At 38.7% G+C, this 115,343-nt stretch carries 109 protein-coding genes and 5 pseudogenes (2 of these 114 running past the window's edge); 80 read left to right on the top strand and 34 right to left on the bottom strand.

Annotated features, from left to right (window positions below):
• Together ACIQCO_RS08330 and ACIQCO_RS08325 are read left to right on the top strand one after the other, a co-directional pair.
• Nucleotides 1-913, top strand: the 3' portion of a protein-coding gene (locus ACIQCO_RS08330; protein ID WP_400427375.1) for a CotH kinase family protein. 179 nt of this gene lie to the left of the window's left edge; only the last 913 of its 1,092 coding nucleotides appear in the window; its start codon lies off the left edge, out of view; its stop codon occupies nucleotides 911-913.
• A 281-nt stretch (nucleotides 914-1,194) separates the two neighbouring features.
• Nucleotides 1,195-3,105, top strand: a pseudogene (locus ACIQCO_RS08325) (bifunctional 2',3'-cyclic-nucleotide 2'-phosphodiesterase/3'-nucleotidase); the annotation flags it as partial.
• 68 nt (nucleotides 3,106-3,173) lie between these two features.
• On the opposite strand, the gene ACIQCO_RS08320 reads toward ACIQCO_RS08325, so the two are convergent.
• Entirely contained in the window at nucleotides 3,174-3,776 is a 603-nt protein-coding gene (locus ACIQCO_RS08320) for an HAD hydrolase-like protein (RefSeq protein WP_400427373.1), read from the bottom strand.
• Nucleotides 3,777-4,082: 306 nt separating this feature from the next.
• On the opposite strand from ACIQCO_RS08320, the gene ACIQCO_RS08315 reads away from it, so the two are divergent.
• Nucleotides 4,083-5,567, top strand: coding sequence for an RNA-guided endonuclease TnpB family protein (locus ACIQCO_RS08315; RefSeq protein WP_400427371.1), 1,485 nt, complete (start codon nucleotides 4,083-4,085; stop codon nucleotides 5,565-5,567).
• A gap of 435 nt (nucleotides 5,568-6,002) precedes the next feature.
• On the top strand, nucleotides 6,003-7,307 hold the full coding sequence (locus tag ACIQCO_RS08310; protein WP_400427370.1) for an alkaline phosphatase: 1,305 nt from the start codon (nucleotides 6,003-6,005) through the stop codon (nucleotides 7,305-7,307).
• Nucleotides 7,308-7,434: 127 nt separating this feature from the next.
• Here the strand turns inward: ACIQCO_RS08310 and ACIQCO_RS08305 are convergent, their stop codons facing one another.
• Nucleotides 7,435-8,634, bottom strand: coding sequence for a CynX/NimT family MFS transporter (locus ACIQCO_RS08305; protein WP_400427369.1), 1,200 nt, complete (start codon nucleotides 8,632-8,634; stop codon nucleotides 7,435-7,437).
• Nucleotides 8,635-8,850: 216 nt separating this feature from the next.
• Here ACIQCO_RS08305 and ACIQCO_RS08300 point away from each other — a divergent pair, with 216 nt between their 5' ends.
• Nucleotides 8,851-11,337, top strand: coding sequence for an alkaline phosphatase PhoX (locus ACIQCO_RS08300; protein ID WP_400427368.1), 2,487 nt, complete (start codon nucleotides 8,851-8,853; stop codon nucleotides 11,335-11,337).
• Nucleotides 11,338-11,449: 112 nt separating this feature from the next.
• Here ACIQCO_RS08300 and ACIQCO_RS08295 read toward each other — a convergent pair whose 3' ends face one another.
• Nucleotides 11,450-12,070, bottom strand: coding sequence for a M15 family metallopeptidase (locus tag ACIQCO_RS08295; RefSeq protein WP_400427367.1), 621 nt, complete (start codon nucleotides 12,068-12,070; stop codon nucleotides 11,450-11,452).
• Nucleotides 12,071-12,301: 231 nt separating this feature from the next.
• Here ACIQCO_RS08295 and ACIQCO_RS08290 point away from each other — a divergent pair, with 231 nt between their 5' ends.
• From ACIQCO_RS08290 to ACIQCO_RS08275, 4 genes are all read left to right on the top strand, one after another.
• A complete protein-coding gene (locus tag ACIQCO_RS08290; protein WP_400427366.1) occupies nucleotides 12,302-17,389 on the top strand; it encodes a lamin tail domain-containing metallophosphoesterase family protein in 5,088 nt (1,695 codons plus the stop codon).
• Nucleotides 17,390-17,569: 180 nt separating this feature from the next.
• Complete coding sequence (locus ACIQCO_RS08285; RefSeq protein ID WP_400427364.1) at nucleotides 17,570-19,117, top strand: spore germination protein; 1,548 nt, start codon at nucleotides 17,570-17,572, stop codon at nucleotides 19,115-19,117.
• Entirely contained in the window at nucleotides 19,117-20,226 is a 1,110-nt protein-coding gene (locus ACIQCO_RS08280; RefSeq protein WP_400427363.1) for a GerAB/ArcD/ProY family transporter, read from the top strand. Before ACIQCO_RS08285 ends, ACIQCO_RS08280 begins: the two co-directional genes overlap by 1 nt.
• A complete protein-coding gene (locus ACIQCO_RS08275) occupies nucleotides 20,201-21,439 on the top strand; it encodes a Ger(x)C family spore germination protein (RefSeq protein ID WP_400427362.1) in 1,239 nt (412 codons plus the stop codon). Before ACIQCO_RS08280 ends, ACIQCO_RS08275 begins: the two co-directional genes overlap by 26 nt.
• A 242-nt stretch (nucleotides 21,440-21,681) precedes the next feature.
• Here the strand turns inward: ACIQCO_RS08275 and ACIQCO_RS08270 are convergent, their stop codons facing one another.
• Complete coding sequence (locus ACIQCO_RS08270; protein WP_400427360.1) at nucleotides 21,682-22,584, bottom strand: DMT family transporter; 903 nt, start codon at nucleotides 22,582-22,584, stop codon at nucleotides 21,682-21,684.
• A gap of 190 nt (nucleotides 22,585-22,774) precedes the next feature.
• Between ACIQCO_RS08270 and ACIQCO_RS08265 the strand changes: the two genes are divergently transcribed.
• On the top strand, nucleotides 22,775-24,310 hold the full coding sequence (locus ACIQCO_RS08265; protein WP_400427359.1) for a multicopper oxidase family protein: 1,536 nt from the start codon (nucleotides 22,775-22,777) through the stop codon (nucleotides 24,308-24,310).
• Nucleotides 24,311-24,534: 224 nt separating this feature from the next.
• Entirely contained in the window at nucleotides 24,535-25,605 is a 1,071-nt protein-coding gene (locus tag ACIQCO_RS08260) for an LLM class flavin-dependent oxidoreductase (RefSeq protein WP_400427358.1), read from the top strand.
• A 50-nt stretch (nucleotides 25,606-25,655) separates the two neighbouring features.
• On the opposite strand, the gene ACIQCO_RS08255 is transcribed toward ACIQCO_RS08260, so the two are convergent.
• A complete protein-coding gene (locus tag ACIQCO_RS08255) occupies nucleotides 25,656-25,838 on the bottom strand; it encodes a hypothetical protein (RefSeq protein ID WP_024028660.1) in 183 nt (60 codons plus the stop codon).
• 496 nt (nucleotides 25,839-26,334) lie between these two features.
• Here ACIQCO_RS08255 and ACIQCO_RS08250 point away from each other — a divergent pair, with 496 nt between their 5' ends.
• From ACIQCO_RS08250 to ACIQCO_RS08175, 16 genes and pseudogenes are all read left to right on the top strand, one after another.
• Nucleotides 26,335-26,787 (top strand): DUF3995 domain-containing protein, encoded by a 453-nt coding sequence (locus ACIQCO_RS08250; RefSeq protein WP_400427357.1) that lies wholly within the window; start codon nucleotides 26,335-26,337, stop codon nucleotides 26,785-26,787.
• 16 nt (nucleotides 26,788-26,803) lie between these two features.
• Nucleotides 26,804-26,908, top strand: a pseudogene (locus ACIQCO_RS08245) (GNAT family N-acetyltransferase); the annotation flags it as partial.
• Between the two features lie 39 nt (nucleotides 26,909-26,947).
• Nucleotides 26,948-27,064 (top strand): annotated as a pseudogene (locus tag ACIQCO_RS08240) (GNAT family N-acetyltransferase); the annotation flags it as partial.
• A 71-nt stretch (nucleotides 27,065-27,135) separates the two neighbouring features.
• Entirely contained in the window at nucleotides 27,136-27,522 is a 387-nt protein-coding gene (locus ACIQCO_RS08235; RefSeq protein ID WP_400427448.1) for a GNAT family N-acetyltransferase, read from the top strand.
• A 131-nt stretch (nucleotides 27,523-27,653) separates the two neighbouring features.
• Nucleotides 27,654-28,304 carry a type A chloramphenicol O-acetyltransferase gene (gene catA, locus ACIQCO_RS08230; RefSeq protein WP_400427355.1) on the top strand — a complete coding sequence of 217 codons (651 nt, stop codon included), beginning with the start codon at nucleotides 27,654-27,656 and terminating at the stop codon, nucleotides 28,302-28,304.
• A 240-nt stretch (nucleotides 28,305-28,544) separates the two neighbouring features.
• Nucleotides 28,545-29,510, top strand: a complete 966-nt coding sequence (locus ACIQCO_RS08225) for a helix-turn-helix transcriptional regulator (RefSeq protein ID WP_400427353.1) — start codon at nucleotides 28,545-28,547, stop codon at nucleotides 29,508-29,510.
• Nucleotides 29,511-29,586: 76 nt separating this feature from the next.
• On the top strand, nucleotides 29,587-30,039 hold the full coding sequence (locus ACIQCO_RS08220; protein WP_400427352.1) for an SRPBCC domain-containing protein: 453 nt from the start codon (nucleotides 29,587-29,589) through the stop codon (nucleotides 30,037-30,039).
• A gap of 9 nt (nucleotides 30,040-30,048) precedes the next feature.
• Nucleotides 30,049-30,174 carry a hypothetical protein gene (locus ACIQCO_RS08215; protein WP_400427351.1) on the top strand — a complete coding sequence of 42 codons (126 nt, stop codon included), beginning with the start codon at nucleotides 30,049-30,051 and terminating at the stop codon, nucleotides 30,172-30,174.
• Nucleotides 30,175-30,417: 243 nt separating this feature from the next.
• Nucleotides 30,418-31,365 (top strand): NADP-dependent oxidoreductase, encoded by a 948-nt coding sequence (locus ACIQCO_RS08210; protein ID WP_400427350.1) that lies wholly within the window; start codon nucleotides 30,418-30,420, stop codon nucleotides 31,363-31,365.
• 229 nt (nucleotides 31,366-31,594) lie between these two features.
• Entirely contained in the window at nucleotides 31,595-32,464 is an 870-nt protein-coding gene (locus tag ACIQCO_RS08205; protein ID WP_400427349.1) for a hypothetical protein, read from the top strand.
• A gap of 74 nt (nucleotides 32,465-32,538) precedes the next feature.
• A complete protein-coding gene (locus ACIQCO_RS08200) occupies nucleotides 32,539-33,294 on the top strand; it encodes an ABC transporter ATP-binding protein (protein ID WP_400427348.1) in 756 nt (251 codons plus the stop codon).
• Nucleotides 33,269-34,000 carry an ABC transporter permease gene (locus tag ACIQCO_RS08195; protein ID WP_400427346.1) on the top strand — a complete coding sequence of 244 codons (732 nt, stop codon included), beginning with the start codon at nucleotides 33,269-33,271 and terminating at the stop codon, nucleotides 33,998-34,000. Before ACIQCO_RS08200 ends, ACIQCO_RS08195 begins: the two co-directional genes overlap by 26 nt.
• A 12-nt stretch (nucleotides 34,001-34,012) precedes the next feature.
• A complete protein-coding gene (locus ACIQCO_RS08190) occupies nucleotides 34,013-35,473 on the top strand; it encodes a sensor histidine kinase (protein ID WP_400427345.1) in 1,461 nt (486 codons plus the stop codon).
• Nucleotides 35,470-36,162, top strand: a complete 693-nt coding sequence (locus tag ACIQCO_RS08185; RefSeq protein ID WP_400427344.1) for a response regulator transcription factor — start codon at nucleotides 35,470-35,472, stop codon at nucleotides 36,160-36,162. Before ACIQCO_RS08190 ends, ACIQCO_RS08185 begins: the two co-directional genes overlap by 4 nt.
• A 191-nt stretch (nucleotides 36,163-36,353) precedes the next feature.
• Nucleotides 36,354-36,875, top strand: a complete 522-nt coding sequence (locus ACIQCO_RS08180; RefSeq protein WP_400427343.1) for a DUF2269 family protein — start codon at nucleotides 36,354-36,356, stop codon at nucleotides 36,873-36,875.
• 20 nt (nucleotides 36,876-36,895) lie between these two features.
• Nucleotides 36,896-37,345, top strand: coding sequence for a DUF6220 domain-containing protein (locus ACIQCO_RS08175; RefSeq protein WP_400427342.1), 450 nt, complete (start codon nucleotides 36,896-36,898; stop codon nucleotides 37,343-37,345).
• Nucleotides 37,346-37,569: 224 nt separating this feature from the next.
• Here ACIQCO_RS08175 and ACIQCO_RS08170 read toward each other — a convergent pair whose 3' ends face one another.
• Entirely contained in the window at nucleotides 37,570-38,202 is a 633-nt protein-coding gene (locus ACIQCO_RS08170; RefSeq protein ID WP_400427341.1) for an NUDIX hydrolase, read from the bottom strand.
• 178 nt (nucleotides 38,203-38,380) lie between these two features.
• Between ACIQCO_RS08170 and ACIQCO_RS08165 the strand changes: the two genes are divergently transcribed.
• On the top strand, nucleotides 38,381-38,893 hold the full coding sequence (locus ACIQCO_RS08165; RefSeq protein ID WP_400427340.1) for a DinB family protein: 513 nt from the start codon (nucleotides 38,381-38,383) through the stop codon (nucleotides 38,891-38,893).
• Nucleotides 38,894-38,982: 89 nt separating this feature from the next.
• Here ACIQCO_RS08165 and ACIQCO_RS08160 read toward each other — a convergent pair whose 3' ends face one another.
• A complete protein-coding gene (locus ACIQCO_RS08160) occupies nucleotides 38,983-39,999 on the bottom strand; it encodes a S66 family peptidase (protein ID WP_400427339.1) in 1,017 nt (338 codons plus the stop codon).
• Between the two features lie 123 nt (nucleotides 40,000-40,122).
• Nucleotides 40,123-42,267, bottom strand: a complete 2,145-nt coding sequence (locus tag ACIQCO_RS08155) for a bifunctional metallophosphatase/5'-nucleotidase (protein ID WP_400427337.1) — start codon at nucleotides 42,265-42,267, stop codon at nucleotides 40,123-40,125.
• 342 nt (nucleotides 42,268-42,609) lie between these two features.
• Between ACIQCO_RS08155 and ACIQCO_RS08150 the strand changes: the two genes are divergently transcribed.
• Nucleotides 42,610-43,764: a PQQ-dependent sugar dehydrogenase gene (locus ACIQCO_RS08150; RefSeq protein WP_400427336.1), complete on the top strand. Its 1,155-nt coding sequence runs from the start codon at nucleotides 42,610-42,612 to the stop codon at nucleotides 43,762-43,764.
• 40 nt (nucleotides 43,765-43,804) lie between these two features.
• Here ACIQCO_RS08150 and ACIQCO_RS08145 read toward each other — a convergent pair whose 3' ends face one another.
• Nucleotides 43,805-46,060, bottom strand: a complete 2,256-nt coding sequence (locus ACIQCO_RS08145) for an outer membrane protein assembly factor BamB family protein (protein ID WP_400427335.1) — start codon at nucleotides 46,058-46,060, stop codon at nucleotides 43,805-43,807.
• Between the two features lie 191 nt (nucleotides 46,061-46,251).
• On the opposite strand from ACIQCO_RS08145, the gene ACIQCO_RS08140 reads away from it, so the two are divergent.
• From ACIQCO_RS08140 to ACIQCO_RS08080, 13 genes are all read left to right on the top strand, one after another.
• Nucleotides 46,252-49,440 (top strand): DEAD/DEAH box helicase, encoded by a 3,189-nt coding sequence (locus ACIQCO_RS08140; RefSeq protein WP_400427334.1) that lies wholly within the window; start codon nucleotides 46,252-46,254, stop codon nucleotides 49,438-49,440.
• Between the two features lie 67 nt (nucleotides 49,441-49,507).
• Entirely contained in the window at nucleotides 49,508-49,834 is a 327-nt protein-coding gene (locus tag ACIQCO_RS08135) for a YnfA family protein (protein ID WP_400427333.1), read from the top strand.
• 1,302 nt (nucleotides 49,835-51,136) lie between these two features.
• The gene (locus ACIQCO_RS08130) at nucleotides 51,137-51,706 is read left to right on the top strand and encodes an RNA polymerase sigma factor (RefSeq protein ID WP_400427332.1); all 570 of its coding nucleotides are present in this window, start codon (nucleotides 51,137-51,139) and stop codon (nucleotides 51,704-51,706) included.
• A complete protein-coding gene (locus tag ACIQCO_RS08125) occupies nucleotides 51,690-52,421 on the top strand; it encodes a hypothetical protein (RefSeq protein ID WP_400427331.1) in 732 nt (243 codons plus the stop codon). The genes ACIQCO_RS08130 and ACIQCO_RS08125 overlap by 17 nt, the downstream gene beginning before the upstream one ends.
• Nucleotides 52,405-53,292 carry an ABC transporter ATP-binding protein gene (locus ACIQCO_RS08120; RefSeq protein ID WP_400427329.1) on the top strand — a complete coding sequence of 296 codons (888 nt, stop codon included), beginning with the start codon at nucleotides 52,405-52,407 and terminating at the stop codon, nucleotides 53,290-53,292. The genes ACIQCO_RS08125 and ACIQCO_RS08120 overlap by 17 nt, the downstream gene beginning before the upstream one ends.
• Nucleotides 53,270-54,403, top strand: a complete 1,134-nt coding sequence (locus tag ACIQCO_RS08115; RefSeq protein ID WP_400427328.1) for an ABC transporter permease subunit — start codon at nucleotides 53,270-53,272, stop codon at nucleotides 54,401-54,403. The genes ACIQCO_RS08120 and ACIQCO_RS08115 overlap by 23 nt, the downstream gene beginning before the upstream one ends.
• Nucleotides 54,404-54,562: 159 nt before the next feature.
• Nucleotides 54,563-55,303: a GntR family transcriptional regulator gene (locus tag ACIQCO_RS08110; RefSeq protein ID WP_400427326.1), complete on the top strand. Its 741-nt coding sequence runs from the start codon at nucleotides 54,563-54,565 to the stop codon at nucleotides 55,301-55,303.
• Between the two features lie 434 nt (nucleotides 55,304-55,737).
• Nucleotides 55,738-56,457: a purine-nucleoside phosphorylase gene (deoD, locus tag ACIQCO_RS08105; RefSeq protein ID WP_400427325.1), complete on the top strand. Its 720-nt coding sequence runs from the start codon at nucleotides 55,738-55,740 to the stop codon at nucleotides 56,455-56,457.
• A 65-nt stretch (nucleotides 56,458-56,522) separates the two neighbouring features.
• Nucleotides 56,523-57,896: an MFS transporter gene (locus ACIQCO_RS08100; protein WP_400427324.1), complete on the top strand. Its 1,374-nt coding sequence runs from the start codon at nucleotides 56,523-56,525 to the stop codon at nucleotides 57,894-57,896.
• A gap of 161 nt (nucleotides 57,897-58,057) precedes the next feature.
• Nucleotides 58,058-58,675, top strand: a complete 618-nt coding sequence (locus ACIQCO_RS08095) for a LysE/ArgO family amino acid transporter (RefSeq protein ID WP_400427323.1) — start codon at nucleotides 58,058-58,060, stop codon at nucleotides 58,673-58,675.
• Between the two features lie 45 nt (nucleotides 58,676-58,720).
• Nucleotides 58,721-59,482, top strand: coding sequence for a GNAT family N-acetyltransferase (locus ACIQCO_RS08090; RefSeq protein ID WP_400427322.1), 762 nt, complete (start codon nucleotides 58,721-58,723; stop codon nucleotides 59,480-59,482).
• 276 nt (nucleotides 59,483-59,758) lie between these two features.
• A complete protein-coding gene (locus ACIQCO_RS08085; RefSeq protein WP_400427320.1) occupies nucleotides 59,759-60,796 on the top strand; it encodes an alpha/beta fold hydrolase in 1,038 nt (345 codons plus the stop codon).
• 63 nt (nucleotides 60,797-60,859) lie between these two features.
• Complete coding sequence (locus ACIQCO_RS08080) at nucleotides 60,860-61,450, top strand: TetR/AcrR family transcriptional regulator (RefSeq protein WP_400427319.1); 591 nt, start codon at nucleotides 60,860-60,862, stop codon at nucleotides 61,448-61,450.
• Nucleotides 61,451-61,884: 434 nt separating this feature from the next.
• Here ACIQCO_RS08080 and ACIQCO_RS08075 read toward each other — a convergent pair whose 3' ends face one another.
• The 3 genes from ACIQCO_RS08075 to ACIQCO_RS08065 all read right to left on the bottom strand — a co-directional run bounded on the left by ACIQCO_RS08075 (nucleotide 61,885) and on the right by ACIQCO_RS08065 (nucleotide 64,273).
• A complete protein-coding gene (locus ACIQCO_RS08075) occupies nucleotides 61,885-62,352 on the bottom strand; it encodes a cupin domain-containing protein (protein ID WP_400427447.1) in 468 nt (155 codons plus the stop codon).
• 212 nt (nucleotides 62,353-62,564) lie between these two features.
• Entirely contained in the window at nucleotides 62,565-62,936 is a 372-nt protein-coding gene (locus ACIQCO_RS08070) for a hypothetical protein (RefSeq protein ID WP_400427318.1), read from the bottom strand.
• Between the two features lie 224 nt (nucleotides 62,937-63,160).
• Complete coding sequence (locus tag ACIQCO_RS08065; RefSeq protein ID WP_400427316.1) at nucleotides 63,161-64,273, bottom strand: site-2 protease family protein; 1,113 nt, start codon at nucleotides 64,271-64,273, stop codon at nucleotides 63,161-63,163.
• A gap of 256 nt (nucleotides 64,274-64,529) precedes the next feature.
• On the opposite strand from ACIQCO_RS08065, the gene ACIQCO_RS08060 reads away from it, so the two are divergent.
• From ACIQCO_RS08060 to ACIQCO_RS08040, 5 genes are all read left to right on the top strand, one after another.
• A complete protein-coding gene (locus ACIQCO_RS08060) occupies nucleotides 64,530-64,901 on the top strand; it encodes a hypothetical protein (RefSeq protein WP_400427314.1) in 372 nt (123 codons plus the stop codon).
• Nucleotides 64,902-65,070: 169 nt separating this feature from the next.
• A complete protein-coding gene (locus tag ACIQCO_RS08055; protein WP_400427312.1) occupies nucleotides 65,071-65,844 on the top strand; it encodes a sporulation protein in 774 nt (257 codons plus the stop codon).
• 203 nt (nucleotides 65,845-66,047) lie between these two features.
• Nucleotides 66,048-66,773: a helix-turn-helix transcriptional regulator gene (locus ACIQCO_RS08050; RefSeq protein ID WP_400427310.1), complete on the top strand. Its 726-nt coding sequence runs from the start codon at nucleotides 66,048-66,050 to the stop codon at nucleotides 66,771-66,773.
• A gap of 171 nt (nucleotides 66,774-66,944) precedes the next feature.
• Nucleotides 66,945-67,832: a DMT family transporter gene (locus tag ACIQCO_RS08045; protein ID WP_400427309.1), complete on the top strand. Its 888-nt coding sequence runs from the start codon at nucleotides 66,945-66,947 to the stop codon at nucleotides 67,830-67,832.
• Between the two features lie 2 nt (nucleotides 67,833-67,834).
• On the top strand, nucleotides 67,835-68,716 hold the full coding sequence (locus ACIQCO_RS08040; protein ID WP_400427307.1) for an aminoglycoside 6-adenylyltransferase: 882 nt from the start codon (nucleotides 67,835-67,837) through the stop codon (nucleotides 68,714-68,716).
• A gap of 121 nt (nucleotides 68,717-68,837) precedes the next feature.
• Here ACIQCO_RS08040 and ACIQCO_RS08035 read toward each other — a convergent pair whose 3' ends face one another.
• From ACIQCO_RS08035 to ACIQCO_RS08020, 4 genes are all read right to left on the bottom strand, one after another.
• Nucleotides 68,838-69,140: a hypothetical protein gene (locus tag ACIQCO_RS08035; protein WP_400427305.1), complete on the bottom strand. Its 303-nt coding sequence runs from the start codon at nucleotides 69,138-69,140 to the stop codon at nucleotides 68,838-68,840.
• Between the two features lie 93 nt (nucleotides 69,141-69,233).
• The gene (locus ACIQCO_RS08030) at nucleotides 69,234-70,499 is read right to left on the bottom strand and encodes a cation:proton antiporter (protein WP_400427304.1); all 1,266 of its coding nucleotides are present in this window, start codon (nucleotides 70,497-70,499) and stop codon (nucleotides 69,234-69,236) included.
• A 5-nt stretch (nucleotides 70,500-70,504) separates the two neighbouring features.
• On the bottom strand, nucleotides 70,505-71,002 hold the full coding sequence (locus ACIQCO_RS08025; RefSeq protein ID WP_400427303.1) for a cation:proton antiporter regulatory subunit: 498 nt from the start codon (nucleotides 71,000-71,002) through the stop codon (nucleotides 70,505-70,507).
• 46 nt (nucleotides 71,003-71,048) lie between these two features.
• On the bottom strand, nucleotides 71,049-71,609 hold the full coding sequence (locus ACIQCO_RS08020; RefSeq protein ID WP_400427302.1) for a tyrosine-type recombinase/integrase: 561 nt from the start codon (nucleotides 71,607-71,609) through the stop codon (nucleotides 71,049-71,051).
• Nucleotides 71,610-71,897: 288 nt separating this feature from the next.
• Here ACIQCO_RS08020 and ACIQCO_RS08015 point away from each other — a divergent pair, with 288 nt between their 5' ends.
• Complete coding sequence (locus ACIQCO_RS08015; RefSeq protein ID WP_400427301.1) at nucleotides 71,898-72,647, top strand: aminoglycoside phosphotransferase family protein; 750 nt, start codon at nucleotides 71,898-71,900, stop codon at nucleotides 72,645-72,647.
• A 124-nt stretch (nucleotides 72,648-72,771) separates the two neighbouring features.
• On the opposite strand, the gene ACIQCO_RS08010 is transcribed toward ACIQCO_RS08015, so the two are convergent.
• The gene (locus tag ACIQCO_RS08010) at nucleotides 72,772-73,245 is read right to left on the bottom strand and encodes a DinB family protein (RefSeq protein WP_400427299.1); all 474 of its coding nucleotides are present in this window, start codon (nucleotides 73,243-73,245) and stop codon (nucleotides 72,772-72,774) included.
• A gap of 211 nt (nucleotides 73,246-73,456) precedes the next feature.
• Between ACIQCO_RS08010 and ACIQCO_RS08005 the strand changes: the two genes are divergently transcribed.
• The 3 genes from ACIQCO_RS08005 to ACIQCO_RS07995 all read left to right on the top strand — a co-directional run bounded on the left by ACIQCO_RS08005 (nucleotide 73,457) and on the right by ACIQCO_RS07995 (nucleotide 74,664).
• Nucleotides 73,457-73,882: a DUF1801 domain-containing protein gene (locus ACIQCO_RS08005; RefSeq protein WP_400427297.1), complete on the top strand. Its 426-nt coding sequence runs from the start codon at nucleotides 73,457-73,459 to the stop codon at nucleotides 73,880-73,882.
• A 245-nt stretch (nucleotides 73,883-74,127) separates the two neighbouring features.
• Nucleotides 74,128-74,523 carry a VanZ family protein gene (locus ACIQCO_RS08000; RefSeq protein WP_400427296.1) on the top strand — a complete coding sequence of 132 codons (396 nt, stop codon included), beginning with the start codon at nucleotides 74,128-74,130 and terminating at the stop codon, nucleotides 74,521-74,523.
• 12 nt (nucleotides 74,524-74,535) lie between these two features.
• On the top strand, nucleotides 74,536-74,664 hold the full coding sequence (locus ACIQCO_RS07995) for a hypothetical protein (protein WP_400427295.1): 129 nt from the start codon (nucleotides 74,536-74,538) through the stop codon (nucleotides 74,662-74,664).
• A gap of 44 nt (nucleotides 74,665-74,708) precedes the next feature.
• On the opposite strand, the gene ACIQCO_RS07990 is transcribed toward ACIQCO_RS07995, so the two are convergent.
• On the bottom strand, nucleotides 74,709-75,578 hold the full coding sequence (locus ACIQCO_RS07990) for an AraC family transcriptional regulator (RefSeq protein ID WP_400427294.1): 870 nt from the start codon (nucleotides 75,576-75,578) through the stop codon (nucleotides 74,709-74,711).
• Nucleotides 75,579-75,827: 249 nt separating this feature from the next.
• On the opposite strand from ACIQCO_RS07990, the gene ACIQCO_RS07985 reads away from it, so the two are divergent.
• The 4 genes from ACIQCO_RS07985 (at nucleotide 75,828) to ACIQCO_RS07970 (ending at nucleotide 80,017) form a co-directional block, all read left to right on the top strand.
• Complete coding sequence (locus ACIQCO_RS07985; protein ID WP_400427293.1) at nucleotides 75,828-76,025, top strand: hemolysin XhlA family protein; 198 nt, start codon at nucleotides 75,828-75,830, stop codon at nucleotides 76,023-76,025.
• Nucleotides 76,026-76,196: 171 nt separating this feature from the next.
• Nucleotides 76,197-77,399 carry an MFS transporter gene (locus ACIQCO_RS07980; RefSeq protein WP_400427291.1) on the top strand — a complete coding sequence of 401 codons (1,203 nt, stop codon included), beginning with the start codon at nucleotides 76,197-76,199 and terminating at the stop codon, nucleotides 77,397-77,399.
• A 794-nt stretch (nucleotides 77,400-78,193) separates the two neighbouring features.
• Nucleotides 78,194-79,315 carry a DUF1835 domain-containing protein gene (locus ACIQCO_RS07975; RefSeq protein WP_400427290.1) on the top strand — a complete coding sequence of 374 codons (1,122 nt, stop codon included), beginning with the start codon at nucleotides 78,194-78,196 and terminating at the stop codon, nucleotides 79,313-79,315.
• A 144-nt stretch (nucleotides 79,316-79,459) separates the two neighbouring features.
• Nucleotides 79,460-80,017 (top strand): hypothetical protein, encoded by a 558-nt coding sequence (locus tag ACIQCO_RS07970; RefSeq protein WP_400427288.1) that lies wholly within the window; start codon nucleotides 79,460-79,462, stop codon nucleotides 80,015-80,017.
• On the opposite strand, the gene ACIQCO_RS07965 is transcribed toward ACIQCO_RS07970, so the two are convergent.
• Nucleotides 80,009-80,221 carry a hypothetical protein gene (locus ACIQCO_RS07965; protein ID WP_400427287.1) on the bottom strand — a complete coding sequence of 71 codons (213 nt, stop codon included), beginning with the start codon at nucleotides 80,219-80,221 and terminating at the stop codon, nucleotides 80,009-80,011. The genes ACIQCO_RS07970 and ACIQCO_RS07965 overlap by 9 nt on opposite strands.
• A 695-nt stretch (nucleotides 80,222-80,916) precedes the next feature.
• On the opposite strand from ACIQCO_RS07965, the gene ACIQCO_RS07960 reads away from it, so the two are divergent.
• Nucleotides 80,917-81,411 (top strand): hypothetical protein, encoded by a 495-nt coding sequence (locus ACIQCO_RS07960; protein WP_400427286.1) that lies wholly within the window; start codon nucleotides 80,917-80,919, stop codon nucleotides 81,409-81,411.
• A gap of 48 nt (nucleotides 81,412-81,459) precedes the next feature.
• Here the strand turns inward: ACIQCO_RS07960 and ACIQCO_RS07955 are convergent, their stop codons facing one another.
• Nucleotides 81,460-81,978, bottom strand: coding sequence for a tubby C-terminal domain-like protein (locus tag ACIQCO_RS07955; RefSeq protein WP_400427285.1), 519 nt, complete (start codon nucleotides 81,976-81,978; stop codon nucleotides 81,460-81,462).
• Between the two features lie 17 nt (nucleotides 81,979-81,995).
• A complete protein-coding gene (locus tag ACIQCO_RS07950) occupies nucleotides 81,996-82,142 on the bottom strand; it encodes a hypothetical protein (protein ID WP_400427283.1) in 147 nt (48 codons plus the stop codon).
• Between the two features lie 192 nt (nucleotides 82,143-82,334).
• Here ACIQCO_RS07950 and ACIQCO_RS07945 point away from each other — a divergent pair, with 192 nt between their 5' ends.
• The 3 genes from ACIQCO_RS07945 to ACIQCO_RS07935 are packed head-to-tail and all read left to right on the top strand — an operon-like array spanning nucleotide 82,335 to nucleotide 83,596.
• Nucleotides 82,335-82,811: a DUF2975 domain-containing protein gene (locus tag ACIQCO_RS07945; protein WP_400427282.1), complete on the top strand. Its 477-nt coding sequence runs from the start codon at nucleotides 82,335-82,337 to the stop codon at nucleotides 82,809-82,811.
• Between the two features lie 9 nt (nucleotides 82,812-82,820).
• Nucleotides 82,821-83,042, top strand: coding sequence for a helix-turn-helix domain-containing protein (locus tag ACIQCO_RS07940; RefSeq protein WP_400427280.1), 222 nt, complete (start codon nucleotides 82,821-82,823; stop codon nucleotides 83,040-83,042).
• Between the two features lie 26 nt (nucleotides 83,043-83,068).
• Nucleotides 83,069-83,596 (top strand): hypothetical protein, encoded by a 528-nt coding sequence (locus tag ACIQCO_RS07935; RefSeq protein ID WP_400427279.1) that lies wholly within the window; start codon nucleotides 83,069-83,071, stop codon nucleotides 83,594-83,596.
• 191 nt (nucleotides 83,597-83,787) lie between these two features.
• Here ACIQCO_RS07935 and ACIQCO_RS07930 read toward each other — a convergent pair whose 3' ends face one another.
• The 3 genes from ACIQCO_RS07930 to ACIQCO_RS07920 all read right to left on the bottom strand — a co-directional run bounded on the left by ACIQCO_RS07930 (nucleotide 83,788) and on the right by ACIQCO_RS07920 (nucleotide 86,532).
• Nucleotides 83,788-84,699, bottom strand: a complete 912-nt coding sequence (locus ACIQCO_RS07930; RefSeq protein WP_400427277.1) for an EamA family transporter — start codon at nucleotides 84,697-84,699, stop codon at nucleotides 83,788-83,790.
• Between the two features lie 290 nt (nucleotides 84,700-84,989).
• Entirely contained in the window at nucleotides 84,990-85,178 is a 189-nt protein-coding gene (locus tag ACIQCO_RS07925) for a DUF4177 domain-containing protein (protein WP_400427276.1), read from the bottom strand.
• 67 nt (nucleotides 85,179-85,245) lie between these two features.
• Nucleotides 85,246-86,532: an NCS2 family permease gene (locus tag ACIQCO_RS07920; protein ID WP_400427275.1), complete on the bottom strand. Its 1,287-nt coding sequence runs from the start codon at nucleotides 86,530-86,532 to the stop codon at nucleotides 85,246-85,248.
• 117 nt (nucleotides 86,533-86,649) lie between these two features.
• Between ACIQCO_RS07920 and ACIQCO_RS07915 the strand changes: the two are divergent.
• From ACIQCO_RS07915 to ACIQCO_RS07900, 4 genes and pseudogenes are all read left to right on the top strand, one after another.
• Nucleotides 86,650-87,514: pseudogene (locus tag ACIQCO_RS07915) on the top strand (LysR family transcriptional regulator).
• Nucleotides 87,515-87,890: 376 nt separating this feature from the next.
• Nucleotides 87,891-88,601: a CAP domain-containing protein gene (locus ACIQCO_RS07910; RefSeq protein ID WP_400427274.1), complete on the top strand. Its 711-nt coding sequence runs from the start codon at nucleotides 87,891-87,893 to the stop codon at nucleotides 88,599-88,601.
• 235 nt (nucleotides 88,602-88,836) lie between these two features.
• Nucleotides 88,837-89,571 carry an AzlC family ABC transporter permease gene (locus ACIQCO_RS07905; protein ID WP_400427273.1) on the top strand — a complete coding sequence of 245 codons (735 nt, stop codon included), beginning with the start codon at nucleotides 88,837-88,839 and terminating at the stop codon, nucleotides 89,569-89,571.
• Complete coding sequence (locus ACIQCO_RS07900; RefSeq protein ID WP_400427271.1) at nucleotides 89,562-89,888, top strand: AzlD domain-containing protein; 327 nt, start codon at nucleotides 89,562-89,564, stop codon at nucleotides 89,886-89,888. Before ACIQCO_RS07905 ends, ACIQCO_RS07900 begins: the two co-directional genes overlap by 10 nt.
• A gap of 67 nt (nucleotides 89,889-89,955) precedes the next feature.
• On the opposite strand, the gene ACIQCO_RS07895 is transcribed toward ACIQCO_RS07900, so the two are convergent.
• Complete coding sequence (locus ACIQCO_RS07895; protein WP_400427270.1) at nucleotides 89,956-90,729, bottom strand: CPBP family intramembrane glutamic endopeptidase; 774 nt, start codon at nucleotides 90,727-90,729, stop codon at nucleotides 89,956-89,958.
• A gap of 194 nt (nucleotides 90,730-90,923) precedes the next feature.
• Here ACIQCO_RS07895 and ACIQCO_RS07890 point away from each other — a divergent pair, with 194 nt between their 5' ends.
• Together ACIQCO_RS07890 and ACIQCO_RS07885 are read left to right on the top strand one after the other, a co-directional pair.
• The gene (locus ACIQCO_RS07890) at nucleotides 90,924-92,117 is read left to right on the top strand and encodes a sensor histidine kinase (RefSeq protein WP_400427268.1); all 1,194 of its coding nucleotides are present in this window, start codon (nucleotides 90,924-90,926) and stop codon (nucleotides 92,115-92,117) included.
• Nucleotides 92,092-92,751 carry a response regulator transcription factor gene (locus tag ACIQCO_RS07885; RefSeq protein ID WP_400427267.1) on the top strand — a complete coding sequence of 220 codons (660 nt, stop codon included), beginning with the start codon at nucleotides 92,092-92,094 and terminating at the stop codon, nucleotides 92,749-92,751. Before ACIQCO_RS07890 ends, ACIQCO_RS07885 begins: the two co-directional genes overlap by 26 nt.
• Nucleotides 92,752-92,786: 35 nt before the next feature.
• Here ACIQCO_RS07885 and ACIQCO_RS07880 read toward each other — a convergent pair whose 3' ends face one another.
• Entirely contained in the window at nucleotides 92,787-93,257 is a 471-nt protein-coding gene (locus ACIQCO_RS07880; RefSeq protein ID WP_400427265.1) for a divergent PAP2 family protein, read from the bottom strand.
• 166 nt (nucleotides 93,258-93,423) lie between these two features.
• Nucleotides 93,424-93,741 (bottom strand): YtxH domain-containing protein, encoded by a 318-nt coding sequence (locus tag ACIQCO_RS07875; protein WP_400427264.1) that lies wholly within the window; start codon nucleotides 93,739-93,741, stop codon nucleotides 93,424-93,426.
• A gap of 182 nt (nucleotides 93,742-93,923) precedes the next feature.
• Between ACIQCO_RS07875 and ACIQCO_RS07870 the strand changes: the two genes are divergently transcribed.
• The 3 genes from ACIQCO_RS07870 (at nucleotide 93,924) to ACIQCO_RS07860 (ending at nucleotide 95,394) form a co-directional block, all read left to right on the top strand.
• Entirely contained in the window at nucleotides 93,924-94,088 is a 165-nt protein-coding gene (locus ACIQCO_RS07870; RefSeq protein WP_400427263.1) for a DUF1328 family protein, read from the top strand.
• Between the two features lie 45 nt (nucleotides 94,089-94,133).
• Nucleotides 94,134-94,490 (top strand): sigma factor-like helix-turn-helix DNA-binding protein, encoded by a 357-nt coding sequence (locus tag ACIQCO_RS07865; RefSeq protein ID WP_400427261.1) that lies wholly within the window; start codon nucleotides 94,134-94,136, stop codon nucleotides 94,488-94,490.
• A gap of 139 nt (nucleotides 94,491-94,629) precedes the next feature.
• Nucleotides 94,630-95,394: a hypothetical protein gene (locus tag ACIQCO_RS07860; protein WP_400427260.1), complete on the top strand. Its 765-nt coding sequence runs from the start codon at nucleotides 94,630-94,632 to the stop codon at nucleotides 95,392-95,394.
• A 63-nt stretch (nucleotides 95,395-95,457) separates the two neighbouring features.
• Here ACIQCO_RS07860 and ACIQCO_RS07855 read toward each other — a convergent pair.
• A pseudogene (locus ACIQCO_RS07855) lies at nucleotides 95,458-95,981 on the bottom strand (cupin domain-containing protein).
• Nucleotides 95,982-96,210: 229 nt separating this feature from the next.
• On the opposite strand from ACIQCO_RS07855, the gene ACIQCO_RS07850 reads away from it, so the two are divergent.
• Together ACIQCO_RS07850 and ACIQCO_RS07845 are read left to right on the top strand one after the other, a co-directional pair.
• A complete protein-coding gene (locus ACIQCO_RS07850) occupies nucleotides 96,211-96,741 on the top strand; it encodes a hypothetical protein (RefSeq protein WP_400427258.1) in 531 nt (176 codons plus the stop codon).
• 387 nt (nucleotides 96,742-97,128) lie between these two features.
• Nucleotides 97,129-98,376 carry a cation:dicarboxylate symporter family transporter gene (locus tag ACIQCO_RS07845; protein ID WP_400427257.1) on the top strand — a complete coding sequence of 416 codons (1,248 nt, stop codon included), beginning with the start codon at nucleotides 97,129-97,131 and terminating at the stop codon, nucleotides 98,374-98,376.
• 120 nt (nucleotides 98,377-98,496) lie between these two features.
• Here ACIQCO_RS07845 and ACIQCO_RS07840 read toward each other — a convergent pair whose 3' ends face one another.
• A complete protein-coding gene (locus ACIQCO_RS07840; protein WP_400427256.1) occupies nucleotides 98,497-99,861 on the bottom strand; it encodes a TrkH family potassium uptake protein in 1,365 nt (454 codons plus the stop codon).
• 125 nt (nucleotides 99,862-99,986) lie between these two features.
• On the opposite strand from ACIQCO_RS07840, the gene ACIQCO_RS07835 reads away from it, so the two are divergent.
• Complete coding sequence (locus tag ACIQCO_RS07835; RefSeq protein WP_400427255.1) at nucleotides 99,987-101,297, top strand: VTT domain-containing protein; 1,311 nt, start codon at nucleotides 99,987-99,989, stop codon at nucleotides 101,295-101,297.
• 78 nt (nucleotides 101,298-101,375) lie between these two features.
• Here ACIQCO_RS07835 and mprF read toward each other — a convergent pair whose 3' ends face one another.
• The 4 genes from mprF to ACIQCO_RS07815 form a co-directional block, all read right to left on the bottom strand.
• The gene (mprF, locus tag ACIQCO_RS07830) at nucleotides 101,376-103,919 is read right to left on the bottom strand and encodes a bifunctional lysylphosphatidylglycerol flippase/synthetase MprF (protein WP_400427253.1); all 2,544 of its coding nucleotides are present in this window, start codon (nucleotides 103,917-103,919) and stop codon (nucleotides 101,376-101,378) included.
• A 306-nt stretch (nucleotides 103,920-104,225) separates the two neighbouring features.
• Nucleotides 104,226-105,572: a GntP family permease gene (locus tag ACIQCO_RS07825; RefSeq protein WP_400427252.1), complete on the bottom strand. Its 1,347-nt coding sequence runs from the start codon at nucleotides 105,570-105,572 to the stop codon at nucleotides 104,226-104,228.
• Between the two features lie 18 nt (nucleotides 105,573-105,590).
• Complete coding sequence (gene gntK, locus ACIQCO_RS07820; protein ID WP_400427250.1) at nucleotides 105,591-107,135, bottom strand: gluconokinase; 1,545 nt, start codon at nucleotides 107,133-107,135, stop codon at nucleotides 105,591-105,593.
• On the bottom strand, nucleotides 107,132-107,860 hold the full coding sequence (locus tag ACIQCO_RS07815; protein WP_400427248.1) for a GntR family transcriptional regulator: 729 nt from the start codon (nucleotides 107,858-107,860) through the stop codon (nucleotides 107,132-107,134). Before ACIQCO_RS07815 ends, gntK begins: the two co-directional genes overlap by 4 nt.
• 198 nt (nucleotides 107,861-108,058) lie before the next feature.
• Here ACIQCO_RS07815 and ACIQCO_RS07810 point away from each other — a divergent pair, with 198 nt between their 5' ends.
• The 5 genes from ACIQCO_RS07810 to ACIQCO_RS07790 all read left to right on the top strand — a co-directional run bounded on the left by ACIQCO_RS07810 (nucleotide 108,059) and on the right by ACIQCO_RS07790 (nucleotide 111,964).
• Nucleotides 108,059-108,628 (top strand): MOSC domain-containing protein, encoded by a 570-nt coding sequence (locus ACIQCO_RS07810; RefSeq protein WP_400427247.1) that lies wholly within the window; start codon nucleotides 108,059-108,061, stop codon nucleotides 108,626-108,628.
• Between the two features lie 19 nt (nucleotides 108,629-108,647).
• On the top strand, nucleotides 108,648-108,773 hold the full coding sequence (locus tag ACIQCO_RS07805; RefSeq protein WP_400427446.1) for a hypothetical protein: 126 nt from the start codon (nucleotides 108,648-108,650) through the stop codon (nucleotides 108,771-108,773).
• Nucleotides 108,774-109,541: 768 nt separating this feature from the next.
• Nucleotides 109,542-110,369, top strand: a complete 828-nt coding sequence (locus ACIQCO_RS07800) for a GNAT family N-acetyltransferase (RefSeq protein ID WP_400427246.1) — start codon at nucleotides 109,542-109,544, stop codon at nucleotides 110,367-110,369.
• 5 nt (nucleotides 110,370-110,374) lie between these two features.
• Nucleotides 110,375-111,049, top strand: coding sequence for an alpha/beta family hydrolase (locus ACIQCO_RS07795; protein WP_400427245.1), 675 nt, complete (start codon nucleotides 110,375-110,377; stop codon nucleotides 111,047-111,049).
• A gap of 60 nt (nucleotides 111,050-111,109) precedes the next feature.
• The gene (locus ACIQCO_RS07790; protein WP_400427244.1) at nucleotides 111,110-111,964 is read left to right on the top strand and encodes a DUF4362 domain-containing protein; all 855 of its coding nucleotides are present in this window, start codon (nucleotides 111,110-111,112) and stop codon (nucleotides 111,962-111,964) included.
• A 61-nt stretch (nucleotides 111,965-112,025) separates the two neighbouring features.
• Here the strand turns inward: ACIQCO_RS07790 and ACIQCO_RS07785 are convergent, their stop codons facing one another.
• Complete coding sequence (locus ACIQCO_RS07785) at nucleotides 112,026-112,409, bottom strand: VOC family protein (RefSeq protein ID WP_400427242.1); 384 nt, start codon at nucleotides 112,407-112,409, stop codon at nucleotides 112,026-112,028.
• A 646-nt stretch (nucleotides 112,410-113,055) separates the two neighbouring features.
• On the opposite strand from ACIQCO_RS07785, the gene ACIQCO_RS07780 reads away from it, so the two are divergent.
• The 4 genes from ACIQCO_RS07780 to ACIQCO_RS07765 form a co-directional block, all read left to right on the top strand.
• Nucleotides 113,056-114,042: a DUF3231 family protein gene (locus tag ACIQCO_RS07780; protein ID WP_400427241.1), complete on the top strand. Its 987-nt coding sequence runs from the start codon at nucleotides 113,056-113,058 to the stop codon at nucleotides 114,040-114,042.
• Nucleotides 114,043-114,234: 192 nt separating this feature from the next.
• Nucleotides 114,235-114,591 (top strand): PadR family transcriptional regulator, encoded by a 357-nt coding sequence (locus ACIQCO_RS07775; protein WP_400427239.1) that lies wholly within the window; start codon nucleotides 114,235-114,237, stop codon nucleotides 114,589-114,591.
• A complete protein-coding gene (locus ACIQCO_RS07770) occupies nucleotides 114,584-115,261 on the top strand; it encodes a permease prefix domain 1-containing protein (protein ID WP_400427238.1) in 678 nt (225 codons plus the stop codon). The genes ACIQCO_RS07775 and ACIQCO_RS07770 overlap by 8 nt, the downstream gene beginning before the upstream one ends.
• Nucleotides 115,254-115,343 carry the 5' portion of a DUF4825 domain-containing protein gene (locus ACIQCO_RS07765; RefSeq protein WP_400427236.1) on the top strand. 465 nt of this gene lie beyond the right edge of the window, so 90 of the gene's 555 nt are visible here — the first part of the coding sequence; its start codon is at nucleotides 115,254-115,256; its stop codon lies beyond the right edge, outside the window. Before ACIQCO_RS07770 ends, ACIQCO_RS07765 begins: the two co-directional genes overlap by 8 nt.

Here is a 115,343-nt window from a genome sequence, read left to right as displayed (position 1 = left end):
GTCTTATCAAATTTCTTTCTATAAACCTAAAAAATATAAAGGTGCGAATCTAATTCATTTAAATGCTGAATTTAAGGATCCATCTCTTATCCGAAATAAATTGTCTTTTGACTTCTTTTCCGAAATTGGCGTGTTAGCGCCGCAGTCACGCCATATTTTTTTAACGCAGAACGGAAAAGCCGAAGGAATTTACTTAGAAATCGAATCAGTGGATGAAAACTTTTTGAAGAAAAGAAATCTACCCATTGGAAGTATTTTTTATGCCGTTGATGGTGATGCGAACTTCTCGCTTATGAGCGACTTGGATAAAGAAACGAAAAAATCACTGGAATTAGGCTATGAAAGAAAATACGGGACCAGGGCTGATGATCATTATTTACAGGAATTCATTTATAAAATTAATACGATTCCACAAAGAGAATTTTCTCGTGAAATTCTAAAATATGTCGATGTTGATAAATACCTTCGCTGGCTTGCCGGAATTATTTTTACATCAAACTATGATGGTTTCGTTCATAACTATGCACTCTACAGGAATGGTGAAAATGGCCTCTTTGAGGTCATCCCATGGGATTACGATGCGACCTGGGGGAGGGATGTAGACGGAAAACTGATGGAAGCTAATTATGTTCCGATCGATGGCTATAATACCTTAACAGCAAGGCTGTTAGCTGTGGATGGTTTTCGAAAGCAATATCAACGTCTCCTCATAGACATTATGAATCATCAATTTACAGTTGAATTTATGAAACCAAAGGTTGAAAAACTACTTACATTAATCCGGCCTTATGTATTGCAGGATCCATATAAAAAGCAACATATCAATGATTTTGATTTGGAATTAGGGTTTATCACTATGTATATTCAGGAAAGAAGAAAGTACTTATATGGGAAATTAGCAAAATTAAATTAAAATGTGATGAGCATTTCTTCACAATCCAAATAATGGTCTAGATATTTAGTCTTTAAATCATTAAAACTCACACGCTCTCGGAAATTTTAGTTATTATAGAACGGACGTTCAGTAAAATCGAATAGCAACATTTACTTTTAACACAGCTAAAAAAATAATAACAGTGATATCTCCCTATAAAGTCATATTCTTGGAAAAAGATACAAATACTATTTTCGTTTGTATGATTTTAAAGGGAGGTTTATTGATTGGTTAAACAAGTTTCCATCTTTTTAGTGTCCATGCTGGTCGTGGTTGGACAGTTCCTGCCTTTACATGCCAATGCCAAAAAGGCAAACGGGACTGTTCAGCTGCGCTTACTTGAAACGACCGATATCCATGTTTTCTTAGCGAATTATGATTATTATCAGACAAAACAAGACGACAAGGTTGGTTTGGTGAAAACCGCTACCCTCATCAAACAGGCACGAAATGAAGTGAAAAATTCGATGTTGTTTGATAATGGGGATGAGATTCAAGGGAATCCTCTAGGGGATTATGTCGCAAAAGTAAAGGGATTAAAAAAAGGCGAGGTCCATCCTGTATATCGCGCCTTTAATCTATTAGGTTACGACGCCACCACAGTGGGCAACCATGAATTTAATTATGGGCTGGACTTTTTAGCCGAAACCCTTAATGATGCCAAAATGCCTGTTGTGAATGCGAATGTCTATAAGGCCGGAACAGATAAGCCTTATTTTGAACCATATGTCATTTTGAATAAAAAGGTTACCGATGATCGTGGAAAAACGCAAATGATCAAAGTAGGGGTCATTGGCTTTGTAACTCCACAGATTATGGAATGGGATAAAGCTAATTTAGAAGGAAAAGTAGAGACGAAATCCATTGTAGAGTCCGCAAAGAAATATGTTCCGATGATGAAAAAGAAGGGGGCTGATGTCATTGTGGCCCTTGCTCATACAGGAATAGGCGGAGAGCCTTATCAGCCTGGAATGGAGAACGCGGCTTACTATTTAACACAAATAAAAGACATTGATGCCGTTTTAACTGGTCACCAGCATAACACCTTCCCAGGTCCTATTTATAAAGATTTAGCGAATACGAATCTTGAGAAAGGGACCATCAATGGGAAGCCGGTAGTAATGGCGGGAGCATTCGGCAGTCATCTTGGAGTCATTGACCTCCAATTAAAAAAGCAGCGTGGAAAGTGGAGTGTGGTTGACAGTCAGGCCACATTAAGACCGATTGTCGATGCAGAGGGTAAATCGATTGTGCAAACAGATGAGAAATTAATGAAGGCGATTTTACCAGAGCATGAAGGAACAATTAAATATGTTAATCAACCTGTCGGAGAAACGACCGCGCCAATATTTAGCTATTTTGCGCTCGTTCAGGATGATCCCTCTGTTCAAATAGTAAATAATGCACAAACTGATTATTTAGTGGGAAAATTAAAAGACCCAGCCTACAGTAAGTATGCAGGTATTCCTGTTCTTTCAGCAGCAGCTCCATTTAAAGCAGGCGGTCGTAATGGTCCTGACTATTATACGGATATTCCTGCGGGAACACTGGCGATTAAAAATGTCGCGGACCTTTATTTGTACCCAAATACTCTTCAGGCAAAAATCGTAAATGGAGCCCAGCTCAAAGAATGGCTGGAAATGAGTGCAGGGCAATTCAATCAGCTGGATCCAACTAAAACGGGAGAGCAGCCATTAATTAATCCAGATTTCCCATCGTTTAATTTTGATGTGATTGATGGTGTACAGTATCAAATCGATGTGACCAAATCGGGTAAGTATGATGGTAACGGAAATGTAATCAATGCAGGGGCAAGTCGAATTGTCAATCTCACGTATCAAGGTAAGCCTGTCGCTGCAGACCAACAGTTTATCGTCGCGACCAATAACTACCGTGCTTCAAGCACCACTTTCCCAGGAGTAAGTAAGGGTGAAATTGTATTAAAGGCTCCAGATGAAAATCGGCAAATTGTCACGAACTATATTCAAGAACATAAAACAATCAATCCGTCGGCTGACCAAAACTGGTCGTTTGTAAAATTCAAAGGTACGGTGGTACCGGTGTTTGATTCATCACCGAAGGCACAAAATTACCTTAGTCAGTACCCTAATATTAAATATATTGGCCCATCTATTGGGGGATTTGCAAAATATTCGATTGATTTAACGGAATAACCAGTACTTGAAAAGGCTGCCCCAATTAATTTAGGGGCAGCCATTTTAATGTATAATTCAAAATTCTAATTATGTAAGGAGTTCTGCTTGGTTTCCTGAAGCGGGTTAAGAACCAGCGGAATAAAGTCCGCATAGCTGTCAATGTGGAAATCAGCTTCAATGTTTGGATTTTGAAAAGCAACAGTTTTAATCTTTAACTGTCTTGCAGGAATCAGATCCAATTCGCGGTCACCCACAACCAAATCAATATGGTGGCTTTTTAAGACAAATTCATAAGAAGAACGATGAGGTTTTCTCGTGAACCCTTGTTCTTCAACCGATACAATTTCTTTAAAGTATGTGGCTAAATGGAATTTTTCAAGGTGATAAATGGTGGATTCCTTATCTCGATGAGTCACAATAATATTGTTAGCGGCAGCAGCTAAAGCATTCTCTAGGTGATCAAAGGGCCTGCTATACAGCTTCGAGTAGTGATTATGTAAATTTTGGTATTCTTTTCTTTTCTCCTCACTAATACCATAGTGTTTAAAGGCGGTTTTGGAATCTTTTTTAAGCCATTTTAGCACTTCGCTGCGGTCGAGGTCTTTTTGACTTAAGCTCACGAATCCTTCAACAAGTGCCGGATAGGTATCGAATAAGGTTCCATCGAAATCCCACAATATATTCATCACAATCTCCCCTTCTAAAAAGTTACAGATTTTCGGAACGAGAAAGTCCATGGAGACATGGGATGAGAGTGAGGTCAAATTCGGAGTACCACTAGAAACCGTAAGGTTTGTGGTACTTCAAGCATTTGAAAATTTCACTATCTTTATTTCCGTATAATGGTTGTAGAAATTTATAGAAATTGATACAATTAAGGTATTAGCGAATATATGTTCCTATTCCGTATTCGCTGCTTGGAAATGTGTAGTGTACGATTAAGCGATACGTTGAAAATCAAAAAAGCCGTTACTAGAAAGGAGCTGAAACCTATGGCAAGAAAGAGTACACCAACTTATACTATCGAATTTCCGCTAACCATTCCAGTTTGGCAAATACACCGATTAGAGAAGAAATTTAAGATTGCTCGTACAGTCTACAATTCTTGTCTAGGTGAAGCTCTCAAACGCCATAAATATTTAAAAGCCAATAAGGAATATCGCAGGCTGGTGAAAGAACCGAAGTCCAAAGGACGTGATCATCAACTTTCAGAGTTACGTTTAACCTACGGCTTTTCTGAATATAGTTTACACGATTTCGTGATACAAATTCAACACAAATTCAAGGGAAATATCGGCAGCTTAGAAGCACAAAAACTTGCGACAAGAGCGTTTCAATCAGTAGAGAAACTACATTTTGGCAAGGCTCGAAAAGTCCACTTCAAAAAGTTAGATGATAATATTTCTGTTGAAAATAAATCAAACAAAACGGGCTTGAGATATGCAGACGGCAATATCCTTTGGGGAGACAAGCCAACAAAGAAATGTCCAAACCCTAAGAATTGGTTGTGTATGCCGATTGCACCGAAAGCCAATGATGAATATGCTCACCTAGCCTTAATGGATAAGACAAAGTATGTGCGTATCTTCAAACGTGAAATCCGTTGTAAAGTTCGCTATTTTGTACAACTTATTCAAGAAGGTTATCCACCAACAAAACGTAATCGAAAAGTTGCGATTGATGGAAACAAACGTGTAGGTATTGACATTGGTTCCTCTACAATCGCGTTTACCAGCGAAACTACCGTTGAACTTCGTGAGCTTGCACCAGAATGTCATTTTGATCAAGTCGAATTAAGACGTATTCAGCGTGCAATGGAAAGGTCGAAACGAGCGACTAATACTGACAACTTCAAAGAAGATGGCACGATTAAGAAAGGGCGCTTGGAATGGAACTACTCCAACCGATACAAGAAGCTTCGTAAAATACGCAAAGAATGGTATCGGAAAATGGCTGTCCGGCGAAAAATATCGCATGAGAAGTTAGCGAATGATATTCTTGCACTAGGTTCTGATGTGCGAGTAGAGACCATGAGGTTTCAGTCGCTTCAAAAGCGAACAAAGAAAACAACCCGCAACAAGAAGAATGGCAAGATTAACCGCAAGAAGCGGTTTGGTAAATCAATCGCTATTCATGCCCCAGCCATGCTCCTAACCATCATAGACCGAAAACTTGGCTACCAAGGACTCTCCATTAAGAAAATAGATACCTACGCTACAAAAGCTAGTCAATTTAATCATGTCACTGGCGAATATACCAAGAAACAGCTCTCGGACCGTTGGAATGATTTTGGAGAGTTTCGTATCCAACGTGATTTATATAGTGCTTTTTTGATTGGAAATACCACTGAAACTCTTAACTTTGTTGATGTACACAGATGCAACGAACAATGGAATAACTTTGTCAAAATGCATAATCGTGAGATTGCAAGACTAAAAGAATCAGCAAGCAAAACATTGCGTTGGTTTGTCGCATAAACACAAACCTGATTGGTCGTAATAACGCCCAAGAGAAGTCGGAACGACAAACACACAAGGAGTCCATAGTGGCTTGCTTGGAGAAGTGTCTTGCTATACGCAATACGTCCGTTAATGTTCTAGGAGAACGTGCACCAGTGCTCCGATAGAAACTCTATCCGCAAGGAAAGATAAGGGTATCGTTGAGAAGTGTACTAGGCAAGTTTGCCGATGTATCCTAGAACCCCACTGCTTTAGCAGTGGGAGTTGTCAGTCTAAAGATGTTACCATATACAGCTGCAATTGCTAAGTTGGATGAATATTAAAAATTTTTATAATTTTTGTAAAATTATTGTGTCATCTAATAAATTCTTCCTTTGGTATGTTATAAAAGGAGTGTGATTAAGTGGTTTCAGTTTTGATTGCTACGTTAAAAAAGAAAGGGTGTTGTAAACTTTGTTAAATTCCACCGTCCTTCAACATGATAGTAAACTGGATTCATTCCATCCTATTTTGAAATACAGTGGAGCGAAGAAAGTAAAAAATGTCATCTTCCTGATCGGAGATGGGATGGGATTTTCTTATACCACCGGTCTTCGCTACTTCAATCATGCTTCCCAAAACGGAATCATGACCCCTACTATATTTGATCAATACTTTGTTGGCTCCCAATCAACCTATTCATTAGATAGAGAAAGTAATATCACAGATTCCGCCGCAGCAGGTACGGCATTAGCGACGGGGTATAAAACCTATAATGGAGCACTTGGTTTAAACATTGATAAACAAGCTGTTCCGACAGTTTTGGAATATGCAAAATTTCGAGGTAAGTCTACTGGTTTAGTAGGAACAAGTCAGATCAATCATGCAACATTGGCGGCATTTGCATCGCATATTGAATCTCGAGAACAATATGATCAAATCGCTGATGACTATCTTGATGAACGAATAGAAGGCAATCTGAAAATAGACGTGCTGCTTGGCGGGGGTACATCCTATTTCGTGCGCAATGATCGAAATTTAGTAGAAGAGTTTGTCAAAAATCGTTTTGGCTATGTGAGCAACCTACAGGAGCTGGTTGCGAATAAAAAGGAGCAGCTGCTTGGCTTATTCGCACCGGTAGAGCTGCCGAAACAAATTGACCGCGATTCGACTGTTCCTTCCCTTTCCCAAATGACGCAAGCGGCTATTCAGCGCTTACAGCAAAATCCTAATGGCTTTTTTCTATTAGTTGAAGGAAGCCAAATTGATTGGGCAGGGCATGATAATGATATTGTAGGGGCGATGAGTGAGATTAAAGACTTTGAAGCAGCCTTTAAAACGGCAATTCAGTTCGCTTTCAATCGAGAGGATACGATTGTTATCGCGACAGCAGATCACTCAACCGGGGGAATGAGCATCGATCGAAATGATAATTATAGATGGAATCCAAGTGTCATTAAATCGATTACCTCCACACCTTCTGTGATTGCTAGAAGATTGCATGATACAAAGGATATGAACATTTTAACGCATCATATGCCATTTTCACTTCATGAAGAGGACCTAAAAACTATCAAATCAACGCTGGAAATGGAAGAAGAACACTCAAGACAAACACTCATTGACATCATCAATCACTATTCCAGTACGGGCTGGACAACAAAAGGGCATACGGGAGAGGATGTTCCCGTTTATGCGTATGGTCTGAATAGGCATTTGTTTAGCGGCCGAATGGAAAACAGCGATATTCCAAGGATTCTTTTTCAGATAATGGATTAAAAAGTCGAGGCAAACTTATAAACGTTGTGAGAAAAAATAGAAAATTGGGGCACCATCTCTTTTTAAAGTGGTGGTGTTTTTTCATCTAAGGCGAACAGTTCATAATTACTGTTCGCCCTGTGAACTATTAAACATACCGATTGCTGCCCGACAGCATCCCAAATAGCATCATAACAATAGAAATCAAGATAAGCGTGATAATTGGAACTGTCCAAATATGGGTTTTATCAAACAAATATCCAATAAACAGAGGACCTACTGCCGCAAGAACATAACCAGTTGATTGTGCCATTCCAGATAACTCGGCAGCCTGATTAGCATTTCGGGCACGGAGTCCGATATAGCTTAGAGCAAGTGGAAAGTTTCCTCCCAATGCAATCCCAATTAAAGTAATACTTGTGATTAATATCGGATAGGACGAGCCTAATAGTAATCCACCATAACCAATAACCGAGAACAACCCTAACACGAAAGCAATCCATATTTGGGAACGATAACGTCCTGCAAAGACTGGGATGAAGAAACTAGCGGGTAATCCTACTAGTTGGGTAAATGACAGCAGCCAGCCTGCAGTCCCTATATCTATTCCTCGACTATGTAAAATCTCGGGTAACCAAGAAATCGTTACATAAAATAAAAAAGACTGAAATCCCATAAATATAGCGATTTGCCAGGCAAGTGGTGTACGCCAGATGTGATTAGAGGCAGGACTAACTTTTATTATTCCTTTTTGACTTCCTTGCTTAAATTTAACAAGAAAAGCCCATACCATGATCGCGATTACGACCGGGATTCCCCAAACGATTAAAGCCCCCTGCCATCCAAGGTTCAAACCAGTTGCTAAAGGAACACTTACTCCTGATGCTAATGATGCAATTAAGCCCATTGAAGTGGAATAAACACTTGTCATGAGACCAAATTTCTGCGGGAATTTATCCTTTACAACAGCTGGCAATAGAACATTGCCAATCGATATCCCTGCTCCAATAAAAAGAGTCCCAGTGAAAAGAAAAAATGTCATTGGGATGGAGCGAATCCCTAACCCGATTAAAAGAGCGATCAACCCAACGAGTAAAGTCCGCTCATTTGTTAACCGATTGGCGATTTTTGGAACAATGGGCGACATGATGGCAAAAACAATTAAGGGCAAACTCATTAATAGGCCAGCGCTCCAATGTGCTAATCCAACATCTTCCTGAATCATTGCCACTAACGGTCCTACTGATGTAATCGCAGGGCGCAAATTAAAGGCGACAAGGACAATCCCTGAAACGAGCAAAAACATATATATCGATTTCGTATGTGTATTCGATTTTTGTAATTCCACTAATAGAGCTCCTCTCAAATAAAAAAACCTCTTAAAGTATATCATGGCAAACAATGGCAGTCACTGTTTGCCTAAGGGTACTTTAGCAACATGCACTTTAAAAACTATTTGTAAAGTTTACAATTCTTCACATGCGCTAAACATTCTATTAACCGCAGCTTAATATTTTTGAGTTTTAATAGAGAAGTAATCAAAATTGGGGGAGGAAATGAAAAAATGAAAAAGCGATTGACGGCTGTATTAGCCCTTAGTTTAATGATTCCTGCAGTAACACCTGCGGCAGCGGCTGGGAAGGATATCACGATCAATTCTTTCAAGTTTAACTCAATGAAAGCTCCAGCAACCATCGAAGAAATGGTACAAACCTATACAGGTGCATCCGTGGATGTTACGTATAGCAACGGAGCAACCAAGAATTTCCCACTTACCTATAAACAGTTATACCTTTCTGATGAAAAAATTGTGACAAATAAAGGGGTAAAAATCCCTGCAGGAACTCCGATCGATGCTAAAGGCGATCCGATTATGGATAAAAGCGTACCTGGACAAGAATCGTACTATATTTCTGATGCACCAGATTCTAATAGTCTAATGAATGTGGGCGGGAATCTATTCCTAGTATCTCATTTTGAATATCAAACTCTTGACAGCTCAGGGAAATCGGCTTACGGGGTGGTTCCGGCTTCGATGACCTTAACTGCATTAAATCAAGATAAAAAGAATGGCGAATTATCGGTTAAAGAAGCTAAAAAGGTGGATTTTTCGCTTGTAAATGGACTTTGGATTCCATGTAATGGCTCTACCTCTCCTTGGGGAACCCATTTAGGTTCGGAAGAATATGAGCCTAATGCTCGCCAATTTGAGGCTGAAATAGGGACTGATAAAGATTCAACGAATGTGAAAGGTTTTGCTAAGCTATACTTTGGTGATGAAGCGAAAGGAAATCCATATAACTATGGATGGATTCCTGAAGTGACGGTACAGCCAAATGGTGATACCAGTGTGGTAAAACATTATAGTACAGGCCGTTTTTCTCATGAAATGATGCAAGTAATGCCGGATAATCGGACAGCTTTCTTTGGTGATGATGGAAACTACACTGTTACATTCATGTATGTTGCTGACAAAGAAAAAGACTTATCTGCAGGAACCCTATATGCGGCAAAATTCGGACAAACAAGCACAGAAAATGGCGGAGCCGGTAATCTTGAATGGATCAAGCTTGGCCATGCGACAGACGATGAAGTCAGAGCAATTATTGACAAGGGTACAAAGTTCAGTGATATTTTCGAAACTGCCAGCCAGCCAACAGAAGGCTTTACGGCCGTTAAAACCGATTCCAGCGGAGCAAAAGTAGAATATTTAAAAGTAAAGCCAGAGATGGAAAAGGCAGCGGCGTTCTTAGAATCCCGCCGTTACGCAGCCCTAAAAGGTGCAACAGCTGAATTCCGTAAAATGGAAGGTTTAGCGGTAAATGAAAAAGATAAGAAAGTCTACATGGCCATGTCTGAAATCGGAAAAGGGATGCTCGAAGATACAAATAAGGTCGACCCTGTTGATGACATTCGCTTACCACAAATTCTTGCAGGTGGAACCTACGAATTGAATCTAACAGGCGGGCAAAAAGATAAGGATGGCAATACCATTGATAGTAACTATGTTGCCTCCGCCATGAAAGCAATTGTTGTTGGTGAGGACTTAGCTGCACCAGATGCATACGGCAATAAAGCAAATCCAAATAAAGTTTCTAAACCGGACAACTTAAGCTATTCGGAAAAAATGAGAACCTTATTCATCGGTGAAGATGGCTCAGAGCACACCAATAACTTTGTTTGGGCCTATAATATCGATACAAAAGAGTTGTCCCGCGTGCTTTCAGTACCTGTTGGAGCAGAAGCAACAGGCTTACGTGTTCTAGATAACTTTAATGGTTTTTCTTACATTTTGAGTAATTATCAACATCCTGGGGATGAACTTAAGAATTTCCAAGGAACAGCAGTTGATAAACAAGCATTAGAGAAAGCAATGGAAGAGGGCATTGGCATCCTGAAAAAAGGTGGCATTGGTTATATCGCTGGAATGCCGCAATTAAATGACCTACATGTTGGATGGCATCTTGTTTCCGGTAAATGGTTCTTCTACGATGAAAAAGGTGAAATGCAAACTGGCTGGGTAAAAGTTGGAACTCAGTGGTACTTCCTTGATGTGTCGTCGGGTGAAATGAAAACCGGCTGGGTGAAGGACGGCAAGAAATGGTACTACCTTGCGTCATCAGGTGAAATGAAAACCGGCTGGGTAAAAGACGGTGCAAAGTGGTACTATCTTGGATCATCCGGTGAAATGAAAACCGGCTGGGTAAAAGACGGTGCAAAGTGGTACTATCTCGGATCATCCGGTGAAATGAAAACCGGCTGGGTGAAAGACGGAGCGAAATGGTATTATCATGCTTCATCTGGTGAAATGAAGACCGGCTGGGTAAAAGATGGATCAAAATGGTATTATCTTGGATCATCCGGTGAAATGAAAACCGGCTGGGTGAAGGATGGAGCGAAATGGTACTATCTTGCATCATCGGGTGAAATGAAAACTGGCTGGGTCCAAGTGGGTCAGAAGTGGTACTATCTATATAACGATGGAAGTATGGCAGCAAACACCATCATCAATGGCTACAAAGTCAATAAGAATGGTGAATGGATTAAGTAATTCCTAAATAGTTCAATAAAGGCGAACAGTGATTGCCACTGTTCGCCTTTCTATGTTGAGATTATTGTGGAAATTCACCGAAAAAGTGCAGGTAGACCCTGTCTACGTCGCTTTATTGGGTATCCGCAGTCAACGAGGATTTAGCAGGTCTTTCCCCGTTCTGTAAATCAGCAATAGTCAAGCCAAAGTTCATTTGTAAATGAGGGTAATCTTTAAATTTAGCCCAGTCGCCGCCCCATTCAAACCCTAAAGCTTTCGCTAATGAAACAACCTCGGTCCAATCTGCCTTTCCATTTTTATTTCCATCATACTCCATATCCCAAATCACGTTTCCGGAAGGGGTCTTTAACGCAAAATCAATGGCTAGCCCAAAATTGTGGTAGGACTCTCCGCCTTTTGCATACGTAACAATACTTCCCTCCGCCGAACGACCCTTTTCATACAGTCGATTCTGATCGTCCGCACTTCGGAAACCATCGGTAATCACGATGACAATTCCTTTATCAGCTGCTTGTTGAACCAATTGTTTGGTCCGTTCCTTCACAATTGGATGAAGCTCAGTTGGTAAAGAATTAGAATGATTTATGTTCCGTTCTGTAAAAGGATTGGATTCCTTAATAAACAGATTAAAGAATAGGAGAGCAATTAGCACAAGAATCAATATATAAATGGAACTTCCTATCCGTTTTAGTTTCAACACCACATATTCCTTTCCTAACGAAAATGATTTCACTTTGTAAGACGTAAACAAGAGCTTAATTGTTTCATATTATTGTATACCATATTTTGGGCGCATCATAGGCATGCACAAGACATTAAAATAGGAAATACGTAGTAAGGAATATTCTATTTTTACAGAAAATAAACAAAATTAACAAACAGTTATCGTTTGCTTAAAATTTACTTAACAAAATGTAGGTAGAATGGTACATGGTGGAAATTTAACTGAGAAGAGGGGAAGAATGTGAGAGTTGGGAAGGTTAGAAAGAAAGCAAGGAAGCTGTTCGTACTTGCATGTATGTTTGCAATTATTCTATCAAACCTTAGTTTGGCAGTTCCAAGTAAGCGAATTTATGCAGAAGAAATGCCAAAGGACGAACAATCTGTGGACTCTACTAAAATAGAAAATAGTCAAAGTGAATCTGTAGATCCAAGTCAACCAGGCGAAGGTCAAGATGAATCAACTGCCCCAGATCAACCCGCTGATAGTCAACGTGAATCAGTTGAACCAAGTCAATCAGATGACAGTCAAAATACAGAAATTGACAAAAGTCAACCGATTGAACCATTAACGGAGGATACTCATTCAGTAAAAGGTGGTTCTGTATCTAGTCCACCACAAGAAGACACATCAGCACAATCAGGTGAAAATCAAACAGATGACAATGTTGCTTCTCAAGCAGTAAACGGGGGAGAAGAGGATTATAATCAGTTTCCTCAGCTATTGATTACCGAGCTTTCTCCCAATTCTAAAGGGGGAGGAACGGATTATTACGAGTATATTGAACTCTATAATAATACCAATAAACCAATTTCACTAGAGAAATATTCATTTGTTTATAAATATACCGATACTGGAAAGGAATTGCCTTTCCTTGTCCCTGCCGTTACGTTGGAACCGCAGCAAACAATCGTCTATTGGTATAATAATGGAAACTTTAAGTTAGCAGACTTTAATGCAAATTTTGGCACGAATTTATCTGCAAATCAAGTATTAGAGTTTAAGGATGTGTTCCCCGGGTTTGCAAACACTGGGTTCCGTGCCCTTGTGATTAAAGATCAGGCGGGAAAAGAAATTGTGTCTGCCAGCTATTTAGCTGAAGAAAATGATAACAATGGCTTAGGGATTGAATACAAATATCCGGCCTCAGGAACTGCGATGGATAAATATCGTGTCCTCGCTGCACCGACTCCTGGACCGATTGAAGCCGAGCAGGTTCCTGCTCAACCGGTTAATCTTGATGAAACTCCTGCGGATGTAGAGGCACCTGTCATTATCCATACACCTGTAACCGATAGTGATGCTTTTTCACCAATAAAAATAGAAGCAGTGGTTACAGATAACATGACCGTACCATTTGTCACCCTACATTATAAAAAAGAAGGCGATGAAACCTTTACATCAATATCTATGAATGCAAGTGAAGGTGATTCAACTAAATTTGTAGTAGAAATCCCCGGTGTAAATGTGGAGTCAAATATTACATACTATATCGAAGCTTCTGATGGTACCAATAGTTCAAAGACGGAAGAATGCCTCATTACTGTAAAGAAAACCAATTTGGATTATAATAAGCTCCCTGCCTTTTTAGTGACTGAGCTTGTCCCTGATTCTACTAATGTCGGTTCAGCAGATGGCTATGAATTTATTGAAATCTATAACAATACGGATAAAGATGTGAACTTTAAGGATTACAAGATTCAGTATCGATATGGCACCGATCCATCAACAGACGTTATTTGGCCGTCCATACCGGATGATGTGGTGATACCTTCTAGAAAAACGCTCGTCTTCTGGATTATCAACGACCAAAACACAAATAAAACAGTTGCTGATTTTAATGCGAATTATGGTTCAAGCTTAGTGGAAAACAAAGATATTGTAAAAATTTATAGTGCGGGAATGGCCAATGCATCGACAAGAGGCCTCGTTGTGGCAACCAATACGAAAAAGGAAATCGCCGTTGCTTACTATAATGAAGAACCAAATGTCCTTGATACCAAGCCGGATAAAGGGATTTTCTATAAATATCCGCTTGATGGGTCGACTAAAATGGCAAAAATCAGTGCTAGTGTGAAAGAAGCTACACCGGGAGTGGTTGAATCATCTCAGGTTCCGGCACAGCCTGTCCACATTAGCGATGATACAATCAAGCCTGTGATTGAAAATATGACAAAAGTAACGGAAGTGAATCAAAAGGAAAACATTCAAATCGTTGCCGATGCTTCTGATGATAGGGAAGTAAAAACAGTGCGTTTATTTTATCGTCCCAACCATCAACAGGAATACACCCAAGTCCTGTTAACGGAAGATTTCGATGATATGATGTATCACCATACGATTTACTCTCCCGAAATCATCGGGAATCAATACGTGGAATATTACTTTGTTGTGTCAGATGGTACCAATGAAGTAACAAGTGAAACATATAAAATTGCTATAACGAATGATTTGGACGATTCAAGCTTGCGCTTAAATGTGAAATCGAATGAGATTGTTTCCAAAGAGGAGATTCTTAAAGGAACATCTAAATCAGAATCATCGGACCAGGTGAAACTTTTCATTGATGGCTCCGAGTTGACAGAAAATACGTACCAATCGTTGGAACATGATGCCTATTTTGCGTTTGAAGCAAGCGGAGTGGATACCTTTTTCCAAAATGGTGTCACAATGGGCGATGACATTATCCGGATTTTTGATGATGGCATCACGAATTGGGATACAATCACCGTACCAATTGATGCCGATCGCCTTAAGATTGGAGAAAATGTGATTACCATTCGTTCCGGTAATAAAGCATCACCATTTCAATTAGAGGAATCTAAAGAAAATCGCGATGATTTTGATATTAGAAATGTTCGTTTAGTTTTAGCAGACGGCACGATTTTACGAGATCCTATGAAAAATAACCCCACAAAGGTTTATGATATGGGGGATGATGGAACCTATCGGCCATTTGAAGATTTCACGTTTACGATTACAGGAGATCAAGCGCCTTCCAAGTCCTACAAATGGGATACCACGAAGGCAGCTGATGGAGAACATGTTGTCAAGGTACAAGACTCCGATGAAGAAGTAACTGTTTCAGTAAACGTCGATAATACTGCACCGGTGATTACTACCAACCTTGAGGACGGGAAGGAATACAAGGGCAAGTTTGACATCCAGGTCGATGCGGCTGATGCCATTGCAGGCGTGCAAACACTTCAAGTCATGCTGGATGATGATGAAATAACGGTTCCATATGAAACAGCCTCGTCAAAATTGTCTACTGGTGACCATACGCTGACTGTTACAGCCTTTGATAAAGTAGGAAATAAGGCAGAGAAGATTGTTCGTTTTTCAGTTGTGAATGAGAATCCAAACAAACCTGAGCTGATATCACCGACAGATAGGAGCTCAACTCCGGTTAATGGAAATCCTACTTTAAAGGTAAAAGTAACCGATCCAACTAACGACGATTTAGACGTTACCTTCTTTAAGGGCTTTAAATATGATGCAAGTCAAACCGATCGTGTAAAGGCATTCAAAAATGCTACAGATACAGAACCGCCAAAAGAAATGGTTCCTGTAGGCGAACAAGCCTTTACGGCTGAAGATATCTCACTTGTTTCGAAGCAGGATCAGCAGTACTTAGTGACGGATTCGACCACGCAATTCCCGTATCAGCGGTTTGAGGTGGCAGTGGATACTTCAGTTGACGAAACAGACCTTGTCGAATTGGAGTGGAAGGGGAAATCTCTGCCGGGCAGAAAGGTAGCCATGTATGCATGGAATCATAAGCTTGGTGATTGGTCGATGATACAATATAAAGTCGCCGGAGAAGAAGACTTTGGATTGAAGGGGAATGTGGCTGTCAGCGATTTTGTCAAGGGTGATAAGATCAATGTGTTAATCCAAGACGAAATTCCTTCAACACCTGACCAGTATGATTATACATTTGTGTGGATGTCAGACACGCAATATTATGCGGAAAGCTATCCGCATATTTATGACCGGATGACAAATTGGATTGCGGAGAAGCAGGATGAGATGAAAATCAAATATGTTTTCCATACAGGCGATCTTGTCGATAAAGCAGGCGTAGAATACGAATGGCAGAATGCCGATAAATCTATGAAAGTGCTTGATGACAATCATATTCCGTATGGAGTTTTAGCAGGTAATCATGATGTCGATCATAAGACAGGTGATTATACACAATATTATAAGTGGTTTGGCGAGGATCGCTTTAAGGACAAGCCATACTATGGTGAATCGTATAAAAATAACCGCGGCCACTATGATTTAATCTCTGCCAATGGAAATGATTTCATTATGCTATACATGGGCTGGGGCGTGGAAGATGAAGATATTAAGTGGATGAATGATGTCTTAAAACAATATCCACACCGTAAGGCAATCTTGAGCTTCCATGAATATCTTCTAGTTTCCGGCAACCGCAGTCCAATAGGCGAGCGGTTATATCAGCAAGTCGTGCTGCCGAATAAAAATGTCATTGCTGTACTTAGCGGTCATTATCATGACTCGGAAACATTGGTTGATGCGATCGATGATGATGGTGATGGGATACCGGACCGCCAAGTTTATCAGATGCTTGGCGACTATCAGGGAGGACCTGAGGGCGGACAAGGGTATATGAAGCTGCTTCATTTTAATCAAAAAAATAACAAAATTATCGTTAATACGTATTCACCTTATTTAGATAAGTATAATTATTATGACCCAATTGAATTTCCGGAGAAGGATGAACGGAATTTAGAAGTAGACCTAGAGCCGAAGCTAAAACGCGTGGCAACTGACTATTTTACAGTCAATGTTTATACTGATACTGAAATCGGTAAGGCAGAAAACATTCCGAGTGGATCTATTGCTCAAGCTGAATGGAAAGGGTTAGCAGAGAATCAGTCGTACTCTTGGTATGCAGTGGCCGAAGATAACTATACCGGAAGAGCTGTCTCCGATATCTGGACATTTACAAAAGGGAAGGATGAAAATCCAAATCCAAATCCAGATCCTGTTCCGCAAGAACCATCTGATCCTAAAGATGGACAAGGAAACAATCCTGGGAATAACGATGGGTCTACAGATCAAGGAAACAATCCTGAAACTACCGATGGTTCCGCCCCTGGTACATCCAATCCGGATGAATCTGGGAAAGGCGGCAATCCAAAAGAAACGAGTCCTGACAAGAAACCAGCAGCTCACGGCAGTCATTTGCCTTCAACTGCGACAAACACATTTAACTTACTTCTTATTGGAATTTTGATCATCATCATTGGTGGAACAACGTGGGTTTTAAGGCGGAAATCAACTGGAGCCGAGTATTAAAAACAGTAGAAGGCGATGCGGAAAAACCGCATCGCCTTTTTAATATATTGGAGAAAATACCGATTATTATTGAGGGTATTAAAAGATGATGAAGAGTATGTTGAGGATTTATGCAATATCAACAATACATAAACTGCCCCTAAAAATGGAAAGATAAATAAAAATTGGGGGTGGTCCGGAATGAAAAAAAACATCTTAGTCTCATTAATTAAGATTTTCAATAAGGAGCCCCATTTCAACGAACAATCCAATGCGAAAATCATTGATTTAAAAGAGCGGGATATTACCGGGCATTATGACCAAAATTTAGCGACTTTTAAGTCGATTTTTAGTATACCGAAAAATACAGATGTGAAAATCCGTGAATTTACCATTCGTGCACTAAAGCGCCGTGCCTTTATACTTTACATCGGCACCATGGTGGACCTCGAAAAAGTTCAGCAGAGCATTTTGAAGCCGCTTATTGAAAACGAACGGCCAACTGGAAAGATACAAGACATTATTTCCTTTCCTGTTGAAAAGACAACCACCAATATTGGTGATATTACCAATAACATCACGAGCGGCATCACCGCGCTTTTTATCGATGGAGATTGTCAATGCTATTTATTTGAAACAACACAAGTTCAAGGGCGCAGCATTGAGAAATCCGATAATGAAGTCATTGTCAGAGGGGCAAAAGAGTCCTTTAACGAAAAGCTCGCCGATAATATTGGATTAATCCGTAAAAAAATAAAAAATGAAAATCTGATTGTTGAGAGTCTGGTGGTTACTAAACGTTCCCGAAACGACGTACTGCTTGTTTACGAAAAAGACCTAGTAGATGATGAGTTACTTCAGAAGATCAAAGATCGGATTCATGCGATTGATGCAGATAGTGTCATTGATTTAAGTATATTGGAACAATATTTAGAGGAAAGGCCAAGGTCGCTGTTTCCTACGATCCTCAACACCGAACGTCCTGACCGAGCAGTCTCTTATATTGAAGAGGGCCACATTATTTTGTTAATGTCCAATTCACCAAACTGTCTTGTTTTGCCTGCTACCTTTTGGGCCTTGTTTCATTCACCGGAAGATCATTACCTGCGTACTCCATATGGTAACTTCATCAGGATTTTGCGATTCATGGCTTTATTTATCTCGGTTTTTGCGTCATCCTTTTATATTGCGATTACAAACTATCATGTCGGGATGATCCCGCCTGATTTGTTAATGGCGTTTGCAGGAACAAGGGAAAGGGTTCCCTTTCCGTCTATAATTGAAATCTTAATGATGGAACTTGCCTTTGAACTGATTCGCGAAGCCGGGCTGCGTGTGCCTTCTCCAATTGGACCAACAATTGGGATTGTAGGGGCCTTAATTTTGGGACAGGCTGCTGTTCAAGCCAATGTCATTAGTCCGATTGTTATTATTGTAATCGCCTTAAGTGGTTTAAGTTCCTTTATTATCAGTGATGTCAGCATGAATTTCGCCATTCGTATATCGCGCTTTTTGTTTATTTTTGCCGCAGGCTTTATGGGGATCTATGGACTAGCTGCTTTGCTTGTGAGCGGACTTTTTTATTTAGTTTCATTAAAGTCATTTGACGTCCCTTACTTTGCCCCAATGACACCCCGTTTCATCTCGGCAAAGGACTTAATTATTCGTCATGTACCCATCAAGGAAAGGTTTCGCCCAGGGTATTTAAAACCAAAAGATATGGTCAAACAAAGAGGGGATTCAAATTGATGAAGCAGCAGCCGGGAAAGCTAGGTATCCGAGAATATGTATCGATTACGGTTTTGATGGTTGGTTCAAAAGCATCAGAAGATACACCATCCCTTTTATTCAATCAGGTGCAAAACACAGCTTGGATGATTCCAATCCTATCTGCTGGAATCTTCTTTATCCCGTTCTTTTTATTAATCAAGACGATATCGCTATTTCATGAGAAAGACTTGTTTTCTGTCATTGAAAAATTACTTGGAAAATACATTGGCTTTTTTGTATGTCTAGTTATTTTTGCCTTCAGTTCATTTGGCATTTCGGTCGATTCAAGAACGTATACAAATATCATTAGGGCCTATTATTTTAATACAACTCCTGTCTTGGTCCTTTACGGTCTTTTCATGGCGGTTTGTGCCTATGGTGCGAAAAGGGGAATTCGGAATGTTGGGTCCGTTTCTTATCTGCTTATCTTTTATACAATACTCTCCTTGATTATTGCATTAATATTATGTACTCGAGAAAGTAATATTCAAGCTATCATGCCAATTTGGGGACCTGGGAAATGGGAAGTTTTAAAGGGAAGTTTGAAAAACCTGACTCTTTATGCTGATTTTTTTCTGCTCACCATGCTTGTTCCTTACTTAGGGTCAAGTAAAGAATTTCGACGAGGCACTTGGATTGCCTATATTTTCACTATTATTTTGATTAGTGCTGCTACGATCGTTTTCGTTTGCATGTTTGATCAATCTTTAGGAGGAATCGGCTATCCGTTTCATACGGCGATTCGTTATATTTCACTTGGAAGTTATGTTCCGAATCTCGAAATCATCTTTTTTGTGATTTGGATTATGGGGGCGTTTATTCGCTTTTCAGCCTTTTTGTATATTAGTGCTCTTATGTTTGGTCATCTGTTTAAAATAAAAGACTTCGAATACTTGATTCCACCACTGGCTGCCGTTTATTTATTGATTGGGGTTATACCGGAAACTCCAATGGAGGTTGGCCTTGAGTGGAAATCCAATGTTCAAATCACAGCGGGTCCTGTGTTTGCTGCCATTTCGCTTATTATCTGGCTGGCTGCTTTGTTAAAAGGAGAATTCAAACATGCGAAAAACAAAAATAGTATGTGAAATTTTGTTGATATTCATCCTTGTTTCTACCTTAACAGGCTGTTGGGATCGTGAAGAGCTTGAGGATCGGGCATATGTAATTGGAATTGGACTCGATCGCTCCAAAGCTAAAGGGAAAATTAAAGTGACCATGCTGCTGGCCAATCCTGAAGTGGGGAGTATGCAGGGCGGCGGCGGTTCAACAGAAAAGCCGCGTGAAATTATTTCATTCGATGCCAATGATTTCGTTACGGCGAAAGTGACTGCAAATGCGATCATCTCTCGAAAGATTAGTTATGATTTATTAAAGATTATGGTCGCATCTGAAGATCTTGCAAGACAACCATTGTTTTATAACCTTATAAATGATGCTGTCTATGATAAAGAAATTCGGATGAATGTTTTTTTAGCCGTGTCAGAAGAAAAGGCCAGTGAATATTTTTTAAAAAATCGTCCGAAAATGGAAACAAGGCCACATAAGTACTATCAATATATGATTGATCATGGGATTGAAAATGGGCTTATTCCTGATTCCACCCTTTTTCGCTTTTTTAAAACGAACGAAAGGGGAACAGACCTCTTTTTGGCGATGAACACAACCGCTACAAAGAAGAAGGACACTAAAATGAAAGGGGAGGACGAATACTATGCCGGGCAAGTAAATGCATCGGGGGAATTCGATAATACCCAATTTATCGGGTCGGCAGTATTTAGGAATGGAGTATTGATTGGCAAACTGACCGGTCAAGAAACAAGTATTACCAATACTCTTGATGATACAACAAACATTAGTGATTTTATAGCGGATATCCCCAATCCTTTTCCAGGCAAACGGAAATCATTTGCAGTCAGAGTCATGAAAAGAGAACATAATAAAGTGAAAATGGATCTAAAGGGCCCTAGGCCAAAGATTTTTATCACCCTCCCGTTAAAGTTTGAGCTTAAGTCAAACCCATCCATGGTCGACTTTTCTAAAAAAAAGAACCAAGCAATCATAAAAAAAGAAATAGCCCGCCATTTTAAAGAACAATTTGAGCGGGTATTAAAAAAAACACAGAAACAATATAAAGGTGCACCATACCCATTATCCTTTGATGCTAGGAAATATTTTGGGACTATTCAGGAATATGAAAAATTTAATTGGAACAAATCGTTTCTCAAAGCAGACATTTACGTAAAGCCAGATATTGAAATTGTCGATTATGGAAGATTACCAAAGAAGGCGGGGAAATAGGTTGAAAATAGTCACTGTCATTGTGTTGCTAGTTATTTCTATGTATACCGCTGGTTTCGCCATCTCTTTATGGAAGGAGAAACAAAAATTCGGGTCGGCCGCGGTTTTTTTTCTTACCTTGGCTATTCTTGTTCTTCCATTCTTTTCAATTCTTTAATACGAATAATAGGGCTTTCTGACTGGCAAAAAGGCGCACAGGATCATTGCTGTCCGCCTTTTTTGTTCATAATAACAGACATCCATTAGGGGGAGGTAGTTGGAGTCTGACCTTTTTTTCCTGCTTTTATCTCCAGTTTTTCACTTAAAAAAGTCGCCCCTAGGACAAGGACACCACCTATCATTTGAATAAAAGTCATGCTCTCACTTAAGAAAATCGCAGCAATAATGACAGCGGAAATCGGATCGATATAGCTGAGAACCGCAATTGTTTGCCCTTTTAGTTTTTGAAGCGAAGTAAAATATAAAAAATAACCTAACCCTGTATGTACAATCCCTAGGATCAAGATAAAAATAATGGAGTTTGAGTTTATTCCAGCAAAATTTAGTTGTCCCTGCCACCATATATAGGGAAATAAGATCAAAGCAGCTGCCATTAATTGTACTAAAGTGGTTTCAAAGCCGGACAAATTTTTGGTGAATTTGTTCATTAACACCACGCTTGCATAGAATGCTGCCGCTAAAAGGCCATAGAAAATACCTACTGTATGATTCTGTGAACCGCTTGTACCGCTAGACCCATTATTCACGATTAAAAACAAACCACCCATTGCCATGATAATACAGACAACTTTCACACTCGTCAGTTTTTCTTTTAGGAGCCAAGGTGCCAACATTATCACAAATATTGGCGCAAAGTAATAGCTGATCGTGGCATTGGAAATCGTCGTATATCGGTATGCCTCAAAAAGAAAGATCCAATTAAAGCCAACAGCCGCGCCAGATAATAGCAGTAGAATGGCATTTTCCTTTAATGCTTTTAAAGATGGTTTATGTTTGACTAGGAAACTAGCAAGAAGCAGGAATATACTGCCGATTACTCCTCTTAAAAACGCAATTTCACTTGAAGTCAAATCAATCTTTTTGACAAATACCCCAATGCTCCCAAAAATGAGCATGGCCGTAATAAGTCTCATTTTCCCATTCATACAGTTCCCCCCTTGTTATTCTTAATCCAATCACAAAATGAAGGATTTCTCAACCGGTTTTTACTGCGAAGTGAATGAAAATTTAAAATATTATAGTGGATATATGGTGAAAAGAGGTGGATGTTTGTGATACTGGTTGCTTTTTAAACATAAAGTGATGGTAACTATTTGTATAACTAGGAGAGGACATATGAATCTTTCAAAATTTGTTGATGAACTTCCTGTGCCTTCTGTTTTAAAACCTCGTCAGAAAGAACGATTCCATACTTATTATGAAGTGAATATGACGCAGTTTAAGCAATCCCTCCATCGTGACCTGCCTGAAACAACAGTCTGGGGCTTTGAAGGTGTGTATCCAGGTCCAACCTTTGAGGTTGAAAGTGGTGAAAAAGTTTTTGTAAAGTGGATCAACAACTTGCCTGATAAGCATTTGCTGCCTGTCGACCATACGGTTCACGGTGCCCACTTGGATGTTCCAGAAGTAAGAACGGTGATTCATCTGCACGGTGCAAGCGTTGAGTCGGAAAGCGACGGATATCCGGAAGCTTGGTTCACGAAAGGATTTGAGCAAGTAGGACCTCATTTTTCAAAGGAGATCTATCGCTATGATAATTTTATGCCAGCCTGCACTCTTTGGTATCATGATCATGTCATCGGGATTACCAGACTCAATGTGTACGCGGGATTAGCGGGATTTTATCTGATAAGAGATCAAAGGGAACGTGAATTAAATTTCCCAAGTGGAAAATTTGATATTCCGCTGATTATCCAAGATAAATCCTTTCATTCAGATGGTTCACTCTCTTATCCGAAACAGCCAAAAAATCCAGTGCAGGAATTAGATACCTCAGTCATACCTGAATTTTTAGGTGATACCATCGTGGTGAATGGGAAAGTATGGCCCTATTTCAACGTGGAACCGCGTAAATACCGTTTCCGGCTGTTAAATGGATCGAATACCCGTTTTTACAGGCTTAAGCTGGATTCGGAGCAGCTACTTTACCATATTGCAACAGATAGTGGATTAATTGAATACCCGATTGGAATCAAAGAAGTCCTATTGGCACCTGCAGAACGGGTAGAAGTGATCATTGATTTCACTAATTTTGAAGGAAAAAGAATCGTCATGACAAATGATGCCCCATTTCCGTTTCCAGATGGCGAGCCAGTAGATTCTAATACGGTTGGAAAAGTGATGGAATTTCGAGTGGTACTGCCGCTTTCAGGCATTGATACGAGTGAGATTCCGTCCTTCATGGTGCCTTTTCCGAAAAAGAGAGTGCAGACAGCCTCAAAGTTTAGGTTTCTCACCTTAACTTCAAGAAAAGATCAGTATGACCGTGAAGTGATGCTGCTCAATAATCAAGATTGGGATGCCCCGATAAGCGAAAACCCTAAATTAGGGCAGACTGAAGTATGGTATCTCCTCAATCTAACAACCGATACACACCCGATTCATCTTCATTTAATCGATTTTCAAGTTATAGATCGCAGAGCTTTTGATGTAGAAAAATATAAACAGAAGGGAATTCTCGATTACACCGGCCCGGCAATGCCTCCGACTCCACAAGAAAGAGGTCGGAAGGATACCGTCATCGCCTATTCTAATCAGGTTACTCGGATAATTATGAAATTTGGACCTTACACAGGATTGTACGTATGGCACTGTCATATCTTGGAGCATGAGGATTATGTCATGATGAGACCGTTAAAAGTCCTTCTTTAAAAGGGAGGATACGCTTCTTTTATCCCCAATCATTTTCTCAGGTACTCCGGAAACCATCAGTAATGAGAGTATCATTTCCCTTATTTCATTAGAGGTGAATCTTCTGCTATCTTTACAAAAATTTTATCTCGATTCGATTATTATAAACTCGAGATGATTGCTTTTTGTAGCATATGATAGTGGTAAGCAATTCAGTTACAATGCAAATGTTAGGAGAGAGAAAGATGAAGAAAGAGTCGAAAACGAAACAATCCAGTATGGAAATAGGGATTTATACATTAGCTGATTTAGGAGCAGATCCGCATACAGGGAACACCATTAGTGCAAGACAGCGGATTGTAGAGATTATTGAAGCGGGAAAAATGGCAGACGAGGCAGGGTTAGACGTATTCGGTGTTGGTGAACATCACCGTCTGGATTATGCAGTTTCAGCGCCGCCGGTTGTGTTGTCGGCCCTATCACAAGTCACCAAGAAAATAAAACTGACAAGTGCCACGACGGTTTTAAATACCGTTGACCCTGTCCGTTTATTCGAGGATTTTGCGACACTCGATTTAGTATCAAATGGTCGGGCTGAAATCATTGCGGGGCGTGGGGCGTTTATCGAATCATTTCCTTTGTTTGGGTACGACTTGAGTCAGTATGATGAATTGTTTGAAGAAAATATTGAGCTTTTTCTGAAGTTGAATGCGTCTGAGAAAGTTACTTGGAACGGTCATTTTCGTTCAGGATTAAGTGATGCTGAAATTGCACCGCGGCCAGTGCAAAGTCAAATTCCATTATGGGTTGGGGTTGGAGGCACTCCGGAAAGTGCAGCACGTGCAGGGAGATTAGGTACGGGCTTAGCATTAGCGATACTTGGAGGCGATCCACTCCGGTTTAAGCCACTAGTGGACATTTACCGACAAGCTGCAAGTCAAGCTGGACATAGTCTTGAAGATTTGAAAGTTGGAGTATCTGGCCATACCTTTATTTCGAAAACGACGCAAAAGGCTAAAGACGAATTCTTTCCTTATTATTCAAATTATTGGGGATACCTCAATCCCCAAGGCGGAATGGAGACAAGGATGTCCATAGCTGATTTTGAACACCTGTCAGCGCCAGAAACGGCTTTATTTGTCGGAAGCTCACAGCAAATTATTGAAAAAATCCTCCGTCAATACGAGCTTTTCGGGCATCAGCGGTTTATTGCCCAGATGGACATAGGCGGCATGCCATATAAAAAAGTGGCCGAGAACATTGAACGATTAGCAACGGAGGTTGCGCCAGTCATTCGCAGGGAAACGAGCAAGTGATTATAATAAATATTCAAAATGGAAAGTGCTTAGAAAATGGTATAAGAAAGTTAATAAACTTTTCTAATACCGGATAAACGGATGGAGAAAGAATTCTGCTGTTCATCTTTCAACGAAAGAATTTGTTCACGTAAATTTAGGCGATAGACACGTCCTTTAATAGTTTGTAAAATACCATTTTTATCATAGTCAATTGTGACAAGTTTTCTCTCAGCCAGTTTTTTTAAAAACATTCAGATTCCTCCCTTCATAAGTAATGGTTCATACAATTCCATTGTAAACTGAACATATTAAGAAATAATGAAGTAGTTGTTAAGGATAGATGTTAAAAAAGTAAACATTTTGGAAAACATGAAATCACAAATAATAGAAGGGGTGCGAAATATGTTTCGCATCCTTAAATAGTAAGTCCCCTTTATTGTATTATGTAAACGTTTTTCTTCTGCTTGAGATACCGTTAAAGTATTGTAAAGATTCTGTATTCTAATGCACGGCTGGATTAAAAAAAATCTTAGAACTTGATAAAATATTGAAAATGAGCTGGAAGTTGGTATATAAGTTGTGAAATTAGAAAATGAAGGTTTTCTCAACTGGTTTTTACTACGAAGTGAATGAAAATTGAAAATATTGAGAGTGAGTATATGGTAAAATAAGTTAGACGGGAAATGAATTTCTAGCAGTTCGTTCTAAGTTGTTTAAAAAATTGCCGTTTTAACGAGGAGCAATTTTATGGAAACTAAAAAGTGGATATTGTCTTTTGGGGTGATATGGACGATTCTTTTTTCCGGCTTGAGTTTCTACTGGGCAATGGGAGGCATGTTTGGTGTTAGATCCCTTGGAGGAGCCATTTATGAAATGGCATTAAACCCAGCGCCATCGTTTGTAAAAATAGTTTGGATAACTGGATACATCAAATTGCTCGGAGTCGTATGGCTCTTGATGCTGTTAATGAAATGGAGAAAGCCTTGGATTCAAACGACGCTCTATCTCATAACAAAGATTTGTGGTTTATTACTTTTTTTATATGGTTTGTTAAACTTCGTAACAATATCGCTTAGTGCAATTGGTGTTTTAAACTTTGATTTAGATAGGTACGCCACCTTTTGGAGATTAGTCTTTTGGGAGCCTTATTGGATGATCGGAGGTATATTTTACTTTTTTTCAATTAAAAAAAAGAATTAAGGAGATTTTTGTGTGGAAGGAACTTCCCCAATTAATGTGTGCAGAAAGCTTGGAATCCTACTATGAATCTGTTGGATTCAAGAAATTTTCTGTGGGAATGTCAAGGAATATAAATCGTTAAGAATGGATGTTCAAGTAAAGGGCAGTTTGGAGGAATAAAATGCACCAACAAATTTTTAAGAAATTTGAAGCAGCAGATTTCAAGGATTATTTCCAACTAGTATCGAATAAACAAGTTATGGCTCAAATTACCCAACGTTCAATTTCATTAATGGAGGTTTTGTAGTGAACCCACAAAAATTTATCATAGCTCAGTATAGTCCCAAGTATGCTGAACAGACAGTGGCTATGTGGCGCGATAGTAAGGAACAAGCTATTGGCCAGAAAGAAATTCATAGCTTTGAAATTCACCTATATTTTTTAAATTCTATATTACCTGAACAGTTTCAAATAGATTTAGCATTAATTGATGAACAAGTAGTTGGAATGATTGCCTATAATGAAAGGGAAGTAAGCCAGCTTTATATTCATAATGATTATCAAGGAATCGGTATAGGTAAAACATTACTAGACAAAGCAAAAGAACAATCAAGTGGTAGATTAACATTATATACATTTGAAGTAAATGAAAAGGCACAACGATTTTACGAAAAACATGGATTTAAAAAGATTGGCAGCGGACATGAAAATGAAGAGAATTTACCTGATATTCAATATGAATGGATGTCCAAATAAATAAAGTAATCACGTAATAAATCAAGTATTGGGGCCAGTAATAACTTGAGGCATTAAGAGGTGATAGGTTTGGTGAAAACAGATAAATAGCCTCCTAAAATTCGTAAACACAATTTTAGGAGGCTAATAAAATGAAGTTTAATTTAATTGATAGAGAAAATTGGGATAGAAATCAGTATTTCGAGCATTATTTAAATCAAAAGTGTACGTTTAGCATTTCTGCAAATATAGACATCACAATATTATTAGAACGCCTGCGCAACAAGGGGATTAAACTATACCCGAGCTTTATATATATGGTAAGTAAAACAGTAAATTCTCATTCAGAATTTAGAACCTGTTTTAATGATGAGGGAGTTCTGGGGTATTGGGATCAAATGATTCCTAGTTATACAATCTTCCATGAGGATAACAAAACATTCTCTTGCATTTGGACTGAGTTCTCAAATGAATTTTGTGTCTTTTATAAAAACTACCAAGAGGATATAAAGCAATACGGAGTTGTTAAGGGGCTTTTTACGAAAGAAAATGAACCTAAAAATTCCTTTCCTATATCCAGTATTCCATGGGTTAGTTTTACTGGATTTAACCTAAATATAAATAATGATGGCGACTTTTTACTACCTATCATTACAGGGGGAAAATATTTTAATCTGGAAGATAGAACATTGTTGCCTATTTCATTGCAAGTGCATCATGCTGTTTGCGATGGTTATCACGCTAGTACATTTCTAGACGAGTTACAGCATTTATCTAATAATTGCCATAAGTGGCTCACTTGAAAAAAAGTAAATGAGAGTTCGTTTTTATATAAGGAGTTGTTACAGAAACTCCTTTTCTTCAACTGGGGCCAATTATATTAACCCGTTGCGAGGGACTTCCTAGAGCAACTTTTATCATAAAGTTGTAATTAGTATATGAATTTGTTTATTTGAAAAATCTATATATTACGTCACCACGTATAAATGAATGAAAGCTGCAAGGGACTTGCCAAAGTTGCTGTAGAAAGGACTAAATAACTCATGACCAAGGCTGTAAATATGCTTTCTATACTATGGTTGCTCAATACTGGCAAACGTATGACAGCCAAGCAACTAGCGGAAGAATTAGAGATTAATATCCGCACGGTGTACCGTTATATCGATGCCTTGTGTGCCAGTGGAGTTCCAATTATTTCGGATGCGGGTCATAATGGAGGCTACAGTTTGCTTCATGAGTTTACAAAGGCGCCATTATTTTTTGACGTAGACGAGCAAAAAGCACTGATTCATGCAGCAAGTTTTGCATCAGAGGCAGGGTATCCATTTAGTGAGGTTTTGAATGGGGCAGTCGCCAAGCTGAAGAAGTATACAAATCAGGAACAATTGGATTATATCAATCGTCATATAACAGGATTTGACGTGATTCAGCCCCCAGTAAATTCCGAATTGGAGTCGCTTCTACAAGAAATAGAAGAATCCGTAGCAGAAGGTTTAACACAATTAATGGAATACCAAAAAGGAAATGAAAGCACACCTCAACCACGCAGCATTGATCCATATGGTCTTATTTATTGGAAAGGAAATTGGTATGTCATCGCCTATTGTCACCTCCGCCGTGAAATACGCAGCTTTCGTGTGAATCGGATAGTGAGTCTATCTCGAACAGGTATTGAATTTGATCGTCCAACAGATTTTTCAGCACGTTCTTTTTTTCTAAATGGACTTTTGCCTGATTTAGATCAGCCTGAACATCTGATTTCCATCCAAATTGAAGGACATGCGCATGCCCTCGATGATTTATGCCAGCATTGGTTATTTGGGCATGCACTTATCCGCCGGTCGGAAAATCATGCTCATTTTAGGATCGATGAGCAATCGATCAATAGTTATGTACCCTACTATCTTCTTCCCTATGGAAGGGCCATAAAGATCCTAGAACCGTTATTTTTAAAAGAGAAAATGGTAACGGTCACTTCAGAATTAGTTAAACATTATCAAAACTTTTAACTTCACTGACCGTATGTGTCAGTGAAGTTTGTTTATGATGTAAAAGGTAGTACAAAAATGAGGAGGGATTTTGTTGATGAAGGATCTGAAGTATGTATTTTATATTGGCGGAAGTCCAGAGGATGTATGGAAGGCATTAATCTCGCCGGAGGGAACAAAGCAAATTTATTATGGAAGTGTGATCCGATCCACCTTTCAAGTTGGAGATTTGTTGGAATACGTTGGCCCGGGGGCTGATGGCGATGAAACGGTTCATGTTTATGGGAATGTATTAGAGCATGTCCCAAATCAAGTACTCCGTTTTACCCACTTTGCCGGAAAATCTTACACGAAAGATGATAAACAGGAATATGAATCTAGAATTTCCTATCTCTTAGAGCCAGTTGGCGCGTGTACGAAGTTAACCTTCATTCATGACAAATGGCAGGAAGGGGATCCTCATTACGAGAACAGTGATGCTGCATGGTGGATGATCCTTAGTAACACAAAGACATTAGTAGAAACAGGCAAAACACTTGATTTAGAATAATAGTGCTTAATGACTATACAAATGATGAAAATTAGCTCAGCCGAAAGCTATTATATTGAAAACCCAAATCCAGCCGCCGAATTCGGTATGGATGCAAACTATACCAGTATATTCGAACGGCTTTGGCGGGGGTGAAATGATTTGATATATTAGTCTGCTTTGGTCTGCGCTATTATTTAATAGAATTAGTTAATAAGTGTCACAAGTTTCTCCTATATTCCAATTAATCATCCTAAAGTTGTAGAAAAATCCAGCCCTTTTGCCGAAGTGAAAAAGGTTATAAAATTGTAAGATATTAAACAGTCGATGTTAAGTGACATCATAACTTTTTGGGGAGAAAATAATAAGCAATAGAATAAAGCGAAGGGGGCTACTATTATGACATCAAAAATGATGCAAGCGATTCAGGTTTATCAATATGGTGGGCCAGAAGAACTGAAAATAGGGAATATACCGTGTCCAGAACCAAAGGAAGGGGAAGTGCTAATTCGCGTTGAAGCGGCAGGTGTACTTCCGCTTGATTGGAAAATCCGACGAGGGTTAACTAAAAATATTATTCCTGTTCACTTTCCTTATATACCTGGCTCTGCTTTTTCCGGTGTGGTTGAAAAACAAGGGCCAGGGGTTACAGACTTTCAAATAGGACAATTTGTCTTTGGTCGGGCTAAAGGAACCTATACTGAATATACCATTTCATCCGTCGATGAACTCATTCCTATGCCGGAAAATCTTACTTTTACAGAAGCTGCTACTATTACAGGTGGGGCTGCAACTGCCTATAATGCTCTATTTAATGAAGGAAAACTAGTGTCTGGTCAGAAAGTGCTCATCCATGGTGCTGCCGGAGGAGTTGGTTCATTTGCGACACAGTTTGCTCACTGGAAAGGAGCGAACGTCATCGGGACTGCCTCAAAAAAAAATCTAGATTTTATCCGTCTTCTTGGTGCAGATCATGTGGTAGATTACATCAAAACTCAGTTTGAAAAGGTTGTAAAGGATGTTGACCTAGTTTTAGATACGGTAGGTGGCGATACTCTTCAGCGGTCTTTATCCATTATCAAACCCGGTGGAACGTTGATTTCGCTTGTGGAACAGCCTCCAATAGATAAGGCTAAGGAACTTGGAATTAATGCGAAAAAAAATAGTAGTTTGGCCTCTAAGGAGGATTTAAGGGCGATTGCAGATTTAATTGCTCAGAAAAAGATTAAAGCTATCGCTGATAAAATATTTACATTAAATGAAGTCCAGCATGCACATTCAGTGAGTGAAATGGGACATGGACGAGGACGGATAGTGCTTCAAATTGCCGACACATTAAGCAGATAAAAAAGAAATAGAGCATTATTCTAATAAGCCCTGATAACAAAATGTTAGTTATCAAGGGCTTTTTTTCTTTTCGAGAATAATCTTTCATTCAGATTTTATACTTTTTTTAGAATTGCTTTAGAGGCGGTTTAGACATGGAAGGTATCATGAATGACAGAAAGCTTTGGTAGGCCTAATTCGGAGGAAATGCAGCCAAGGCTTTACACTAAATAATTTAGGAGGTTTATCAATGAAAAAGAAATGGATGACGGCGGGAGCAGGATTAGGAATCGGGGCGGTACTGCTTTTAGCAAGTGGTTTTTCCGCAATGGCAAACACATCCGGTTATGATGCTTACAAAACAGCGCTGAAAAATACGAAGGCAGAAACAAGCATAACAACGAATGTTGACTTGACGATAACAGATAACGGAAAAATGCTTGTCACAGGGGCTGCTGACTTGAAGGTAAATATGGAGCAGAAATCAGGAAGCGTGGCTGCAACCATTGGAGATTCTACCGAAAAGCGCTCAATCAATGTATTTAGGCAAGATGGAAAGGTCATTTTTAAAAGTAGTGAAAATGATGTTTATAAGGTCAAGGAAATGAATGCTCCAAAATGGCAGCGCAACGGGGATCATTCGAATCCGCCGAAAGTGGTGGAGCAAGTAATCGGGACATTGCTAGGGAATATTAAGGACCTTGCGACAGTAGAAAATCAAGCAAACGGTGGCAAGCATGCGGAACTGCATCTTTCCGGAGACCAGGTTCCTGCAGTAGTAAATGGGGTGGGAACAATTGTTGTATCTAAGATTGCGAATCACGAAATAAACGAAAAAACCCCAGACTGGATGACCAACATGCCGAAATTAACAGACAATATTAAGGTTGAAAAAATCGATATGGATGCTGAAATTAGCACAAAAGATATCCTGGAAGAGCAAACGGCAAAAATCAATATTTCCGGTACAGATAAATCTGGGAAAAAACATGAGCTGACTATTACCATTCATGTCGATTACTCTGATTTTAATAAAACTGTACCTGAACATATCGATTTAACGGGTAAGAAAATAGAGGAAATCAAAAATAAGGGAATGAAGCGCGGCTGGCGTCATTAAAAGGCAGGCAGCCGGATAGCGAAACGTCTGGTTGCCCTCTCTTAATATAAATCTGAGGAAGGAATGATTGGAAAGTGGATATTGTATTGGGGATAAATGGAATTACTAAACAATATAAGAATGGCCGTGGTGTACGGGATATCCGTTTTGACATCGCGAAGGGAGATATCTTCGGTTTAATTGGACCAAATGGGGCTGGAAAAACGACTCTATTAAAAATCATTATCGGGTTAATTCGGCCGGACCACGGAAGTGTCACTATTTTCGGGAATAATACGACTGATCAGTTCGAACAAGCGATGCAACAAGTCGGGTGCATAATTGAAACGGCTGATGCTTATGAATATTTGAGTGCTTACGATAATTTGAAACTATCAGCTCGTTTTTATCCGGAACTGCCAAAGACTAGGATTGACGATGTACTGGAACAGGTTGGTCTAGCTCCATACAAGAAGGAGAGGGTAAATGGTTTTTCGCTCGGAATGAAGCAGCGGTTGGGATTGGCTTCAGCCTTGCTGTCGAAACCAAAGCTAGTAATTTTGGATGAACCGACAAACGGTCTAGATATCGAGGGCATCGTCAATTTCCGAAACACGATTCAGCAGTTAGCGCACGAACATGGGATTACCTTCTTGATTTCGAGCCATATGATTACTGAACTTAGTCTTATTGTCAATCGAATTGGGATCATGCAAAACGGCCAGATGATACGTGTTGGTGGCGTGAATGAATTAGTGGAGCCAGGCATTACGTTAGAACAGTATATTGTTTCCCAATTACACACATCAAAGGAAGGAGATCATGATGATCATCGCCAATATTATAAATGAGACGGAAAAATTATGGAAACATAATAGGACAAAGGGATTTTTGCTACTTGCCATTTTGCTCCCAGTGATATCTGCTATTATCCTTCTTTTTTTGCATAATAATTTGGGGCTTGGCAGTAATCTTCCCATGTTGATGCTTCGGTTGTTCACGTTTTCCTTACTTCCGTTGTTTTTGTTTATGTCTGCATCAGAATCTTTTTCAGGTGAAGTGGCATCAAACACATTAAAGCTGGGGCTTGTTCGCCCAATTACAAGGGCGAAAGTGTTTTCATCGAAAGTGGCGGCTATCAACATCTTTCTAGCCATACTTCTCGGGGTGTTAATGATTACGACGATCATTTCGGGATGGTTGGTTCCGGGGGGAAATATCACGAGTGGTTTTCTCGATATCATCACGGCCTATGCGGCAGCGTTTTTTCCGCTAATGGCAATTGGTTTCGTTTCGGTTTTCATTGCCCAATTTTTTAACAAAAGCAGTGGAGCCTTTGTAACGATGATTCTCATTTATACTGCTGCAAAGTTCGTACCGTTCATATTCCCGGCACTTTCAGTATGGTCGATCTTTTCCTACACAAACTGGTATGTACTCTGGATTGGAAACGGGGCCCCTTTTGCGACGCTTGCCAACTCGTTTATTCTGATGCTTTCATATTGTATAATGGCTTATTCAGCAGGTGTGATTCTATTCGAGGAAAAACAGCTTTAAGGAGATTCGCCCATGTCCATCAAGAAGAGACTATTGCTTTCCTATATTGCTATGACGATTATTCCTGTCGTCCTGTTTGTTTTAATTGCTACAACGCTAGTTTCAGCTTTTTATAAAGGTATGGCAGGTACAGAGGGTGGAAAGGGAATGCCGGCCTTTTGGGAAACGGCCAACCAACGCCGAGACTTGATTGCCGGAGTCAAGTTTATGACGCAAACAGATCCTGACCGATTTACTGACAGCGAGTTTTTGAAAAAAACCGACGTCCAATTGAATCGTTTGCAAACTGGTCTTGTGGTGATGAAGAATAACCAAGTCAGCTTTACTTCATCCTTTGTGAATAACCTTCATCTAAATACAGAGATTCAAGAGCTGCAAACTAGTCAGACCAGGGAACGTTGGGGAAAAAGTCGTTATTCTATTGAAAAATATAAGATTACCTACAGCGATGGCACTGCAGGTACTGTATATTTGCTTTCTGATTTAAAGTCATTTTTTAATGAAGCAAGGAAGTTCTTTCCGTTGCTTTTGTTATCTCTCCTATTGGTGATCGGGCTAACCAATGGGTTTCTTACTTTTTTAGTTTCCCGCAGTTTCATTAAACCTTTGTACACGCTCAAACATGCTGCGGAACAAATAAAAGAAGGGAATCTTGAACAGGAAATCGTTTTAAAACGGAATGATGAAATCGGGGAACTGGGTGCTTCTTTTGAGGAAATGCGCATCAGGTTAAACGAGTCTATCCATCTTCAACTGGAGTACGAAGAAAACCGTAAAGAATTAATCTCCAACATTTCTCATGATTTAAAAACACCGATCACCGGAATTAAAGCTTGCGTTCAAGGCATTCAGGAGGGTATTGCGGATACCGCCATGAAACAGGAAAAATATATCAATATGATTGCGAAAAAAGCGGAAGATATGGATCATTTGATTGACGAATTGATGTTGTATTCTAAACTTGATTTAAACCGTTTGCCGTTTCATGTGGAGCCGATCGATCTTCATTTGTTTTTGCAGGATTGTGTGGAAGAATTGCGACTTGACCCGCGAATGGAAGAAATCAATCTAACATTTTTTGTTGAAACCGATAAGCCGGTTCCTATCTTGGGCGACCGTGAAAAGCTGCGAAGAGTCATGATGAATATCATTGGTAACAGCTTAAAATATATAAACAAGGTTCAAAAGGAAATCAGGGTGGAATTGTTCGACGACAAGACGAAAGCTACGGTACATATCCGAGATAACGGGCCGGGAATCGAAAGTGGTGCACTAAGCCATATTTTCGATCGTTTTTACCGTGCAGATCCATCAAGGAATACAGAAACGGGAGGATCCGGCCTTGGACTTGCGATCGTCAAACAGATTGTCGAAGGGCAAGGCGGAAGTGTTTGGGCAGAAAGTCAATTAGGGGAAGGAACTAGCATTTATTTTACACTGCCAAAGACCAATAATGAGGGTGAACATGAGTGAAACGAATTTTAATCATAGAGGACGATCAGGTAATTGTGGAAGTGGAAAAAGATTACCTAGAAGCTAGCGGCTATCAGGTGGAATTTGCCACCAGTGGGGAACTGGGCCTCAAAAAGGCCTTGGAGGAGGAATATGATCTGATTATTCTCGATCTCATGCTTCCACATACCGATGGATTCGAGATTTGCAGACAGGTTCGTATTAAGAAAAACATTCCCATCTTAATGGTATCAGCCAAAAAGGAAGAAATCGATAAAATACGCGGTCTCGGACTTGGGGCAGACGATTATATGACCAAGCCGTTCAGTGTTGGCGAACTAGTGGCGAGGGTTAAAGCACATCTAGCTCGTTATGATCGATTAATGACAGATAACCAGGTGAAACAGATGGACGAAGTCCAAATAAGAGGGATTCGCATTGATAAGTTATCGCGTAAGGTTTATATAAATGAAACGGAAGTTCAGTTCACCTCGAAAGAGTTTGACCTTCTGCTATTCTTAGCTATCCATCCAAATCGGGTTTTCAGCAAAGACGAGCTGTTTGAAAAAATCTGGGGACTGGATTCTATGGGAGACAACGCCACAGTCACTGTTTTTATTGGCAAACTGCGTGAAAAAATTGAAACGGACCCATCAAAGCCGCAATATATTGAAACAATTTGGGGTGTTGGGTATCGTTTTAATGTTTAATTGTGGTGGAAAAATTGAGCTATATGGAATTCTTAGCGGCCTTTTCACAAACCAGTGAAGGTCGTTTTGTTTTTTCACAAGAGAACAACCTTGCTATTTTTATACTTTTTTTAGATTTGGTTTAGAGACCTTTTAGAGACACCTATTAACATTAATAACGGAGAGGGTTTTGAAGAAAGGAGTTTCCATGTATGAAAAGACTTAGCATTACTAAGAGAAAATGGTTGCTAATCCTTCATCTATTGTTTTCGGCCATTATGTTAGGCGTGGCATTCGTTTTTCTGATATTTAGTATAACTGCTGCCACCACGGATGACGCGGGTGTGTTTAAAGCGTGTTATAGCAGCATGTATGTGCTTGCCAAGACATCTGTCCGCGCTTCGACGATTGGAACGGTTGTAACAGGAATTTTACTATCCGTGCTGACCAAATGGGGATTATTCAAATATTACTGGATTATCGTCAAAGAAGGATTAACCCTTTTCTCAATAGTCCTTGGGCCCATCGCTATGTATTTCTTAACTCTAAACGCGGTAACGTTGACAACAAATGATGGGTTCAATGCTCTTTTGGATCCAGCGTTTACGGTAAACAAGTGGCAGATGTGGATTGGAATCATCCTCCAGATCATTTCTCTTGTTTCCATGTTCGTAATTTCGGTCTTCAAACCGTGGGGGCCGCGAAAACAGAAACAGCAGTCAAATTTTGCTTGAAAATGAAGGGGGGAGAGAATGTGATTAACAAAAAAGGTAAGGATAAGGGGCGCAATATGAAAAATAGTGAAGAAGAGATAATATCTTCAGGCGTGCGTACTGGAAGGTTTATATATGGATTACTTGCAGCGGGTTACCTTGTATGTATCATACTGCAAGTGTTTTTTGCAGGAATGGGACTATTTGTAGACTCCGATAATTGGCAGATGCATCGCGTCTTCGCAAATTATTTTGAGTTTGGTGCCATTCTAATGTTTTTGCTATCGTTTTTCGGACGAATTCGTGGAGGGCTCCGCTGGCTGCCTTTAGGTCTATTTGTCCTAACATCCTTGCAGCACATGACAATTCGAACGTTTTCCGGTTCATTCCGGGCACTGCACACGATTGATGCGTTGCTGTTATTTTGGATTTCGATATACTTAATGAAACGCTCATGGAAGTGGCTGAGGTTGGGAAGGAAAGAAGGTTAACGAATTAAAGGGGCTGGGGTGTGACACAAGTGAAACATAATGAAAAGTTGGAGGATATTGGTCGTAGTATTTTTTGGAGTCAACATTCCCTTTGTGGCTCCCTATTTTACCCTAAATCTTGCTAATAGCCGTTTGTTTGCGAAATGCCTCATTTATTTGCAAACCCAAAAATCAGGCGAACTGTGTTAGGTACTGTCCGCCATTTTGAAACAACGCAATATGGTTTAGCGTCGTTCATTTAGTTTTTCTTGTATCAACTGAATAATCGTTTCATAATATGAAAGCCCATGCGGAACAAAGGAATTTGTCCCAGCCATTCTATCAATAACTAATTTTTGCCCATTTGGATCAATCTCAAATCCTTTTATGTGTACGTTTTGTTTAGCTCCTGTCCAAAGGTCAATAAAATCAGTAAACTTCACTTTGATGACACCTGAAACTTCTTCTTCTTGTAAGCTAAATACATCAAAAGCCAGATTCTTTTTATATAAAAATGTGTGTGCAAGTTCATTATCAATTAAGTCCTCATGGTTGACACAATAATTGATGATCCCTAATGGTATAAGCTCTGAAAAAGTAACATCAATTCCTAATTCTTCTTTGATCTCTCTAATGCCATCCAATGCCGATTCATGGGCTAATAAGTGTCCTGCAGAGGTAATATCGAACAGATTCGGATGGTCTTTTTTCATTTCACATCGAAGCTGCAGATAAAGATAATCGATTTCTTCTTCACGGCTAACAATCCAGCAATGAAAGGACTCATGCCATAGCCCGAGTCGGTGAACTTCCTTCCTAGTTGCTACTCCAATAGGATTCCGATTGGTATCAAAAACTCTTACTTGCTCATCTTCCATTATCAGATCTCCTTGTATATAAGTATTCTATATATATAGAATTTCTATGTATAGAGAATACTCTATTCATACTTTTCGTGCAACTATTTTCACTTGTGCCTATAGAAAAAAGGAAAATACGACTTCTTTAGAGAAAATGTAAATAGAATAAAATTATAAAAAGGCAGGTGTTTTACCAATGAAACAGGATACGCTGCGTTTGTATGATTACCATGTTTGGGCGAATAAGCGGGTTTTTAACCATTTAAAAGAATTGCCTAGTGAAGTTTATCAACAGGAAGTAAAAAGTGTGTTTTCAAGTTTGGAACAGGTCGTGATCCATCTTTTTAAAACAGATGTAGTTTGGTTGTGTGCGATGTCAGACAAAAATTATGAAGAAATACAGCAGTTTGTTGGAAAGTATTCCACGGAAATGGAAAATAAAACTCTCGAAGAAATGGAAAGAGAGTATTTGAAATTCTCGGAGCAATATACAGATTTTCTAAGCAGCCAAGATGATTTAGACGCCAATAAGACGCTTAAACATCCGATGTATGGTCAACTGGAAACACGGATTTCAGAATTGGTCCAGCATGTCGTCAATCACGGCACCTACCATAGGGGAAATATTACGGCTATGCTGCGTCAATTAGGGTATCCTGGCCCATCTACAGACTATATCTTTTACTTGTATGAAAAACGGGGGAATTAGAAATCACATGAATCCACCTTTTAATTTTGAACATAAAAAGGCAACGCCAGAGTTGCCTTTCTTTACGGATACATTCTACTCGAATTCCATTATGGCCGGAAAAATTGCAAAACGGTTCCTTTTCCTTCTGCAGCCTCAACCTCAGCATAAGCGCCATTGATAAAGGTGATTTGCGGTGGAACGTGGCCGCAATCAATGTCGTAAATAATCGGTATGTCGAGTTCATCAACCAAGTCTTGATAAACATCCTCCACCGTATAGTTATCGACCGGCGTATTTGCTGGGCTTCGGCCGAACATCAAACCTGAGCAATGGTCAAACCAGCCGGCTAACTTCATTTGTACCAATGACCTTCGTAAATCAGCAGTGTTCATTTCGCAGTTTTCCAAATACCAAATAACTGGCTCTCCATTGATATGTTGATTTCTAAAGCTTTGAACATCACCAAACGGTGTGCCGATTAGATGCCTGATAATATCAATACATCCGCCAAGTAAACGACCTTGCATCTTCACATTACGATTTGAGACAGTTTTCCATTGAGTTTTTTCTGTTAAATGAAAAACACAAGGAGAGGGATCAGCGTGATTCCATTCCTTCTGATATTGATCCGAGGAATGTTGTAGGACAGATTCACCCGTTTCTGTTGATAATACCGACTCCCACATGGCTGTCGTTTCGTCTGAAAATTCCCCTCGTAAATCAATTAGGTTTGTCCCGTGAGCGGTTGCGATTCCTGTCTTCAAAGTGATGGCTAAGAGTAAGCCGCTAATATCGGAGTATCCTAATACCCACTTATTTTTAATATTTTCATAGTCAATATGTTCGAGAACTTCCATCAATAGCTCACCGCCCCAAGGAGGAATGATGATGTCGGTGTCACTGTCAGCCATCAGCCCATTAAATTCGGCTGCCCGTTTTACCGCAGGTGCAGATTTTGCCTTGTAATGCGACCACACAGTATCGCCGCATAAAACTTGAAAACCTTTCTGCTCTAATCGGCTGCATGCAAGTTTGACGAGTTCGTGTAATTCAGTAGCTACTCCTGAAGAAGGTGCCGTTACCCCTATTGTCGCTCCGTTCTTTAAATGTGGATATGTAATCATGGAAATCCCCTCCTAACCTATTTAGATGATTTTACCAAAAATCATGACCGAAGTTAACCTACTTTTCTGCAAAAAAAACAGCGGTCTTCTTTACAAAAGAAAACCGCTGTTTTTATGTCTAAACTAACTTGCTTTTAAGGCAGGGAACTCATCTCCGCTAATTGCTGTTCGATGTTCAATGATGTATTGGAGCATGAACATGATTTCTTTTTTATCTACTTCTTCCAAGTGCTTATTTGGGAGCTGGCTAATACGCAAGTAGATTTTTTCAAGAGATTGATAAGCTTTATTTTCCTTATCTTTTTCAAATGTTTTTATTACGTCTTCTAATTGAGCGATAAGGGAAGTTTTTATTCCTTTATTCCCCTCTGCTTGTTGTACTAAAGCAATCGTATTTTCGATTGTCGCAGATGAAATGAATACTTCTAAGGTTTTTGTCTCTGAAACATTATGCACTTTATCAATTGCACGATATTGAACAGAGTTTTTACCCTCTTTATTTACAGTAAGCCCATCTTCATAACGGTTCCAAGTGACACCGTTATCCAAGCTATACTCAATATGCGAAACACCAATACCTGCATCTGTTGCTTCCAAGGCAATGGTAACATCATGAAGATAGGACCCGTTTCTGAAGTCGGCATCAGGTAATTTCGCATCCGCTAGTTCAGGAGCTTTGGTATCTTCCGATATTCTTCCTTCTGCAGCATAATGGATTGGTCCATTAATGCTTTTCACGAAATTTACAGTGGCTTGTAAATCTTCAGGTCCTTGAATTGGGTTTTTGCCATATTGACGAATTTTATATTTATCAGTCGCATGTTCGTACATGTAATTGTTGACCGTAAGTGAATACGTCTTATTTTTATCAATTGGCGTTCCATCTGGAAGATAGATGTTCACGACTTTGTTTGTCGCACTATTCCATGTATAAGAGAAACCGCCAATGGAAACGTCCGGTCCATAGGATGAAATTTGAGCATTTAAAATCGGTTCCAATGCAGACCCTGGAATCGTGACACTTATCAGAGTGTTATTAAAGGGCTGGATATTGAAAAGATTCTCCCAAGTAATTTCGCCTTTACCGAGAATGTCACGAATTCCTCCACCGTTCATTAATGCAAAATCAGACTTCATTTCATAATTCATTCCGTCTGCAATCAAGTTTCCTAGCGCATTGTCACCAATGATACCTTTTATCGGATAGCCGCCATTCATTGGAACGGAGGCAACTCCAACTACTTCATTTAATATTGGCCCGACCATTTCATGATATTTGGCTAAAATAGCACTGACTTCAGGATCGGGAGTTACACCTTTTTGAATAACATCAACAATTTCCGCTTGTTTTTCAACAATATCACCTGTAACAGGATCAATTTTCAAATCAATGTCTGCAAAAGCCTTTCCATATTCCCAAGCTTGGACAATTAGCTTGTTGTCTACAATCGCATTAAGTTTCACATGGTTATGGGCGGCAATAATAACATCTACCTCGTCATCTGCGCTCTTCGCTAATTTGGCAATTTGACCTGTTGCCGTTTCGCCGCTTTGATCTCCGGGAACATGAGCTAAAACGACAATTGCTTTAATTCCTTGCGCTTTTAGCTCTGCCGTATATTTATTAACCGCAGCTGTTTCGTCCGTGAAACGAATATCCTTAATTCCAGTAGCCATCACCATATTGGGTGTTTCAACCGTTGCTACACCAATAAAGCCTATTTTTACACCAGCCACTTCTTTAATGGCATATGGATCAAATACTAGCTTTCCGGTATCTTTGTATTCCACATTAGCAGCAACAACTGGAAAGTTCATCCCTTTATATCCTATTGTGCCGTTTGGATGGTCACCGCCATGCACCATCCGAAGGAGTTCTTGTGTACCTTCATCAAATTCGTGGTTCCCCACAGTCCCTACATCGAATCCTATCGCATGCATGATTTCGACAGTTGGTTCATCTTGAAGCAAGGCTGAAACTGGAGAGCTTCCGCCAATCATATCTCCAGAATGGATAATCAGCGTGTTATCTGGATTGGTTGCTTTACGAGCTTTTAAGTAAGTAGCCAAATAATCTGCGCGACCATAATTCTCATTATTAACTGTTCCTGTTACATCGATTTTTCCATGTAAATCGTTTACAGATAGCAATTTAACAGACACAGTGTCTTCTGCATGCGCACGAATGGAAATACTAGAGAAGATTGGTAGAACCAGCGCAGCAATAACTAGTAAATTAAAAAACCTCTTAAAAAATATGTTTCTCATTATGTCGCTCCTCTTCATTTATGATGACGACCCTATTATAATCTGAGAATTTATCTAGAATATTAAGCTAATGTAAATTTTCAACAAAACAGTTATTCTTTCCTAGAATATTGACCCAAGAATAGTTCCGTAGAACTGCTTCTGGTTCATTCGAAAGGACAGAAACAGGTACTAAAGATGTGAATCATGGTTTTAAGGCAAAACCTCTTAACTATTGGTGCCCTGATACCCGTTGCTTAACGTTTTAACTCACCGAGGGTCAGGCATATCTTTTTGAAAGTGTTTAAATAATCCGAAATTTGTCTACACTGTTGGAGAAAATTATTATTTTGAGGTGGTATTTTGAAAAGGGTAGTATTTTTTAGTGTGCTGGGTGTTGTTTTGGCAGCGGGGCTTGGGATTGCATTGTTTTGGAATGATAAAGATGACGCAGGTGATGCCGGTAAAAAACAGGGTTCCTTTCAGCAGGATGCAAATGAGGTAATCAAAAGGGCGGTAGAGGTAGCGGTTTCGGATGATGGGAGTGTCAATGCGAATCACTTGAACATCCCATGGACGATTAACAAGAATGGCAGTTGGATTTTCTTAAGTCAGCGGGAAGGTTCGGTCATTCAAATTGACGGAAATCTTGGCTTAGTAGATGTGCAGAATGTAAAGGTTTCAGAGGAGATTTTCCATGAAGGGGAAGGTGGTTTTCTCGGATTTACGTTAGCACCTGATTTTGCGACAACAAAGATGGCATTTGCTTATCATACCTATAAGAAAGACGGTAAGACGCTAAACCGAATCATTTCGCTCAAACTGAAAGACCATACGTGGAAGGAAGAAAGAGTCCTTTTAGATGGGATTCCAGGCGGCATGGTAAATAACGGCGGCCGGATTAAAATTGGCCCTGATGGAATGTTATATGCCACTACAGGTGATGTTGGCCAGTCGAACAATGCACAAAAACTTGACAGTTTAGCTGGAAAAATTTTAAGAATGAATGTAAATGGCGGTATCCCGGCGGACAACCCATTTAAAAATTCGTATATTTACTCTTATGGTCATCGTAACCCACAGGGATTAGCTTGGGATAATGGTAAAAATCTCTATAGTTCAGAACATGGAGAATCAGGTCATGATGAAATTAACCTGATTCAAGCAGGGAAGAATTATGGATGGCCTGTTATTCAAGGGGATGAAGAAGCAAAGGACATGATAAAGCCGATGATTCAATCCGGTTATGAAACTTGGGCGCCATCAGGTATGGCTTTTAATGATGGAAAACTCTTTGTCGCTTCATTAGCTGGCAAGAAAATATTTACCTATGATCTGGCCAATAAACAATTTCAAGAGTTTTACGGAGATGCTGGCAGATTAAGGGATGTGCTGGTAGAGAACAATGAGTTGTATACGATTACCAGTAACCGAGACAAACGCGGGAAACCAACAGAAAAAGATGACCGTTTAATTCATCTTTCATTAACAGAAAAGGCATCTACTAATAAAAAATAATCAAAAAGGTAATCGTCCAGGACGATTACCTTTTTTTGCATTATCCGCCGCTAAGGCTCTTTACATATTTGGAAACTGCTTGAATTTCATCTTTACTCAACGTATCTTTAAACGGAGGCATCTGGCCTTTTCCATTTGTCACCTGTTTAATGATGGCATCCAGATCCATTTTTGTCTGTTGTAAATTTGGACCATTATGTCCACCCCCGCCGCCTGCACCATGGCAGGCCAAGCAATTGTTTTTATAGACAGTTTCTCCTTCTGCCGTGGTGGTATCTTCTTTTTTGGTTTTATTTTTATCAGCAGCTTGCTGCTTTTCTGTTTTAGCAGCCTTATTCTTGACTGGTGATGTATTTATTTTATCCTTAGGAATATCCTTGACAGATCCATATTGACCCTCTAATGAAAAGGTATAGATTTTATCACCATGTTTTGTACCCGCTAATGTATTTCCTGCGGCGAAGATGGAGATATACTGTTTCCCATCGACTTCATAGGTGATTGGCGGGGCATTTGCGCCGGCATCCATTTTAAACTCCCATAATTGGTCACCCTTGGCGGCATCATAGGCAATAATCCGTCCATCATTATGCCCTGTGAATACCAGGTTTCCTTTTGTGGTTAAAAGGCCGCTGTAGGCGATTGCATCCCACTTCTTTTGCCAAACGATTTTATTCGTTTTAATGTCGAGTGCGGTCACGGTGCCGCGGCTTGGGGACTTTTCTACCGGCTGCCAGACACTTCCGATATACTCCTTCCCTTCTTCAAACCTGTCTTTTTCTTCTTCCGCATAATGGGCATAGGCGAAATAATTATCATTACCAAGGACATAAAAATACTCTGTGTTCGGGTTATAGGCAGATGGCGGCCAGTTCGCTCCCCCTTGAGGCGACGGTTTGAGGGTCACCGGCTTATCCCAAAACGGAGTAAAGATACTGCCAATCTCACCTTTAAAATCCTTTGGCAGATCACGTTTAACATCTTCCTCCGTGACCGCCTGCGGTACAAAGGCATCCCCAATTGGAAATGGCTGAGTAGGAGAGGTTTTTTGGTTCGCATTTTGCGGAACAGGTTTTTCCTCTATCCCAATCAGCGGCTTCCCGTTAGTCCGGTCCAAAATGTAGAGCCACCCTGTTTTCCCGGCCTGGGCCATTCCTTTTTTCATCTGTCCGCCCATTTTCACATCAAATAGAACAACAGGGTTGGCAGGATCCATATCCCAAATATCATGATGGACCTCTTGAAAATGCCATCTGTATTCGCCAGTATTGGCGTCCAAGGCGAGAATGGAGTCGGCAAATAAATTATCACCTTCTCTTTTACTGCCGTCCAGGTCTGGGGAAGTATTTCCGGTTGAAAAATAAATGAGTCCTAATTCCGGATCAATGGCTGGCGTCTGCCAAACCGGGGCACCGCCTGTCAACCAGTTCCTGCTATCCTTCGGCCAGGTATCGCTTCCTTTTGCGCCTGGAGCAGGCAGCGTATAGCTTCTCCAAACTTGTCTGCCTATCTCTGAATCATAGGCAGCTACATACCCTCTTATTGCATACTCACCGCCAGCAATCCCCGTATATACCTTGCCATCATAATAGAGGGGGGCGCTTGTAATGGTATAGCCTTTCTCCCAATCATCGACCCTGGTTTCCCATAACACCTTCCCGGTCTTTTGATCTAAAGCGACCAGTCTTGCATCCAATAATCCTACAAAGACTTTTCCGTCACCTAATGCCACCCCGCGGCTAGTCCATCCGCAGCAGACAGTATTTAACCCTTCCGCAAGCTGGGGGCGATATTCCCAAATCATTTTCCCCGTTTTAGCATCGAGGGCTTGGACTTGATTGGCTCCTGTAGTGGTGAACATGACTCCATCATAGACAAGCGGAGTTGCTTCACCCGAATATTTAAATTCCAAACCTGAACCTAGGCTCGTGACCCATTCTACTTTTAAATTCTTTACGTTTGAGGCAGTGATTTTATCTAGTGGGGAATATCTGTTATTGCGAATATCTCCCCCGTTTGTTGGCCAATTCCCAGTTGGAGGTTTGGTCAGTTCATCAGCTGCAAACTTTGGTGCAATCTTGGCTTTGTAATCCATATGCTGATAAGAACGATAGTCGGTGCCTACCAATTGATCCTTCGGCTTACTATCATCCATTTGCTGTGCGCTGTCCTCACCCTTGTTTTCCTTTTTTATTTCCGATTTCGTCTCATTTTTCTTAGAAGGTTTTTGGGTAGTGGTACACCCGGAAACAATCAAAAACAATGACGCAATAATAATCCAAACAGACCTTTTCACCTATTCAACACTCCTTTCTATACCTTTTACTGTAATTTGCCCGTATATTGATAAAATACTCGAAATTGATTCAAGGGGAAGGCACGAAAAGTACGCTGGTTGGGAATTGGAGTAAAGATGTAATCGTAAACTTCGCACTTATGTTACAATCGTAATAGCAAAAATTAATCTTCAAGGAAGGAGCAAGCCTCGTGAACATAAGATTAAATCATAAAGTCATTCAAGAAATGTGTGGCATGGTCTCCTTCAAACGAGGAGATTATTTTTATCGTTCGGATAAAGTAACTTTTGAAGATTATCAGCCTAATCGTTGTCAAGCAACCGTTATAGGTGAGGAAAAGTTCCATGTAACCATTGCGACGGATGACCACGAAGATATTCTAACGGAATGTAGCTGTCCGAAGCTCGAATCCTTTGCTAAGGATTGTCAGCATATTGCAGCTGTTTTAATAGCAATTTACGACCATCAGCGTCAAGGAACCATTCCATCCACGTCAGCAAATCAGGGACTGACAGAAGGATTAAGGACTCTTTTCACTGATCCTCCAGTCCGCTCAAGTGGTCACCAGCTTCATTTTGAAAAAAGAAAAGTACTTGACGTCGAAATTACCTGTAAACCTGTGGCGATTGGCAACGGCCGATACATATTCGGAATAGAAATGAAGCTAGTATCGACTAAAGTGGATAATATCCGTGCTTTTTTGGAGCAAGTGCGAGAAGGAAAACGCTGTTTCCTTTCTAAATCATTTACGTACGACCCCAGTCTGCATTGTTTTCAAAATGAAACAGATGTGGTTATTCAGCAGCTCATCCACGTGATCCGTGATCAAAAGGTGTATGGAAAAGCTGAGTTGGAGAAGGAAAACCATCAGATACTCCATATTCCGCCAACTACATGGGAACGGCTGCTGCCTTTACTGCTTAGAGCACCACATGTGAAGGTGGAATATAATGGACAAGCATTTGCTGGAATGCACATAACAGACGAATCGCTGCCATTACAGTTTGACTTTATAGAAACGGAAGGAATGGGCTATCAGCTGAAGGTGAACGGCTTTCATCAGCTGATTGTCTTCGAGGCCTATCGGTCTGTATTATATGAAGGAAAAATAAAGCAGCTGGAAAGTCAGGACTGTAAACGGCTTTCAGACATGAAACAGATGCTCGCTGCTTCCGGAACCAATCAAATTCCAATTCCCCAAGAACAGATCCACTTTTTTCTAGAAAAGGTGGCCCAAGAATTAAAAAAGTTAGGCAAGGTTACCATCGCTGAAAGTTTAACTAAGCAATGGATGAAGACGCCGCTTTCTGCCAAGCTCTACCTGGACCGTGTCAAGAATCGTCTCTTAGCTGGACTTGAGTTTCACTACGAAAATATCGTTCTTAACCCATTGGAAAGCAGGGAACTCCCGGCAGGCACGATGATGGTTAGGGATGTGGACAAGGAAGAAGAAATCCTCAAGCTAATCGAGGATAGCTCGTTTGCCAAAACAGACGGCGGCTATTATTTGCATAATGAAGAACTCGAGTATGAGTTTTTGTATTATATCGTCCCGAAGCTCCAAAAGCTGGTTAGAATTTATGCAACGACGGCCGTAAGAAATCGAATTTTTAGAGAAAATGCTCGTCCGCAGATAAGGGTAAGGGTCAAAAAGGAACGGACCAATTGGCTTGAATTCAAATTTGAAATGGACGGTATTCCTGAAAAACAGATTCGCGAGATATTAGCCGCATTAGAAGAAAAGCGGAAATATTATCGTTTGCCAAATGGCTCACTGCTCTCGCTGCAGACAAGAGAATTAGAAGAAATTCAGCGTTTTCTTCATTCACCGCATGTAAAAAATAAAGATATCGCAGACGGTCTAGATTTACCGATTGAAAAGAGTCTTCAACTGCTTGATTCAGTTGATGTGAGCGATGCCTTTAAGCTGGAGGAATCCTTCCGGCAGTTGCTTGATCACCTTTACCATCCCGGCCGTTTGGAGTTCGAGGTGCCAACGAGCTTAGACCCGATCCTCAAAAGTTATCAAAAGCTCGGGTTTAAATGGATGAAAACCCTTGCCTACTATGGATTCGGCGGGATTTTAGCCGATGATATGGGACTCGGAAAAACGATCCAAAGCATCGCGTTTGTTGTGTCGGTGCTTCCCGATATTCGCAAAAATAAGCAGCCAGTCCTCGTTGTTTGCCCATCATCCGTGACGTATAACTGGCTGAACGAAATCAAGAAATTTGCCGGACCCGAGCTACAGGCGGTTGTCATCGATGGGAATAAAGCAGAGAGGTCCAAGCTTTTGAAGGATCTAACAGATTTTGATGTGCTGATCACTTCCTACCCGTTATTACGCCGGGAAATTACCTGGTTTGAGAAACAATCGTTTCATACGGTGTTTTTTGATGAGGCCCAAGCATTTAAAAATCCTTTGACACAAACGGCACGGGCGGCGAAGAAGCTCCAGTCCGATAATCGTTTCGCGCTTACAGGGACACCGGTGGAGAATTCATCAGAGGAGCTGTGGTCGATTTTTCACGTCGTCTTTCCGGAACTGTTTCGCGGTTTAAAGGAATTTAGTCAACTTTCAAGGAAAAACATTGCCCGAAGAATCCGTCCCTTTTTACTTCGCAGGATAAAGGAGGACGTGCTTGCAGAACTTCCTGAAAAAATCGAGTCGCAGGAATCAGTGGAGTTATTTCCTGAACAAAAGAAGCTGTATGCGGCTTATTTGGCAAAGTTGAGGCATGACACGTTGAAGCATCTCGACAAAGATACGATTCGGAAAAATCGCATCAAAATTTTAGCTGGTTTGACGCGGCTGCGGCAGATTTGCTGCCACCCCAGCTTGTTTGTCGATGGTTATAAAGGAAGCTCAGCGAAATTTGAACAGCTCTTGCAGATCGTCGATGAATCAAAGCTTGCTGGAAGAAGGGTGTTAATTTTTTCGCAGTTCACGAAAATGCTTGAGCTCATTGGCAGGGCGTTAACAGCGAAAGGACTGCCCTTCTTTTACCTTGATGGAACAACTCCATCAGAAGAAAGGGTGGAAATCTGTGAACGATTTAATCAGGGGGAGCGGGATTTGTTCCTGATTTCTTTGAAAGCTGGAGGAACGGGACTAAACCTGATGAGTGCGGATACCGTGATATTATATGACACTTGGTGGAATCCAGCAGTTGAAGAACAAGCAGCCGACCGTGCCCACCGGATGGGACAGAAAAATGTGGTTCAGGTCATCAAGCTGGTTGCCCGCGGAACCATCGAAGAAAAAATGAATGAATTGCAAGACAAGAAGCGCCACCTCATCGAAGAAATCATCGATTCTGAGGAGAAAATAAATTCTACTCTTACCGAGGAAGATATTAAGGAAATATTGATGATTTGAGAACGGGGTTAAGCCCTCTATAAACGCCTAACATGAAGAAAATCCTTGGATGAGGTGAGCGAAGTAAATGGTTAATTCAATTATATTATTTATTTTTGCAGGGTTAGCAGAAATTGGCGGAGGTTATTTAGTTTGGTTATGGCTGCGGGAAGACAAATCATTTTGGTATGGAATAATCGGCAGCCTCATCCTAATTCTGTATGGAATCATCCCAACCCTACAAAAATTCCCGACCTTCGGAAGGGTGTATGCTGCATATGGGGGAGTCTTTATTATTCTTGCTGTATTGTGGGGCTGGGCCGTTGATAAAAAGGCCCCTGATACATACGACTGGATTGGCGCATTTATTTGTATAATTGGTGTTTCAGTCATGCTATGGGCGCCACGACATTGATTTCCATCAATTAGGAAATCAATGTCGTGGGGAAGCAGAGGTTGTTGGTAAAAGGTTAGTCCAATTTTTATTGTGCCCGTCGAGCGCGAAAAAGGGGTTCGCGCGGTCACAAAAAAGAATAATTGTGCCCGTCGAGCGCGAAAAAAGGGGTCACACGGTCACAAATAAGAATAATTATGCCCGTGGAGCGTGAAAAAGAGTTCCCACGGTCACAAAAAAGAATAATTGTGCCCGTTGAGCGCGAAAATGAGTCCATACGGTAATAAAAAAGAATAATTGTGCTCGTGGAGAATCCAGAGTGCCGATCCCCCTCAGAAAATGGGGATCAACGGGCACTGTGAACGATTCAGAGTGCCCGTCCTCTTAGAAAATGAGGGTCAATGGGCACTGTGAAGGATCCAGAGTGCCCGTCCCCTCGGAAAATGGGAATCAACGGGCACTGGGAACAATCCAGAATGCCCGTCCCCTCGGAGTATGGAGGTCAACGGGCACTGTGAACGATCCAGTGTGCCCTTCCCCTCGGAAAATGGGGGTCAGCGGGTACTGTGATGCTTTTCAAAATGAAACTGGTTACCTTATTTACCACTTTGAATAATTTTAGAGGAATTTTTGCGGTGAGCAACGAAAGAATAGTAAGTATGCTTATCTCTGTTTTATTTTTTCGTAAAGGGAGAGCTCGGTATTGAATAAAAGGAAAATAAATATGTTACTCGCAATAATGGTAACCATCACGATCCTAACAGTTGGGGGTGTTAGAATCACTCAAATAAAAAATAATTACCAAGCGAACAAACTTATATTAGAATCGTGCGTAGATAATGGAGGCACCGCGGTGATCGGGCAAAAGCATTTCTGGTCGCTTACGTCAGCTGTGTGTGAAGAAAATTAGCCTAAATTTAGACATTATATCCAAGGTCTTTTATTTCAGGTAACAAGCGCTTTAGAAAAAATGAATAATAAAGTGAAGAATGGCTTGGAGAAATACTCCGAGCCATTCTTCATGCGAAATATACTGTGAAACTCTTGAGAGTTAGACAGTTAATGCGCCATTTAACTAATTAGAAATTTCCGTTTTTATCCATTCGTTTATCACGAAATCAAAATAAGTAAAAAATAAACACTTCCCTCCAAGTACTGGCTCCGCCTTCGCCAAATACCATGATAGCCACGCATGCTATCCCCGCTACTATTTACTATAACTCCCGATTATTAAAAAAATATGAATTAGATATTACTCATTCGTTAAATTTAGAGTTACCTTTTTAAAACTTTTCTTAAAGCCCATTCGTTTAACAAGCTGAGGTGAGAATTTTGATTTCCGATCATGACTTAGTTATTGAAATTAAAGCAGGCAGTCATTCCGCCATGGAAGTGCTTGTGAAACGCTATTATCAACAAATATATTCATTCATTTATCGAAAAACCGGTAATAAAGATACCTCATATGATCTTACCCAAGAGGTCTTCATGAAAATGTTGAAACGAATTCATACCTTCCAGGAAAAAGCCCAATTCAAAACATGGCTTTACACCATCGCGGTTAATCATTGCACGGATTATTTCCGTTCAAAATCGTATCAAGTAACAAAGAATACGGAAGAACTTGACGAACAGCATTCTCAAGATTCAGCTGAGGTTCCTTATATTTTTGAAAAAAGGGAAATGCGCCGTAATATCAAGGCTGCTATCCATTCACTTCCGGATTATCAGAGTGACACGATTTTATTGAAGTATTATCACGATTTAAAAATTAAAGAAATTGCGCTGATTATGGAGACTAGTGAATCCACCGTGAAATCAAGGCTCCGTCAAGGTATGGAAAAATTAAAGGGACTTTTACGAAGGGGTGATGACATTGATAAAGCCAAATGATCAGGAACTAGAAGATTGCTTTAACGAATTTACGATAGAATACCCAAGCGAAGAAAAAATTGAACAAACCATCGCAATGCTGCACCAGTATGTGCCGGAAAAGAAGAAAGTGCATTTGTTTCAACAGGTCTATAAAGAATTGCTCGGTGTTTCACGTATTTTCTGGATTGCTAATTTGATTTATTTAGCTGTGGGGATTGGCTTCATTTGCTTGGGAGGCGGAAATCCCTATATGACTTTATTTCTCCTTGCACCCTTGCCAGTATTAATCAGCTTAATTGATGTATTTCGCGGCAGGGATGAAGGAATGATTGAACTGGAATTATCGTTTAAGCATTCTCCATCACAATTAATCCTTTCGAAATTAGCGACTATTGGTTTGTTTAACCTTGTATGCAATGTGGTTTTAATCACAGTGATCGATATTTTTACCGAGAACATCCTATTAAGCTCGCTGTTGAAGTATTGGGCGGTACCATATATGGTTTCAATCTCACTCTGTTTATTTTTATCCATCAAATTTAGAGCAGTATTTGCAGCACCAATTTCGATCGCCATTTTGTTCTCACTGGGGATGGCTATTAGTCAAATGGCACCGGTATATGAAGCAGTCCCCACTGGAATGTTCCTGTTTCTTTTTATGGCGGCCCTTTTTTTACTTGGATTAGGGGTAAAAATGATTTACAAAGGAGCTTATCATGAATTTAGCGATTGAACACGTAACGAAAAAATACGGTAACCATCATGCAATAGATGACATTTCCTGCGAGTTTTCGAACGGTGTGTATGGAATCTTGGGAGCGAATGGTTCTGGAAAAACAACGTTGATGAGAATGCTGGCCACCGTTACAACACCAACAGCAGGCATTATACAGGTCAATGGAAAAAACATTCTAGAACTTGGCGATAATTACCGCGACATGATTGGCTATCTCCCGCAGCATATCGGACTTTATAAAAATTTTACAGCGGATAAATTTTTGCATTACATTGCTGCTTTAAAAGGCTTATCTAAGAAGGAGGCAGCTTTAAAAATTGAAGAGTTATTGGACTTAGTCAATCTTATGGATGTTCGTAAAAAGAAGGTCGGGACTTTTTCAGGCGGGATGAAACAGCGTATCGGCATTGCCCAGGCGTTATTGAATGACCCTAAAATCCTGATTGTCGATGAACCGACAGCGGGCCTTGACCCGAAAGAACGCATTCGTTTCCGCAACCTGCTTTCATCCATCAGCGGCGAAAGAATTGTATTATTGTCTACTCATATTGTGTCAGACATCGAATTCATTGCCAAAGAAGTGTTAATTTTGAAAAATGGCCGGCTGCTTCATAAACGGAGCCCACAGGAATTACTCAATGAGATAGCTGGAAAGGTGTGGCTTGTAACAACGGCCGAATCGGAAATACCGCGATACCAGGATATGTTTAAGGTAGGTAATATTGTCCGAAGTGAAAGTGGAGTGGAGCTGCGCATCATTAGTGATGATCGACCATCTCCAGCTGCCATCATAACAAACCCTAATTTGGAAGATTTATATTTATACTTTTTCGAGGAGGATTTCGATGCTGCGCCTGTTAAAGTTTGAGCTATACAAAATATATAAACAAAAGAGCATTTATATCCTATTTGCTTTGCTCATAGCGCTTATTAGTACGGGCGGTTGGATTGACCGCAGTAACGAAAAGGTTATTTACCAGGGATATCAGAAATGGGAAGGGAAATTAACTGCTGAAAAAATCTATAAATTAGATAGAATAAGAGAGGATGGAAATAAAAAATCGGATGCTGGACAAGAGTTTACCTTTAAAGAGCACCTTTTGTACAGTATTTCCATGGTTATTTTCCAACAAACAAATTTTACAGATGAGCGGAACAAGGAAATCGCACAGTTAACGGAAAAAATCCAGCAAACACCGCTCAGTTATGAAAAGAGACAGGCTGAGTTGAAAAAAGACATGCTTTCACGCATAGATACCTCATATTTTTATTATCCAAAGGGACCAGCAATAATGTTGGACATGATTTATACTTTTGGATTTGTGATAACGGCTTTTATGACGATTATCGGAATCGGGCCGATTTTTTCTAAGGAATACAGTTCGGGAATGGATCAGTTTTTACTCAGTTCAAAATATGGACGTTCAAAAGCGGTAACTGCCAAAATACTGGCTTCTCTGATGTTCATTCTATCAGTCATCGCTGTGTGGAGCCTATATAGCGTTGCAAGGTCTGCCTATTCATTCGGCCTGCATGGCTGGAAATCTTCTATCCAATCGGTTATTCAATTTCTTGAGTCTCCATATCCATTTTCATTATCGAGTGCATTTACAATGATGATGGCGATTCATGTGGTTGCCGCCCTCGCTTTTGGGCTAATTGTAGTATTTATTTCGGCGGTGAGCAAAAAGGTTATCGTTTCGGTGCTTGCAAGTGGAGTGATTTTTGGCCTTCCTCTCGCATTGGATACCGTGCTTGATTATGGAGGGACGAAAAAAGTTTGGGTTGACCGGTTCATTTCCTTTTCCATCTATCAATTTATGAAAGTAAAAGAATTATTTGTAGGCTTTCGAACCTATAACTTTTTCGGATACCCTGTACTGCAGCCTATTTTGGCGATAGTCCTATCAATTTTTACGATTATTATATTTTGGTACATGACCAAATGGATTTTGAAGAAAAAACAAATTACAGTATAAATCCCATGATTCTAACATCTATTGTTGCCATTCCCTTCTTTATTGCACTTTTCCATTTGAAAGTTTAAGGTATAATGGTGTTAAAATATATTCAATGGTAGTTATAACCGAATAGTAATAGATACCATTTTTGAAAACAAAAAATAGGTGTGAGAAAGCATGAATTTCAATCAAGAGGATTTGACTAAATCAAAAAAGCCATTATACATTATTGTTTACGATAAGCTGTTTAAGCTAATTATGGAGGGGACATTTCCTCCGGATAGCAGGCTGCCAACAGAACCCGATCTTGCGAAAAAGTTGGGGGTAAGCAGAATGACGCTGAGACAGGCTTTGGCTCTTTTACAAGATGATGGATTGGTCAGAAATGTCCATGGGAAAGGGAATTTTATTACAAAGTCCCATCAAAACCATCAAACAGTCGGCCTTGAGAAAGTAGGAAACCCGCTTTATAAATGTCATACGGAAACGATTGATGAAGTAGAGCTGAATTTCAGGATTGACCTAGTCAGTGATTATGCTGAGGAAGTATTAAAGAAAAAAATGGCGGCCGTGGTGGCATTGGAACGCTGGTATAAAAGTGGGGAGAAAGTGGTCGCCTATGCTCTTACCATGATGGCAGTCGAAACCGTGACAGAATTAAATCTAGACCTGCAAAATAAAGAAGAGTTATTAACCATGCTTGAAGAAAAAGTATATGATCTTGCTAATTCGTCAACCATTGAAATCAAACGTTCCATTGCCGTGAATAACACGTTACAAAAATATCAACTTTTCAAGGGAGAGGAATGCGATTTAATCCTCGAAAGTGTCTATATTAGCGACCAATATCCCGTGGTTTATAACAAATACTATATCCCTAAAGAGTTCAGTCAAATCAGAATTAATGCTGCTAAATAAATTGAAACAGTCAAACAGTGCCATTTTTTAAAAGCACTGTTTTTTTGTTTGGCTGTGTTAAAAGTGAATGTTGATTTCCGTTCCAGGCGCTTCGCGTTCCGCGGGGCGGGCGGTGAGCCTCCTCGGCGCTAAAGCGCCTGCGGGGTCTCACCTGTCCCGCTGCTCCCGCAGGAGTCTCGCGCCTTCCACTCCAATCAACATTGTGACCAAAATCAACAATATTTTTTAACACAGCCTTTTGTTTATAAAAAGCAAAAACTAACAAAAATAACTTGTTGTTACCTGAACTTTTGTGTGTTATTATTTTGTTGTATAAATAATAGACAACTATTTATACAACTATACAACATTGTTTAGGGATTGCATTATTTTTTTGTAGTAATTGAAAGCGGAAACAAGCTTAAAGTCTATTAAATCAAAAGGAGAGATTGATAATGAGTACATCGGAATTAAGAGAAACACCTCATATTAAACCAAATGGAGTAGAAATTGCTGAAACGATCCTTTTACCTGGTGATCCATTGCGGGCAAAGTTTATCGCAGACACCTACCTGGAAGACGTGGTTCAGTTTAATGATGTACGGAATATGTTTGGATATACAGGTACATTCAAAGGAAAAAGAATTTCTGTAATGGGAACGGGCATGGGGACACCAAGTATGAGTTTGTATTCATGGGAGCTCATTCATATATTTGGCGTGAAAAATTTAATTCGCATTGGGTCATGTGGAGCGATTCAAGATCAATTGAACTTGTATGATATCGTCTTTGCCATGGGTGCATCAACGGATTCCAATTATGTACAACAATACAATCTTCCAGGACAGTATTCAAATATTGCTTCGTTTGCACTTTTAGAGAAAGCGAAGAAAGTGGCTGACGAAAAAGGCCTTCCTGTTCACGTAGGAAATGTCCTTTCAAGCGACTTCTTTTATAATGCGGATCAAACAGCATTGGATAGATGGAGTAAGATGGGCATCTTATGTGCGGAAATGGAAACGGCGGGACTATATATGAATGCAGCTCATGCTGGCGTAAATGCATTAACTATTTTAACCGTAAGTGACCATATTTTTAGACATGAACAAACAACAACGGAAGAAAGACAAACAGCGTTCACGAATATGATGGAAATTGCCTTGGAGCTTGCTTAAGAAGTACAGATTTTTTTCGGAGAATTAGAGCACCTAAGAGGCAACGAGGAGAGGGAGTATAGCAGATGACTACATCTAGCTTGAATAAAGCCGGAGTGCAAGACGTTACGATAAAAAAGGCTGTCCCGGTTTTATTATTATTGTTTGTTTTATGCTTGGTAATCGACAATTCATTTAAAATTATTTCAGTAGATATGGCCAAAGATTTTGGTATTTCTGCGACAACAGTCAGCTGGCAATCTACCTTGGCGGGTCTTGTTATTGGGATTGGAGCTGTCGTCTATGCTGCTTTGGCTGACTCCATTAGTATTAGAAGACTTTTGAGCATTGGAATTATCTTAATTTGTGCAGGTTCATTAATGGGCTATGTGTTTCAACATTCATTTACGCTTGTGGTTATAGCACGTATCATACAAACAGCCGGGCTGGCAGCAGCGGAAACATTATATGTTATTTTTGTAACGAAGCATTTACCGGAAAAGGAACAAAAGAAATTTTTGGGATTCAGCACGAGCAGCTATGCCCTATCGTTGGTTATTGGCTCACTGACAGGTGGATATGTATCGACGTATTTACATTGGACAAGCCTATTTTTAGTCGCTCTCATCACAATCATACTACTTCCTTTTATTTTAAAATATCTACCGAAGGAAAAAGGGAAGGGCGGATATGTTGACGTCATTGGCTTGTTCCTAGTTGGAGTCATAGCTGCTTTTCTAATGTTGTATATTTCAGGTTTTAATTGGATTTACTTATTCGTGTTTATCGCGGCAATTTTGTTATTCTTAGCTTATATAAGCAAGAACTCAAAGGCATTTATCGGTATTTCTTTTTTCAAAAATAAGCGTTTTGTTACCTTGCTTGCTGTAGCTTTTGTTATTTATACGGTTCAATTGGCCTATATTTTCTTGTTTCCGTTCCTGCTTGAAAATATTTATGGCATGAAGCTTGATACGATTTCGCTATTATTGATTCCAGCCTATGTTTTATCGGCCACTGTTGGAGCCCTTTCCGGAAAAGTTGCTCAATTTCTTGGAAGTAAGCAATCGATTATTACAGCAATGGCTGGCATTACTGTTAGTGTATTGTTGGGAGGATTGTTTGTTCAGAGCTCGGTAGTTGTGTTCGTCATTTCGATGATTTTATTCTCTTGTTCCTTCGCACTCATGTATGCACCGATGATCGATTCATGTGTAAGTACAATTGCAAAAGAAAATTCCGGTACAGCGGTTGGATTTTATAACTTGGTTTTAAATGTAGCCGCTTCAATTGGAATTGCCTATACAGCAGCAATGATGGATTCACCCTCTATGAAAAACAACTTTTTGGGATATATCCATCTTGCAAATGCATCCTTATACAGCAATATCTTATTAATTCTATCATTAATCTCTGCTTTTAGTTTGGTTGTTTATTGGGGATTAGTTGGACGGAAGTGATTCCATTTTATATGTAGATTGAATGAGAACCCTGAGACAAAAAACGTCCGGGGTTCTTTTTGGGTTTAATTGATAAAATCATCCCTTTGGATGGAGACAATTCTAGCAAATCAAACTACAATAAGAGTAGATACATATAATGCCAGATAGGAGATTTGTTGATGTTTGCTTCATTTATTCATGGATTTATTCTTGCATTTGGACTCATTCTTCCTCTTGGGGTTCAGAATGTTTTTGTTTTTAATCAAGGGGCATTACAACCACGTTTTATAAAAGCGTTACCCGTTGTGGTTACCGCTGCATTGTGTGATACCCTTTTGATCTTGGTGGCTGTTTTAGGGGTTTCATTCATCATTCTCGGTTCATTTTGGATTAAGACGATTTTGATTGTGGGCGGGTGCATCTTTTTAATCTATATGGGCTGGATCTCATGGAAGAGTAAACCAAGTAAGGATAAAGAAGAAGTGGCAAAGAAATTTTCTTTTAAAAAACAAGTATTGTTTGCCGCGTCAGTTTCCTTGCTGAACCCTCATGCAATCATGGACACGATAGGAGTCATTGGAACAAGTTCATTGAAATACCAAGGGGAAGAAAAAGTCATATTTGCGGTTACCTGTATTTTAGTTTCCTGGCTTTGGTTTTTGGGACTTGCCCTAGCCGGACGGATAAGTGGAAAACTAGATCAATCCGGAAGATTCATGTTGGTATTGAATAAACTCTCAGCCTTAGTTATGTGGGGAGCAGCCATTTACCTTGTATTTTCTTTATTTAAAAATTAGGACGATGCAAGGAGTTTTTGTTATATAGAAAAAGGAGGAGGCATTTTGGAAGATATTCAAATGGTTGAACTAGATACAAAAATCCTAGAAGGAATGGGTAGTTATTGTCTTCGAAGTAAGAAAAAATCGATTGGTTATATTAATAAAAATAAATGGCTTAATGATAGATTTGAGGAAGGTCTAAGATATGTACAGTTGATAGAAGATAAAAAACAGGTGGGGTTTATTGAATACACGGAAGCTGAGTTTTCTTCTAGAGTAGTTCACGCCGATAATTATTTGGTAATCCATTGTCTCTGGGTAAGTGAAAATGGAAAAGGATACGGTACAAAACTTATTAATAAATGTCTTCAAGACGCAAGAAAACTATCTAAGCTGGGTGTTGTAGTTGTAACAAATCCTGAAACTTCTTGGACGCCAAGTAAGGATATCTTCATCAAGAACAACTTTAATTTAGTTGACAGGGCACCTTTCAACTTTGAGTTACTTGTTTATCAATTCGAGAATAATACCCCACTACCTTACTTCCCTAGTAACTGGGATGAGAGAGTTGAAAAATTTCATAACCTTACAATTATAAGGTCCTTCCAATGTCCGTATGTAGAAATCGCAACAGAAAATATTATTACTGGTGCAAATAAATTAGGGGTTGAGGTTAAAATAATTGATTTAAAAAATAGAGAAGAATTAATGGAAATCTCTCCAACTCCTTATGGTATATTTTCCGTCATTTATAAGGAACAACTTATCACATTCCATAGATTGACCGTTCATTCGGTCATTAAACGTTTAAAAGAGCTTATTTAAATTAGGAAGATCTAGAGGGACAAGGGGACAGTAAACTGTCCCAATATTTATGAATGCATTAGTGAAAACTGAAATGAAAATTAAGCCAAAATGTTATTAAGAAAGGATCCTTGTTACTTAGAGTGATTTTTACCTACAAGGGTTCTTGGCTATTTTGGGACAAGGAACCTGACCCGCTGTCCCCCGAAATTTATTATTGACAGATAACTGAAAATACTTCATTATAAAAATGAGTGAGTTACTCACTCATCAAATAAAGGAAGAGGGTATGTACACATGAGCAATACCAATATCCTGCGGGAAATCCTTTTACGAAAGCGTAACCAGAGTAAGAATACTAAGCTACTTCAGATCAATACACCGAATAGCATCGTCGAAAGCTGTTATGTAAAAATCGGCGGTATTGACCAATGGATCACCATACGCGGTGAGAATCGGAACAACCCCATTTTATTATTGATTCATGGCGGCCCTGCCTCCACCTGTTCCATCTTCAGTCCATTATTACGCTCATGGGAAAAGCATTTCGTAGTCGTTCAATGGGATCAGCGCGGCGCTGGAAAGACATTCGGCAAGAATGGAAAAGACGGAAGCGGAACCATCACTTTTGATCGCCTTGCACAGGATGGAATAGAGGTAACGGAATACTTGACTGCAAAGCTTGGCCATCAAAAAGTCATTCTCATCGGAAGCTCCGCGGGAAGTCTGATTGGTGTCATAATGGCAAAGCTTCGACCGGATCTTTATTATGCGTATGTAGGCACGGATCAGAATGCCCCGGATTCGCAAAATCTTTTGTATGAAATAACAATGAATGCTGTCCGCACAGCAGGAAATAGGAAGGGTGTTCAATTGCTTGAACAAATGGGAGCGGATCAATCTCAGTGGAGTCGTAAGGACTTCGACAAGAGGAATCGAATTCTTGTGAAAGCTATTAATAATGTTCCAAATATGATTACAGACTTAATTTTACCATCTATGCTCTCTTCGCCGGAACATAAAATACGTGATATGATGGATATTTTTAAAGGCATGAATTATTCCCTTGACCATCTATTTGATGAATTAAAAAACTTTGATTCTAAAAAATTAGGGATGCGATTTGAGCTGCCAGTTTTTATTTTTCATGGAGATAACGACATTATCACTCCAACTGAACTGGCAAAAGTTTATTACAACGAGATTGAAGCTCCTCATAAGGACTTTGTTCTAATCAAGAACGCCGGCCATTTGGCATGCTTTGCCCGTTCCGATCAGTTCCTTCAGGAGTTGATAACGAGAGTTCGTCCTCTAGCTTCCCCAACTCCCAACTAAAACTCTTCCAGAATAATGGTATAATGAACATAATATTTCAGAAAGATCTGGAGGTTGGAACGATTGTCTCCATTAAACAAACTACAGCTTGATCAAATCCGTGACCAACGCAGGGTGCAAATAAAGCAGGCGGCACTGAAAGTGTTTGCGCGCCGTGGGTATACTGGAACGAAAACAAGCATCATTGCCGAGGAAGCAGGTATTAGCGAAGGACTTATTTACCGCTATTTCCATTCTAAAAAGGAGCTTTTCACAACCATTGTTCAAGAATTGATGGAGGAAGCTAGAAGGGAAATCAAGCATGTCCAATACTTGCCTGGAACACCCTTCGAACAAATTAGAAACTTAACAAAAAATATGATGGATGAAAACAATATGTACGCATTTATGCTAATGGAACGAGCTCGCAAGGCGGAGGATGTCCCGGAGAAGGTCACTGAGATCTTTAAAGAGGTTTCCACTAATGTTCTCATTGATCCGCTGGTTCCTATCTTCGTTAAAGGTCAGGAGATAGGCGAATTTTCACCAGGGGAACCACGAAGGTTGTTGTCCTGGTATTTTACCATAATCAACAGTCTTCTCACCCAGGATGAGGTGGATGAAGAGTATGGTCTACCAGATGTGGATGTGCTGATGCGTATTTTGGCAAAATAATACTTTTCAACCAAAGGAAACTTTTAATATTTAATTTCACACCTTCTTGCTTCCGCAATTGGGTGATTGTGAATAACACTGAGCAATGATAAATACCAAGTAGCAGGAGCCTGTTAAGGGTCAACGGGCTCCAGGCACATTCATGAATGATTACGTTTTTGAGTTATTCTTGATTATGTTCTTTGTTAATAAATCCAAGTGGCTCACTTTTTTCATGTTCTTTTTAATAAAAATGGCGCAGTGCAAATTACTCCAATTATGTATAGAACAACTGAAATATAAGCAGGTAATAAGTGAACAAAATCAGTATAGCCAATAATAAAATGTGTGATAATCCCGGATAAAAATGCTGGAATGGCAGCTGATATGAACTGAGCAATTCACTGTATTTATTTTTGCAACCTATTGAACGCCGCCGTTACAATATAAAAATTTTAATCAATCGTTATTTCTATTCCATATTTCAAAGCAATCGAAATTAAATTTTGAACTTCTTGTGGGCTGGGCGGGCCATCTGGAATTGGAGGCAATTGTTGGGGAACAGGTACACTAAGTTCTTTAATAAATTGCTCAAATCCAGAGGGATAAACAGATAGTAATACTTTAGCTGTTTCTGTTTTCACCTTAAAGGTATGTGAAATTCCTCTAGGTGCATATACATACGTTCCTGGCGTAGCTTGAATAATTGTATCTGCTATGTAGTAGGTAATTTCTCCTTCAAGAACGTAAAATGTTTCGTCTTCCCTCATATGAATATGTGGAGGTGGTTCACATCCTCTCCGTTCTTCCGTCAAAATAGTAGCGTATCTACCTTTCGTATCCTCCCCACTGGCCAACACAGAAACTTTATTTCCTAAAAACAAGAATGTGTTATCCATAGACGTCTGACGAATAAATGGCATATCCAAAAATCTCACCCTCCAATCTTTTAACACATAATAATATGCTAATCGATACACAATTATGTTTTTTGTACACTTTTTTAATAAAAAGCATCTGGAACCCAGAAAAAACAAAGGTTATGTTTTATCGGTCCAAAAAAAATGATTTTGGAAGTTAAAGAAAAGAAAGGAGTTGAAATATCTCCTTTCCAATTGTGATGAATATTTCCTAATTAGTAACCAAAGTATTTCTTCATATCAATACCAGAGTTAACATAGTACTTTTTCGTCAAAATATTACCCGTATCTGTAAATACTGGTAATCCAAGTTTCGTATCCTTTTTTTCGAAAACAAGAATTCCATCAGGGCCTTTTTCAAATTCCACACTTTCTGCATCTTCCTTTTTACTACTATTAATCAAGTTGGTTAATTCTTGTATTTTCTTTTTATCTTTTAGTTCCGCAACTTTTTCTGCTTTATCATTCTCAAATATGTATAGGCTTACGATCTCATAGTTCTGGCCAACTATTTTAGTGACACTGCATGAAACAAGAATTGCGAATAAAAAAATCATCAGTGAAAAAAGAAGTATGATTTTATTCATTGAAATTCACCTCTCCCGTACTAGATTCCAACTTCGGCAATAGACTGACGGAACCAAAACACTGTGTAGCGACATCATCCCAAACACTTAAATATTTTTTTAAGTTTAATTGAAGAAGAACTTTTTGGAAAGTTAAATTTATTTCCTGAAACAAAACAACGGAAATTCTCTCTCGAGGTGAATAGCAATGAGAACTGAAAAGGAAGGGACAAGGAACCTGTCCCTTATCTATTCATGATTTTTTGTATTTCTGGATGGTTCATGAGAATTTCATTGCCATAATAATAGCTAAATGCTAGGGCAATGACTAGACCGATATAAATAAAAAATAACTGCATTTTTGTCTTTTTGCTCGTTTTATAATAGGTTCCCGTTGTCTGTACTTCTTTTTTAAAATTTGATACTTTTTCTTCTAAATTGTTGAGATTACCTTCGATAATTTGTTGATTGATATGGATATCTTCTTCGCTCCATGTTTGGGTACCTGATAATTGCTGGAGATATAGATCCTTTTTTATTCTTTCAATTTCAGAATCCAGTTTATTTAATATTTCAGTAATTTCTTTATTCGAGACGTTCCATTTTGCTTTTCTAGCAATTTCTTGGGCAGAATCTAGATCATGTGATTCTTGCTTTAATGTTAGTACTAAGTGTTCAAGATCTTGGACTTCCAATTTATCTTTAGTTAAACTTTTTTGTTTTTTATTTAATTTATACCATTCTTTTGAACCGAGGATGACAATGATAAACCCTATGAAACTAAAATGCATGACGGAAAAAGCTAATAATAAGACAATCCCTAACCCCCATAGTTTAGTACTGATCCCTGCTGCAATTCTTCCCCCATCTAATGGGGTAATCGGGATTAAATTAAATAAATTTATCAGCCCGCCCAAATAAATTAGAAGCGCCCAGATTGATTCTTGTGTATATAAATACATTGGAATGGCTGGCAAAAAGGCTAATAATCCAAATAAAGGACCCATGTATGCCAAAAAACCCTCGTCTTTTGCGCTTTTTGGCATTTCCTTAAGACCAATAACCGCCCCCATAAAAGGAATAAATACAGCTGGGCTAACAGGCAGTTTCAACCTTTTAGCGGCATACATATGTCCCATTTCATGAACAAATAAAAGGTAGACTAAGGCTATTGCAAACTTCCAACCAAAAATAAGGGCATAGGTTCCGAGATAGATAATCATACTTACAAGTGTATGAAGTTTAAGGAATTTTAAAACTACTAAAACAAATTTAAATTTACCTAATAATACTGCTCCAATTGTCCCTAATACTCCCCAGGCGGTTTTCTTGCTGCTTTGTATATTCTCTTCTTTCAAATAAACATCCCCTTTAAAAAACAACACTTTTTGTAAAAGTAAAATATAGTCGTACGTCTATTATACAAGAAATTACAGAAGTGGAAGAAGGATTTAATGTTTGTTTATCGAATTAAAGGAGTAAAAACAAAAAATATAGGTGAAATTTATGAGCGAAATCATTAACTATTACAGCCAATATGATGAGTGGGGAAGACTTGATCGCGAGCCAATAGAATTCCAAGTTAATTGGCACTAACTTGTCTTTGTCGCCTTTATGCCAAGAATTAGACACATACTTACTTCACTTTTATCTCCTGATCATTGGAAACCAAACGATAATATGGATACCATAATGCAATTTTCTCAATCAGGGTGCTTTAATCACGCAGATGAGGGCCGATTTACAGGTGCCTATTATTTTAATATTGAAGATATCAAGCCTTTTATGGAGGCGCAAGGATTTGAAAGTTTGGAATTAATAGGTTCAAATATAGGAGCTATTTTAAACCATGATAGTTGGAGTTACTGGAGAGACAAGGGTGAACAAGAGGTCGATAAAATTATAAGATTACTAATAGAGAGAGCAGCAGACCCATATACTCTCGGAATCTCCTCTCACTTGCTTTATATAGGCAGGAAAAAATGAATATTTTGGTCAGTTACTTGTTGCTTGATAGCGGTGGGGGACTGAATCACTGGTCCCTTAAATAGGGTATGATGAATATAAAATTAAATTTCCTAATAAAATTCAAAACAATAGTATACATACACTCCAGTCGTTTAAATTGAAAATAAAAGACAGAGGTGAATATGCAATGTTCGGATTAGAATCGGCAAAAGTAGACTTGATATTAGATAAGAAAGAATATATTCCTGGTGAAACCATGACAGGCAAACTTTTAATCAAAGGAGGTTCCCGTGATAAAAAGATAAGCAGCTTAGAAAGCATTTTGCATGTCAAAGTAATTAAGGACAAGATTCCCAAAATCACACCTCTAATTAATTATTCTTTAGAAGAAGATCAATGTTTATTCATTCAGGCCAAAAGTTACAGGGAAGTTCCTTTTGAATTAATATTGCCAAGAGATATTCCCGTAAGTACTGATAAGGTAGAATATTACCTTTCTACTAAACTGGATATCGACTTAGGGAAAAATGCTTCTAATCGTGAGGATATTACCGTTCTTTTACCTCCTTCAAGCAGCCGGATCCTGAAAGCCACTGAAACATTAGGTTTTTTTCAGGAGGACAATTTTATTACGGAAGGAGGACAATTTTTTCGTTTAGTGCATGAATACGCGGGTACTGAAATTGATTTGTCCTTTTTTGATAGTTCAGAAGGCGTATTTGTCAAAATGGGTTTACAGAAATTCACAACGGAATTTCCAAGTCCAGATGTTCTATCCAATCAATTTTTTATACCGTCATCTACCAATGAGGAGGATATTCCTAAAATAGTAGATATGGCAATCACTGAAGCTTTAACAAATCCTTTGCTGTTTAAAAGTGGGCTACCCATTTATAAACATAATACTGGTGATACCACGAAAGCGTTCGTTACGGGATTTATCGTCGGCAATATGATTTAAATTCAGAAAGTTGCCTTATAACTGAGATTAGAGATGAACAGTACGATGCACAATTAATGCTTGGTCCTCTGCTTCATTAAGCATGCTATTTAAAGAAGTTGGCGATGAAGTTACTACAAAAGAAGTTCTTATAAAAGGGTTTTTATCATCAAATAATGTTGACCCGAATGGTGTTAGAATTTTCATGTTTGGAGGATTGTAAATTGGAAGAGGGTAAAGATTTTTTGGCAGAACGAAGAACTTATAATACAACTCAAGAAACTCATTCTCATTGTTATGCTCAGTTAATTTTTCCTCTCCAAGGACAACTTTCTATAAAGGCAGGGGCAAAGGAACTTCAGCTAGATCATGAAACATTATTTTTTCTTCCTCCTCAGTGTATTCATACTTTTCATTCGGTTGTCCGGAATGAGTTTTTAATTTTAGATATCCCTTATTTTATGCTTACCAAAAATGAGTTACAGAATAGGGGATATTCATGGAAATTAAATAATCAATGGAAAGGTATTCGATATCTTATCCTAAATGAAATCGACCAAAAACCGTTAAATCAATCTGCGCTTAAGGAATTATACCCATATATTTCATTTTATTTGCTTCAAGACCAACAGCCTAAATCGATCAGTTATATCCATGAACATTATAATGAGAAAATTACGGTACATAAATTAGCATCGCTTGAACATTATAATCGTTCATATTATTCGAATTGGTTTCTAAAAGAAACTGGAAAATCCCCTTCATCATATATACAAGAAGTACGTTTGAATAAAGCAAAAGAATTGCTCCGTAATACAGATTTACCCATTTTACACATTGCAATCCAAGTTGGTTTAGACCATCAATCCTTGTTAACACGTTTGTTCCAGAAATACGAGGGAATTACACCTAGCCAATTTCGAAAAAAATATAGGCTTATAGAAAAATAAATGTTAAATAAATGACATTTGGTTAAAAGGTTCTGATTTTTAGTCAAAGATTTTATACCAATGAATGTAAAATTAAAATATGGACCAACTTGGTAAAGGTCCATTGCCCTTGATAACTGTGATTATGTTTAGTCACAGTTATTTTTTTATTAACATTTAAAGGAGAAAATGATGAAAACGTTATTAGGCTTATTTTTTACATTCTTATGGTCATCTGCGGCGATTGCCACAAAATTTGGCTTGTACTCTACAACTCCTTTGGTACTAGCTACCACTCGCTTTCTGATCGCTGGAGGCTTGCTCTTTCTTTATGTTTATTTGTTCAATAAAAAATATCCTTGGCCTCAGTCACACGAATGGCGTTCACTAATTGTTTTAGGGTTATTGAATACAACCATATATTTAGGAGCAACCTTTTGGGCGTTGAGTTATGTATCGGCAGGCTTATTTAATTTATTTGTTACAACAAATCCTTTTCTGGTTGCTTTCCTGTCCTATATATGGTTAAAACGAAAAGTTTCTTTACGAGAATGGATAGGAATGACTGTTGCAGCTATTGGACTATTCATCGCCACATGGCCAACTATCACAAGCAGTGGGGTGAAAATAAATGGATTGATTATTTTAGGACTAGGAATGATATCAATGGCGATTGGAAGTGTTTATTTTAAAAAAATTAATTTAAATCTACCAAGTGTTGTTATTAATACTTGGCAAGTATCTATTGGCGGAGTTTTTTTAATCCCTATCACCTATATTCTCGAAAAAGATAATTATTTTTTAAAATTGGATTATTATTTACTTGGCTCTTTAATTTGGTTGGTGTTCATTATTTCAATCGGCACCATGTTGCTCTGGTTTTATCTATTAAAACAGGATACGGTAAGGGCAAACAATTGGTTATTTATGACTCCAATTTTTGGATACGTATTAGCGGCTATTTTTTTAAATGAATCTATTAACATGTTTGATATAATAGCAACAATATTTGTATTAATTGGTTTATTACTTTCGGGCAACATAGCCACCCATCCTAAAAAACTCTTTCGAGGTGAATAACTATGAGAACTGAAAATGAAATGTTTGATTTGATATTAGGGATTGCTAAAAATGATGAAAGAATTCGAGCAGTTTATATGAACGGTTCAAGAACCAATCCTAATGCGCCAAAGGATATTTTTCAAGATTACGATATTGTTTATGTCGTGACAGAAACTGCCTCTTTCATAAAAGATGAGAAATGGATTAAGAGTTTTGGAGATTTACTGATGATTCAAGAGCCTGATAAAAATGATAAATCAGTTGGTGTGGAAATAGATTTTGACCGGTCTTATGGGTATTTAATGCTCTTTACAGATGGAAATCGAATAGACCTTCATATCGAAACCAAAGATGCAATGATTGCTGAATATGGCAATGATAAACTGACGGTTCCATTATTAGATAAAGACAACATTCTGCCACTCATTCCCGCTCCCACAGAAATTGATTACCAAGTAAAAAAGCCAACAGAACCTATGTTTTTTAGTTGTTGTAATGATTTTTGGTGGTGTCTTCAAAACGTTGCCAAAGGAATTTGGCGCGATGAATTACCATACGCAAAGCAAATGTTTGAAAATGTAATAAGAACTAGATTGGATGAGATGGTTTCATGGTGGGTCGGTATAAACCACGACTTCCAAGTCTCGACAGGAAAAATGGGGAAGTATTTTAAAAAGTACCTTCCTGAACCATATTGGGAAATGTATGAAAAAACTTATTCCGACAATGACTATGATAATTTTTGGGACTCTATTTTTACCACCTGTGAATTGTTTAGAAGTTTAGCAAAAGGTGTTGCAGATAACTTATTGTTTACATATCCAATGGATGACGATAAAAATATGACCAAATATCTTAAACATGTAAGAAATTTACCTTCTGATGCAAAGGGAATACTTTAACTAATTCTATATGAAGGTTATAAATGACTACACGGAATAGAGTACAAAATATCGGAAATTCTTTAAACAAAAAAGGACTGGGCGCTTTCGCCCGGCCTTTCTTAAATATGAATAGGAAAAATTAATTTCTACATTTTTTTTTGCTAAATACATAAATACTGCCGCCAAGAGTAAGAACGGCTATAAACTTACTGGCTATGAATAGATAACTGGTGGTTTGAGAATCGAGAGTGATGTGCGGGAATATCATGAGGCCGAGAACGACAAATACGCTGAAAAGGAGTATGGAATAATAATATTGATAGGCTTTGTTAATAATCATAATGCCTTTATCACCATTTTCCTGCGTGAAAACAAGAATTACATATGACAAGACTAAGATTGTCACATACGTTAATAGAACAATGGCAATGCCGATGCTCATCATTAAATTCCTCCTTTCTTAAGGGAGTTTTATAGTGAATAAAGCTAACAAAGTAGGATGTTTTCATCCCGCTTCGTTAGCTTTTTTTCTTATTTACATTCCAGGATTATTTTTCTCTTCAGATGGCTCTTTAGGAATGGATGTAGTTTGCTTTATAGCTTTTTTCTTATTTTCCCATTGGAAAATTTTGTTTAATAATTGATATATTTTTTTAGACTCTTTCGTTAATAAAGGGCCAAGAATAGCCAAGATTAGAACATAAACCGCGGTAAATGGTTTTAGAATAGGCATCAAGCCTCCAGCAAGTCCTAAATTAGCAACAATGATTGAAAATTCACCCCGAGAAACGATTGTTAATCCGATATTTGAAGACGCCTTATGAGACAAACCAGCCTTTCTTCCGGAAATCATTCCCGCTACAAAGTTGCTAATGATTGTTAGAATTACAGCACCTAAAGCTAGCCAAATGGCACCCCCTAAGCTAAATGGATCAATACTTAAACCGAAGCTGAAGAAAAAAAGTGCCCCAAAGAAATCTCTAAATGGGATAACTAACTGTTCAATACGCTCTCGATGTTCAGTTTCAGAAAAGACTAAACCCAGCAATAGTGCACCAATCGCTTCAGCAACATGGAGTTTTTCTGAAAAACCGGCGACAAAAAATAGTGAAGCAAAGATAACGAGGATGAAAATCTCATTAGACTTAATATTTAATAGTTTATTAAGGATTGGAGTCCCTTTTCGGGCGATAACGAAAAATAGAATCATATAACCAAGAGAGATTAGAACTGAGGTAATGGTCCCTAAAATCGTCGTGGACCCACCTAGTAAAAGACCTGACATGATGGAGAGGAATAAAGCCAAGAAAATATCATCAAATAATATAATCCCCAATATTAATTCTGTTTCTGAATTGGCGGTTCTTTTTAAATCAACTACTACCTTAGCGACAATGGCTGTCGAGGAGACACTAAGGAGACCCGCAATAATTAACGTTTCCATAATAGGAAAGCCAACAGTGAAGCCGTAAATTAATCCTAAAGTGAAATTAAGAGCCACATAAATAGTTCCGCCAACTGCAATAGAACGCCCTGATCGAATTAGTTTTCCCACTGAGAATTCTAGCCCAAGATAAAATAATAAAAATAAAACCCCGATGCGCCCGAAAAATTCAATAATTTCAGAGCTTTCTATGAATCTAAGATCGATAATTCCAAAATGCGGAGCATGTGGACCAACTACCATTCCTAAAAGGATTAGCAACGGAATGATGGAAAACTTTAACCTTCCTGCTAATAATGCTGCGAAGGCGACTAAAACTAATGCTGTACCTACCTCAAATACTAAGTGATTTGCCATTTATATCACCCGTCCCTTCTTGAAAGAATTTCTTTTACAATCTTTTTTACTTGATTGCGCTGTCCGGACACGATGACTGTGTCACCTATTTCTAAGAGGGTTTCAGGACCAGGGGTATGAATTTTTTGTTGATTGCGTTTGATAAGCGCGACGATATTGACTTCATAGGATTGACGAATATCTAAATTTCCGATGGTTTGATTAACCGCTAATGCTCCGGTTTCCACCTTAGACCATTCAATTACCAGATCATCAAATGCCATCTCAATCGTTTCTAATGCCTTTGGTGCGTAAGTCATTCCGCCAATAATCGCAGCAATTTGCCTTGCTTCCGAATCATCAAACGTTGTGCTGGAAATGGCTTCCTCGTAATCCTCTTGATCAAAATAATAAATGTCTCTTCTGCCATCATCGTGAATAATAACTACTATTCTGTCCTTGCTATTGGTGATGATTTCATACTTTTTCCCGATACCAGGAAGTTCGATTTCGCGAATATTCATTTTCTTTCCTCCTATATGGTTTGGTCATGGATTAAAAAGTTGAGCGTTAAAGGTTCACATCGATTTCAGTTCTTATTTTTTCATTTTTGGAAATTCCCAGGTATTTGAGTGTTTCGGAAGGGGTTGAATGATTGAAATGCTTTTGCAATATTGAAATGGCTATTCCACGTTTATAAGCATGAAATCCAAAGGTTTTCCTTAGTGAGTTGGTACCGATTTTTTCCCCGATGCCAATCGCTTCTGCTGCTTGATGAATGATCCGATAAGCTTGTTGGCGGGTAATCGGTTTATCGGTTTTACTGGACTTAAACAAAAAATCTTCACTTGATAATTGGTGCGTCTGAACATAATGGACAATAGCCTGTTTTACTTTTTGATTAAGGTAGACTTCCTTCACCGTTTCTTTATTTGCCAACAAATAGAACTTCTTAACACAGTTTTCTTTGTCAAGCACATCGGCAACCTTGATATTCAGCATTTCGGTAATTTTTAACCCAGTATTAATTCCAAAGACAAAGAGAACAAAGTCACGCTCAGAATACTTTTTTAAATACTTTTTTATTTCATTGATTTGCTTGATATCTCTTAGCGCTTCAACATATTCCATTAATAAACGCTCCTTAATCCATGTTACATAATAATATTGTAACATGGTATTATGTAACATGCAATTTATTAGATTATATAAAGAACATTATTCACGCATTATTTCTATTTGAACCTCGTCCTTTTCAACAAGAATGTAGTAATATGTAAATAATGGGATCGAGTTACTGAACAGAAAAAACGGGAATTGAATGGGGATACTTTCTTCATTAAAAAACTAGCAGCGATTGCTGAACCACGATAATTGTTTTTTGTACTAACATAGAATTAGTGGAAAGAGGGATAACAAATGAATCTAGGCACGCCAATAGCAAGTGGAAATACGGCCAAAATATATCTTTACGAAAACAGGATTGTCAAAGTATTTAATGATTATTTGCCAGATACGGAATCTTCAAATGAAGCAAATAAGCAAAAATATGCCTATTCGTGTGGACTTCCTGTCCCGAAAATAGTAGATGTTACGAAAATAGATGGAAAACAAGCGATAATAATGGAATATATTAAGGGGCGAACAATAGGGGATTTCCTAACCGAAAACATGGAACAAGCAGAATTTTACATAAATATTTCCGTTGATATACAACAAAAAATTCATCTGATATCCGCTGATTCACTTGAACCTATGACTGAAAAATTAAGCCGTCAAATTTACTCAGCCGATAATCTTGATAAAAGGCTTAAGGCTGCTTTAATAGAAAAATTGGATTCGATGACATTTGAGAAAAGGCTCTGTCATGGAGATTATCATTTGTTTAACTTGATTATGTCAGATAATCAAGTGACCATTATAGATTGGGTTGATGCCAGTGCGGGGGATATCCGTGCTGATATATATCGCACATATCTTTTGTATTCACATGTTTCAATGGAATTAGCGGATTTGTATTTGCGTCTTTATTGTGCGAAAAGCGATTTGTCAAAAGACGAGATTTTTCAGTGGGCTCCAATCATAGCCGGGGCAAGATTGTCTGAAAATGTATCATCAGAAAACTCTGAGCGTCTTTTAGAGATAGTAGATCATTACTATCCTTTATAACTTTTAATATTGGAATTTAGTTTAAGGGTGGGCTTTGTTTGAAAAATATGAGATTACTAAAAAAGAAAAATGGCTTGAAGATTCCAAACCATTTTTTGGTGAATTCTAACTGGTATTAATTCTCCTACGCTATTTGATTTTGGTTAATAAATGATTGAATTTGTACCATATGTTTTTCATCGTGCTCAATCATTCCCACAAAGTAATCACCGAGAGTCATATTCTCCTTACCAGGAAGCGGCATAGCGAATCGTTCTCTGTCTAATTGATTTATGAGGGTTAGTAATTGATTCCTAACCGAAATGAACTCATCTATCAGCTGATTCTTCGTTATTCCCGATCTGGCATATGACGATGCAGCCCTGTTTATTTCCTCCACATCAATGACCATTTGCGGGAATGGTTCGTTTTTTAATAGATACGAAATCCTGTTATCAATCATAAATTGATCCCATGCGATAAAATGTGAAATCACGTCGGCAATCCCCCATGAACCCTCTCGAAATGGCAGGAACCATAAATCGTCCGATAACGTTTTTAGAGAATGCAGCCGGTCAATTAAAGCCAACTTTTCCTTAATGATATCCTCTTTCTTCATTTGACCCCACCTCACCACAAACTATTCTATTATTTAATATGTAATTCCTGCTAATTAAGCAGGAATTACATGATTTAAGTAGTATTGAATAATAAACAGGTTTAAACCTGCAGGGGACTTATCTTTCATCTAAAAGAATATTTCATTAGATAAAGGATAATACTTAAGCCATTATGGAATAGTTTTTTTTCAAAGAATAGGAGAGATTCTAATGAGCTATCAGCAAAAAACAAAAGAAACGGATAAGAGTGTTGTGGAGTTTATTGAGAGTGTTGAGAATCCAAAAAAACGTGAAGATGCCTATAAATTAATAGATATTTTTTCTGAAACGACAGGATTTGAAGCAAAGATGTGGGGGCCAAGTATTATCGGATTTGGATCTTATCATTATAAATATGATTCTGGGCATGAAGGCGATGCCCCTTTAGTCGGCTTTTCACCGCGCAAGGCAAAAATCAGTTTGTATTTTGCTCCAGGTGACCCCAAACGTGAGGACTTGCTTAAGGAGTTTGGAAAGCATACAACCGGTAAAGGCTGTGTGTATATCAATAAGGTAGCGGACATTGATATAGCGGTATTACAGTCAATCATTACACAATCTGTCCAGTTTTTGCAAGCTGCATATCCAAATTCTTGAACCTACTTGAAATTGAGGATTAATGAATGGTAATTAACATGAAAAATAAAGCATTTTGGCTTTCGTTGGGTTTATCGCAGCTCCTTTTTGTTATTTTTTTGCCGATATGGTTTCGGCTGTTGTCCTATCTGCACCCAATTGTTTTGATAGTGGTGTGGATGGGTTTGACAATGCTTGTGTTTTTCATTGTTTATTTTGTGTGTAGTGAAACCCTTCGAATATCTAAAACTATTTTAAAAAGTGTCATGGGAATATATAGCTTAGGCTTATTTGTTCTACTATTCTTCCGCCCGGCGAACCAAGAGTATGGTCAAATTAATTACATCCCTTTTAAAACAATTATGGGCTTCCTAACTGGAAACGTAAATTTTCTTATCGCTTTTTATAATCTAGCAGCAAATATATTGCTCTTCGTGCCATTTGGTGTGGTGACTTTGTTGCTTTATAAAAACCCGTCGAGGCGCCTATTATTGTTAGTACCAGTTGTTTCTATTCTCCTGATTGAAACAACACAGCACATTACAAGACGCGGCAGCGCGGATATCGATGATCTTATCTTAAATCTGCTCGGGGTATGGATGGGTTACTTAATGTATCCATTTGTTCAAAAAGTGGTGAAAGTCAAAGATTTGGCAGTCTGAACATTGAGTTCAATGGGCGGATTTAGCATTTCTATCGGCGATTATTGGGTTTCAATCGGCGAATCTAAGAAAACAACAATCTTCAAGAAACAAGCATTAGAAAAAAACTCCAAAAACGGACAAAAACATAGCGATGCTTGATACAACTAAGCATCGCTATTTTTTTGTGTTAAGGACTAATTTATTCAGTCTCTCTTCAGCGGTATCCAAATTTCGGAGTAGTAATCAGGACTCCAAGGATCTCCATCAAAATAAACTTCCAATTCAGGGGTGCCTGCTGGTGTATATTGATTGGATGGAAACCATTCTGAGGAAATTTGCTTCCAGACCTTCTGGATTGCATCTGGCATTGCCCCGTGAACCTCGAAAACCACCCACTTTGAAGCAGGAATTTCCAGCTGAATGAAGCCTTCAGGTGTCTCCCCGTTATATTCTGCAGCGATCCAGTAATCAATGAGCGGCTCAGATTGGTTACTGCTTTTATCCACACAAACGCCAACAATACCTTTAATTTCTCCTTTATTCAACTTCATTAATATGTCGTTTGTGCCATCTGCATGCACATCATCCCACATCTTTGGAATTGCAACCAAATTCTCTCCATTTGCACACGAAAACTCCCGCTTGACGCCAACTACATGAAAACTGTCTCTTTCGATAATTTTGTAATTCATCGGTTCGGCTCCTTTCAGACTCACCTGAATCATCAGGCGGTTATAAGATTTTAGCTTGCCATGGTAATTTCTTGCTTGACTAGGTGTAATCCCGTGCTGCCTTCGAAATGCCTTGGTAAAAGCCTCAGGAGTGTCATAGCCATATTTCAGGGCGACATCAATAACTTTATTGCTTGTATTCGATAGTTCTTGGGCAGCAAGAGTTAATCGTCTGCGGCGAATATAATCACCCACCGTTATATCTGTTAATATTGAAAAAGTCCGTTGGAAGTGAAATACCGATACATTCGCCTGTTTCGCAATCCGTTCAATCGATAATGGTTCTAGTAAATGTTCTTCCATATAGTCGATTGCCCGCTGTAACGATTCGACCCATCCCATAGCGCTCACTCCTTGATTCAATCCTAACCATTATCCATTCCGAATTCCTGTCAATGTGTGCTTTGTTTGAACAGGTTTTCTATATTTCTATTTTTGCTTGATTATGAAGAAATGTCCAATTTTTTTAAAAAGGGCCGCTCGTTTTTACACTATATAAAAATAAATTGTTACTTGTGTACAAGCCGTTACAAATTTATCTATTTTTCATTAAATAATGAATACTTATGATTAAAAAATGAGGTGATGAAAATGGAGGATGATAGACTAACGAAACTTGAAAAAGAAGTGTCTGAAATAAAAACACGTGTAGCGATAGCGGAAACGAATATAAAAGGAATCTATAAGATTTTAGACAGCATCAATAATAATACAACTTGGATGTTAAGAATAACCATTGGTGCCATTATCGTAGCTGTTATGAATTTAATTTTACATGGAAAATTTTAAAACCGTCATACATTTTAAAAAAGGGGGGCTAACAAATTAAATAAAACTTTAAGTAATGTTCCACTTCAGTGTGGCATTTATTTCGGGACTCTAAGCGTTCTTTTTTTTGACTATTGTGGTAATGTTAGGGGGAATTTAATTATATAGAAACCATCTGGGAGAGCGATTAGCATGCAAGGCTGGAAACGTAATTTATGGGTGCTGTGGATTGGCGTCTTTTTCACATCGGCAAGCTTTTCAATGGTCATCCCTTTTTTGCCCATCTTTCTTCCGCAAATTGGTGTCAACGAGCATATTGAGATATGGGCGGGGTTGTTATTTAGTGCCGCTTTTTTTGCAGGAGCCATTGCATCCCCGTTTTGGGGTAGTGTAGCCGATAAATATGGACGAAAACCGATGATTATTCGGGCTGGATTATGCCTTTTCATCATCTATACTTTAACTGCTTTTGTGACCAATCCCTATCAGTTATTGGTCTTACGAATTATGCAGGGGTTATTAACAGGATTTATTCCTGGAGCAATTGCCTTGATTGGGACGAATACGCCAGGTAAAAGGATTGGCTACGCCCTGTCGATGATTTCTACTGCATCCGCATCAGGCGGGATTCTTGGGCCGCTGCTTGGCGGGGGAATTGCTCATTTGGTCGGAAACCGCTGGGCTTTTGGCAGTGCAGGAATTTTCACGTTGATTTCGACTATTTTGGTCATTTTTTGGGTAACGGAGGATAACTTTACCCCAAGCAAAAAACGCGGTTCAGTAAAAAATGATATAAAAGAAGCGTGGAGCAATCGACCATTGATGCTGGTGCTTCTCTTAACGATTATCACTGCAGGTTCTATCATGACAATCGAACCGGTCCTTCCACTCTATATCGTAAAATTAGGCGGCTCAGTTGATAAGGCTTCACTGTTGGCTGGTATTGTCTTCTCACTTCCGGGAATCGCAAGTGCCTTATTCGCTCCCGTCTGGGGAAAATGGGCCGATAAAGTAGGATTTCATCGGGTTCTCGTTATCGGACTTCTTGGCGGCGGCCTTGGCACGCTGGCACAAATTCTCTTTAGTGAAATCATTGGATTTTCGATTATCCGTTTCGTATTCGGCGTCTTTTTCTGCGCAGTCTACCCGGCATTAAATGGCCTCGTTGTGAAGTCAACAGCAGAGGACTTCCGCGGACGAGCATTTGGTTTAAGTCAAACAGCTAACCAAATCGGGGGGATGATTGGCCCGATAATCGGCGGCGTCATTGGCGGGATTTTTCCCGTGCAAATTGTCTTTGTTGTAACAGGTATCCTGCTCTTGGCAGCAATGGGTGCAGCACATTGGAAGGGCAAGGATTTAATTAGTGGTTCGATGAGAAAAAGTAATGCCTAGGTTTTTATGAAGAGAACTCTGATAATGACATTAAAGGGTTCCGTTTTCGGGTGCTTTGTTATTAAAAGACACAAAAATTGACATATGAATTGGCAAACGTCTTTTTCTTTGTTTTCAAGGTTTCTACGAAATTCTATTAACTTTGACGTAGCAATTGACATTATTAATATGATGGACATTAAGTATTGTCCAATTTAATAAAGTGGGTCAAAACTTCTGGCATTTGCAGTGCCATTTTGAGTACCAATTTTATTGATTTTTATAATCTGGGCAATAAAAAGCTGCAGATTCTCGCACTTAGAATCAAGAGGGTCCGCACTTATCGGTTGGGGATCAGGCTTAGCACCCAAACTGATAAATAGACGGAAAAATTCCGCTTAATTAGTGATATATATTAAAAAAGGCTTAAATAGGCGGAGAGATTCCGCATATAGACTCGAAAAATTCAAAAATAGGAGATTTAGCTTGGCATAATCGGAAAAGCTCCCCTTATTTACCCTGAAACAAGCTCCATTCTGCATTTAACCGGAAAAACTCCGCTTATTTTACTTTTGCTCGTTACTCGATTATGGATAAGACATCTTATTAAAAGGGAGTGAGTTTTATCTCAAAAATCCAAATGCATTACCGTGAACCGTATCACAAGTAAGTGAGGTTTTATATAAATAAGGTTATTATATTTCTTATAAAGAAGCCCGCCAATTACTATGGCGAGTTTTACTTTTTTAAATACCAATAAAATTATACCATCATTTAATTATGGAAATCCTTTGTATAGGAAGGGGCTGATAGAGTTGAAATCAAGAGTAAACTATCCATTTGTTTATTTTTTTGCTGAGCCAAATGTTGTTTTTGTTTATAAAATAGAATCCGAAAAATACATAACGGTTTCGGAAATATCTCAAGCTGGAGAATGGAATACATTCGAGATCAATAATGAGGTTGAATTCGGTACATTTAATCATAAAGAATGGAAGCCCCTTGAAGGTCGCGGTTACTTTCTCAGGCAGGACGATCTAAACATCATGACAAGAAAAATAAACCAACTCATTCAAAGCCAGAGAAAATCCAACGCTAAGAAAAATAGAAATATAACTGAGCCGGTTCATCTCGTTTCCTCTGCATCTGCAGGAGGTGCTTTACGGGTAGGACTAGATCGCCCAAGGAATGTCATTGATTTTCATGACTTTTTTTCAATGGGGCCAGTATGGAAGCTTGATAGTAAGATAGGACAAACCAATCGCATTGAGTGGTTAAATGAGAATATCAATTTGGCGCAAGATGAGTTTGAACTTGAAAATAAATTTAGTAATACGCTTTTAGAAATTGAAGATATACCCGAGAATGTTCCTATTTACATTTGGTATGCCAATAATGGAAACGAACAAACAGGGCTCCGGTTAATTCTTCAATTAATAAGGGAAAAAGCAAATGATATTTTCCTGATCAATACGACGGTGCTTTATGATAAATGGATGGCTTCAAAAGAAGAAATAAGGTCTGTTTTCCACTCCAATGAACTTCACCCAGGAGAGTTAAAATTCCTTTTCGAAAAAAGTAAAATGGTAGAACCGTTATCACATGGGGAACGAATTCAATTTCAAAGGGAATGGGAGGTACTAGCGCAATCCAAAGGGGTCCTTCGATTATGGCAAAATGGTGCTGTAACAGAAGTGCCAGAGCAGTATTATGATTCGCTAATCATCAATACGATTGAACAGCTTCATTGTGATCAGGAAGGCAAAGATTTTATCAGGACTGGAAGAGTGATTGGTGAAATATTGCATCAGATGGACGAGTCGGTTGGTGATTCTTATTTGGAATATAGAATTAGGCATTTAGTCTATAGCGGGGTCCTTGAGTTAAAAGGGATTCCAAAATCAATGAGGCACTATAGTGTGAAACTCTGTGATTGATTTAGCCAGTCTATTTTTGAAAAAGCAGTCGATCTCAAAAGGAAGCACTGCTTTTGTTTTTTATTAGGAAAAGGATGAATTAGATATTTCTAAGGAGAAAAGTGGATAATCTAAGAGTAAAATTAGACAGGCAGGCGATTGCTCATGAATAAAACAACCATTGTCTTTACTTTACTTTTTTGCTGCATATTTAGTAATTCTGTCAGAGGAGAAGTAAAAGTATCTCCGGAAATGGTTATCCAAAATTATATTGTTGATTTGAATAATCATCAATGGAAAAGTGCTTCTTCTTGGTGGGTAAAAGAGCATAAGAAAGAATTATTAGATTTTGTAGCCGACAAAGAAAACCAGAACTACAAACATGGTTTGTTAAATATTGAAGAAGCAAAACTTGTCAGGTGGAAGGAGCATCCTTATGAATATGGCAAGCAATTTTTACCTAGCCGCTATATCGAGAAATTTACTAATCCAAGAGTGTTTTATGTCGGAGTAAATTATAAAGTGCAAAAACAGAACGGGTTCTTTATTAACGGAGTAAATTACTTTTTTATCGTAATGGTTTTAGAGGATTTAGAATGGAAAATTGTTTTAACCCCACATGTACCTGTGAGGTCAATTATTTATGATGGCTATGGCTTCGGTATCGAAGAAGAAAAGACCTTTGATGAGAGAAGATTAAAATTCTATAATACACTAGAGTAAATTTAATACTCGCAAAATCCCAAATAACACTAATAACAGCCCCAAATAAAACAAAGATGTTAATCCTGTAAAGGGGTCTATAACAAAATCAAAAAACGTCCCCCACTTTTCCCTAGCAGAATTGCCTTTCTTAAAACTTGGTATAAAAATAAACAAAGAAATTATTATACAAGCAACTCCTGCCACTAAGGATAAAACACCCACCATTTTCAACTCCTAACCAAACTCCTTTGAGGATAAATTCCCCCATATTTTGATTTTTTTTCAACTAAACTAAACTGCAACATAAGGTTTTAGTACGTAATTTCACAATCACATATTTTAACATAGATCTTCAAAAATATTTCGGACACAACACTTGTTTAAATTCGGCTGCTTTATTAAGCGGCTGGATTCTTGACAAAAGTAAGTGGAGACCTGGTTGAACAAATAAAGACATTTTTTCGAAGGGATATCAAGGTGAGAGGAAGAATATCTTTGGTAATGGTACATGATTAAACTTTTAAAAACAATAGTGCTAGAAATTGGGAATTATACCCATTGTAATTTTAGTAGGATTTCATATAGAAGCACCTTTAAAGGTGGAACTTAATCTCCCTCTTGGGAAAAGTGGTTGAGCTTGTATTCGTGCAAACCCTATTAACCGTTTTCTAACTGAAAATGTTAAAATAAAAGAGAGAAAAATGCGGGTGGTGTTTTTAAGTAGGCTTGTTTTTTGAAAAAAAGAAAAGAAAGAAAAGCTCAAAGCTAATTATAATAATAAGAACTTTAATGGTTATAGCTATGGTAATTATGTTTATAATGGGAATAATCCATAATTTTGATTCCTTTTATTTTAGAATAATATTCATTTTTGCAGGCGATTAAATAAATTACAAATGAAGGAGAATTCCCATCCTATGTTTGGTTTCTTAAATAGAACAAAATTAATAAAAGATGATTTAAAAGGCATGGCGAAATTGATGTATCAAGATGTCTCGAATGATTCTTGGGATCAAGAGAACCTTACTAAAAGAAATTTAGATTTTACTATTGAAAGCATTCGATATATTGATATGTATGCAAATAGATTAATGAATTCTGAAATTGGTAATGAACTGTTGAATAAGCATTTTGATAATTTTGTGGTTCGAATAGGTGCTTATATTGGTGAGGTTATTAAAAATAATATCAAGCAGGACTTTTACTGGTATGAGTTTGGTTCGGTTTACAATCATTCTTCCAAACTTGATGGAGTGTACAGTAGTATTCAAACACAGCAAAGTGTTCTTTATTCTAAAAATAGGGATACGGTTTTATTACCATTATTTGAGGTAGTACAATTCTTGGAAGGAAACTCAACCTATACTAATTTCCTAACTTATGTAGAAGAAATGATTAGGCTAAATTCTTAAATAAGAATAAAAGTCTCTATTTTATCTAGTTACTTAATCAAACCCCTATTAAGCATTGTAATAATAAAACGTATGAAACATTACTGCAGCGAGAGGGGCGATTTCCTCTGTTGCTGCTTGTACGTTAATGGTATCAATCATCGAACTCTTCTTTATAACAGGCATCGAAACCGTGGCAATTTGCTCATCGTCGCATTTTAAGTGACCTGCACCTGTATAATCTTTTTCAAAATAATAATTTTGATTTGCGATCGTAAACGAATACGCATTTTCAATCAATTGAACTTTGTGGCGTGTAATTGGGATTGTCTGTGAGGATACATGCTCGATTAATTTGTACCGAAAGCCGGGAAATACACAGTCTATGATGTAAAGAGGCTGCCCTGAAATATTGGCAATTTGATAACAAAAGGGCAAGCCATATCGTAATATCCCATTGAAGATGCTGGCAAGGAACCTATGTCTCTGTTTTTGCATCAAAAAAATAGTATTACCTTTTTCGTCTGTTATTGGCAATTTTGTTGATAAATGCACCCTTATAGGTACTTGATAAGTAAAGTTTTGCATAGTATCCTCCAGGACATTTAGGTTAACATTACAGCTGCCATCTCTAATTCCAGAAGACATGCTTCGTCTAAATGTGTCCGCAGCTGTTTCATCACTTGAAATACATCTCGCCATTCCCTTTCACTTTTCAATTCCTTTATTACAAACGGTTGTTTTTCCACCATTTCTCTTCCTCCTTAACTAAATTTTCATTAACAAATAATATTTATTCACAAACTGGTATAATCCGAAATATCAGAATCCAGTCAATTTAATGTGAATAACAACAAAATTATAATTTAAAATGATAAAAATTTATTGAAAAACGATAAAAATGTGATTATAATACAAGTAATTATCTAAACGTGAGGTGCAATATGAAACGGAGATCAGTAATTTCTTTAAAGGGGACGATTTTTGTTATTGGGATTATAACTCTTGTTGTTTCTATGTTTTTCTTACCAGGACTGGCTAAAGAGGCAGCAGAGATGAATCCTGAATATGCTTATTTACGATTTCCTGTTCTTGTAGGTTTATATGCCACTGAAATTCCATTCTTTCTCGCTCTATATCAGGCATTAAAGCTTTTAAATTATATTGAAAGAGATATTGCCTTTTCAGAATTGGCTGTATGTTCATTAGGATATATAAAGAAGTGTGCGTTTACCATTATTGCCTTGTATGTAATCGGGATATTTATGCTTGCAATACAAAACGCTCTACATCCTGGAATTGCAATTATTGGTATTGTAATCATCTTTGCAACACTTGTTATTTCACTCTTTAGTGCTGTTCTTCAGGAACTGTTAAGAAGTGCAATTGAATTTAAATCAGAAAATGATCTGACAGTCTGAGGTGATAAAATGGCAATCATCATTAATATTGATGTTATGTTAGCTAGAAGAAAAATGAGCGTTACTGAACTTTCAGAAAGGGTTGGAATAACCATGGCTAATCTTTCTATATTAAAAAATGGAAAGGCAAAAGCTATTCGATTTTCAACTTTAGAGGCTATATGTGTGGCTTTGGACTGTCAACCTGGTGATATTCTCGAATACAGAAGTGATAGTAATAATCCAAAATAGCGGGAATTGTAAAGAGGGGGAGAAGTATGTCAGTGATTTTGTTCATCGGTGTTCTGGGAGTATTAATTGCGATATTTTTTAATGGACCCATAAAAGACATGTTTGGAAAGAATAACAGACTGGTGCTTAAGTTAGAAAATGCGAAGTGGTTTCAAAATCATTGGATCGCTGGCATATTTGTATTCAGTATGAATGCAGTTCTATTTGTTTTAACGGGTAGTCTGCTGTATTTGTTGATGTATTTTTCCATTCCATTTATTCATTTACTTGTAATGGTTTTTGCTGTAATGGGAAGTATCTTTTCATGGGTACTAATTAATAAAGCATGGCAAGGAACGGAAAGAAACCGTTTGAAAGTGGGGGCTGTCGGGAGTAGTTTTTATATTTTCTTAACAATTATTTTCGCCTATTGGTTCGTAACACTCAAACCTACCTATCCAGGTGAAGATACTTTTATGGGGGCTATTGGATTAGTCTTTGCCATAATAGTGACAACAGTTGCGTTTATTACATGTTTTGTCATCATGGGATTTTCCAAAAAGAATGTAGCGTAATAAATGAAGGGCAATTTTGAGAGAAAACTAGGAAGAAATGTCCTTCATAAAGGAGATGAAGGACATTTATGTTGGAAAACAAGAGAGATTTGTCCTTCATAAGGATAATGAAGGACAATTTTGTGGAAGAGACACGTAGTATTGTTCATCATATGCTCGGTGCGAACGCGGACTCCTCGCCTCTACCTAATCTATGATACTGATTCCCTTTCCAAAGAAACGGACTTCATTTTAGCTTTAGGTAATTTGACATTTCCTGCGATAATTCCACCTAATATTAAAACAACTCCGATCCATTGGGATGTGCTTACGTGTTCTGCTAAAATAAGTGATGATAATATTATTGCTACCGGAAGTTCTGAAGCTGTTAAAATGGTACCAAGCCCTGGACCGATATGCGGCATCCCGATTGAAAGCAAAAGTGGCGGCAAGGAAACACCTAATATGCCAAGATACAGACCATACGGTGCTACACCCATAAAAACAGGTAAATGGAGTAACTCCGTTGGCTGAACAAGGATTAAAACAGCAATCAAACCACCAGTGGCAAATAGAGCACTTTTCTGTACAGCTGGTGTATCTTTTCCCACCGTGCTGCTAAGAAAGATGAAAGTTGTATAGGTCAAAGCAGAAAGCAGTCCCCAAATCGTTCCTTGCCAAGTTATGTCACCGCCGCCTTCTGTAATAATGCCTGCCGCCAGAATGGAACCAATAACGAGGATTCCTATCGAGACAATCTTCCCAAATGTCGGTGCCTTTTTATAAAAGACCCACTCAAATAAGCTGCCAATCCAGACAAATTGAAATAAAAAGATAATCGCAAGGGAAGCGTGAAGTGTTTGTAGTGATTGATAATAAAAGACACCAGTTAATCCAAGTGGAATTCCCGATATAAGTAGTTTTCCTATTTTGGGAAGTGTCAATTTTTTCTTTTTTGAAAAAAGGGCTACCATCCAGATGAGTATTGTCCCCAATAAATACTGACTCCCTGTCACCTCTGCCGTGGTAAAACCCGCGGAATAAGCAAGCTTTACAAACGTTGATAAGGCACCGTAACAGCATCCCCCTAAAAACACAATAAGTGCGTATTGCCAAGTTTTCATTTTTCCTACCCCTTTCATTCTATAAAAAACCATTGGATAAATTGCTTCATTTTTGTAGCGTGCTACCCCTTAATCACGCAAAAAAGCCACACAGCTATCGTAGAAAAGCTGTGTGGCGAAAATAGAGATATCTCTAGAAAAGTCCACAAACAAATGGTTTTTATTATTCAAACTTACTTTTGTAACTTTAAAACAAATGATAATAAATGTCAATGAAAAATTGTCCTGTAAGTACCACCCGCATTTTGTTGAATACATTAACATTATTCGAAGTGTTACAGGCACGTTCCTTAAATGAGTGGTTTTTCAAAAATAATTTCAAAATATGAAGCAGAACCATATCCAGATGTAGCCGGTGCGAATAATTGGACGAATCTCCAACCATCCTTCGCATGATTGGCAATAATCTCATGATAATCTTCTTTCGGCATATTGTTCCATCTACTAAGTTTAATTTTCACTAGTTTATATTCGAACATTTTACAAGCCTCCATTTTGAGTAATAGTAGTTAATAAACGATTAGATTGCAGGTATTAGCTTTTTCATTAAAATACGTATTGAATAATAAAATTTCCAATAAATAGAACGGCAATCAAATAAAGCACAGGGTGAACTTCCTTTCCTTTCCCCAATAAAAGCTTCATCAATGGGTATAGAATAAATCCGATTGCCATACCATCCGCAATGCTATAGGTTAATGGAATCAATACTATAATTAGAAGTGCCGGAAAGCTCTCTGTTAAGTCATCCATTGATATATGGACAATGTTTTGCAACATAAGAACACCTATTAATATCAGAATGGGGGAAATTGCACTTGCGGGAACCATTTTAATGACCGGTATAAACAAGAGCGAAACGAGAAACAATATTCCGGTCACAATGCTGGTCAACCCTGTTTTTCCGCCGGCTGCAATTCCTGCTGCTCCTTCCACTGATGCAACAGTAGGACTTGTTCCAAAGATCCCGGAAGATAAAACGGAAACAGCTGTAGCCTGAAGTGATTTCTTACTGATCCCAGGGTTTTTTAACATATTGCTATGTCCATGAATCAAGCCAATATTTTCAAACACAACTACCATTGCAAAAGAGATGGAAGTGAGCCAGAATATAATATTACCTGCTTGTGACCACGAAGCCTGGCCAAAAACGCCAAGGTATCCATGAAAGGAGGGCATTGAAAGGGAAAGCCCCTCAGAAGTGGTCCCCCCAAGCCAAATCGATAACAACGAAGTAATCAAAATACTTAATAAAAGGTTTCCCGGTACATTTTTAATAAATAATAAAACCGTAATAACCAAACCAATGAGAGTAGTGATTGCTGAGGGACTGCTTAAATCTCCAATTGCAAGCAGGGTATGCCCAGAATTTGTAATAATACCAGCATTGTCAAATCCGATTAAGATCAATAAGATTCCAATCCCAACGGTAATGGCTTCTTTTAAGGAATTAGGAATAGAGGTCATTATCATTTTCGCCATTGGTGTAAAGGCAATTACAACAAAGATGATTCCTGCAACGAAAACCATCGCCAACGCTTCCTGCCAAGTAAATCCCCCAGTTTGAACGATAGTATAAGTAAACATCGCATTGAGGCCCATACCAGGGATGAGGGTAAGGGGGGTATTACTCCATAAGCCGACTATTACGCATCCAAAAGAACTGGTTAATATGGTCGAGATGATTCCTGCTTCCATCGGAATTCCTGCTACTGCCAAAATCGTTGCATTGACAATAATGATGTAGAACGCTGTTAAATATGAAATAAATCCTGCAGAAAATTCTTTTGTAATTGTCGTACCATGTTGATTTAATTTAAAAAATCGTTCCATGTAATCACCTTTCTTTTTACATTAAAAACGATAGTTATCATATCATGGACATATACTATATGAAAAATATATAATTTATATAAAAACTATATATTTTTAAAATAGAAGGTGAATTCAATGGACATTAAACAATTACGGTATTTTATAGCGATAGCTGAGGAAAAGAATATTACAGCTGCTGCCAACCGGCTGCATTTGTCACAACCACCGCTTAGCATAATGGTGAAACAATTAGAGGATGAGCTAGGTGTTAAATTAATTGAGAGAAATGGGAGGAGTATGGAATTAACCGATAAAGGCAATGTACTCTACAAAAGAGCAATGCATCTCGTAAACAGTTTTGAAGAAATAAAAAATGAATTACAGGATACAGAGGAGGGAAAAAAGGGTGTACTTAATGTAGGAATCAATACATTATCGGTTTCGGGATTTTCGGAAATGCTTCAATCTTTTCACAAAAATAATCCCCTTATTTCCCTAAAAATTGTTCAAAACGACTCATTTTATTTAGCGGAATTGGTGAAAAATAGGGCGATTGAAATTGCATTTGTACGTCTTCCGCTTGAACATCGTGGTTTGACATATTCATCTTATTAATGAGCCTTTTGTTTTCGTAAGCAATAATGTAGTACCTACTATATCTCTAGAAGAGATTTCGCATATGCCCCTTATTATTCCTAGCACAGAGGGATTGGGCATTTATAATACGATTATTGAAGCATTTACTAGACAAAATCTTCAAATAACATGTATTGCGGAGTGCTCTGATATGCATGTCTTAATGGAACTAGTTAAGGGGGGGATGGGGGCAACGATTGTTCCAAAATCTGTTTTTGATGTCTATGGGGCTAAAAGTCTCTTCTCTACGCCGATAAGCAATCCCACCATGACCTCTTCTTTAGGAGTCATTTGGCTTGAACAGCATTTTGTCTCTACCCCGGCTAAGAAGTTTATGGAGTTAGCAAAGGAATACTATAATTGAAAAAGGTTCCGAAAAAAGTGTCTGGCACCCGTTATTGCAATAAACTGAAATCTAATGCTGCACTTAAAAGTATTGCAATTTACGACATTTTCCTGAAATAATTGTTAATTAAGTTGATGTCTTTGAGAACTGTCAACCCTATTTTTTGCTATAATTTTTGAATATTTTTCCGAAATTTAGTAGATTTAAAAATGGACTACGATTTTCATTTGCCTGGCTTAAAGGCTTAAATCTTCATGACTAAAGTAGATTAGTAGATATAAATAAAACTAGCAGTTTCTTTGGCTGTAAAATCCTTCCTCAAATATGACAAAAATCATATGTTACGATGAAGTTGCATTTAAATGGCATTTCTTCAAAACAGGAGGATGATTTTATGTTGAAGAATAAAGCAATTCTAACTGTAGCAGCAGCGGCTGCACTCGTAACGGCTGGTCCGGTCATGAATAAAGCACATGCAGCCACAAATAGCCCATCGGTCCACGAAAGGGTATATGTTTATCAAGGCGCCGATATGAATGAGATAAATAGTATTATTGAAAAATATATGACTAGTTTAGGATTTTCAACTGCTCATAACACTGTTAAGCAGCCAGTTCTGAACCAAACCTATCAAACACAGCAGCCATCCCAATCAGTTGCAGCTAAACCCGTGCCGCAGCAGTCAACAACTGCGCAGCAAATAAAAACAACACAATCGACAAGTGCCATAAGTGCCCAAGAGCAAAAGGTAGTCGACCTTACCAATCAGGAACGGGCGAAAAATGGTTTACCTGCTCTTAAGGTAGATTTGACGCTTAGCAAAATGGCCCATGAAAAATCCCGTGATATGTCTGCTAATGGCTATTTTAGCCACACAAGCCCGACATACGGATCGCCATTTGATATGATGAAGAAATACGGAATCACTTACCGCTATGCGGGTGAAAATATTGCCATGGGACAACGGACTCCTGAAGAAGTCGTCAAGGCTTGGATGAATAGTGAAGGGCACCGCAAAAACATTCTTAACCCGAACTATAATTATATTGGCGTTGGTTATGTGTCACAAGGGAATTATTGGACACAGGAGTTTATTGGAAAATAATGTGGTAGTGAAAGCTGTCGGCATCGCCGGCAGCTTTTTTTGGTTTTAAATCACACTTTTTTATTGTTGAAAAATATTGAATATTTCATTAGTAAGTATTATAATAACCACTGATTGTCTCAGGGGACAATAAGTAAGTATTAATTGCTAATTTTTCACTAATGGATGAACCACCCTGACTTGTTTCATGTGGTTACAGGAAATCCGTTTAAATAATGACAAATGAGGGGATATGATGAGCCTTTCCAACGCTCAAAGTGAATCCGTAATCCATCCAAGTGACGAAGATTCCTTTATCCAAGGTGTAAAGGATTGTATCCCGACACTGCTGGGTTACTTAAGTATCGGCTTTGCTGCCGGTGTGGTTGAAAAGACGGCAGGGCTTAGCATTGCCGAGATTGCCCTGATAAGCTTTGTTCTTTATGCCGGCTCCGCTCAATTTATTGCAGCGGGGATGATTGCCGCTAATAGTTCTGCCACTGCGATTATTATTACTATTTACTTTGTCAATGTGCGTCATATCTTACTTAGCGCTGCCCTTTCACCCTATTTTCGCCATCTTTCTCCGCTTAAAAATATGCTCATCGGATCACTGCTTACGGATGAAACCTTTGGTGTGGCTATTAATAAGGCGGCACAAAAGCGAAACATTAGCGAGAAATGGATGCACGGGCTAAATATTACCGCCTGGATAAACTGGGTGATTGCCAATTTAGCAGGGGCCTATTTTGGTAATTGGATTTCCAATCCTGAAAAATTCGGCTTAGATTATGCCTTACCGGCGATGTTTATTGGGCTTTTGGTCCTTTCGGTGTTAAGCCGGAAAAAAATCAAACTGGATATTTTTGTGGCCATTATCGCAGTCATCATCGCAGTTGGAATTAGTTCGATGTTTTCGAGCAGTCTCGGTGTGATTGCAGCTACAATTATTGCCTCAACGATAGGGATGGTGTTGGAAAAATGGAAGTAAGAGGGGCCATTCTAATAATCATTTTAGGAACAGCGCTTGTCACATTTATTCCCAGGGTCCTGCCGCTGATGGTGCTTAGCCGCTTTGAACTGCCGGAATGGGCGACAAGATGGTTAAGTTTTATCCCCATTTCTGTAATGGCTGCTTTGGTGGGCCAGGAGATTTTCATGGCTGATGGGAAAATTCCACTATCGGCTGGAAACGTAGAAATTTTAGCAGCCATTCCCACGTTTTTGGTTGCTATTAAGACACGCAGTTTATTAGCCACGGTCCTGGCAGGAATTATCTCCTTAATGGTTTTACGATATTTGCTATAGGAAAAATATTTTAAAAAGGGCGGACAGTGACTGGCACTGTCCGCCTAGGTAATTCATGAATAGATCCTTAATACTTAGCGCTAACAGCTCCGATTCCAGTGTTCACGCTGTTGCTGTTTCGTGTTAATAAATAAAGTGCATATACAAGAAATGCGGCGTTTAGCAGGACTAATATGGTTAACCATCCAAGTGAAAAGTTGATACTGTGAACGCCGAATTCTCCGGTTGCTGCATACTCTACAGCATCTAATATGAAATGAAATCCGATTGCAGGAAGTAAGCTCTTATTTTGTAAACGCAAGGCTGTAAGGGCCATACCGGCTATGAACGTCCACGCAAATTGAAAAAGACCAAAGGCTACATCACCGCCAACAAATATATTACCTAGATGTGCGGTTCCAAAAAGAAGTGAAGGAACGATGATCGCGACGGCCTTACCAAACGGTAACATGGCTCGTAACAGAATTCCTCTAAATAGGATTTCTTCGTTAATGGCCACTCCTAAAGCGGCAATTAGTAATAATGGGACATGCCCCCATGTCGAGTGAAAACCTAAATGAAGCCCTAAGGTTAACGGAATAATAAGTACTGGTAACCAAACGAACCATTCTTTAGAAGCAGGTTTGATTAAGCCAATTTCCTTATCCATTCTTACCCATTTCACTGCTGCGAAGGCGCAGGCTGCATATAATAGCATGACTAACCATCCTAAATCCTTTTGAACAGTTAGGGCTGGATTGAACGCCTGAATACCCTTAACTGTTAGCATCCCGATAATGCCTCTTCCAAACATAACCACAAGGAACAGAACTAAACCGTGTCGATATAAAAAAGATTTCATTAAAATCTCTCCTTTTCTTACCTTATTTGTATCTTCATTATGGAACAGAATCGGTCATGGCCAATAGTGTGCTTCGTCATGAAATAATTATCTCTAGTCATATGACTTAATTGACTTTTTTAAAGGTACAAGAGAAGAGTTTGTTGAATTAAATAGGTAATTCTATCTATTCATAAGCATTGAAGGAGAGCAGTATGCTGCCATTTAAAAATGAAACCCACTGGGTTTACAAAACTGCACAAATCACGAGAATAGGCTGGTTTATTTTCCATTTATTGATTTTGGTTATCTTCCTAAAACCTTTTCCTTTATCTTGGCTGGTTATGACATTGCTGTTTGCTGCCTTTCTTATTCCTCAATGGTCTAGGGGTAAGATAATAAACTATCCGGTGCTGGAATGCATCTTTAGCAGCCTGTTTTTAATTGTGGGCTGCTATTTGTTAGGAAAATATTCCTCCTTCCTGGCAATCCCTGCGCTAGTTGCTGGAATTTACAGCAGACCAGGAAAGGAGAGATGGTATCTATGGGCGGGATTTTCCGTTATTCCTCTTATCGCTTACCTCGCCGTAGGTATCAATCAGATAGGGATGGGTGTGATTGATGGTCTCTTTCTTTTCGGTATTGGGACTTCAGTGGCAAAGGTGCTGGAGGCGGAGAAAAGGACACAATTCTTACTGGATGAAAACCAGCGGCAGAATCAACTTTTAGAGGAATATGCCAATCAGATTGAAAAGGTCACGTTATTGGAAGAACGAAATCGCCTGGCTCGGGATTTGCATGATACAGTGGGACATACGTTTACATCCGTCATAATGGGGCTTGATGCGGTATCATTCCTGATTGAGGCATCACCGCAAAAGGCCAAGGAACAGGCCGGCCGGTTGCGAGACGTGATGAGCAGATCACTAGAGGAAACAAGAACCTATATCCATCAAATCTCGCCAAACGGAGAACGGGAGGATTTGTCCTCACAGCTTCAAAATGTGGCGAGTGAATTTGCCTCCCATACAAAAACAGATGTTATTTTTAATAGCAAAGGCACGCCAGCAAATATTTCTTTCCAAGGAAGCTTGGCTTTCATTCGCTGCCTTCAGGAATCATTAACAAATGCTGTGCGTCATGGTCATGCGAAGGAAATCACGGTATCACTTCAGCAAGAAACATCACAGATTATTTTAACAATAAAGGATGACGGTATCGGGATAAAAGAGGAGAAATATGGATTCGGTCTTAACGGAATGATAGAACGTCTAGAAGCCCTTCAAGGTGGAATGACTATTGAGTCAAAGGGTGAGGAAGGAACATCTGTTACTTGTTTTTTACCTGTGAGAGTTAATCAAATAAAGAGGGAGGTGGAAAAAAATGATAAAAGTGCTGATTGTGGATGATCAGGAGCTAATTCGTGAAAGCCTTTCGATTGTCCTAGGAGCGGAGACTGACTTTGAAATTGTCGCTGTAGCCGAGCATGGAAAGATGGCAGTGGCCCTTACGAAACAACTTTCGCCAGAGCTTGTTCTGATGGATATTCATATGCCCTTCATGGATGGTGTAGAGGCAACAAGGCAAATTAAGAGTCAGTTTCCGGGGGTAAAGGTGATCATCTTAACCACCTTTCAAGAATTGGAATACGTCAGGGAAGCATTAACGGCAGGGGCAGAAGGTTATTTACTGAAAGCGATTCATCCAAGGGATCTTGCGGCGGGAATCAGATTGGTTCATCACGGGGGAACACTGATTACACAGGAGATTGCCAAGCAGCTGATTGCCGATTGGGTTACCCCTTCAGAGCAAACAAAGGCGGCAAAAGGTAAGAAAGCAAGTTATGGACTCACTGAAAGAGAAATAGAGGTGCTCGAGGAGCTATCAAAAGGTGCGGCTAATCGCGAAATAGCCCGCAAATTATTTTTAACAGAAGGAACAGTAAAAAATTATATCTCCAATATTTATTCGAAATTAGAAGTCGCCGGACGACACAAGGCAGTCTTTAAGGCGAAGGAGGAAGGGATTATTCCCCCGAATTAATTGGGTGGGCGAACAGAGTGTAACACTGTTCGCTATCAAAACGGGTAAACCTGATAAGTTAGAACACCAACGATGATCCCTGTAATTGCTCCAAAAAAGACTTCTGCCGGTTGATGCCCTAATAATTCTTTCAGCTTTTCTCTCGACTCTGTTTTCTTTAAATTCGGGTCTTTTAAGGTTTCAATGAGAAGATTGAAATCAGCTAACAACTTATTTAATACTTCCGCATGGTAGCCCGCGTGTCTTCGAACGCCAGTAGCATCATGCATGACAATAAGGGAAACGACGACACAAATGGCAAATTCATTTGAATAAAGTCCAGTCGTTAATCCAATCGCTGTCGTTAAGGAAATAATGGTAGCTGTATGTGAACTCGGCATGCCGCCGGTACTAAACATCAGGTTCCATTTTAATTCTCCGGTTGTTACATAGTGGATGGGGATTTTTACGAATTGGGCAATCAACATTCCTAAAAGTGCAGCTAAAATTGGATAGGATAAAAACATCTCGGACCTCCTATAATTGTATGTCCTTAGATTATGCCATAAAAACCAAAATAATGAGCATGATTAATTTGACTGGGGGTCATTGGATAGTGAAATAACGATAAAAGTCCACGTAGAGAGATCCTACGTGGACTTTCCAAGCTGAAAAGCACGAACCGTACAAGTCTTAACTGCTTTTGTCACGAATATCGTCTTTGACATCATGGAGCGTATCCGCAATCACTTGTTTTCCTTCATTGGCCTTATCTGACAGCTCAGAAGCATGTTTGCCGATACTGCTTGCAACGTCCTGGGCCTTCTCTTTAACAACCGCGGTTAATTGGCTCCCTTTTTCATTAAGGGATTTATACGTTTTAGATAAATCTTCCCTCAACATCGAGCCAGACTTCGGAGTTAATAAAGACGAAGCTGCTGCCCCTATCACCCCGCCGATTAACAAACCTAACCAAAGTCTGCTTTTATTTGTTTCTGCTGTTTCACTCATGAAGAACACTCCTTATTCATTATTATTTTCATCCTAGTTAGGTAAATACCCGTATTATCTGCGTTTGAAACAACAAGAATAGGAGGAATTGGAAATGGAGACAGGTTTTATCAAAGAATGAACTGGGTAATAAATAACAAACGGAGGCAAATCAAAAATATTCTAAAAGGTAGGTTAAACATATGGTAAAAGCCGCTATTTTGTTTCTTATTATTGCTATTATCGCAGGAATTTTTGGATTTTTTGGAATTGTATCTGCAGCGGTGGGCATTGCCAAAATCCTATTCGTAATCTTCTTGATTCTGTTTGTAGTATCACTTATTTTTGGCAGACGAAAAAGCTACTAACAACCTATTTCATTAAAGTACCATTGAAAGAAGGAGAGAGTTAAGGTGAGGAAGAATCATGAAGCACGTTCTCCCAAGCGAAGGGGCTGGCAATACTGGCGTGTCACTTCACTTGATGCTCCGCTATACAATGTACAGGGATTTACTCTGTGGGATGTGATTGGGGAAGAAGATAAGCGATATCATCTGATTGAAACTCGTTTAGATTTGTCCCAAGCCTGGTCACAGCTCAATGAGATGGAAAAATGGATTCTTTATCTAATTTTTGTCGAAGGGGAGTCTCAACGGACCGCTGCCCATCGATTAGCAATATCACAGATTACAGTTAGTCAAACGATGAGATATGCCTTGGAGAAGTTGAAACAAGCGCTATTCGAGCCTTTATCCTCTTATTATGCGTAAAATTTATACCGGCGGGCCTGCGCAAAGGGTTCGACGGTTTTTCTGTGTTTGTAGTACAATAAATAATAGAAAAGCTTCCAAGAATTTCAAAAGTAGTAATAAAAAAAGGGGAGAAGGTACCTGAGAAAGGAGGATTAGCATGGGTAACATTCCTGTTGGGGGATGGATAAGCTTGGAAATTTTAATTATCTGTTTAGCGGTGTGGCGAGTTTTTAAATTTATCAAAGCGTATAAAAGCACTGAACAAAGCCTCCCTACAGAAGAGAAAATCGAGGCGATGGTAAATTGCCAAATTAAGAATAAAGTGCTTGCTGCGTTTCTTACACGAGATTTTTTGACCATTTACTATCTTTTTTCACCATCCAATAAAAGGAAGCTGGAGCAAGGAACGGCCTTTACACTTCATAAAAAAGTCGGCTATGGCGGGATTGTGTTTGGGTTTCTCTTTGTTTTAGTTTTAGAAGCGGTTGGAGTCTCGTACTTCCTACATAGCTGGAGCACGGTTATAGCCTGGGTCCATCTGGCGTTATCGGTGTATTTGATTATTTTTCTTATCAGTGATTATAAAGCAATCAAACGGAATCCTGTCCTCTTATCACATGAAAAACTCCACATTCGCTTGGGCTTGCGGTCAAAGGCGCAAATTTACTTACATAATATCGAAAGTATTCAAGCTGGAAAAGTGAATTTTGAAAATGATAAAAAGAAAAAAGATGTTTGGAATCTCACCTTATTTGGATTCGAGGACCCGGATTATGAAATTTCCCTCAAAGAACCGCTCTTGTTAAGAGATGGTCTTGGAAGAGATTGTTTGATTCGAAAAATATATCTAACGCTCGATGAAAAGGAGGAGTTTTTGACCCAAATAAAACTTCTTAAGGAGAAAGTAGAAGTTGTTGGATGAAAGAAGAGAAAAAAATAAATCAAATCAAACGGTAGATCTAAAGCTTGAGGCTGCTAAGCGACCTCAAGCTTTAGGCAGTTCTTTATATGCCAGCTTCATAATGATATCCTTATGCTGCGGATACTTTGACAATAGATCATCCTGGGTAAATAATTCGAAGTCTTGGAATTCAAAACCTGGAGATACCATACAGCCTACTAGCGAACATGTATCTTTTTCAAGTACGGATGATCCAAAGATTGAATTTTTCGGAACTAAGGCCTGAGGAACTTCTCCCGCTTCAAGATTCATACCTATTTTTATTTCTTCATATTCTCCATTTTCATGAATTACATGAACGGTAAGTGAGCTTCCAGCGTGATAATACCACAATTCATCCGACTTTAGACGATGAAAGTGGGACACATTGTTGGAGTTAATAAAAAGTAAATACTCGTGTACAGCTTTCGCTGACCTTCGAAATTTACCGTTAACTCTTTGTCGGAAATCTGTTCCCCAGAGGAAAAAGTACTTTTGTAATAGCCGCCTTCCGGATGCGGAACAAGTCCAAGCTTTGCAACCCAGGATTCTAATTCATTTATATGCATATAGAAAATTCCTTTCTTGATAATGCTTTTACAGATTCGCTACTGACTCTCTCTTCTTCGTCACATTTCTGAATAAGGCGAACAGCATTTGCCTCCTTAGATAGTATCTCATTTGTCGCCTTGCTTCAATTAAACTAATCTTGACATTTTTCTGATTTTTCACTAAAATATATTTAAGTAAAATAAATTTTAGTAAAAAATAATGTATCAAAAAGGGTGGGGAATAAGGATGAGCCTTTTGGATATTTATTTACAAAGAAATGGAAAGAAACGCTATGATATATTCAAAGAAACGGGAATCAGTCAACAAATGCTTTCAAGTGTAAATAAAAAAAGTGTCAGCAGTTATTCAGTCAAAACCATTCAAGCAATTGCAAAAACAGTAGGAAAAAGTGAAGGGATGGTGCTTGACGAATTATTGCAGATAGAAAAGGAAAAGCCTATCTTTGAAGTTTATAATCATGAAGAATTACTAATAGCCTTTGATAATAAGGAGTCATTTATTGTTATTAAGGGAGACTATAAAAATAAAATCGAAGAATTAGCTAAATCACAGCTTTCAGAAACGGAAACATTAGGATTGGAATTAGGTTCTGCTGGAGCAGTGACTATCTTAGCTGAAGGATTTTATCAATTAGCCAATTTATTTAGTAAAAAAGATGAAGAACAAAAGAAAATTGAAAGCCAATTTCGTAAATACAAAATTAAAAAAATCAATGAAAATGAGTTGCTTTTGTCTTTACGGCAATTAGATTATTAAAGTGGTAATTCAGATTGATTGGAACCATCATAAGGGCAGGGGCTCATCCATAAATAAAATGGAATAGCCCCTGCTTTTTTATTGTGATTTTTATTTCGTTAGAGGAACCAAGTTGAGGGTAAGTAAATTTTACTATTTTCCTTTTTGGTCAAACATGTTATTCTAAAAAAATAACCTAAAAAATCAAAAGTTTGATTAAGTGGTGTGAATGTCTTGAAAAGTCAGATTTATTATACAAGCATCTAACAAAAATGAAGTATTTTCCACTAAGATTTTTATTTTTAAAATAGTAAATCTTAATAAAGATGAATGTGCATTAGTCTACAGCATCTAAGGTGATTGTTCATTGTTATCAACTTTAATATATTTTAAAAAGGGGAAGTGTAGATGAAGAAGATTAGTTTAGCGTGGCAGATTTTTATTGGACTGGCTCTCGGTATTATTGTGGGTGCAGTTTTTTATGGCAATCCACATGTGGCAAGTTACCTCCAGCCAATTGGAGATATCTTTATTCGTTTAATTAAAATGATTGTTGTACCAATCGTTGTTTCCAGCCTAATTGTCGGTGTTGCAGGCGTCGGTGATATGAAGTCATTGGGTAAGCTAGGCGGGAAAACCCTGCTTTATTTTGAAATCATTACCACAGTCGCCATCCTTGTTGGGCTTCTTGCCGGGAATGTGTTTCAGCCAGGTGCCGGAGTCGATCGGTCCAAACTGACAAAAACGGATATAAATAGTTACGTCCATACTGCGGAACAAACAGAGTCACATTCGATGATTGACACAGTTGTGAATATAGTTCCTACCAATATCATTCAGTCATTAGCAAATGGCGATATGTTAGCAATTATTTTCTTTTCCATCATGTTTGGACTTGGTGTGGCGGCGATTGGTGAGAAAGGACTGCCGATTCTCAATTTCTTTAGAGGAACGGCCGATGCGATGTTCTATGTCACTAACCAAATCATGAAGCTTGCCCCTTTTGGTGTATTTGCTTTAATTGGTGTAACTGTTTCAAAATTTGGTATCTCTTCGTTAATTCCGCTCGGGAAATTGGTCCTTGTCGTTTACGGATCGATGATTTTTTTCATTCTAGTTGTTCTTGGATTAACGGCAAAAATTGTTGGATTTAATATTTTTAAGCTCATCCGTTACTTGAAAGACGAACTAATTTTAGGTTATACAACCGCAAGTTCAGAGACTGTCCTTCCGAAAATTATGGAAAAGATGGAGAAGATCGGTTGTCCGAAGGCAATTACATCCTTTGTCATTCCAACGGGGTATTCTTTTAATCTTGATGGATCAACCTTATACCAAGCAATTGCGGCATTGTTTATTGCCCAAATGTATGGAATTGATTTGACTATCGGGCATCAAATCACGTTAGTTCTTGTTTTGATGCTAACTTCCAAAGGGATTGCCGGCGTTCCGGGTGTATCCTTTGTAGTGCTTCTTGCCACATTAGGAAGTGTTGGAATTCCTGTAGAAGGACTAGCATTTATTGCTGGAATTGACCGGATTCTTGACATGGCACGTACATGTGTAAACATTGTCGGAAACTCCCTCGCAGCGATTGTTATTACAAAATGGGAAGGCCATAAGCTTAATGATTCTCATGAACAAAAAGCAGCCTAATATTACGACACAGAACACCTTGCGAATGCAAGGTGTTTTTTACTACTTATCGTAATTAGCAGCGGAAGAAGTGAAATTTAACATCTTTCCGGGAGCCCCAATGGCTCCCGGAGGTTTCAATTAACCGATAATTACTCTTTCTTTTGGATAATTATAGTTTGATTTCTTATTACTACCACCAATAATAAATAAGAAAGATGTTAAACCGATTCTTCCAATGAACATTAACATCATCAAAACGAATTTTCCAAAAATGCTAAGGTCGGGGGTAATCCCTAGAGATAAACCAACCGTTCCAAAGGCAGAACATACTTCTAAAAATATGGCAATAAGCTCATGCTGGCTATCGGATATGCTTAATGCTATAACCGATATTAAGCACATACCAATAGCTAGAAATGTAATGGCAAATGATTTCATAATATCATCCGGATGAAGCTCGCGGTTAAAGAGTTTGATTTCACGATTTCCTCTGGCAAAATGATAAATAAATAGGATGTTTAACGCAAATGTTGTTGTTCGGATTCCTCCACCTACGGAATTCGGAGAGCCGCCAATAAACATGAAAACACTCATGATCAAGAGTGTTGGCCTCGAAAGATCATTGATATCCAAGGTTGTCAGCCCGGCGCTTCTCGTGGTAGCTGCCTGGAAAAAGGAATAGAAAAAGCTGTCAAGCCAACCCATACCCTTGAAGTAGTGTTGAAATTCCAAGAGAAAAATAAGGATTGTCCCAAGAATAAGAAGGATTCCATATGTTAATGTTGTCAACTTTGCAAATAAAGAAAAGCGGAATGGATGCCCAAGCTCCGTCTTTTTACGAAGTAAATAATGCTTTACTTCAATTAAGACAGGGAACCCTATGGCACCAAGAATGATTTGCGTAATATTGATTAACTGAACAAAATAATCTTTTGCATAAGGGGCAAGTGACTCACCAGTTATATCCATTCCGGCATTTGTTGTCGCGCTAACGGATGTAAACAAGCCGTGAAGAAAAGCTTCTTTCCAAGTTGGATAATACTGTAAGAAATAAAATCCGAGAATGAGTGCCCCTATAAGCTCAATAAGGAGAATAATCTTGATAATTTCTTTCACTAATAGAACGAGACCCGATAATGCGAACTGATTATTGTCAACCATGATGAGGCGGCGTTCACGCAATCCAATTTTCCTGCCCAAAAGAATCCAGAAAAAGGTGCTAATGGCCATAATGCCAATACCACCGAATTGCAATACGAGCATAATAATAAAATACCCAAATACGCTATACGTTTCCGAAATGTTAAACACACTCAAACCTGTATCACTGACCACACTGACAGCTGTGAAGACTGTATCTATAAAAGATAATTCGACCCCAGGTTTACGAACTGCCGGGATACTAAATAACAGTATGGATACTGTTACTGCCAATAAATAATAGCTAGAAATAACCTGAGCTGGTGACATTTTCTCCATCCAGTTTCGTAGTTTACCCCACATAAACATTCCCCTTCAAACTTTTTCATATCCCCTATCATAATGAAAATTGAATGGATTTGAAAGTATTAATTAATATTAAAAAATAGAAAATACTTTATATATAATAATAAAAGTGAGGGCTGTCTGTGGGTGTGATTACAACTTATATGGATCAGTATGGATATGTATTGTTATTTATCGCGCTTTTACTTGAACTGCTAGCACTCCCGCTGCCGGGTGAGCTCATTATGAGTTACACTGGGTTTCTTGTCTACCAGGGACATCTGGGTTGGTTCACCAGCATTTTCGTTGCTGGTGTGGCTAGTTCAATTGGAATGACGATTGCTTATTGGATTGGATCAAAATTTGGTACAGTTTTTTTTGATAAATACGGCAGGAAATTCCATCTGGGTCCAGAACGTTTGGAAAACACCTCAAAATGGTTTAGTAAGTATGGCAACAAATTGCTGATTATTGCCTTTTTTATCCCTGGAGTAAGACATTTCACTGGTTATTTTTCAGGGATTACACGTCTTAAAATGCGTACATATGCTTTATATGCCTACAGTGGTGCATTTATTTGGGTAGCCACTTTTATTTCGCTAGGTAAGGTACTTGGACCAAAATGGGAGCAATTCCATGCATCCATTAAAAAATATCTATTAATTGGCATCATGATTGCTCTGTTCATTTTGGTAATTGTTTATCTATACCGAAGGAAGAAAGAACAAATTAAAGGTGCAGCAATCTTAGGGATTAACAGAATGATGAAATTATTGAAGTCAAGAAGACGAACAGGGATATTTATTGTTTGCATTGTTGTCATCACACTTGTGTTAAGTGTCCTGTTGATCGAAGTCATCCAAAGTTTGTTGACCAATGAGTTTCAGGAATTCGATGAAACGATAACCATTTTGGTTCCATCAATTTTTGGTCAGGAATGGACTCCTTTTATGCAGATATTCGCTTTCATGGACAATTCTAAAGTCCTATTTAGTATATGTGCTTGTTCATTTTTGTGGATTATATGGAAAGGAAGGAACAAAGTACTTGAATTATTAGCATGGCTGCTGATTATTTCAGGTGGAGAATTATATGAAGAAAGCTTGATAAGGCTATTTCATAGCTTGACACTCCCCGAGCAAACTTCGGCGGCACGCTTGTTTCATAAATTTCCAAGCGAGCGGCCGCTAATGGCGTTTGTCATCTATGGTTTTGCTGTCTTTGTGTTCGTGCGTCACACATGTAAAGAACGTGTTCATTCAAATGCCGCTGCAGGAACACTTCTTTTATTACTTCTTATAGCAGTCAGTCGTATCTTTTTTGGTGTTCAAGATCCTAGCGATATCGTAGTCGAATATATATTTGGCGGAGTTTGGTTAGGTTTAAATATCCTTGTGTTAGAGATGTTACGTTTGCTGCGAAATGCCCATATCGATGGTAAACCAAATGAATAAGATGTCACTTTATAAAGTACAAATTAGATCCGTGCAAATAGAAAGATTGGCTCAAAAAAAGCCAATCTTTCTTTCCGTCTATCCCTCTCCATTTTTTCTTTTCTTCCCGATCAATAAAGTGATTTGTGCCATCGTAATAGGCAAGGAAGTTTTCTTTCGATGAGCTAAGTATTTTGGAAGCCACATATCGGCATATTTATCTTTGAATTTTCTTAAACCTTGAAAGGAATAGAAAAATTGTCCATGTAAAAATATTTGTGAAGCTACTTTTTCACTTAAAAAGGAAAACTTGGACAAACCTACATTTGATAATGGTGCCATGCCGATATTAAAGTATTTATACCCTTGTTCTTTTGCCCATTCAAATAATGAGAGAAAAACAAAGTCCATTGTTCCATTTGGCGCATCCTTCCCAAATCGCATTAAGTCCAACGAAATCGTCTGTTTTTGATTATAAACGGGCATTAAGCTGACAAATCCAAGAATCTCAGTTCCATTTGCTCTAACAACGGCAATTTCAGCTTTATTGAGGTAATCCGCATCAAAAAAACCGAGGGAAAAGCCTTTTTCCGTTCTTCCCTGAAGCCAGTCATCAGATATTTCCTTAAGTTCCTTCAAGAAATCAGCCTGAAAGGGTGGGGTTACAATCTCAAACTGATAATTCTCACGTTCAAACTTGTTTTTTACTGCCCGGGCCCCTTTCATTTTTTTCCCACTAAAGGAAAAGCTGTTTAAGTCAACATAAGCCTCCTCACCAAGCTTAAAAAAGTCATAACCGTTTTCGTGCAGATTAGGGAGCATTCTCTCGCTGACTTCGTAAAAAACAGGGGTATATCCATGAAGATCTGCTGTTTCTCGGAATTCTTCTATCGCAAGTGGCATTTCGTCACGGTCTCCAACAGGGTCACCGAGGACCACGAGCTTGTCTGCGTATACTTGATAGGCAAACATGACGTTGTCCGTTTTATTCCAATAAATATATTTATCATGTAAAAAGATTAAATGGGTTAGGACCGTTCCATTAAAATGATCCAAATGTTTGATTATTTTATCTTCTTGAGAACGGGAGGGCTTCAGCTCCCATTTTTTATTGCGTTTAAACAAATAGCCGATGGAAAATAGGACCATGGCGAAAAACAAGCCTATTAACGCACTTTTAAATAGATCACGATAGTCTTTAATCAGATAGGGGGATAGCCTTGGGTTCACTTTTATTTCGGAGGAAGGCAAATTGAGATAGCCGATTAATACAAACATAAAGGTAATCACTACAAACATAAGGATGTCAAAAATAGTTTTGCCCCAGCTCAAGACAAAACGCTCTCTGTAAAACCGCTTTTTGGAAGCTCTCAAGAGCACGACAACAATTAAAAGATACAATGCCTCTTCATAATCAAATCCCTTTAAGAAAGTGAATAAGGCGGCAAGAATTAAAACGACCATCGTTAGATTGTATGCCCTTTTCTCCTTGTATTGAATACCACGGGATAAACCTAGCAGGATAAATCCAGTTGCAACGGAGAGTTGATGCGAAATATTCATGATTGGAAACGATAAAAATTCTTGCGCAATCTTGAGCCTTCCGATAATTCCCGGGACAGCTGCTGAAAGAAGCAAAACAAGTCCTGATAGAAAGACCAAAAGGGTTAAAAGGATGTGGCTAGTCCTCGCAAGGATGGCATCAGGCACATTGTTCCACGATTTATTCCATTTGTTCCAAAAATCCTTAATGAATAACACTAGTCCTACTAAAAATGGAAGGATAAAATAGCAGATACGATAAAACAGTAGCAGGATAACCACCTTTTCATCCGGAACCCTCAAGGACTGAGTTCCCAAAAGGAAAACCAGGTCAAAGGAGCCAAAACCTCCAGGAATCATACTAATGATACCGGCGCATGATGCAACAAGAAATACAGGCACAAGATGAGCTAAATCAATAGGAATACTCAATATCAGACATAATAGCCAAAATACAAGAAAAATGGCGATCCATTCAAATAAAGAAACGAAGAGTAGTCTTAATGCCATTCCCCAATCGATAATGAATTCCGCCGCTTTTTTCCGCTGAATAAGATAGACGACGAAAAAAACTGGCAAATATAAACTTACCACTAAGCAGGCCCAAAATAGCCATTTTTTATCATGAAAGAGAGGGAATCCTCTATATCCAACTAGGACAATCCAGGCAAGCAAAGAGATACCGGTAAGGAAGTAAAAGGAAACAGAAGCAATGATCTTCAACAGTCTCTTTTTATTTGTTTCATATTCATGATAGGAATAAGCTCTTAGTGTAGCACCAGCCAAACCTCCAAACCCAATGAAGTTTGCAAAGGTATTCGCAATAAAAGATTTTTTCATCAGTTCTTTTAACGGTACTTTAATCGCTAATATTTTTGTTAACAATACATCATAAAAAATCATCGGAGAAATAGCGCAAAAAGTGATCAATAGAATCAAGAGCAGCTTGGCAAAATGCAACTGACTAACTTCATGACGAAGCAATTGAACATTAACATTTCCAGTAAATTTTTTGATTTCATAAACGGCAAGTCCTAACAAAATCATTGGAAATAAAATTTTTAGGAATAAAATGAACTTTCCTTTATTAAACCTTTTCATAGCCATTCACCCATTTTCTCCCTGGTCCCTAGCCTTGGACATCAACAAAGGATAGGAAATAGGAAGCCCTTCAGTTATCGATAAAAACATTTGAGTCTAATCTGTATTTTGTATCGAAACTACACAAATATTCGTAAGGAAATGGATTCACCTTTTGGTAACAAGTCTTTTTTGCTAATGAACAAAAATGAAAGGGCAGTATAACCACCACTTCATTCCTTAGAGGAATCTAAGAAATGAGCGGGGACTCTACTGCCCTTTGCTTAACCAGCATTGGACTATAAAACCGCTGCTGAATATTTTTACTTATACGAATAAACTTAGTAATAGAACAAATCCTAATCCAGCTACTGAAATAATCGTCTCAAGTAAGGTCCAGGTTGCGAATGTTTCTTTCATGCTTAAACCGAAATACTCTTTAAACATCCAGAATCCAGCATCATTTACGTGTGAGGCTATTAAACTACCAGCACCTGTAGCAAGCACGACTAATGCCAGGTTAACGTCTGATTGGCCTAACATTGGGATAACCATACCAGCAGTTGTTAAAGCCGCAACGGTAGCGGACCCTAAGGAAATCCGTAAAATAGCAGCGATGATCCAGGCAAGTAAAATTGGTGAGATGTTAGTCCCTTTAAATAATTCTGCGACATAGTCACCTACACCGCCATTTATTAATACTTGTTTGAAGGCACCGCCTCCGCCGATGATTAACAGCATCATCCCGATATGTGAGATAGCTGTTGAACAAGAATCCATTACTGATTTAATCGGAATATTTCTTGCTAATCCCATTGTATAAATGGCAACTAATAAAGAGATGACCATGGCAGGGGATGCGCCGCCAACAAAACGAATAATGGCTAGTAACGTATTATCTGCAAATCCGATTGTTTTTTGCAGTAAAGTAATAATGGTAGCAATCGACATTAAAATAACAGGAAGCATTGCGGTAAATACACTGATTCCAAACCCTGGAGTATCTTCAAGTTTAAATGTCTTTTGTTCGCCTAAAGAAGCGATATCACCAGTTTTTGTAAATGATGCCGGCACTAATTTTTTAGCAAGCTTTGTAAATAAAGGTCCAGCAATAATGACAGTTGGAATAGCGATAATAAAACCATAAAGTAATACTTGACCAAGATCTGCACCAAATTCACCTGCAATGGTGGTTGGTCCTGGATGCGGCGGCAAGAAACCGTGGGTCACAGATAAAGCTGCTCCCATTGGAATACCGAGATAGAGAATCGAAACTTTTAATTGTTTAGAAATGGCAAATACGATTGGGATTAATAAAACGAGTCCTACTTCAAAGAATAAAGCGATTCCAATGATGAACGAAGCAGCTACGACAGCCCACTGAATATTTTTTTCGCCAAATTTGTTAACTAGAGTCATCGCAATTCGCTGCGCGCCGCCTGAATCTGCAATTAATTTACCCAGCATTGCACCAAGTCCGAAGATAAGTGCGATATGACCAAGTGTCCCGCCTAATCCAGCTTCTATCGTTGAAATGACTTCGTCTAATTTCATTCCAAGTGCGATTGCCACACCGAATGAGACAATGATAAGTGAAACAAAGGTGTTTAATTTGAACCCCATGATTAAAACCAGTAATGCTAAAATTCCAATCGCTACAATAACTAATGGCATGATAATTCCCCCAATAATTTATATATTTTTATTTAGTAAGCTTCTTTGATAGTTGGCGATCATTGTATAATCTTCTTCTAATACTCTAGATAAATTAATAAAGATTGGCACTAATTGTCTATATTCCTTTGCTGCATCTTCCTTAGGAGTATGTTTGTGAGTGCTGCCAATCATTTCCGAAGCTACATCAAAGGACTCAATTTTTCCTAATGCATATAGACCCAAAATACAAGCACCTAAACACGAACTCTCATAGCTTTCCGGAACGACTACTTCAGATTCAAAAATATCAGACATCATCTGACGCCATACTTCGGATCTAGCGAAGCCTCCAGTGGCTTGAATACGGGTCACAGGGCCATCCATGCTCTCAATTAATGCTAGGAACACCGTGTATAAATTGTAAATGACGCCTTCTAAGGAAGCTCGAATCATGTGTTCTTTCTTATGTGACAGCGTTAACCCAAAAAATGAGCCTCGTACGTCCGGATTCCATAATGGTGCACGCTCACCAGCCAGATATGGATGGAATAGTAATCCATCGGCGCCAGGTCTTACGCGTTCTGCGATCTTGGTTAATACTTCATATGGATCAATTCCAAGTCTTTTTGCAGTTTCTACTTCTGCAGCTGCGAATTCGTCTCGAATCCAGCGAAGGACCATTCCACCGTTGTTGACAGGACCGCCAATGACCCAATGCTTTTCCGTTAATGCATAACAGAATAATCGTCCTTTTTCGTCTGTTTGCGGCTGGTCAATAATGGTTCGAATCGCACCGCTTGTCCCAATTGTGATCGCGACCTCGCCTTTCTTAATCGCATTCACACCTAAATTGGAGAGTACGCCATCACTTGCGCCAATGACAAAGGGAGTTTGTGGATCAATCCCCATTTGTTTCGCTAATTCAGGATCGCAGTTTTTAAAAATCGCGGTTGTTGGTACCAGTTTTGATAATTGGTCACGTGTTACACCTGCAATTTCTAATGCTTCTACATCCCAATCCAAGCCTTTTAAATTCATCATACCCATCGCCGAAGCAAGAGAATAATCGACAACATATTGATTAAAGAATTTTTTAAAGATATATTCTTTAATTCCAATATATTTTTTTGTTTTGGCGGCTATTTCAGGACGTTCATTCACAATCCAAGCAATCTTGCTTAATGGTGACATGGGGTGAATCGGTGTCCCCGTTCTTTTATAGACTTCATGACCATTTAATTCATCTTTTATTTTGTGGGCCCATGCTTCACTGCGATTATCTGCCCAGGTGATACAGGGTGTCAGCGGCTGGTCATTTTCATCAACGGCAATGACACTATGCATCGCACTACTAAATGAAATGAATGATATTTCTTTTTGAGAATGTTGTTTCATTATTTTCGAAATCGCTTGTACGACAGCTTGAAAAATCTCTTCTGGATCCTGTTCAGCTGTCGAAATATCAGGTGTGTAAAGGGGGTAACCGATATTCTCTTGTTGAATGACGCCGCCTTTTTCAGTAAATAAAACGGCTTTCGTACTTGTTGTACCGATGTCTACACCTAACATATTGCTGGTCATTTTTCCGGGTCTACTCCTTTAGATAGCATTTGTTGTGACAGCCAAAGGTCTTCTACTTTCCCTTGAACATCATCAAAGTTTTGATGTAGGGATTGAATCATCAGGTCTCTATTTTTTGTATCGATCGCTTCAATATAGAGCTGATGATTTTTCACAATCCGTGCAAAGTCTTCGTATTTTTCCTCGAAACGATTGCGCATCGATAAAAGAATGAGAGCTTCCATAACGGGTTTTACATTATTCCAGATCATCATAATGTAGGAATGATTGATCGTCCGTATAATCGTTTCATGGAATAAGACATCTTGATAAGAGAACTCATCGGGATCCTGATATTTGATAGCGACTTTCATCATTTCGAGTATTTTGCTTAGTTCCCTTACTACCCCTTTTGTGTCTATTTTTACAAGCCGTTCAAAGACAAAGGTTTCTATAAGTAAACGAACATCATAAATTTCCTCTATTTCTTTCTCTTTTAACCCAATGACAACGGCACCCATTCTTTCTAAGCGAATCAAATTTTCAGATGCCAAAACTTTTAATGCTTCACGAATCGGTGACCGGCTTACCTCAAAATCGGCAGCCAATTTATTTTCTGATAGAATGGTTCCGCTTTCAATCCTGCCCGAAATGATCTGCATTCTAAGCTCGCAGGTGACACGATCACCGGTGGAGGCTTTTGAAAGCCACTTTTGTGGATAAAGAAATTCCGTCGATTCTGTCATTAAACCACCTTCCTAAATTAAACTAGGATACTTGTATACAAGTATTATAAAACAGATTTTTGAAAATGCAACCGCTTTTATAAAATTTATTATTTCTAAAAAACAATAGCTCATGATAAATTGTGGTACCCAAGAAGGGATGTTTATCCTTTTTGCCGAATTTAATTAAATCGGTGCGATTTTATAGGAGGAAATTAAATGGATTTCTTATTAAAACAAGTATTTGTTGGCTTACCAAAAACAGTCGGTAATAAAGAAGCGGTAAATCCAATGGAGCGGGAATGGACTAGCGCAATTTTTAAAGAGCCTGCCGAAGGACCAGTCTGGGTGGGCAGAACGGGTTTAGCAGGCGACGGACAAGGTGATTTGAAACATCACGGCGGACCAGAAAAGGCCGTTTTCGCCTATTCGTTTGAAAATTATCGATACTGGCAATCAGAATTAGGTATTTCAGAGATAACATCCGGCGGTATGGGTGAAAATTTGGTCATGGCCAATGTAAATGAAGAATCAATTGCGATTGGCGATACCTTTCAAATTGGCGAGGCGGTTATTCAAGTTTCACAGCCCAGACAGCCTTGCTGGAAACCGGCGCGCCGGTTTAAGGTTAAAAACTTAGCACTATTACTACAGAAAACTGGATTGACCGGCTGGTATTTCCGGGTTTTAAAAGAGGGGTATGTGGGAATCGGAGCAAATATTAACTTTAGTGGACCGGCCCTATCCCCAGTGGACCATCCAAAAATGCAATCAAATTATTCATGCTAAACAGCAAAATTTTGTGGAGATGCGGGAGCTTGCTTGTTGTGAATTGCTTGCACCAGGCATGAGAGAAACTTTAGAAAAGCGAATTGAGAAACGAGACCCTGGTGCCCGGGATATCCGCGACCGGGTTTTTGGGCCGAATGAATAAAATAGGATCTTTGAAGTGCCGTTAGTGCCCGTGAGCGGGAAAAAGAGCCGGCGCGGACACAAAAAAGAATAATTGTGCCCGTGGAGCGGGAAAAAAAGTCGGCGCGGTCACAAAAAAGAATAATTGTGCCCGTGGAGCGGGAAAAAGAGTCGTCACGGTCACAAAAAAGAATAATTGTGCCCAAGGAGCGGGAAAAAGAGCCGTCGCGGTCGCAAAAAAGAATAATTGTGCCCGTGGAGCGGAAAAAAAAGTCGTCATGTCACAAAAAAGAATAATTGTGCCCGTGGAGCGGGAAAAAAGAGACGTCACGGTCACAAAAAAGAATAATTGTGCCCAAGGAGCGGGAAAAAGAGCCGTCGCGGTCGCAAAACATTGCCCGTAAGGTGGGAAAAAATTAGAAGACGGGTACTGTGACATTTCGGTATTTTAAAATTGGTTCTGTTATTATTCATTGTTGAGTTTCGCGTAGGAATGAGAATTAATAGGCGGAGAATTTCCGGCTAATGTAGACAGAGGAAGCTAAAGAAGCAGATATAAGCGGAGAATTTCCGATTAACTGCTCTAAATAAGGCAAAATCCAACGATTTGGATAATATAAACGGAAAAACTTCCTTTATTTTTAAGGAAATATGGGTTTTTCCCAATTTAAACGGAATTTTCCCGTTTATTTTTCAAACACAGTGAAATCAACATCCAGTAAGTAAAAAAGCTTTTAGGATAAAAATTACCGGAAAATAATATGTTATTTTCCCCTGAGAGGACGAGAATATGTTTTCAAGACTTGACTCAAATGATGAGGCAATTGCCAAAGGTAGTGCCTTTGAATCTGACGAGGTACAATTCAATCTGTTTCATCGAATCACTGAAGGCAGTGATACTTTATCCTGCAAAACGCAAGATGGGAAAATGATTTTTGCCCAAACACCGGGGCATAGTGGCTGGTTATGGATTTCAAAACAGATGACGGCCGAGGAACGGAATTACATTATTCAGGAATTGGTCAACCATCTTAAAGGGGTTCCACTTCCCGGGGTAACCGGAGAACCTGAGACTGCTGCGCTGTTTGCGGACGTTTTTTCAAAAAAGAATCATCTTCAATACGAAACCGAAATGGTAATGGAATCCTATTATTGTCCAAAGGTAATCAAGCCTGAAAATGTTCCAGGTAAAATCCAAACAGCTACATTGCAGGATGTGGATACCGTCGCAGAATATCTAGCAGGATTCTTAAGAGATGCTTTTGGGACAGCTGTTGAACCGAATACCCAGGCAGCCAAGGCGGAGACCATGATACAAACAGGAAATCTATATCTTTGGATCGTTGATGGTCAGCCGGTATCGATGGCGAATATTTCTCATCGCTCCCCAAGACATGCACGGATTAATTCAGTATTTACCCCGATTTCACAACGGAAAAAGGGCTACGCAAGCGCACTTGTAGCAGAGCTGTGTGTAATCATTGAATCTGAGAAACTAGTTCCGATGCTGTATGCAGACCTTAAAAATCCTGACTCCAATAAGGTTTATCAAAATATCGGCTTTTTAGAAAGTGGCAAAATTGCAGAATTCAAATTTACAGACTCCCCAAAGAGGTGAAGCAAATGTATCAAATTACGGAAGGCAAAGTTGAAAGAAATGAACAATCCACCATCCCCTATACGTGGATTCGCGGTGAACAACCAAATAAAAACATTTGCATCATGCTGCCAGGACTAGGTTACTCTACAGAGCGGCCGCTATTCCATTATGCTACTGGAGTATGTTTGAATCAAAATGTGGATGTTCTTCATATCAATTATAACTTTGCAAAAAATGAACATTTTAAAAAGCTTAACGATACAGAGCAAGATAGGTGGATGTACGAAGATGTGAAAGCGGTTGTCGCAGAGGTTCTGAAGGATACCAAATATGAACAGTGCTTTGTATTAAGTAAATCGATTGGCACGATTCCGATGGCTAATGAATGGAATCAACGGAATTTCATCAAAAATGCGATCGGAATTTGGTTAACCCCGCTTTTGAAAATTGACGCTGTATATGATGCGTTATTGAAAACTGAGCTGCCTTCCCTTTGTGTAATCGGGGATGAAGACCATCATTATATTGAAGAACGGATTTCTTCCCTGAAAAATAATGAACATGTCAGTACGGTCGTCATTCCCAAGGCTGACCATGGATTAGAGATAAAAGGTGATACGTTAGCGTCCATTGATACTGCGAAGGAAGTTTTCAAGCACATTCATGATTTTATCTCTAAAAATAAAATCAAAGAATGAATAGTTAAGAAACCTTTCCGGCATTAATTCGTCTTTTTCTATAAAGGGATGTGTGTGCTTGTGTTTAAAAAAATTACCTCGCTTGTTTTAATCACGTTTTTGACTGTTTTTATATCCGGCTGCGGAGTAAATAAAGATGTTGCAGGTGACAAGCCTACTAACAGCGGGCAAAATAAAAAACCTGCCAGTAACGAAGTGAAAGAAATTCACGGCATGATGGAAAATGTCGAACGGTTAAATCTATTTGTTGAACATGTACAAACTGGTAAAGACGATAAAGTACGGCTCACCCGATATACGATTGAAGGCGATCCTATTTATCACGACTTAGCGTATCACGATTCAAAATTAACGATAAAAATAGATACAACAGAAGATAAATTTGGTCAAGGGGAAGTAACCGCTTATGTCTGTAAAGGAATTCAAAAACAGGAATCGGAGACAGAAACAAAATATATTCTCGAAGAATGCCCAGGTCTACCTGACCTATTAACGATTTCCCATGATGTAGACAAAGAGGATTATTTTGCCTTTGAGTTAAAATATGGGGTAGGAAAACAGAATGTCATCAATACAAAAGAACAAAAGCTGATTAAAGATTTACAGAATGGCGAAACCGTTGCCGTTAGCGATTTTCAATTTTCGAAAAAGGAAATGAACGCCATTTATAAACAAATGCTTTTTTCCAATTATCTTGGAGAGAAAAAGTTGTCAAAGGAGTGTAATCAGAAACCGTTTAAAAGCTATGAAATGAACGTTTGGATTAATAGCGGGGAACGGCATTTTGAATGGTCCGAATGTGATAAGAGTAATGATGGGCAGGAAATGTCCGGGTTGGTTGCTAACATCCTAGAAATCTTGAAGAAAAATTCAACTTATCAAACACTGCCGGAAGTTAAAGGTCAGTATGAATAGAGGAAGTTTGAGAGGGGATTTATAAAAACCTTAAGGAAATTAGAGGAAGGAAAGATGGCCCCTATAAGCGGTCATCTTCCCATGCCCTGTCATCGTCTTTAATATTGTACTTTTCTTTTAATGCTTGTTCTTCTTGACTTCGTGTCTTCGTACTTTTTAAGGGTTCTTTTCGGCTCTTCTTTTCAATTTCCAGTTGACTCGCCTCCAAGGTTTGATCAAAGAAGCCTAAAGCATATTTAACCCCTTCTTGTATATCATTGGTTTCGTAGGCGTCTAAGTCCTCATGTGTAACCAATAATTTAACGCCTTCCAATCCGTAACCGCTGTCTAAATCGATATCCAAAAGTACTTCAAAACCTTCTGCGTGTTCCATGATTTCAATAATGTTAAACGTTTGAATAGCTGTTCCCGTTTCATACTCAATGGATTCTAGAAAATCTGACAAAATATACACCGCCCTTGTTCCAATAGTAACCTCACATAGTTTAACCTCAGCAGCTTCAGATATTCCACTTTAACGATATTTACGGGTACTGTATGTTAGAGAATAATGTTGTTCCGTCTTCTTAAATAAACAATACGAAATATTCTGAAAGCGCTAACATTTCGCGTTGATAAATGGTATAATTAACCATAAGACCTCATGATTTTTTTTACATCATGCACAACTTATAAAATCATGGAAGGGGAAGAGGAGAATGACTGAAAATATTTTAAAATTCTTAGAAAAAAAGGGAATTGTTATACCCGAACATCAGATTCAACCTTTAATAGCACAGTGGGATAACCTCCGATTATTAACAAATAATTTCACTTCCGTAAAGCTTGCCGGTAATAACGTGAAGCAAAAACATGTGCCGTATGAGCATAGGTACGAACAAAGAACGTGCCACCGAATCCACTAGAGGACTATCTGCATTTTCCCAATATAAACACCATGTTTTTTCCGTAATGACTAGGCTGCCTATGGCAGTCTTTTTCTATTAATAGGTTACGTTCAATGATCAATCGAGAATATTGGGAAGTAAAGTAAGACAACCTATGGAAAAAACAGCGAGGTGCTTGGGTTGAATTCCCTCCATAAACCGAAATTGACTTCTGCAGAGATTGCTGCTTTATGGACACAGTATATAAACGAAACTGCTGGACTTTGCTTCCACAAACACATGTTGGAACACCTAGAGGATGTCGACATCAGAGAAATTTTTGAATTTGCCATTTCGTTAGGCACCCAACATCTGGAGCAAATTAAAGAGTTTCTTGTGAGTGAAGGTTTTCCAGTCCCAATCGGCTTTACAAACGATGACTTGAACCCCAGCACTCCACGGCTATTTTCAGATGTACTGTGTTTACATTATATAAATATCATGTCCATCCATGGCTGTCATGGGTACAGTGCGGCTGTCACAACCTGTTCTCGACAAGACGTTCGTGAATATTTTACGAGCTGTAACACATCTGCAGTTGAATTATGTAATCGAACAAAGAATATCTTGTTAGAAAAAGGCTTATACTTTCGCCCTCCAACAGTTTTACCCCCTGAAAAACCGGATTTTGTTAAAAATGATAATTTTTTAGCGGGGTGGTTTGGTGAAAAAAGACCATTAAGCTGTATTGAGATAACCGATATCTATTTTAATATGAAAAAAAGCATCCTGACAAAAACGCTCACAGTTGCCTTTAGTCAAGTGGCCGCTTCTAAGAAAGTTCGTGACTTTTTTTTAAAAGCGATGAACACAAAAAACAGTCATGTCCAAATGTTTCTTGACATAATGAATAACGAAAACCTGCCTGTAGCACCCATGCTAGATGCGGAAATCACCAATTCCACCACTTCCCCGTTTTCGGAGAAGCTGATGATGTTTCAAGTTGGATTCTTATTCTCTACTGCGATGGTTTATTACGGGACGGGATGGGCGTCTTCACCTAGAAGAGATTTGACCCCAAAATATATGCTGGCGATTTCAGGAGATTTGAAAATCGGAAACGATTGGTTGGACATGATGATTGACAACGGCTGGCTAGAGCAGCCGCCTTTAGCAGAAGACAGAAAAGAATTAGCGAAGATGAAAAAATGAGGGGAACTACCACTGGGTTTATGCAGTATCAGGTAGATTTAATTTAATAACAAATAAAGAAGAACTTGGCCTCCCCAAGTTCTTTTTTGCTGTTTTATACAACAAAACAAATTGTTAAAAATTTTTTGCTATATTACTTCAACACACATAGTAATATGTGTTACAATATACAACAACAGAGGAGGTTATTTTATGCAGGCAGAGACTCCAATAAGCAGTGACCTTATCCGCGGGCACATTGATACGATGATCCTTCGTGTGTTGAGTGAAGGTGATAACTATGGATATGAAATTATTAAATCGATATTTGAACAAAGCAACGGAAAATTTGAACTAAAAGAACCTTCACTTTATACCAGCTTAAAAAGGCTTGAAAAACAAAAACTGATCTCCGCCTATTGGGGTGATGAAAGTCAAGGGGGCAGACGAAAGTATTATAAAATCACCCCCAGTGGCGTAAGGGTTTATGAAGAAGCAATTGAGGCATGGGCGGTGGCGAAGGAACTGATTGATCAGTTAATTGTCAGGGGAGGAAAAAGGGATGAATGAACTAAAAAAATATGTCGATCACTTGTTCAGAAAATATAAAAACCATCGTGGTATCAGCGACCTGAAGGATGAGATTTTAGGAAATTTGGAAGCGAAGGTATCTCATTTAATGGAAGAAGGATTAAATGAACGCGAGGCGATTGCCAAAGCCAAAAGCAGTATTACAAAAATTGATGACTTAATTGATGATAATATCCCCGTCTGGATTAACCAGTTTCGCTTTAAAGCGTTTCAAATCACATATATTTACATCCTTATCGCTTGGATTGTGACGATCCCATTTTCTCTCTTAAGTATGGGTCTCTTGTTGAATTACGGCTTGCTTTTCGTGTGTTTGGTCCTAGGAATCTTCTATTTATTTTTAGCCAAAAACGTTAAAAGGAATGAGAAGAAAATTGCGGAATTGAATCTAGCAGCCTTTACGAGAGCAAAGAAAATCACTTGGCTGCTCTGGCTCCTATTTATTATTGTTATCTGGGGGTATTTATCAGCGATATTATTCGGCAGCAACATTTGGTTTTCTCGACCGGTGCACATCGATGGGCCTTATCAGTTTGGAATATTAATTGCCCGGTATGCTCTGCCATTTATTTCGATAGTAATCCCATTAATTCTAAAAGCGTGCATTAGGTTGATACCACAATACGAAGTGAGGGATTTCCATGAATAAGCTGGGAAAACTGATTGCTGCATTGCTTGCAGTGGGTATAGGGCTATTTATTGTTGTACAGTTTATTATCATTCCAAAGCAG

This window comes from Neobacillus sp. NPDC093127, from assembly GCF_044754175.1.
Lineage (GTDB): Bacteria > Bacillota > Bacilli > Bacillales > Cytobacillaceae > Neobacillus.
The sequence above is the reverse complement of the archived record's forward strand: the minus strand, read 5'-3'. Positions and strand labels throughout refer to the sequence as shown.

Coding starts and splice junctions, on each gene's coding strand:
- ACIQCO_RS07875 (WP_400427264.1), bottom strand. CDS start 93,741: ATGAGTGAAACAGCAGAAACAAATAAAAGCAGACTTTGGTTAGGTTTG.
- ACIQCO_RS07995 (WP_400427295.1), top strand. CDS start 74,536: ATGGGCGGATTTAGCATTTCTATCGGCGATTATTGGGTTTCAATCGGC.
- gntK (WP_400427250.1), bottom strand. CDS start 107,135: ATGACCAGCAATATGTTAGGTGTAGACATCGGTACAACAAGTACGAAA.
- ACIQCO_RS08110 (WP_400427326.1), top strand. CDS start 54,563: ATGAATTTCAATCAAGAGGATTTGACTAAATCAAAAAAGCCATTATAC.
- deoD (WP_400427325.1), top strand. CDS start 55,738: ATGAGTACATCGGAATTAAGAGAAACACCTCATATTAAACCAAATGGA.
- ACIQCO_RS08315 (WP_400427371.1), top strand. CDS start 4,083: ATGGCAAGAAAGAGTACACCAACTTATACTATCGAATTTCCGCTAACC.
- ACIQCO_RS08135 (WP_400427333.1), top strand. CDS start 49,508: ATGGTTAATTCAATTATATTATTTATTTTTGCAGGGTTAGCAGAAATT.
- ACIQCO_RS08165 (WP_400427340.1), top strand. CDS start 38,381: ATGAAACAGGATACGCTGCGTTTGTATGATTACCATGTTTGGGCGAAT.
- ACIQCO_RS08035 (WP_400427305.1), bottom strand. CDS start 69,140: ATGAGCATCGGCATTGCCATTGTTCTATTAACGTATGTGACAATCTTA.
- ACIQCO_RS07950 (WP_400427283.1), bottom strand. CDS start 82,142: ATGGTGGAAAAACAACCGTTTGTAATAAAGGAATTGAAAAGTGAAAGG.
- ACIQCO_RS07930 (WP_400427277.1), bottom strand. CDS start 84,699: ATGAAAACTTGGCAATACGCACTTATTGTGTTTTTAGGGGGATGCTGT.
- ACIQCO_RS08010 (WP_400427299.1), bottom strand. CDS start 73,245: ATGAAGAAAGAGGATATCATTAAGGAAAAGTTGGCTTTAATTGACCGG.
- ACIQCO_RS08075 (WP_400427447.1), bottom strand. CDS start 62,352: ATGCCATTTATTCGTCAGACGTCTATGGATAACACATTCTTGTTTTTA.
- ACIQCO_RS08055 (WP_400427312.1), top strand. CDS start 65,071: ATGTTCGGATTAGAATCGGCAAAAGTAGACTTGATATTAGATAAGAAA.
- ACIQCO_RS07920 (WP_400427275.1), bottom strand. CDS start 86,532: ATGGAACGATTTTTTAAATTAAATCAACATGGTACGACAATTACAAAA.
- ACIQCO_RS08040 (WP_400427307.1), top strand. CDS start 67,835: ATGAGAACTGAAAATGAAATGTTTGATTTGATATTAGGGATTGCTAAA.
- ACIQCO_RS08260 (WP_400427358.1), top strand. CDS start 24,535: ATGAAGAAAGAGTCGAAAACGAAACAATCCAGTATGGAAATAGGGATT.
- ACIQCO_RS07850 (WP_400427258.1), top strand. CDS start 96,211: ATGAGCCTTTTGGATATTTATTTACAAAGAAATGGAAAGAAACGCTAT.
- ACIQCO_RS08285 (WP_400427364.1), top strand. CDS start 17,570: ATGAAAAAAAACATCTTAGTCTCATTAATTAAGATTTTCAATAAGGAG.
- ACIQCO_RS07935 (WP_400427279.1), top strand. CDS start 83,069: ATGTCAGTGATTTTGTTCATCGGTGTTCTGGGAGTATTAATTGCGATA.
- ACIQCO_RS08180 (WP_400427343.1), top strand. CDS start 36,354: ATGAAAAGACTTAGCATTACTAAGAGAAAATGGTTGCTAATCCTTCAT.
- ACIQCO_RS08160 (WP_400427339.1), bottom strand. CDS start 39,999: ATGATTACATATCCACATTTAAAGAACGGAGCGACAATAGGGGTAACG.
- ACIQCO_RS08025 (WP_400427303.1), bottom strand. CDS start 71,002: ATGAATATTCGCGAAATCGAACTTCCTGGTATCGGGAAAAAGTATGAA.
- ACIQCO_RS07910 (WP_400427274.1), top strand. CDS start 87,891: ATGTTGAAGAATAAAGCAATTCTAACTGTAGCAGCAGCGGCTGCACTC.
- ACIQCO_RS08250 (WP_400427357.1), top strand. CDS start 26,335: ATGGAAACTAAAAAGTGGATATTGTCTTTTGGGGTGATATGGACGATT.
- ACIQCO_RS08005 (WP_400427297.1), top strand. CDS start 73,457: ATGAGCTATCAGCAAAAAACAAAAGAAACGGATAAGAGTGTTGTGGAG.
- ACIQCO_RS08000 (WP_400427296.1), top strand. CDS start 74,128: ATGGGAATATATAGCTTAGGCTTATTTGTTCTACTATTCTTCCGCCCG.
- catA (WP_400427355.1), top strand. CDS start 27,654: ATGAAGTTTAATTTAATTGATAGAGAAAATTGGGATAGAAATCAGTAT.
- ACIQCO_RS07990 (WP_400427294.1), bottom strand. CDS start 75,578: ATGGGATGGGTCGAATCGTTACAGCGGGCAATCGACTATATGGAAGAA.
- ACIQCO_RS08030 (WP_400427304.1), bottom strand. CDS start 70,499: ATGGCAAATCACTTAGTATTTGAGGTAGGTACAGCATTAGTTTTAGTC.
- ACIQCO_RS07810 (WP_400427247.1), top strand. CDS start 108,059: ATGGATTTCTTATTAAAACAAGTATTTGTTGGCTTACCAAAAACAGTC.
- ACIQCO_RS07895 (WP_400427270.1), bottom strand. CDS start 90,729: ATGAAATCTTTTTTATATCGACACGGTTTAGTTCTGTTCCTTGTGGTT.
- ACIQCO_RS07970 (WP_400427288.1), top strand. CDS start 79,460: ATGAATAAAACAACCATTGTCTTTACTTTACTTTTTTGCTGCATATTT.
- ACIQCO_RS07905 (WP_400427273.1), top strand. CDS start 88,837: ATGAGCCTTTCCAACGCTCAAAGTGAATCCGTAATCCATCCAAGTGAC.
- ACIQCO_RS08270 (WP_400427360.1), bottom strand. CDS start 22,584: ATGAATGGGAAAATGAGACTTATTACGGCCATGCTCATTTTTGGGAGC.
- ACIQCO_RS08070 (WP_400427318.1), bottom strand. CDS start 62,936: ATGAATAAAATCATACTTCTTTTTTCACTGATGATTTTTTTATTCGCA.
- ACIQCO_RS08210 (WP_400427350.1), top strand. CDS start 30,418: ATGACATCAAAAATGATGCAAGCGATTCAGGTTTATCAATATGGTGGG.
- ACIQCO_RS07960 (WP_400427286.1), top strand. CDS start 80,917: ATGTTTGGTTTCTTAAATAGAACAAAATTAATAAAAGATGATTTAAAA.
- ACIQCO_RS07870 (WP_400427263.1), top strand. CDS start 93,924: ATGGTAAAAGCCGCTATTTTGTTTCTTATTATTGCTATTATCGCAGGA.
- ACIQCO_RS08100 (WP_400427324.1), top strand. CDS start 56,523: ATGACTACATCTAGCTTGAATAAAGCCGGAGTGCAAGACGTTACGATA.
- ACIQCO_RS07900 (WP_400427271.1), top strand. CDS start 89,562: ATGGAAGTAAGAGGGGCCATTCTAATAATCATTTTAGGAACAGCGCTT.
- ACIQCO_RS08195 (WP_400427346.1), top strand. CDS start 33,269: ATGATCATCGCCAATATTATAAATGAGACGGAAAAATTATGGAAACAT.
- ACIQCO_RS07925 (WP_400427276.1), bottom strand. CDS start 85,178: ATGTTCGAATATAAACTAGTGAAAATTAAACTTAGTAGATGGAACAAT.
- ACIQCO_RS07890 (WP_400427268.1), top strand. CDS start 90,924: ATGCTGCCATTTAAAAATGAAACCCACTGGGTTTACAAAACTGCACAA.
- ACIQCO_RS07770 (WP_400427238.1), top strand. CDS start 114,584: ATGAATGAACTAAAAAAATATGTCGATCACTTGTTCAGAAAATATAAA.
- ACIQCO_RS07795 (WP_400427245.1), top strand. CDS start 110,375: ATGTATCAAATTACGGAAGGCAAAGTTGAAAGAAATGAACAATCCACC.
- ACIQCO_RS07840 (WP_400427256.1), bottom strand. CDS start 99,861: ATGTGGGGTAAACTACGAAACTGGATGGAGAAAATGTCACCAGCTCAG.
- ACIQCO_RS08045 (WP_400427309.1), top strand. CDS start 66,945: ATGAAAACGTTATTAGGCTTATTTTTTACATTCTTATGGTCATCTGCG.
- ACIQCO_RS07845 (WP_400427257.1), top strand. CDS start 97,129: ATGAAGAAGATTAGTTTAGCGTGGCAGATTTTTATTGGACTGGCTCTC.
- ACIQCO_RS08220 (WP_400427352.1), top strand. CDS start 29,587: ATGAAGGATCTGAAGTATGTATTTTATATTGGCGGAAGTCCAGAGGAT.
- ACIQCO_RS08280 (WP_400427363.1), top strand. CDS start 19,117: ATGAAGCAGCAGCCGGGAAAGCTAGGTATCCGAGAATATGTATCGATT.
- ACIQCO_RS07880 (WP_400427265.1), bottom strand. CDS start 93,257: ATGTTTTTATCCTATCCAATTTTAGCTGCACTTTTAGGAATGTTGATT.
- ACIQCO_RS07775 (WP_400427239.1), top strand. CDS start 114,235: ATGCAGGCAGAGACTCCAATAAGCAGTGACCTTATCCGCGGGCACATT.
- ACIQCO_RS08205 (WP_400427349.1), top strand. CDS start 31,595: ATGAAAAAGAAATGGATGACGGCGGGAGCAGGATTAGGAATCGGGGCG.
- ACIQCO_RS07815 (WP_400427248.1), bottom strand. CDS start 107,860: ATGACAGAATCGACGGAATTTCTTTATCCACAAAAGTGGCTTTCAAAA.
- ACIQCO_RS08060 (WP_400427314.1), top strand. CDS start 64,530: ATGCCAAGAATTAGACACATACTTACTTCACTTTTATCTCCTGATCAT.
- ACIQCO_RS07980 (WP_400427291.1), top strand. CDS start 76,197: ATGCAAGGCTGGAAACGTAATTTATGGGTGCTGTGGATTGGCGTCTTT.
- ACIQCO_RS07955 (WP_400427285.1), bottom strand. CDS start 81,978: ATGCAAAACTTTACTTATCAAGTACCTATAAGGGTGCATTTATCAACA.
- ACIQCO_RS08115 (WP_400427328.1), top strand. CDS start 53,270: ATGCTGCGCCTGTTAAAGTTTGAGCTATACAAAATATATAAACAAAAG.
- ACIQCO_RS08265 (WP_400427359.1), top strand. CDS start 22,775: ATGAATCTTTCAAAATTTGTTGATGAACTTCCTGTGCCTTCTGTTTTA.
- mprF (WP_400427253.1), bottom strand. CDS start 103,919: ATGAAAAGGTTTAATAAAGGAAAGTTCATTTTATTCCTAAAAATTTTA.
- ACIQCO_RS08020 (WP_400427302.1), bottom strand. CDS start 71,609: ATGGAATATGTTGAAGCGCTAAGAGATATCAAGCAAATCAATGAAATA.
- ACIQCO_RS08300 (WP_400427368.1), top strand. CDS start 8,851: ATGAAAAAGCGATTGACGGCTGTATTAGCCCTTAGTTTAATGATTCCT.
- ACIQCO_RS08225 (WP_400427353.1), top strand. CDS start 28,545: ATGACCAAGGCTGTAAATATGCTTTCTATACTATGGTTGCTCAATACT.
- ACIQCO_RS07805 (WP_400427446.1), top strand. CDS start 108,648: ATGCGGGAGCTTGCTTGTTGTGAATTGCTTGCACCAGGCATGAGAGAA.
- ACIQCO_RS08190 (WP_400427345.1), top strand. CDS start 34,013: ATGTCCATCAAGAAGAGACTATTGCTTTCCTATATTGCTATGACGATT.
- ACIQCO_RS07940 (WP_400427280.1), top strand. CDS start 82,821: ATGGCAATCATCATTAATATTGATGTTATGTTAGCTAGAAGAAAAATG.
- ACIQCO_RS08320 (WP_400427373.1), bottom strand. CDS start 3,776: ATGAATATATTGTGGGATTTCGATGGAACCTTATTCGATACCTATCCG.
- ACIQCO_RS07945 (WP_400427282.1), top strand. CDS start 82,335: ATGAAACGGAGATCAGTAATTTCTTTAAAGGGGACGATTTTTGTTATT.
- ACIQCO_RS08170 (WP_400427341.1), bottom strand. CDS start 38,202: ATGGAAGATGAGCAAGTAAGAGTTTTTGATACCAATCGGAATCCTATT.
- ACIQCO_RS08255 (WP_024028660.1), bottom strand. CDS start 25,838: ATGTTTTTAAAAAAACTGGCTGAGAGAAAACTTGTCACAATTGACTAT.
- ACIQCO_RS07800 (WP_400427246.1), top strand. CDS start 109,542: ATGTTTTCAAGACTTGACTCAAATGATGAGGCAATTGCCAAAGGTAGT.
- ACIQCO_RS08085 (WP_400427320.1), top strand. CDS start 59,759: ATGAGCAATACCAATATCCTGCGGGAAATCCTTTTACGAAAGCGTAAC.
- ACIQCO_RS07860 (WP_400427260.1), top strand. CDS start 94,630: ATGGGTAACATTCCTGTTGGGGGATGGATAAGCTTGGAAATTTTAATT.
- ACIQCO_RS07985 (WP_400427293.1), top strand. CDS start 75,828: ATGGAGGATGATAGACTAACGAAACTTGAAAAAGAAGTGTCTGAAATA.
- ACIQCO_RS08095 (WP_400427323.1), top strand. CDS start 58,058: ATGTTTGCTTCATTTATTCATGGATTTATTCTTGCATTTGGACTCATT.
- ACIQCO_RS08215 (WP_400427351.1), top strand. CDS start 30,049: ATGACTATACAAATGATGAAAATTAGCTCAGCCGAAAGCTATTATATT.
- ACIQCO_RS07885 (WP_400427267.1), top strand. CDS start 92,092: ATGATAAAAGTGCTGATTGTGGATGATCAGGAGCTAATTCGTGAAAGC.
- ACIQCO_RS08120 (WP_400427329.1), top strand. CDS start 52,405: ATGAATTTAGCGATTGAACACGTAACGAAAAAATACGGTAACCATCAT.
- ACIQCO_RS07825 (WP_400427252.1), bottom strand. CDS start 105,572: ATGCCATTAGTTATTGTAGCGATTGGAATTTTAGCATTACTGGTTTTA.
- ACIQCO_RS08155 (WP_400427337.1), bottom strand. CDS start 42,267: ATGAGAAACATATTTTTTAAGAGGTTTTTTAATTTACTAGTTATTGCT.
- ACIQCO_RS08235 (WP_400427448.1), top strand. CDS start 27,136: ATGTGGCGCGATAGTAAGGAACAAGCTATTGGCCAGAAAGAAATTCAT.
- ACIQCO_RS08275 (WP_400427362.1), top strand. CDS start 20,201: ATGCGAAAAACAAAAATAGTATGTGAAATTTTGTTGATATTCATCCTT.
- ACIQCO_RS08015 (WP_400427301.1), top strand. CDS start 71,898: ATGAATCTAGGCACGCCAATAGCAAGTGGAAATACGGCCAAAATATAT.